Below are 104,206 nucleotides of genomic sequence, written 5' to 3'. Positions count from 1 at the left end.
GAGATCGAAAGTACATGTATGACGGGCAAGAGAACTAAGTTCTCTCCCTTTATAAATTAATACCCTATCCAATTTATAAACTTGAAAACATTGTAATGAACTTTTACACAGAAAAATGGACTTGACCCGGGTTTTTGTCGGAAATCGGCTGAACTTCATTTAAATCGTCCGAACTTCATATAAATCGACTTGGTGCTGTCGCATTTCGGTTGGAATTCATATAAATCTGCCTGGTTTTTTTATATCGGCCGAAATTCGTATATATCGATCGAACTTCAATTATATCGACCGAACTTCATATAAATCGACCGAAACTCAATTATATCGACCAAAACGTAAATATATCGACCAAAACGTAAATATATCGACCAAAACGTAAATATATCGACCATCCTTGCCAATATATCGACTTTTCGACAAAATCCGTGCAGTTTCTTCCCCGCTGCCGGAGCGAATGTCCGCTGGCCGCAGCGCAGCTATGATTCTGCTGGGTTTTTCATTACGCTGTGAGGCATTGGCCTCCTTGCGCTTATCCGGAGCGTTTACGCTTTTTTGAACTGTAAATACACCGATCGGCCAGCATTCCGGTAATGCGCAAAGCGAGAGAACGATAAGTACGTGCTGCTTTTTGAATCCTATGCCGTTTGAAACGGAATCCGCCCTAAAGTATAATAGAATGATTGAGGGGTGAAGAAATGTTAAAACCTAAAGCCCGCTGGAACGTTACTGGCGCAGATGCCCAAAGGTCAAAAGTGCTTGCGGAAAGTCTGAACATCAGCATTCTGGCTGCTTCCCTGCTTGTGAATCGGGGAATTGATGAACCGGAATCGGCAAAAGCATTCTTATATATGGACCGGCAATCCTTTCATGATCCTTTTTTGATGAACGGAATGGAAATGACCGTTGACCGGATAAATGAAGCAATAATTAAAAAGGAAAAAATTTGTGTGTACGGTGATTATGATGCGGATGGTGTAACTTCCACCGTGGTCATGCTGGAGACATTGAAACAGCTTGGCGCGGATGCGGATTTTTACATACCGAACCGCTTTACGGAGGGCTATGGTCCGAATAACCCTGCGTTTCTAAAGCTTAAGGAATCAGGAGTTTCCCTGATTATAACCGTAGATACAGGGATATCAGCCGTTAATGAAGCTGCCTATGCAAAAGAAATCGATGTAGATTTAATTATTACTGATCACCATGAAGCCGGCCCGGTTCTTCCGGAAGCATTGGCAATTGTCCATCCAAAGCTGCCCGGCAGTATATACCCTTTTAAGGAGCTTGCGGGTGTGGGTGTTGCTTTAAAGGTTTCGCATGCATTGCTCAGCACGGTTCAAGATTCGTTTTTGGAGCTGGCTGCTATTGGGACAATCGCCGATCTGGTATCGCTGCATGGAGAGAACAGGCTGATTGCCTATAAAGGCATTGACCGGCTGAAGAAGACTAAACGTCCCGGCATTAAAGCGTTGTTAAAGGCTGCTTCTTCTAAAGAAGGAGAGCTTACTGAAGAAACAATCGGATTTGCGATTGCCCCAAGAATTAATGCTGTCGGGCGCCTGCAATCTGCTGATCCGGCAGTTGAGCTGCTGCGCACATCCGATCCGGTTAGGGCAGATGAACTGGCTTTATCTATAGACAGCCTGAATCGCGAGAGACAAAAAATAGTCCAGGATATAGCACTGGAAGCCATTGAAATGACAGAGAAATTATATCCTCCTGAAGAGTATCCTGTACTGGTTCTTGCCGGAACCGGCTGGAATCCCGGAGTGGTCGGAATTGTTGCGTCCAAACTTGTAGAGAAATTTTACCGTCCTGCAATTATTCTCTGTTTGGATGAAGAAGGAGTAAAAGCAAAAGGTTCCGCCCGGAGCATCGCGGGGTTTGATTTGTTTAAAAATCTGTCTGAATGCCGTGATCTGCTCCCGCACTTTGGCGGCCATCCGATGGCAGCAGGGATGACACTTGCAGCAGAGGACGTGGATGAGCTACGGGAACGCCTTAATGCTCTTGCAAAAGAACAGCTCACAGAAGAAGATTTTATCCCGCTCACCAAGGTGGATTTATCGTGCCAATTGGAGGATGTAACCCTTGAATCCATAGAGGAAATGAACCTTCTTGCACCTTTTGGTATGAATAATCCCAAGCCTGTGATTATGATTGAGGACCTGAGCGTTTCCGGAATGAGAAAAATTGGTTCCAACCAAAATCATCTTAAGCTGACACTTGAACAGGAGATGACCAAACTTGATTGTGTCGGTTTTGGATTTGGGTATCTGCATGATGAGATATCCCCGGTTTCAAAAGTGGCTGTAGTGGGTCAGCTCTCCGTCAATGAATGGAACAATTTCCGAAAGCCTCAGTTTATGCTGCAGGATGCAGCCGTGCAGGATTGGCAGCTTTTTGACCACCGCGGTGCGCGTCAGATCAAATCGATCTTGGACAGGGTACCATCAGATAAGAAGCTCTTGATTTATTTTAGGGATCCAGCAGCCAGTGAGATAAGCGCTGCAGAAATAACTGGGGAACACATCTATATAAAGAATTCCAAAACCGCTGCCTCGATCAGTCTTGAAGGAAGGTATGCTGTATTTATGGATGTGCCAAGTGATCTTGAAATGCTCACAGCGCTCCTTTCCAGAGGGGTTCCTGAAAGAATTTATGCCTTTTTCCTGCAGACCGAAACCCACTTTTTTTCGACCATTCCAACCAGGGAGCACTTTAAATGGTTTTATGGATTTTTGCTGAAAAGGGATATGTTTGACCTGAAAAAGCATGGGGCAGAGCTCGCGAAGTACAAAGGCTGGACATCCGATACAATCAATTTTATGTCTGAGGTGTTTTTTGAGCTGGATTTTGTTACAATAAAAAATGGTCTGATCTCAATTAATCGAAACGGTTCAAAACGCGATTTAAGTGAATCAATTGCCTATAAACAGAAAACAGAACAAATGGAGCTGGAAAACAGGCTGCTGTACTCCTCTTACCGCGAGCTGCTGGAATGGTTTGATGAGCGGATAAAGAGTGCCCGGACGCCTGTTCAAGTTTGAGGAGGAAAATCGAAAGATGGATTTAAAACAATATGTAACGATCGTTGAAGACTATCCGAAACCTGGAATTCGCTTCAAAGATATCACGACACTGATGGATAAAGGCGAAGTTTATAAATATGCCACAGATCAAATCGTTGAATTCGCCCGGGAAAAACAAATCGACTTGGTTGTCGGGCCAGAGGCCCGCGGATTTATCATTGGATGCCCGGTTGCCTATGCTCTTGAAGTTGGATTCGCCCCGGTTCGAAAAGAAGGCAAGCTGCCGCGTGAGGTTGTAAAGGTCGATTATGGTCTGGAGTATGGCAAGGATGTCCTGACGATTCATAGGGACGCCATCAAGCCTGGTCAAAGAGTGCTCATCACAGATGACCTTTTGGCGACAGGCGGTACAATTGAAGCTACGATTAAGCTTGTTGAGGAGCTGGGCGGAGTTGTTGCCGGCATGGCCTTCCTGATTGAGCTGACTTATCTGGATGGGCGGGACAAGCTGGACGGCTATGAAGTCCTGACGCTCATGCAATATTAATCCTGACTGGAAGAACCGGCCTGAGCTGCCGGTTCTTTTTTTGGTTCGTTTTGTAAAGTAATTTACGGGAAATTCTGCTTTTTTAACTTTGGGTGAAAGCGCGACCACTGCTTGTATTGCAGCCTTCTTTATTTGGATTGTTTAACGGGCTTTGCAGGAAGGGGTCTTAATTATTTCCCTATCCCTTTACAGAACGGTTTTTTTTCACGATAATAGGGACAATACAGTTTTCTTCAAAAAGGTGATTTCATGGCGAATGAACAAGTCCTGACCGCTGAACAGGTGTTAGATCGGGCTAAGCGGTATTTGGCTGACGACAATTTAGATTTTATCCGGAGAGCATACGATTTTGCAGAAGAAGCTCATAGTGAGCAATATCGCAAATCCGGTGAACCTTATATAATCCATCCAATTCAAGTGGCGGGTATTTTAGTGGATCTGGACATGGATCCATCTACAATAGCAGGCGGTTTTCTGCATGACGTTGTAGAAGATACGGATGTAACTCTTGACGATATCCGGCGGGCGTTCAGTGACGAAGTTGCGATGCTGGTCGACGGGGTTACAAAGCTTGGGAAAATAAAATATAAATCCCATGAAGAGCAGCAGGCCGAAAACCATCGGAAAATGTTTGTCGCAATGGCCCAGGATATCCGGGTCATCCTCATAAAACTGGCAGACCGTCTCCATAATATGAGGACCCTCAAACACCTGCCGCAGGAAAAGCAGCGGAGAATTTCAAACGAAACCCTTGAGATTTTTGCCCCTCTTGCCCACAGGCTCGGGATTTCAAAGATCAAATGGGAGCTTGAAGACACCGCCCTTCGGTACTTAAACCCTCAGCAATATTACCGGATCGTTAATTTAATGAAAAAGAAACGGGCTGAGCGCGAAGAGTATTTAGAAGAGGTAATTAATGATGTGAAGAACAGCGTCCAGGAAGTGCAGATTCAAGCCGAGTTTTCAGGCAGACCTAAGCACATTTACAGCATTTATAAGAAAATGGTGCTGCAAAACAAGCAATTTAACGAAATTTATGACTTGCTTGCTGTCCGCATTGTTGTCAGCAGCATAAAGGATTGCTATGCCGTTCTTGGAATTATCCACACGTGCTGGAAGCCGATGCCGGGCAGGTTCAAGGATTATATTGCCATGCCTAAGCCCAATATGTATCAGTCTCTCCATACAACGGTGATTGGTCCTAAAGGAGATCCGCTGGAAGTCCAGATTCGCACGATGGACATGCATCACATTGCAGAATACGGAATTGCTGCCCACTGGGCGTATAAAGAAGGAAAAGAACTGGATGATCACGCATCACTTGAAAAGAAATTAACGTGGTTCAGGGAAATCCTGGAGTTCCAAAACGAGTCCAACAACGCTGAAGAATTTATGGAGTCGTTAAAAATTGACCTGTTTTCTGATATGGTGTTTGTATTTACGCCGAAGGGGGATGTCATCGAGCTGCCTTCAGGATCCGTGCCTATCGATTTTTCCTACCGGATCCATTCTGAAATCGGCAATAAGACGATCGGCGCCAAAGTGAACGGAAAAATGGTGACTCTTGATTATAAGCTGAAAACAGGAGATATTATCGAGATTCTGACTTCTAAGCATTCGTATGGACCGAGCCAGGACTGGCTCAAGCTTGCCCAGACGTCCCAGGCGAAGAATAAGATCCGCCAATTTTTCAAAAAGCAGCGCCGTGAAGAAAATGTTGAAAAAGGCAAGGAATGGGTCGAGAAAGAAATCAAAAATATGGATTTCGATCTTAAGGAAATTCTTGCGGCCGACAATGTTAGACGCGTTTACGAGAAGTTTAACTTTGCCAATGAGGAAGATATGTTTGCGGCGGTCGGCTACAATGGGATCACAGCACTGCAGGTTGCAAACAGACTGACTGAGAAGTGGCGGAAAAAGCGTGATCTAGAAGAACAGGAAAAAGCCGTTGAAGAAGTATCCACTGAAACAAAGCATTACCCGACTCCTAAAAAACGGGACGCGGGTGTGAAAGTAAAAGGCATAGATAACCTTCTCATCAGACTTTCAAAATGCTGCAATCCGGTTCCCGGAGACGAAATTGCCGGGTTTATTACAAAGGGGCGGGGAGTCTCTGTTCACCGCGCTGATTGTACAAACATTCAGGCTGATGATGCAAAGGACAGGCTGATACCGGTAGAATGGGAAAACCAGCCTGATGGGAAAAAAGAGTACAATGTGGAAATAGAAATTATGGGGTATGACCGCAGAGGGCTTCTTAATGAAGTGCTTCAGGCCGTCAATGAAACAAAAACAAATATATCATCTGTATCCGGACGATCGGACCGCAATAAAGTTGCCACGATCCATATGGCTCTATCTATTGCGAATATCAACCACCTTCATAAAGTAGTGGAACGGATTAAGCAGATTTCAGATATTTATTCAGTTAGAAGATTGATGAATTAAAGTGAGGGTTCCTTTTAATGAAGATGGTTCTCCAGCGTGTGAAAAAAGCAGAGGTAACGGTGGACGGGAAATCAGTAGGCAAAATCGGCAAGGGGATACTGGTGCTCGTCGGCATTACTCATGAAGATAACGAAGCGGATGCCAGATATCTTTCTGACAAACTGGCCAATCTTCGTATTTTTGAAGATTTAACAGGGAAAATGAATCACTCCATTCTTGATGTAAAAGGAGAGGTTCTCTCAGTATCCCAGTTTACCCTTTATGGAGACTGCCGTAAGGGAAGAAGGCCGAACTTCATGGCAGCAGCCAAGCCTGACAGAGCGGAACCGCTGTATGAACGGTTCAATGAAGAGCTCCGGAAGCTGGGACTCACAGTGGAGACCGGTTCATTCGGTGCCATGATGGACGTCTCGCTTGTAAATGACGGCCCGGTTACTCTTACAGTGGACAGTCCGGACCAATAGGAACCTGGAAAGCAGTCAACAAAAACCGCACGGAATTAATCCGTGCGGTTTTTTTACGCGCTTAGTTATTTAAAATAATTCTTTAGTCCTTCCGTAATGCCGGTTGCCGCGTTTTGCTGGAAGGAGCTGGAGTTCACATTCATTTCCTCTGAAGCACTGCTTAAAAATCCGAGTTCGATTAAAGCAGCCGGACGGTTATTGTTGCGGAGAACATGGAAATCCCCGAATTTTACGCCCCGATCTTTAAGTCCCGTTTTGCGAATTAATTCATTTTGCAAAGAGGAGGCTAGTTTTTGGCCTGATGAATGATAATAAAAGAACGTCATCCCTTTGACCGTTTTATTCAGATTGCTGTCATAATGAAGGCTAAGAAAAGCGTCGGCTGCTTTAACACGCGCCGTAGTTACCCTTGAGCTTAAACTGATGTATAAGTCCGAGCTTCTCGTTAAAATGACATTTGCACCCTCGGCTTGAAGCCTGCCTTTAAGCGTGTTAGCCGATTTAAGGGTGAGGTGCTTCTCAAGCGTTCCTCCTGCCCCTTTCGCCCCTCCGTCAATACCTCCGTGTCCGGGATCCACCACGATGGTTTTCCCTTTTAGAGCTGCCTGCTGCCCGGGGGTGCTGATCATTTTGCCATACGTTGTATCTTCGGCAAGCCATCCTGCCACATATCCGGTTTTTCCGCCGGAAAGGGAGATTTTATACCAGTCGTTTTGAACGCCAAGTACTTTAAATGTCTGGCCTGCTGTTCCTCTCGCAAGAATTTGGCTGTTAACAGACGGGTTTGAACGGATGTTTGTTCCGTTTGCCGTTAATCGGATGGATCCGCTTGTTTTCCCAGCTGCTTCCTTGCCGGAGGACTCTCCTTGTTTTTTCAGATACAGACTGGAGACCCAGCCTGTCTGGCTGCCGTTATAACGGATTCTGGACCAGCTGCTTTTTTCTTCGAGAATTTGAACCTTCTCGTTTTTCATCACTTTTCCGGAAAGACGTCCGTTCAAGGAAGGAGCACTTCTTACATTCAATGATGAAGCAGTAACGGTTCCGCTCGTTTCAGCTTTGTTTTCAGACACTGAGCTTTTTACATACTCCTTGCTGACCCAGCCCGTTTTTCCGCTGTATGAAATCCGGTGCCACGAACCCTCAGTCTTTAAAATGGTAACCGGAGTTCCTTTTTTGACCGAACCGAGCATAGAGGCAGCCGGATTCGGTGCAGAGCGGACATTCAGGGAGGCGGCCGTTATGTAACCTGTTGGACCTGAAGCAGGCTGTGTTTTTTCAGCAGAGCTGCCGGAAGACGCCTCAATGTATCGGGTGGAGATCCAGCCCTTCACACCATCGTATGAAATATTCGTCCAGTCTCCTTCTGTTTTTAGCACGGCAGCCTGTTTGCCTGCAGGAAATGTTCCAACAACGGAATACCCTGTACCAGGGCCCTTGCGGATCCGCAAATCACTGGACTTTGTCGAGACCATTTTGGTTTTTGAGGAGGACTGGATCTGGACGAGCCAGCTTGCAGCCCACCCTGTCCGGTTTCCGGGCAGAGAAAGCTTAACCCATTCTTTCTTTCTCTCTAATACAGGATACGTTTCGTTCTTTTTTGCAATGGCTTCAATCCCATAGCTCAATCCGGGACCCTTGCGGATATTAAGAGTATCGTTCAATATCTTAGCGGTTTCCTTTGATGCAGCTTCTGCATTATCAGGATTGGCAGGAATCATGGAGAAAAGCAAAACCATGCATAAAATCAGACTTGCAGCTTTTTTAAACATAAGAACCCCCTTTATAAATCCTAATTCTCTTTTTATATCGGCAATTCCTTGATTCATTTGAAATATTTTTTCGTCAAAATGGGCAAGATAAAATGAATCATATGAAAGGGGGAGTCTTTATGAGGTACAGTGAAAAAGGCAGATTGGCCCACCAGCATCCGGGAAATCTGTTCGCAGCGGATCTGCACGTCCTTTCTAAAACCGAACAGGATTCTGCTTCTCCAGAGATGGCTTCGGAATTTGGTCTTGCTCAAAAAGATGTTAAAAGCCTGAAAAAATATTTACATCAATCTTGACATGACATCTGCAGGTGCGTATGATAAGATAAAATTCGAACAAGATCTTTTACATAATTTTTAACCAGCGAGGAAGAAAAGTAACTGGAAGTACACATGGAAAGAGAAGAAATGCCCAGGCTGAAAGCATTTCCCCATGATGATCCAATGAACGAACACTTCTCAGGTTTCTATCTGAAAAGCATCCCGCTTAGTAGGAATAGGACGCAGCCGGCGTTAACGGTTTGAGCGGAAGCGGTTTTTTTGCTTCAACTAGGGTGGAACCACGGGTATAAACTCTCGTCCCTGCGATTTTTGCAGGGATGGGAGTTTTTTTTATTTTCAGCAAAAGAAAGGAATCGGTCTACACCAAAAAAATGCTTTATACGGGTTTTTTAAACCCGGATTATAATGACAGGAGTGATGAAAATGGCTTTTCAAGTTCCAAGAGGAACCCAGGATATACTGCCGGGAGAGTCAGAACGGTGGCAATTCATTGAAAATACAGCAAGAGAAGTCTGCAGCATGTATCAATACAAAGAAATCAGGACCCCCATTTTTGAACACACCGAGCTTTTCCTGAGAAGCGTTGGGGAATCCACTGATATTGTTCAAAAAGAGATGTACAGCTTTGAAGACAGGAAAGGAAGGAGCATGACACTCCGTCCGGAAGGAACCGCTTCTGCGGTAAGATCCTTTGTTGAAAACAAAATGCACGCTGCACCCCAGCAGCCCGTTAAGCTTTATTACATTGGACCGATGTTCCGGTATGAAAGACCTCAGGCCGGAAGATACCGCCAGTTTGTCCAATTCGGAATTGAAGCAATTGGAAGCGTGGACCCGGCTATCGACGCAGAGGTTATTTCTCTGGCAATGAGCGTCTACCAAAAGGCGGGGCTAAAGAATTTATCCCTTGTCATTAACAGTCTTGGCGACCTCGAGAGCAGGACAAAGCACAAAGAAGCGTTAGTGGCCCATTTTAATCCGCGCATCGATGAATTTTGTTCTGACTGTCAGAATCGGCTTTCTCAAAATCCGCTCCGGATCCTTGATTGCAAAAAAGACCGCGGGCATGAACTGATTCAATCCGCCCCTTCGATTCTGGAATTTTTGAATGAGGAATCGGCAGCCTATTTTGAAAAAGTAAAATTCTATTTGGACGAGCTCGGCATCAGCTACACAGTCGATAAAAATCTCGTCCGCGGACTTGACTATTATAACCACACCGCCTTTGAAATTATGAGCAATGCAGAAGGCTTTGGCGCCATTACCACCCTTGCAGGCGGCGGCCGCTACAGCGGTCTTGTCAAAGAAATGGGAGGACCGGAAATGTCCGGAATCGGATTCGCGATGAGCCTCGAACGGTTCCTGGCGGCAATTGATGCAGAGAAAGCCGAGCTTCCCGCAGAGGCTTCGATCGACTGCTTTGTCGCATATATGGGAGAAAAAGCAAAAGACCGCTCCGTATCCATCCTGAATGATCTTAGAAAAGCGGGATTATCTTCGGAGAGGGATTATGAAGATAAAAAACTGAAAGGCCAATTCAAATCCGCAGACCGGCTTAAGGCACGTTTTGTAGCCGTTCTTGGCGATGACGAGCTGGACCGGGAGGCCATTACGCTGAAAGATATGGAATCAGGCGAACAGCAGGAAGTTCCGATATCCGAACTCGCCTCGGTAATTCAGTCAAAGCGATCTTAAATGAAAGTTAGGAGAGATAAACATGTTTGGTAGGTCTTACTACTGCGGAGAAGTGACTCCGGAAGCTATTGGAGAGAAAGTGATATTAAAGGGATGGGTGCAAAAAAGACGCGACCTTGGCGGGCTTATCTTTATCGACCTTCGTGACCGGACAGGAATTGTCCAGGTCGTTGTGAATCCGGAAGATGCGAAGAAAGCGTGGGAAACGGCGAATGATGTGCGCAGTGAGTTTGTCCTTGATATAGAAGGGGTGGTTTCCAAAAGAGAGGAAGGAACAATCAACCCCAACCTGAAAACGGGGAGCATTGAAATTCATGCTTCATCTGTAGCGATCCTGAATGCATCGAAAACTCCTCCGTTTATGATTGATGACAAATCAGAGGAAGTTTCAGAGGACGTACGCCTGAAATACCGCTACCTGGACTTAAGACGGCCGGCTTTATACAACACAATTAAGATGCGGCATGATGTGACCAAGGCAATTCGTACATTCCTGGACCAGGATGGGTTTCTTGACGTTGAAACACCGGTATTAACGAAAAGCACTCCTGAAGGAGCCAGGGATTATCTCGTTCCGAGCCGGGTGCACGAAGGCGAATTCTATGCTTTGCCTCAGTCTCCTCAGCTGTTTAAGCAGCTGCTCATGGTTTCAGGATTTGATAAATATTATCAAATTGCCCGCTGCTTCCGTGATGAAGATTTAAGGGCAGACCGCCAGCCTGAATTCACTCAAATCGACATTGAGACTTCATTTATGAGCCAGGACCAGATCATTGAGATGGCCGAGAACATGATGTTTTATGTAATGAAAACAGTCAAGGGTGTGGATATCCAGCTTCCCCTCCCGCGCATGAGCTATGATGAAGCGATGTCCCGCTATGGTTCGGATAAACCGGATACCCGGTTCGGCATGGAGCTTGCAGACATTTCAGAGCTCGCTGCCTCCAGCAGATTTAAGGTATTCAGCAGTACGGTTGAGTCCGGAGGAGAAGTCAAGGCCATTTGTGTAAAAGGCGGAGCCTCTACCTATTCCAGAAAAGATATTGATGCGCTGACTGAGTTTGTAAAGCCTTACGGCGCCAAAGGGCTTGCCTGGCTGAAGCATGAAGAAGACGGATTGAAAGGTCCCATTGCCAAGTTCTTTTCCGAAGAAGAACAGAATAGCCTGACTGCATCTCTCAAATCAAAGCTTGGAGACCTTCTCCTTTTTGTAGCGGATAAAAAATCAATAACGGCCGATTCACTGGGAGCTCTCCGCCTGAAACTCGGCAAAGAGCTTGGCCTGATTGACGAAAGCACGTTCAACTTCCTATGGGTGGTAGATTGGCCGCTGCTTGAATTCGACGAAAAAGAAAACCGTTATTATGCAGCCCATCATCCATTTACGATGCCGTCCAGTGACCACTTGGATAAATTTGAGAGCGATCCCGCCGGCATGAAAGCTCAAGCCTATGACCTGGTTCTCAATGGATATGAACTGGGGGGAGGGTCCATTCGTATTTTTGAAAAAGAGATTCAGGAAAAAATGTTTGCACTGCTTGGAATGTCCAAGGAGCAAACGGAGGATCAATTCGGTTTCCTTCTCGAGGCTTTTGAGTACGGAGTTCCTCCGCATGGCGGAATTGCGCTCGGTCTTGACAGGCTTGTCATGCTGCTGGCCGGAAGAAGCAACCTTCGTGACACGATTGCGTTTCCTAAAACAGCCAGTGCAAGCTGCCTGATGACCGATGCACCTGGTGAAGCCAGTGATGCCCAGCTGGATGAATTGCATATTGCGAGAAAGTCAAAGTAACGTGAATGAGGATCGGCCGGATTCCCCTTGATTAGAAAAATCCGGTATAGTATAATTTTTAAAAAGACGGGGCCAAGTCCTGATGTGTACGTTGTAAACCTTGAGTTTTGACCGAACATTTTTTTGATTGGGAGCCCGCGTTTTTGGAATGAGTAAACGCCTTTATAAGGACTTGCGAATTTTCCAGAACAGGGCACCCACCTGCTGAGAGCGGGTTCAAAACAAAGGATGAAATTCGACGGCACGATTGGGACTAAGCCCATTTGGCCATAAACGATATCTGCATGGGCAAAGCTTGCTCATGCAGTTTTTAATGAAAAGATTATCCTTTTATTGGAGTGAGTAAATGTGCTGCACCAATTTTCCCGCAACGAACTGGCCATTGGAAAAGACGGCCTTGAATTATTAAAAAACAGTACGGTTGCCGTGCTCGGAATCGGGGGAGTCGGTTCCTTTTCTGCGGAAGCTCTGGCCCGTTCCGGAGTCGGCCGGTTAATACTTGTAGACAAAGATGATGTGGATATTACAAACGTCAACCGTCAAATCCATGCTCTTGTCTCTACGGTCGGCCAGCCGAAAGCCGATTTAATGAGAGACCGGGTTAAAGAAATCAATCCGGAGTGTGAGGTCATCTCACTGAAAATGTTTTATACAGAAGAAACTTATGAGGAATTTTTCAGCTATGGGCTTGACTACGTGATTGATGCGTCGGACACCATTTCTTATAAAATCCACTTGATGAAAGAGTGTCTGAAACGCGGCATTCCGATTATCTCCAGTATGGGAGCTGCCAACAAAACGGATCCGACACGGTTCAAAGTGACGGATATCTCCAAAACCCATACGGATCCCATTGCTAAAGTTATTCGTACGAGGCTGAGAAAAGAGCGGATCCATAAAGGGATAGAGGTCGTATTTTCAGATGAAAGCCCGATCGTGATCCGCGAAGACGTGCGCAAGGTGGTCGGAAAAGAGGATGCACCCATCCGAAAAGCAAAAATGCCGCCTTCCTCCAATGCCTGGGTCCCTTCAGTGGCAGGGCTGATTATGGGAGGACATGTCATCATGAAGCTCCTTAAGGACATTAAAATTCATCGTGTAAATGACTGAGCAGCCTTTAAGGCTGCTTTATTTAGCTGCAAGGAATATGAAAAAAGCTATCCGGCGGAAAATTCCTGCGATGCCCAGCCTGTGGTTCGATGTTCCCGTGGATTTTTAACCTTTAACAAAAAGGGTATAGATAAGAAGTCACGATATTAAAAGGAGAGATAAAATGACTTCAATTCAGGGAAAAACAGCGATCATCACAGGAGCAAGCAGCGGAATCGGAGAGGCGATTGCCAAAAAGCTGGCTTCTGAGGGAGCAAATATCGTTCTGGCCGCAAGACGAGAGGACCGGATCAATGCACTGGCGGATGAATTAAAAAGCTCCTATTCAGCTGAAGTATTAACGATTCCGACAGACGTCACGTCCAAAGAAGCTGTAGAGCAGCTTGCCAATCAGACAAGGGAGACATTCGGAAAAGTAGACATTCTCATTAATAATGCCGGAATTATGCTGCTGTCCTTCCTTAAAAATGATCATGTCGATCAATGGGAGCAAATGGTTGATGTGAATATAAAGGGAGTTCTATTCGGAATCCACTCTGTACTGCCGGGTATGCTTGAAGCAGGTGAGGGCCATGTCATTAACGTATCATCTGTAGCCGGCCATGAAGTGTTCCCATCTTCTTCCGTATACAGTGCAACCAAATATGCAGTCCGTGCGATTTCGATGGGGATGGAGAAGGAATTGGCTAATACGCCTATAAAAGTAACCAACATTTCTCCGGGAGCCGTTCAGACAGAGTTGACTAACCATATTACCGATGAGGATGTTCACAGCCTATTCAAGGATATGATGGAAGATGTGAAGCCTCTGAACGCTGAGGATATAGCAGAAGCGGTATACTATGCCCTTTCGCAGCCAGATCATGTCAATGTGAACGAAGTGACTGTAAGACCGACCAATCAGGCATAATGGCCTATACAAAAAAGACCGGTGGAGCCCGGTCTTTTTTTGTGTGCGATTTTTCATCTTCTGCTGAGAAACTTTATTGGAAGAGTCGGTTAAGCTATGAATCCTGGCCATTCAGCTTCTTATAAACCTGGGCTAGAGCCTGTTCAAATTTACCTGTAGTCTTCGGTGAATAGTAGCTTTTGTTTTTTAGAGAATCGGGCAGGTACTGCTGTCTAATCCAGGCGTTTTCAAAATCGTGCGGATATTGATAGCCTATTCCGCGCCCTAGCTTGCTGGCTCCCTTGTAATGGGCGTCCTTTAAGTGCGCTGGAACATCGCCGGATTTCCCTGATCTGATATCCGCAAGTGCAGCGTCAAGAGCCGTATAAGCCGAGTTGGATTTAGGCGATAGGCACAACTCGATGACAGCATTGGCGAGCGGAATTCTTGCTTCCGGAAATCCGAGCCGTTCGGCAGCTTCAATGGCTGCAAGCGTCCTGGCTCCAGCCTGCGGACTTGCAAGGCCGATATCCTCATACGAAATGACGAGCAGTCTTCGCGCAATGCTGACGAGATCACCGGCTTCAATTAATCGGCCTAAATAATGGAGGGCCGCGTTCACATCAGAACCGCGGATCGATTTTTGAAAAGCGGAGAGAACGTCATAATGGGCGTCGCCATCCTTGTCATGAGCAAACGCTTTTTTCTGGAGGCATTGCTCTGCCGTTTTTAACTCAATCCGGATGATGCCTTTCTCATTTTCAGGTGTAGACAAAACGGCAAGCTCAAGCGCATTCAGCGAAGAGCGGACATCACCTCCGCTCCCTGCGGCTAAATGATCAAGCGCTTCCTTTGAAACCTCGATGGATTTCGTTCCGAACCCCCGCTCTTCATCTTCAATCGCACGTAAAAGCGCGGTCTTAATTTTTTCTTCCGCCAGCGGCTTCAGCTCAAAAATCTGGCATCTGCTGCGGATAGCAGGGTTTATCGCATGATATGGATTGCTCGTTGTCGCTCCAATCAATACAATCCGGCCATTTTCGAGGTGCGGCAAGAGGAAATCCTGTTTTGCTTTATCCAGGCGGTGGACTTCATCCAGGATTAAAATGACCTTGCCGGACATTTTGGCTTCCTCAGCAACAATTTCCATATCTTTTTTATTGTGTATGACCGCGTTCAATGTCCTGAATGCGGTCCCGGTGCTCCCGGCTATAGCAGCAGCGATTGACGTTTTCCCTATGCCGGGCGGGCCGTATAAAATCATCGAGCTTAAGTAGCCGGCATGGACCATTCTCCAAATAATCTGGCCTTCTCCAGCCAAATGTTCCTGTCCGATGATTTCATCCAGTTTTCTCGGTCTCATTCTGTAAGCAAGAGGCTTCAATTCAATCTCTCCCCATCCATGCATGTCTGCTCCCCATTATAGTACGTTTTTAATTTGTTTGCTAAAATACAGATTCTTTGCATTCAGCGCCTGATTTCATTATAATATTCCAATCAGTCATGCGGTTTTCAAGCGGACCCCCTGCTAAATGTGGTATAATAGCATAGGTTTTCATGGATATATAGATTGTGCATAAAGCAGAGATCTGTTTAAGCTGTGCACATGACGAATAGATTAATGTGTGCTGGCGAGGCCGGTAAACATCTTGAGTGTAAAGGTGAGGAATATTTGTTTTTATCAGATGTCCTTTTGATACGATTCCGGGTTAGGGGTGTTTTGATTGAAAATATCGACAAAAGGCCGATATGGCCTGACAATCATGATTGAATTAGCAAAGAAGCATGGAGAAGGTCCGACATCCTTAAAAAGCATTGCCCAGACAAATGATCTATCCGAGCATTACCTTGAGCAGCTGATTGCTCCTCTGCGAAATGCAGGTCTCGTTAAAAGCATCAGAGGTGCTTACGGGGGATATGTGCTCGGAGATGAACCCGTGAACATCACATCCGGTGATATCATCCGTGTCCTTGAAGGGCCAATCAGTCCTGTAGAAGTGCTGGAAGATGAAGAGCCTGCCAAACGGGAGCTTTGGATCCGGATCCGTGATGCGGTAAAAGATGTCCTTGATAATACAACACTTGATGATCTTGCAAGCTATACGGATGGAGAACAGGAACCGTATATGTTTTATATTTAGGCGGCCGCTTCCTGCCGATCAGAACTTTGCGGCCCGGCGGAAAACCGGTTTAGACCGTACAGCCGTTCAGGCAGGCGGTGCTTATATTTAAAGAGGTGAGTTTATGTCTCGAATTTATTTGGATCATGCTGCGACCTCGCCCATGCATCCTGCTGTTATAGATGCCATGACTTCCTTTATGGCTGAAACCTTCGGCAATCCATCCAGCATTCATGCCCATGGCAGGGAAAGCAGGAGGATTCTGGACGCTGCAAGAGAAGATCTTGCAGCCATTTTGGGAGCTCAGGCGAATGAAATTATTTTTACAAGCGGCGGTACAGAGGCCGATAACATGGCAATTTTGGGAACGGCATATGCAAACCGTTCAAAAGGGAATCATATTATTACAACAGCAGTAGAGCACCACGCTGTGCTTCACACATGCCAATTTCTTGAAAAAGAAGGATTTCGTGTAACCTATCTCCCTGTTAACGAAGAGGGGATGATTTCACTTCATGATTTTGAACAGGCACTTACGGATGACACAATTCTTGTAACAGTTATGTATGGGAACAATGAATCCGGAACCATACAGCCGGTGAACGAGATTGGTGAACGGCTGAAAAATCACCAGGCTTTATTTCATACGGATGCCGTTCAGGCATTCGGAGTGCTCAAGCTTGATGTAAAAGAAATGAGTGCGGATTTGCTGTCTGTTTCAGGCCACAAGCTGAATGGGCCAAAAGGAATAGGGTTTCTTTATGTAAGAGCTGGAATCAAGCTGAAACCGCAGGTATTCGGAGGCGAGCAGGAGCTGAAAAGACGTGCCGGAACTGAAAACGCCGCAGGCGCAGCAGGCTTGCACAAAGCAGCGGCATTAGCTGAGCAGACAAGAAACGAGAAGGCTGAAGAGTATTTGGCCATGAAGCGTAAAATGCTGGACGTATTTCGTGATGAAGGGATTCTATTTGAAGTGAACGGTTCCCCGGAAAACAGTCTTCCTCATATACTGAATGTCTATTTTCCGGGCACGAACGTCGAATCCTTTCTGATTAACCTGGATTTAGCAGGTATTTCAGCCTCAAGCGGTTCGGCTTGCACAGCAGGCTCGATTGATCCTTCCCACGTTTTGACAGCTATGTTCGGGAAAGACTCTGGCAGACCGGCTTCATCCATCCGCTTCAGCTTTGGTTTTGGCAATACAGTGGAACAGGTTGAAACCGCAGCCCGAAAAACAGCCGCTATTGTAAAACGACTGACAGCATAGAAAAGAGGTGAAATTCAAATGGAAAAAGCACCAAAGGATACACGTGTGGTCGTTGGGATGTCCGGCGGCGTCGATTCCTCTGTCGCAGCGCTAATGCTGAAGGAGCAGGGATATGATGTCATCGGTATTTTTATGAAAAACTGGGATGACACCGATGAAAACGGCGTCTGCACGGCGACCGAAGACTACAACGATGTCATTAAGGTTTGCAACCAAATCGGCATTCCGTACTATGCCGTCAATTTTGAAAAACAATACTGGGACAAGGTATTTACCTACTTCCTGGATGAATATAAAGCGGGCAGGACTCCGAATCCGGACGTCATGTGCAATAAAGAAATTAAATTTAAAGCCTTTCTTGATCATGCCATGTCCCTGGGGGCAGATTATCTCGCTACAGGCCACTATGCTAGAGTGGAGAAGCGGGACGGCATCTATAAAATGCTGAGAGGCGTCGACGAAAACAAGGATCAAACTTATTTCCTTAATCAGCTTGGCCAGGATCAGCTTTCAAAAGTGATGTTCCCGCTTGGCGGCATTGATAAATCCGAAGTAAGGGAAATGGCGAAGAATGCAGGGCTTGCCACAGCTTCCAAAAAAGACAGTACCGGAATCTGCTTCATCGGAGAGCGCAATTTCAAAGAATTTCTTAGCGGCTACCTCCCTGCACAGCCAGGAGAAATGCAAACCCTGTCCGGCGCAAAAATGGGCCGGCACGACGGGCTGATGTATTATACGATCGGTCAAAGACATGGGCTTGGAATCGGCGGAAGCGGTGAGCCGTGGTTCGTTATCGGCAAGGACTTAAAACGAAATATTCTGTTTGTCGATCAGGGCTTTCACAATGATCTTCTCTATTCCGATTCCATTATCGCAACAGACATCAGCTGGGGGGCAGGCAACGCACCTGAAGGAGATTTCCAGTGCACAGCTAAATTCCGCTACCGTCAAAGCGATCATAAAGTAACAGTAACTATGCTTACTGAAACAACGGCAAAAATTACGTTTGAAGAACCGATCAGAGCCGTTACACCAGGTCAGGCCGCCGTTTTTTACGATGGAGAGGCTTGCCTCGGCGGAGGGACCATCGATGAAGTTTTCAGAGACAGCGAAAAATTAATGTACGTAGGATAAATGCACAGCAGGACTGCTCCGAAAGATGTTCAGCCAATCAGCAACCGCTGATGATCAAGGTCTGGCAAATGGCGGGCGGTCCTCTTTGCCTATTTCCAGAAACAGTTGATACGGTGCGAACGTTGCACACAGAGAGGAGCATGGAACATGGATAACAACCAATTAGGCATCCAAGCCATGAAACAAGGCGAACTTGAGCAGGCTGCCAGGCACTTCACAGAAGCGATCGAAGAGGATCCTGCCAATCCGGTCTTCTATGTGAATTTTGGAAATCTGCTTGCTTCAGTCAGCGAATTTGAAAAAGCAGAAAGCTTTTTTAATAAAGCCATTGAGCTTGACCCTAAGTCAGGAACCGCTCTATACGGCAAAGGAAATGTTTACTACGAAAAAGAAGAATATGAAAAGGCAGCCAAGGCTTTTACATCGGCTATCACTGAAGGCGTAGAGGAAGCGGACGCCTATTTTATGACAGGTATTTCTCTCGTTCAGCTGAATAAGGAAAGACTTGCGCTTCCATACTTTATGAGAGCAGTAGAGCTAAACGGCCAGGACGCCGATGCCCGCTTCCAATATGGATTGTGCCTTGCTTCACAGGGAGAGCTCAGTCAGGCGGCGAACGAATTTAAAACAGCAACAGAGCTCGATCCAAATCATGCCGATGCCTATTATAACCTTGGTGTTGCGTTTTCATTTGAAGAAAAAGCACAGCAAGCCTATGAAATGTTTGCGAAAGCGGTTCGTATCCAGCCTGACCACGTTCTCGCTTTGAATGGCAAAAAGCTGATGGAAGAAGCGTTAAAATAATGGTAATCATGGCTGTTCACCGGCCGCAGGAAATGGCCCAGGGATAAGCTTAGAGGAGCCAGGGAGGGGAGGAATGCGTGATGCAAATGTCCATAGATGAATTGGGAAATGGAGATAGCGGGGACAAACCATTTTTAAAAGGAATCATTAAAGCCGTCATATTCCACAATGAAAAAAACCTGTATACTGTTTTGAAAGCAAGACAAGTTGAATCCAATTTGGACATCGATGAAAAAGACGTCACAGTAACCGGATATTTCCCCCTCCTTTCAGAGGAAGAAACCTACATATTTTACGGGATGATCAAGCATCATCCGAAATTCGGAATGCAATTTCAAACCGAGCATTTCCGAAAGGATATTCCGAATACAGAAGAGGGCATTGTCCAATATTTATCAAGTGATTTATTTAAGGGGATCGGGAAAAAAACCGCAGAAATCATCGTGGGAAATCTTGGAACATCTGCCATCTCAAAAATCATGCAGGACCCCGCCGTGCTGCACAGCATTCCGAAAGTCAATAAAGAGAAAGCTGATATTTTAGCGCAAACGCTGAAGCAGCATCAGGGACTTGAGCAAATCATGATCTCCTTGTCGCAATTCGGCTTCGGACCGCAGCTTTCCATGAAGATTTATCAGCAGTATCAGGATGAAACGCTTCAGAAAATACAGGAAAATCCTTTTCAGCTTGTAAAGGATGTGGATGGCATTGGTTTCGGCAAAGCTGATGAGCTGGCACGGCAGCTTGGGATCTCTGGCAGCAATGCAGAGCGGATTAATGCAGCCTGCCTTTATACAATCGAACAATCCAGTTCGCAAGAGGGCCATGTATACCTGCGGGAGGATCAGCTCGCCGATAAAACGATGCAGCTGCTGAACAGCTCCGATCAGGGCGCTGTAGGGGCGGATGCAATCTCGAGGCAGATTGCTTCACTCGCCGAAAGCAAGCAGCTCATTGCCGATGAAGGCAAGATTTATTTTCCCATTCTTTATTACTCTGAAAAAAAAGTAGCGGAGCATATTCAGCAGATTCTTGACCAAACCGAATATGAAGGACTGTTCCCAGAGTCCGAATTTCTTCTTTCCCTCGGAAATCTAGAAGAAAGAATGAAGGTTACGTACGCTCCGAGCCAAAAGGAAGCCATACAGCGGGCCTTAATGACCCCGATGCTTTTGCTGACAGGAGGGCCCGGGACCGGAAAAACAACGGTTATCCGAGGAATCGTCGAGCTTTATTCAGATCTGCACGGCTGTTCTCTTGATCCAGGTGATTATAAAAAAGATGAGCCATTCCCAATCCTTCTTGTAGCGCCTACAGGGCGGGCGGCTAAAAGAATGAGCGAATCGACAGGGATGCCGGCTGTCACCATCCACAGGCTGCTCGGCTGGAATGGAGCGGAAGGCTTTGACCGCAATGAAGACAATCCGATTGAAGGAAAGCTCCTGATTATCGATGAAATGTCGATGGTGGATATTTGGCTCGCCAATCAGCTTTTCAAATCCCTGCCCAAGCAAATTCAAGTGGTTATGGTAGGAGATGAGGATCAGCTGCCCTCCGTCGGACCTGGCCAGGTGCTCCGGGACCTTCTCGCATCAAATGAAGTGCCAACGGTGAGACTGACGGATATTTACCGCCAGGCAGAAGGATCTTCCATCATCGAGCTTGCCCATCATATTAAAGAAGGCCGGGCTCCTGACAATTTAAGGACTCCAACGGCAGACCGTTCTTTTATCCGCTGCGGCTCCGGCCAAGTGAAGGAAGTCGTTCGGAAAGTCGTGGAGAATGCAAAGAAAAAGGGGTTTTCCGCCCGTGATATTCAGGTGCTGGCGCCAATGTACAGAGGTCCTGCAGGCATCGACCAGCTGAATATTCTTCTCCAGGATATTTTTAACCCTGCATCCTCCACAAAACGGGAAATGAAATTCGGAGACCTCGTCTATAGAATCGGAGACAAAGTCCTTCAGCTCGTCAATCAGCCTGAAAGCCATGTCTATAACGGTGATATGGGTGAGATTGAATCGATTTTTTATGCAAAGGAAAATACAGAAAAAGAAGACATGATTGTTGTTTCATTTGACGGAAACGAAGTCACCTATACAAGATCGGATTTTTCGCAGTTCACGCATGCATACTGCTGCTCCATTCATAAATCACAGGGAAGTGAATTTCCCGTCGTCATTCTTCCTGTTGTGAAAAGCTATTACAGAATGCTAAGGAGAAACCTCATCTACACCGCGATAACAAGAAGCAAGAAATTTCTAATCATGTGCGGAGAAGAGGAAGCCTTTAAACGCGGCATCGAAAACAGGGATCAGCTGGAACGACAGACCTCTCTGAGGCAGCGCCTGAACAAGTCAGCCGGGGAGGAAGATGATCTTCAGAAACTTCTTCCATTTGATGTTAAGGATGCGAATATCGGAATGGGGAATGCAACACCCTTTGATTTTATGTAAGATGACCAGACCCTCCGGCTCAATGAATCCAAAGCAAAAAGCCGCCTGCTGGATAACAGGCGGCTTTTGCTTTGTTCAATTAATTGAACATCGGTAAAATATAGCTGATCAAAAACCAAATGACTCCGAAAAAAATGATTAAGTATGCGGCGTATTTGATAAATGTGGAAGCAACAAGACTGGAGTCCTTTCTTTTTTCTCTAACCTCGACATCTTTATGTTCATCCATAAATTCACGTCCTCTTTTTTGTTATTAAATACCACATCTGGGGAAGTTCAAACCTGTAAGCCAGCACCGGAATGGAAAACGTTACGCCGTATGACCGGGGACAAGCCGAAGAATCCTAAGAGTGTTCGGAAAGGTGGAGATCATCTTGCGGACATACGGAACATTAAAAGGACTTCCGGTTTTTGATGCAAGAAACGCAGCCTGCATCGGCAAAGTGACGGACCTCGTCATCAGTGCAGCCGGCCGTGTTTCCGGACTGGTGATGGATGGAAAAGGCCTGTTCAAAAAAGACCGCTTCATTCCTCTGTCCTGTATTTCGTCAGTCGGAGAGGATGGAGTAATGGTCGGCAATCCCGAACTTCTGCAGCCGCTCGCCGCTGCAAAAGAGGATTACCGGTTCCAGGGACACGGAAATCTGCTGAACAAAACCGTATACTCTAAAAACGGAGTACAGCTCGGTCTCCTCGAGGACGTATATTTTTCAGAACAACTGGGCACAATCGTAGCATACGAACTGACAGACGGATTCTTTGCTGATTTAACCGAGGGGCGCAAAAAAGTGAACCCTTTAAGTGAAGAGCTCACAATAAGCAAAGATGCCATCGTCATGAATGTGATACAGGAGTGAGGTGTGCCCGGTATGCTGAAATGCCCGAACTGCCAATGCAAGGACCTGGGGAAAATAGGAGTGAACCAGTACTATTGCTGGGGCTGCTTTATCGAGCTTTCCGTCTCCAAAGGAATGATTTTGACCCACCAGGTTGAAGAAGATGGAACCTTAAGCTCATTGGACGATTTGTTTGACGAACACGACCGAACCGTAAGCTGACGAAATTAGAGGAGGAAACCGACATGAACCGCACCATGACCTCATTAATTTCAATGGGACTCGGCGCTGCTGCCACCTATGCCATGGGCAACAGAAAACGCATGAATACCCGCAGAATGAGAAAAAGCCTTCAGCGTTCAATGAAAAGAATGTTCGACTGATTGAATGCTGCATATGTACCCCCCGCCTATTTGGCGGGGGTTTTTGTGTCGAATTTTAGTGAAAGTTGAGGTATGGCTTATATTCGACAGTATGTCGCTTACATTCGACAATATCTGGATCGCAATCGACAGAAATCTGCTCATATTCGACAGAAATCTGCTCATATTCGACACCTTCATACTATCAGAGCGGACGATATATAATTTTAAAGTTAGCAGGTAGCCTCATATTTGTGTCGAATTATACCTCAGGAAAGGAGACGAATTATGATCATCAAACCCCATACTTATCCCCGTATATTAAAGCAGCTGGAAGCACTTAAACGGCGAATTCCTCCTGATCACCCGAAAGTTAGTTCTATAACCCAAAGTTTAGCAATGAGGAGTGCCGGTTACAAAGGCGAGTTGAATATGCAGCACCCGCTAAGTTTTATTAATGACTCATTGTACCAAGTTTTTTATGATGTCAGATTAGAGGATCGGGGTAACTATTTTCAAATGGATGTGCTTTTAGTATCCCGAAATTTTATTGCTATCCTTGAGGTCAAAAATATTGCAGGTACCCTGTATTTTGACACAGATTTTAATCAGCTGATCAGAATCCAAAATGGTTTAAAGGAAGCTTTTCCAGATCCATTGACTCAAATAACACGCCAGCAAGCTCAATTCTCCAATTGGCTAAAAAGCAGAGATTACTTCGGTATACCTGTAAAATCCTTTGTAGTGATCAGCAATCCCCGAACACTTCTTCAAGCCCTTCCAGACAATACTATTCCGCATAGCAAAGTGATTCATAGTTCTTTTATTCCCTCAAAGATAACTGATCTGGAAACCCTGTATACTAAGCCATATCTAACCGAAAATAAGATGGTAAATCTAACCCGGGAAATATTGAACTCTCATAGAGAAAACCACGTCAATATACTCGAACTGAATCAAATTTCCAAAGCTGAGATTATTCCGGGTATTCACTGTCCTGAATGTTTTTTACTCCCCATTGACAGGGTTTATGGAAACCGGTGGAAATGCCATAATTGCGGAGTGATTTCCAATAATGCATACATTCATTCGTTATCTGATTATTCACTATTGATAAGCCAATCGGTAACAAATAAGGATGCAAGATATTTTTTGAAAATAGACTCCCGTTCAATTGTCAGTAAAATGCTGAACTCCATGAGTATTGAAAGGATAGGAAACAATAAATCGAGTTTGTACAGGCTCTGAATAGCCTTTGAAAATAAACTTGGTGAATAATCCCCCCGCCATCCTCCCAAACTAAAAACCGGAGGAATGCCCCATGAAGGAAAAAAGGATTCTGTACAGAGCGGGGATTGTTCTCCTGTCGCTTCTGTCCCTTTATTTGTTTTTGAAGCTGAAGGTTGTCTGGAATCCAGTGTGGATTATTGCCCAGGCTATTTTCATTCCGTTTTTAATCGCTTCGTTTATTACATATCTGCTTCATCCGATTGTGGAGAAGCTGCATGAGACGGGACTGCCGAGAACGCTCTCGATTCTAATTATCTATCTCCTGTTTTTCGGGTCGATTGCTTACGGGTGTTACCGTGGGGTTCCTTTGCTGATCAATCAGCTGATGGAGCTGTCGGCGAATGCTCCGCGGATGGTGCGGCTTTATGAGGGGTGGCTTGCAATGGTTCGCGATCAGACGGATCATTGGCCGGTGGGGCTTCATCACCGGGTGGAGGACCTGCTTGGAGAGGCGGAACAATGGCTCTCCGGGATGATTGATACGATTATATTTTCGATTCGTTCATTATTTGATAATGCGGTGATTCTGACATTAATCCCGTTTCTGGTTTTTTATATGCTGAAGGATTTTACCCTTTTAAAAAAAACAGCTTGGTATTTAACTCCGAAAAAGTGGAGGAGAAGGGGCAAGGAGCTGATCCGGGATGCGGATGAATCGCTGGGAAGCTATATCCGGGGCCAGTTCTTCGTCTGTGTGATTATCGGATTGCTTGCTTTTCTCTCACTCTGGATTTTCGGGGTCAAATATCCGCTTGTGCTTGGGATAATTATTGCGGTTACTAACATCATTCCCTACTTTGGACCGGTGATTGGAGCGGTTCCTGCGCTGATACTGGCGGCCGCGATGTCAACAGAGACGGTAATTACAGTAGTCATTATTATATTGGTTCTGCAGTTTCTTGAGGGGAACGTCATCAGCCCGCTTATAGTGGGAAGAAGCCTTCATATGCATCCCATTGTTATTATGCTTGCGCTGGCTGCAGGAGGGGAGCTGGCCGGGATATTCGGCCTGATCATTGCCGTACCGGTTACAGCGGTGCTGCGGGTTATGGTGGAGCATGGAGTTCGCCTGCTCAGAGCTGATTGACAGGCGGGCAGGGTTTGACTATAATCATCAATAGAATACATAAAACATTGATGGAAACGAGTATGTTACAGTCCATTCTAAAGAGAGAATGCCTCCAGGCTGAAAAGGCATTTGATGAAGGGTAACAGAATGCTATTCCTGAGTGCAGGTAAAAGCCCTGCCGTCCCGTGACCGCGTTATGGCCGAATGAAGCTGATGGATGCCTGCATCCATAATCAGGGTGGTACCGCGAGCAAGCAAACTCTCGTCCCTGTGCAAATCAATACTGATTTGCGCAGGAACGGGAGTTTTTTGTTTTTGCAGAGTCCCCCGGCTTACATACAAAAAGGAGGATTACCAATGAAATTTTTAACGTCCGCAGAAGTACGGCAGATGTTTCTTGATTTCTTTAAAGAAAAAGGCCATGCCGTTGAGCCAAGCGCTTCCCTCGTTCCGCATGAGGATCCTTCATTGCTGTGGATCAACAGCGGAGTCGCTACCCTGAAAAAATATTTTGATGGACGGGTGATTCCGGCAAACCCAAGGATTTGCAATGCTCAAAAATCCATCCGGACGAATGATATTGAGAACGTCGGAAAAACAGCACGCCACCATACCTTTTTTGAAATGCTTGGGAACTTTTCGATAGGAGAGTACTTTAAGGTTGAAGCGATCGAATGGGCATGGGAATTCCTCACGAGTGACAAATGGATTGGCTTTGATCCAGAAAAGCTTTCTGTGACCATTCATCCTGAAGATGATGAAGCATTTGAAATCTGGACAGAAAAAGTAGGTGTTCCGGAAGACCGCATCATCCGCCTTGAAGGGAACTTCTGGGATATCGGCGAAGGTCCGAGCGGCCCGAATACGGAAATTTTTTATGACCGGGGTGAGGTTTACGGTCATGACCCGGAAGATCCTGAGCTGTACCCGGGGGGGGAAAATGAACGGTATTTGGAAGTGTGGAATCTCGTTTTTTCTGAGTTTAACCATAATTCGGACGGCACCTATACGCCGCTTCCTAAGAAAAACATTGATACTGGCATGGGGCTTGAGCGCATGTGTTCTGTGATCCAAAACGTACCGACTAACTATGAAACCGATCTTTTTATGCCAATTATTGAAGCAACAGCTAAGATTTCCGGTATGGAGTATCACGGCAGCAAGGAAAAGGATGAGGCGTTCAAGGTCATCGCCGATCATATCAGAACGGTTTCTTTTGCAGTCGGTGATGGAGCTTTGCCGTCAAATGAAGGCCGCGGATATGTGCTGCGCCGTTTGCTGCGCCGCGCTGTCAGGTACGCTAAGAAGCTCGATATTAACCGTCCGTTTATGTTTGAGCTTGTACCGGCAGTCGGAGAAATCATGGAAGCCTTCTATCCGGAGGTTCAACAAAAAACAGAATTCATTCAAAAAGTAATCAAAAATGAAGAAGAGCGGTTCCATGAAACGCTCAATGATGGACTTGCTATTCTTTCTGAGGTAATAAAAAAACAAAGGCAAGCCGGGCACCGCATCATACCAGGCGCAGACGTCTTCCGTCTTTATGACACTTATGGCTTCCCTGTAGAGCTGACAGAGGAATATGCAGAGGAAGAAGAAATGGAGATCGACACGGAAGGCTTTGAAGCTGAAATGGAAAAGCAGCGGGAGCGGGCAAGATCCGCGCGCCAGGAAGTCGATTCCATGCAGGTTCAGGGCGGGGTTCTCGGTGATCTTAAAACGGAAAGCACGTTTGTTGGATATGAAACGCTCAACGTTGAAACGGAAATTGCGGCTCTCATAAAAAATGGCGAGCTTGCCGATGAGGCGAGTGAAGGCGATGAGATTCAGCTTATCCTTGTGCAGACACCATTTTACGCGGAAAGCGGCGGCCAGATTGCAGATGAAGGAACCATTTCAAATGATAGGTTTACCGTCCGTGTGAAGGATGTAAAAAAGGCACCGAATGGGCAGAACCTTCACCGTGCAATTGTTGAGAAGGGCACCATCCATAAACATGATAAGGCTGCAGCTGCAGTGGACCGGCGTATCCGGGAAGGCGTTGTTAAAAACCACACGGCTACCCACCTGCTGCATCAAGCACTGAAGGATGTTCTTGGAGGCCATGTAAATCAGGCGGGCTCCTTAGTAAAGGCAGACCGCCTGCGTTTTGACTTTTCCCACTTCGGCCAGATTACCGACAGTGAGCTTAAACAGATCGAGCACACCGTTAACGAAAAAATTTGGGCAGGCATCGGAGTGAACATTGACCTGAAGCCGATTGACGAAGCGAAAGCAATGGGCGCCATGGCTCTATTCGGTGAAAAATACGGAAAAATTGTCCGCGTTGTTCAAATCGGAGATTACAGTCTCGAGCTTTGCGGGGGCTGTCATGTCGAAAATACCTCTTCGATCGGTCTGTTCAAGCTCATCTCTGAATCGGGAATTGGAGCAGGTACGAGAAGGATAGAAGCTGTTACAGGCAAAACAGCCTATGAAGCGATGAGTGACCAGCTGTCGATTCTTGAGGAAGCTGCGGTCAAGCTGAAAACGAAGGCAAAAGAGGTTCCGGACAGAATTGACAGCCTGGCGGCTGAACTGAAAGAGCTGCAGCGCGAAAATGAATCGCTGACCTCTAAATTGGGCAATCTTGAAGCATCCTCTTTGACAGATCAGGTAAAAGATGTGGACGGAGTAAAACTTCTTGCAAGCAAGGTGAATGCCAAGGACATGAACAGTCTTCGGGCAATTCTTGATGATTTAAAAGCAAAGCTGGGATCAGCTGTCATCGTACTGGGAGCTGCCAGCGGTGATAAAGTGAATATTGCAGCCGGTGTTTCCAAGGACCTGATCGACCGGGGGCTTCATGCAGGCAAGCTCGTTAAAGAAGTGGCAGAGCGCTGCGGCGGAGGCGGCGGAGGCCGTCCTGATATGGCTCAGGCAGGCGGGAAAGACCCTGAAAAACTTGAATCTGCTTTAAACTATGCAGAGGAATGGATTAAATCCGTTTTATAATTCCCATTCTTAGTGTAGAATGGTGATAAGAGTCAGGACGAGCAGGATTCAGTCCTCTATGTGAACTTGAGAAAGAGGTGCAGACAGTGAGCTCATTCGATAAAACAATGAAATTCAACGTGTCGGAGGATTCCGTTCAAGCAGATGTGAACGAAGTTTTGTTTACCGTATATGATGCACTGAAAGAAAAAGGCTACAATCCGATCAATCAGATTGTCGGCTATTTGCTTTCCGGTGATCCGGCTTATATTCCGAGGCACCGGGATGCCAGAAGCCTGATCCGGAAGCTTGAGCGTGACGAGCTGATTGAAGAGCTTGTAAAATCGTATCTGCAAAATAACCGCGGGGAGTAATGCATGCGAGTACTTGGTTTGGATTATGGAACGAAAACAATCGGAGTAGCAGTCAGTGACTACCTTGGCTGGACGGCCCAGGGGCTCGAAACGGTTAAAATTAACGAAGAAGGCGGAGACTATGGTCTGACGAGGCTTTCTGAACTGATCAAAACGGAAGAAGCGGACAAGATTGTCGTCGGTCTTCCCAAAAATATGAATGGCACCATCGGCCCGCGCGGGGAAGCCTGCCAGCGGTTTGCCTCTTTATTAGAGGAAACCTTCTCGCTTCCGGTCGTCCTTTGGGACGAGCGTCTGACTACGATGGCTGCCGAACGAATGCTCATTGAAGCAGACGTCAGCAGAAAAAAACGAAAAAAGGTCATTGATAAAATGGCTGCGGTCATGATCCTCCAAGGGTATCTTGACAGCCTCCGGTAACGGAGAGTACTAAACGAGGTGAATAGTTATGGAACATGGCGAAAAGCAAATTACAGTAGTGGATGAGAACGGAAACGAGCAGCTTTGCGAAATCTTATTTACGTTCGAATCCGATGAGTTTAACAAATCTTACGTGCTATACTATCCAATCAGCAGCGAAGATCAGGATGAAGAAGATGTCGAGATTCATGCATCAAGCTTTACTCCGAACGAAAACGGAGAAGACGGCGAACTTCAGCCGATTGAAACTGAAGAAGAATGGGACATGATTGAAGAAATGATGAACACATTCTTCGATAACGAAGAGGAAGAAGAATAATACAGAAGGAAGCCGGGATGGGAACCCGGCTTCCTTTTTTTCATTCAGTTTCTGAATAGAGCCGCCGGTTCCCCCTGGCCCTCTGCAGCTAAAGCAATTGGAAAAGCGCCGTATGGATACAAATTGTTAATGACGAATAAAGGGGAATTTTGTAGTATAATAATGGGAAGTGGAAGGGGGAAAAAGATGAAACATAAATCTGATAAATCATCTATACATAAGACTTTACTTGAAAGACAGGAAGAAGCAAAATCAATCCGGAAGATTGTAATCAGGATTGTCCTTATAACAGGAATTGCCCTGGCTTTGATAGCGGTCACAGGGATCATCTATATACAAAATGCATTGAGTCCCGTAGATTCAGCAGATAAAAAGGAAGTGAAGGTTTCGATTCCTCTTGGTTCTTCTGTCACAGGCATTGCTGCAGAACTGAAGGATGAAGGTCTGATTAAAGATGCCAGAGTTTTTAAATACTATGTAAAGTTTAAAAATGAAACAGGTTTTCAGGCAGGAGACTATCTGATGAGCAGGTCCATGACGATGGATGATATGATCGAGCTTCTGAAAACCGGAAAAATGTCTGAAGATGTAGCCATTCAGCTGACGGTACCAGAAGGCCACAAATTAACGCAAATTGCGGCAATTATTGAAAATAATTCCGAGTTTTCAAAGGAAGAAGTGTTAAAAAAAGTACAGGATCCAGAGTTTATCGCTTCGATGAAAGAAAAATTTCCGGATACTGTATCCAAAGAAGTGGACAGCAAATCCGTGAAATATAAGCTTGAAGGCTATTTATTCCCGGCAACCTATCCTTTCAAAGATCCAAATACTTCACTTGATGCCATTCTCGAGAAGATGATCGGTGAGACGGATAAGCGGGTAAAGCCGCTTCTTCCGCAGATTAAGGAAAAAAAGTGGACCGTTCACACCTTCCTGACGATGTCCTCTCTAATTGAAGAGGAGGCCACAGGACAAGTTGACAGACAGAAAATATCCAGTGTGTTTGTTAACCGGATCAACCAGGACATGCCTCTTCAGACGGATCCCACCGTGCTCTATGCTTTGGGAGAGCATAAAGACCGTGTAACCTATGATGACCTGAAGGTCTCTTCACCGTATAATACGTACAAAAACAAAGGCCTCCCTCCAGGACCGATTTCCAATAGCGGTACCATGTCCATGGAAGCCGCGCTGCAGCCTGATAATACAGATTATCTGTATTTCCTGGCATCGCCGGAAGGGAAAGTATATTATTCAAGAACACTCAAAGAGCATAATCAGCTTAAAGAAAAATATATTACCGGGCCGAGAGAAGAATCATAACTCAGAGAGGGAGTGAAATTTATTTCATTCCCTCTTTATTTGTGCTAAAATATATCAAGTTGTGTGCAGACACGACCGCAGATATAATGAAGGCAAGAGTTCCTAATCAGAACTCTTCTTTTTGCGCAAGGAGGCCAATTCAGTGCTTGAACCAACTCTTCATGCTTATATAGAAAGCATGATTCCCGAACGCTCCGGCCCGATCAAGGATATGGAGAGCTATGCTCAAGAGCATGGAGTTCCCATTATGGAAGCAGCAGGAATGGAAGTTTTGCTGCAATTTCTCCGTATCCATTCTCCCCTTCGCATACTAGAAATCGGAACGGCCATCGGCTATTCAGCCATCCGCATGGCGTCCGCTGTTCCGAAAGCCTCTATAGTGAGTATAGAAAGAGACCAGGATCGTTACGATCAGGCACTTTTACGGACGAAACAGTCGGATCTCAGCAGCAGAATCCGGATATATTTCGGTGATGCCCTGGAGATTCATGATCAAATAAGGAATGAAGGGCCTTTTGATGCATTGTTTATCGATGCGGCAAAAGGGCAGTATCAGCGTTTTTTTGAATTATATGAGCCCATGCTCAATAACGGCGGTATGATCATTACCGATAATATTTTATTTAAAGGTCTTGTCGCAGAAAAGCAGGACCGTATTGACAATAAACGAATCAGAAGCCTCGTGAAAAAAATTGCGGGGTATAACAGCTGGCTGATGTCACATCAGGGATTCGATACATGCATTATCCCTGTTGGAGACGGCATCGCCGTAAGCATTAAAAGAGGTGAGCAAACGTGAAAAAACCAGAATTGCTAGTCACTCCTTCAAAGCTCGATGATATAGAGGCGCTTGCGAAAGCAGGAGCAACGGCTATGATAATCGGTGAGCAAAAATTCGGTCTTCGTCTCGCAGGGGAGTTTAACCGTGAGGATTTCAGGAAAGCGGTTGAGATCGCCCATCAGAACGGGGTTAAAGTATACGCGGCGATGAACGCGATTTTTCATAACGATCTTATCGATGATTTAGCCGATTATATGCTTTTCCTTAAAGAAGCCAAGGCTGATGCCATTGTGTTCGGAGACCCGGCTGTTCTGATGACAGCCCGGGAAACAGTTCCGGATATGAAACTTCACTGGAATACAGAGACGACAGCGACCAACTACTTTACCTGCAACTATTGGGGCAGGAAAGGTGCACAAAGAGCAGTGCTTGCGAGGGAGCTCAACATGGATTCAATCGTTGAGACGAAGGAAAATGCAGAAGTGGAAATTGAGATTCAAGTCCATGGAATGACGTGCATGTTCCAGTCCAAGCGTTCTTTAATCGGAAACTATTATTTATATCAGGGAAAATCGATGGAAGTCGTGAATCAGGATAAGATGGAAAAGGGTCTGCTGCTTCATGATAAAGAACGGGAAAATAAATATCCGGTTTATGAAGATCAGAACGGCACACACATTATGAGTCCTAACGATATGTGTATAATCGATGAATTGGAAGACTTGATTGACGCAGGCGTGGATTCCTTTAAGATCGACGGGGTTCTTCAAACGAGCGAATATGTCATCGAAGTCACAAAAAAATACAGGAAAGCCATTGACCTGTGTGTAGATGCGCGTGAGGAATATGAAGAGATCAAGGGCAGCCTGCTGTCAAAAATTGAAGAAATCCAGCCTTCCCACCGGCCGCTTGACACCGGCTTTTTCTTTAAAGAAACCGTCTACTGAGGACGGACGATATAAGCAATAAAAATAAATAGGGAGGTATACGTATGAATAGAGTAACCGATTCTATTTCCACCATCATCAATGGAAAACGCGTCATTACGAAAAAACCTGAGCTTTTGGCGCCGGCTGGAAATCTGGAGAAGCTGAAAATTGCCGTCCGCTATGGAGCAGATGCTGTATTTATAGGAGGACGGGAATATGGTCTTCGCTCAAACGCAGACAACTTTTCACAGGAAGAAATGGCAGAAGGCGTCCAATTTGCCAATCAATACAACGCAAAAATTTACGTAACCACCAATATTTTTGCCCATAACGAAAATATGGATGGAATCGCTGATTATTTGAAAGGGCTTGAAGACGCTGGAGTTACCGGTATCATTGTCGCAGATCCCCTCATCATCGAAACATGTAAAACAGCCGCTCCGAAGCTCGAGATCCACTTAAGCACCCAGCAGTCTCTTTCAAACTGGAAAGCTGTTCAGTTTTGGAAAGAGGAAGGGCTTGAGCGTGTTGTTCTCGCCCGTGAGACAAGCGGGGATGAGATCCGCGAAATGAAAGAGAAGGTGGATATCGAAATAGAAACGTTTATCCACGGAGCGATGTGCATTGCCTATTCCGGACGCTGTACTCTTTCCAACCATATGACAGCACGCGACTCCAACCGTGGAGGCTGCTGCCAGTCCTGCCGCTGGGATTATGATCTTTATAAGCAGGAGGATGGAAAGGAAACACCACTGTTTGGAGAAAACGATTCACCATTTGCGATGAGTCCAAAGGATCTCAAACTGGTCGAATCGATTCCAAGAATGATTGAAATGGGAATCGACAGCCTGAAAATAGAAGGACGGATGAAATCCATTCACTATGTAGCCACTGTAGTCAGCGTATACCGGAAAGTAATTGATGCTTACTGTGCGGACCCTGATAACTTTACAATCCAGCAGGAGTGGCTTGAGGAGCTGGACAAGTGCGCGAATCGCGAGACCGCTCCTGCCTTCTTTGAAGGAGTGCCAGGGCATAAAGAGCAGATGTTCGGCGTTCACGGCAAAAAGACGAACTTTGATTTCGTAGGAATGGTGCTGAACTATGACCCGGAAGGAAAAACAGTGACGCTTCAGCAGCGGAACTATTTTAAGCCTGGAGACGAAGTCGAATTCTTCGGACCGGAGCTCGAAAACTTCCGTACAGTCATCGAAAAGGTGTATGATGAAGAAGGAAATGAGCTGGATGCAGCGCGCCACCCTCTTCAAACCGTTAAATTCAAGTTGGACCGGCCGGTTTATCCATACAACATGATGCGGAAGGGGTTCTGAGGCAATGGGAAAGAAACCCGTCGTAATAGGGGTTGCCGGAGGATCCGGTTCTGGTAAAACAAGTGTAACCAAAGCGATCTATGAGCACTTCAAAGGACATTCCATCATGATGCTCGAACAAGATTACTACTACAAGGATCAAAGCCATCTTCCGTATGAAGAACGTCTGAACACGAATTATGACCATCCGCTTGCCTTTGACAATGATCTTCTAATTGATCACTTAAAAAAACTTCTTCACTATGAAGGCATTAATAAGCCTGTCTATGATTACACCATTCATACCAGGTCAGAAGAGGTTCTGCGCATCGAACCGAAGGATGTTATCATTCTGGAAGGGATCCTTATTCTGGAGGATGAACGCCTGAGGGATCTCATGGACATCAAGATGTATGTAGATACGGATGCAGACATACGGATTATCCGCCGCATTCTGCGTGATATAAAGGAGCGGGGCCGTTCGATTGATTCTGTCATTGAACAGTATGTCTCAGTTGTAAGGCCGATGCATAACCAGTTTATCGAACCGACGAAGCGCTATGCTGATATTATCATTCCTGAGGGTGGACAGAACCACGTAGCCGTGGATTTAATGGTAACAAAAATTCAAACAATTCTTGAACAAAACGCTATTTTGTAATAACATAGCATAGATATAGAGCACTGTGCCCATATTATGTATAGATTGTTAAACGTTTCATGTAAAAATGCGTTCAGAGAGTGAACAGAAGCATTTCTGAATATGAAAAAGAGTGTGAGGGCAGGCTTGCCCTCGCTCTTGTATTATTAACAGGTCTTACATACACAAAAATTCGGGGGACAGCTGTTTCAGAAGGAGTGGATATCAATGGCACAAGAGAAAGAATTTCCGATGACGAAAGAAGGAAAAGAAAAGCTCGAACAGGAATTGGAGTACATGAAAACGGTACGCCGCAAAGAAGTGGTCGAGCGTATCAAAATTGCGCGCAGCTTCGGTGATCTTTCTGAAAACTCCGAGTATGATTCCGCTAAGGAAGAGCAGGCGTTTGTTGAGGGAAGAATTACGACACTCGAGAATATGATCCGCAATGCTAAGATTATCGTAGAAGATACATCAAACACGAACGTAGTGGCCCTTGGAAAAACCGTGACGTTCCAGGAGCTTCCAAAAGGCGATGAAGAGTCCTACACGATTGTCGGAAGTGCAGAAGCCGATCCTTTCGAAGGAAAAATTTCCAACGACTCACCAATTGCGAAAAGCCTTATCGGCAAGCAGGTTGGAGACGAAGTATCCGTTCAGACCCCAGGTGGGGAAATGCAGGTAAAAATCGTAAATATCAAGTAAATCCGATTAAACCCGAACCGCCTCGTCGACAATGTGGATGAGGTGGTTTTTTTATGCGGAAAATCAAGAAGAGAGTCAGGACGGTCTGCATTGTAATCACGGCAGGCATTGCTGTTTTAGCATGGAGATTGGCAGAGCTTCAGCTGTTCCGGACAGAATCCTTTGGCAGCCATCATATCAATTTAATAGAAGAGAGCGTAGCACAGCGGACGCAATCCGTATTAATTGATGATGGAAGAGGAACACTGATCGACCGGAACGGGGAATTGCTGTCCGCGGGAGTAAAGCCCTCCCTCGTTTTGTTTCCATTTATTAAAGGTCTTGACTGGCCCAGCGCAGAAATAGCAGATCTTGCAGGAATGTCAGATGGGATCCTTCGTTCTTTAGTATCCAAAGCCGAATCTCCGGTCATTTTATCCAGCGGCGATGGAGCTGCCCTGGACAGCGAGGACCTCGAGAAAATCAACGCTCTGAAAATCCCGGGCGTTTATGGAGTGATGGTCCAGGATCATCCAAATGAGCTGTCTGCCTCCCATATCATGGGGTATACTGCGGAAATGCCTGAAGTGCTCGCAAAAAGATACCCGGACAAAAAACTGCCGTCTGCGGTGAAAATCGGAGCCGCCGGACTTCAAAAAGCGTTTGATGAATTTCTGCTGCCTGAGTCTGAAACGAAGCTGCTCTATCACGTAGATGGAAATGGAAATCCGCTTTTTGGCGTAAATGTAAAGTACATTGCTGACTCAAGCGCCCATTTTCCAGTCAAAGTAAAAACGACATTGGATTTGGCCATTCAAAGATTAATGGAAGAAGCACTGACTGATGCCGGCGTGCAAAAGGGAGGCGCCGTGCTGATTGATATTGAATCCAGCACCCTGCTCGCCATGGCCAGCAAACCGGATTTAAATGTTAACGGAGAACAGGCAAGCCTGAAAAACTATATGCTCGAAAGCATGAAACCGGGCTCTATTTATAAAATTGTAACCGCCGCTGCAGCAGTCGAGAATGGCCTGGACCACCCGTCTGCCCGCTATAATTGTGATCTCAACCCTTATGGGGGGGCAGAAGAAGACCGGAAGCTTGGAACGCTTGATTTCGATACGAGTTTTTCAAGAAGCTGCAATTATACATTTAATGTTCTTTCAAGCCAGCTGATTCGTAAAGATGCGGATTATATGGAAAATACCGCCGAAAAACTCGGGCTTGTAAACCCGGTTGGATGGGAAGGAGCCGTCTTTCACTATGGCGCGTTCAGGCAGTTCCCTGAAGAAAAACAAGGTACTGTCTGGAGCGATCACCGCGACAAAAGCTCAGCAAAAGCCGTTGCCCAGACTGCCATTGGACAAAAGGATGTCCAGGCTACACCGCTCGCCATCGCCAACATGATGGCAACGATCGCAAGAGGGGGAAAAGGAATGGCCGTAAAAACTGCAGAAGAAATTTTATATAAAAACGGCACATCGATGTTCCAGTTTCCTGATAAAGAACTGTCAGACGTAACGCTTGACCACTACACAGCCCAAAAACTCCAAAAACTCCTTCGGCTGGTCGTGACGGATGAACAGGGAACAGGCGCAGGATTCGGGGCCCTTCCGTTTGAGGTGTCCGGAAAATCGGGTACAGCTGAAACAGGCAGAAAGGATCCGAATGGGAACAACCTCATCAATAAATGGTTTGCAGGCTATTTTCCATCCGGCAAGCCAAAATATGCGCTTGTCGTCCTGGATGCTGAAACAATCAGCAGCAGGGCAGCAGCAAATAAAGTGTTCTATCAGATTGCTTCCGGTCTGGACATCCAGGAGTAAATCTAAACTGGCTTCATTCGCACACCGGTGATAGAATAGTACAGAAGGTAAGTGGGAAAAGGAGTGAAGAGAATGAATAAAACCCGTTACGGCAATCGTGATAAGCGCAGAAAAACGAATGTTGTTCTCAATGCGCTCATCGGAATTGTGCTGATTCTCATCTTAGCCGTTGGCTATCAGCTTATCTTAGGCGGAGAAAAAGAAGAGACTTCCAACAGCAAAATCTCTGATCAGCAGGAAACTCAAAGTGAAGAGACGGCTGCAGACCAGGAAGACAATGCTTCTGATGAAGCGGAAAACAAGGATAAAGAAACACAAAATACATCCGGCGATGAACAATCTGCTGAGGATAAGGCTGCAGAGGAAAAAGCTGCAGAGGAAAAAGCGAAGGAAGAAGAAAAGCAGAAAAAAGAGAAAGAGCAGTCTGAAGATCCAAACGAAGGAGCAACTGTAACAGAAGGCGAACCCGGATCAGATGTTGCCGAAGTCATTGAAAATCCCAATTGGAAGCCGGTGGGAACTACCCAGGAAGGTGACCATACCGCGGTTTATGATAAAGGTTCGACCGATTGGCAGGAAATGACCAAGGCATTGACAGCCGCAACAGGTGTACAGGCAGACAATATGACCATCTGGCGCCTTGAAAACAACGGTTCACCTGATGATGCCATCGGCACAATCTCAGCAAAAGGTTCGGATGAAAAGCTAAGAGTATCCATCCAGTTTGTTGAAAACGAAGGATGGAAGCCGGTAAAAGTTGAAAAACTGAAATAACACCATACTGTGCATAGCAGCCCCTGAGCGCTTCTCAATCGCTATTGGGCATGTCAAGGAAACAACTAAAAGTCACATCAGAAGAAAGTGCTCTGGGCTATTACACGCTCAGAGCACTTTTTTTGATGGGAAGGTGGAGTTTCAGACAAGGGGTCATGTCAGACAACATGGTGATTTCAGACAAGAATGTCAGACATCATGGTGATGTCAGACAAGAATGTCAGACAACATGGTAATGTCTGACAAGAATGTCAGACAACGGGGCCATGTCAGACAACAATGTCAGGCAACATGGTGATGTCAGACAAGGATGTCAGACAACGGGGCCATGTCAGACAACATGGTGATGTCAGACAAGAATGTCAGACAACGGGGCCATGTCAGACAACAATGTCAGACAACGAGGCCATGTCAGACAACAATGTCAGGCAACATGGTGATGTCAGACAAGGATGTCAGACAACGGGGCCATGTCAGACAACAATGTCAGACAACGAGGCCATGTCAGACAACACGGCCATGCCAGACAATAATGTCAGACAACGCGAAACCGTCACTCAAGGAATAAGCCAAATTGGAGGTCTTATTACTTCGCTTTAAAATGAACAACTGCACTGTAAAACCTTCGACCATCCTCCGTCACATGCATTTGATGAGTAACAGAATGTACCTCCATCATAATGGCTTTGTTGTGATCAATTTGCTCTGCAATTTTTAATTCCAGGTCCTTAATGCTGGCTGCTTCGAAAAATTCGACTTTGTCTTTTAAATAATCAAGCTGAAAATTCATGTTTGATGCTCCTCCTCAAATCTCTATGTTCAGTTTACCAAAAACCTTGTTCCAGTGGGATATGGAAAACATTTATATTGAGAATAAGAACTCTTTATGATACTATTTGAACAGTTATTCGGCTTAATTCATACTATACACATAGGAATTATATAGTTTTGATAAAAGGGAGAGATGGTTCATGGGCAGAGAGTTTTTGGAATTGTTCGAAGGATGGGCCTCTGATTATGACAGCACGGTTAGCGGCAAGACAAGAGAATATAAAGAGGTTTTTCAAAATTATGAAGAGATTCTGAACCAGACAGCAGCAAGTACGGGCCATGTTGTGCTGGAGTTTGGAGTGGGGACTGGAAATTTAACCGCTATACTGCACGGACTCGGCAGAAAGGTTTATGGAATTGAGCCTTCGAGCGCCATGCGTGAGAAGGCAAAAGCAAAGCTCCCTGCAGAGATTATGATAAACGATGGAGACTTTCTGGATTTTCCAGAGCCTCCTGAGCAGGTTGATTCCATTGTAAGCACGTATGCATTTCACCATTTGACTGATGAAGAAAAAGAGAAAGCCATCGGCAGATATGGAAGCATGCTTGCCAATGGTGGTAAAATAATCTTTGCTGATACTGTTTTCACAGATCGGGATGCGTATGTGAAAAAGATCGATGAGTCAAAAAGAAGGCAGTTTACGGGCCTTGTAAAGGATCTTGAAACAGAATATTACACGACCCATATTGTGATGAAACAGATTTTTCTGAAGCATGGGTTTTCTGTTTCGTTTACTCAAATGAATCCATTTGTATGGATCATGGAGGCAGTAAAACAGTAATTTTAAAAAAAGAGGGTTGTTCTAATGAAAATCGCTATTATCGGAGCAATGGAAGAAGAAGTGACGATACTGAGAGAAAAATTGGAAGGCAGAAGCAGCGAAATGATTGCCGGAAGTGAATTTACCCAGGGTGTGTACGAAGGAAAAGAGATTGTCCTGCTGAAATCCGGAATCGGCAAAGTTAACGCCGCCATGAGTACATCCATATTGCTTGACCGCTTTAAACCGGATTATGTCATCAATACCGGTTCAGCCGGAGGTTTCCATCATTCTTTGAATGTAGGAGATGTGGTTGTTTCGGCGGAAGTGAGGCACCATGATGTGGATGTAACGGCATTTGGGTATGAATACGGCCAGGTTCCAGGTCTTCCCCCTGCCTATCTCCCTGACCAGCGCCTATTGGAAATTGCGGAAGAGCAGGCAAAAAACATCGAAGGCATTCAGGCCGTAACAGGGATGATTGCTACGGGAGACTCATTTATGAATGATCCTGAACGGGTTGAGTACATCCGGACAAAATTTGATAATCTGTACGCGGTTGAAATGGAAGCAGCTGCGATTGCTCAAGTATGCCACCAGTTTCAAGTTCCATTTGTCATCATCCGGGCATTATCTGATATTGCAGGGAAAGAATCAGATGTATCGTTTGATCAGTTCCTGGAAAAAGCAGGCCTGCATTCTGCAGAGCATGTGCTGAGGATTGTCCGTCATTTAAATTAATTAGCTTCCGACAGAGAAGGTGCATGGAATGAAAGTTATTAAAGGAATTCATGAATTAATCGGGTCTACTCCCCTTATGGAAATTCAGCATTTTCCTCTTCCTAAAGGTACACGTCTTTTTGCGAAGCTCGAGTTTTGCAATCCCGGCGGCAGCATTAAGGACCGGCTCGGGAAAGAACTGATTGAGGAAGCCCTTCGGACAGGAAAGGTGCAGAAGGGCGGGACCATTGTAGAACCTACTGCGGGGAATACAGGAATCGGCCTGGCCCTTGCTGCCCTGAATAAAGATTTGCAGGCGGTGTTTTGTATTCCTGAAAAATTCAGTATGGAAAAACAGGAAATCATGAAGGCGCTCGGCGCCAGGATTGTGCATACTCCCACGGCAGACGGAATGAAAGGCGCCATCAAAAAAGCCCAGGAGCTCCTAGAGGAGATTCCCGGTTCCTATTGTCCGCAGCAGTTTGCCAACCCTGCGAATCCGCTTGCTTATTACAAGACGCTCGGACCGGAAATCTGGGAGCAGCTTGACGGGAAGGTGGATCTGTTTGTGGCAGGCGCAGGAACAGGCGGAACCTTTATGGGAACGGCTGAATATTTAAAGGAACAAAATCCTGAATTAAAAGCGTGTATTGTCGAACCCGAGGGCTCTATATTGAACGGAGGGGAATCGGGTCCCCATAAAACAGAGGGCATCGGGATGGAGTTTTTGCCGGAATATATGAATCCCGATTATTTCGATGCCATCCATACAGTATCTGACGAAGACGCCTTCCGAAGAGTGAAAGAACTCGCAAAGCGGGAGGGGCTTCTTGTCGGAAGCTCTTCGGGAGCGGCTTTTCACGCGGCCCTTCTAGAAGCTGAGAAAGCAAAAGAGGGAAGTATAATCGTTACAGTCTTCGCAGACAGCAGCGAACGCTACTTGAGCAAGAAAATTTACGAAGGGGGTATCTGAATATGAAGAAACTTACGAAGATGATTCACGGCGGGATTACGGGCGATGTCCAGACAGGAGCTGTGAATGTTCCGGTTTATCAGGTAAGCACGTATAAGCAGGACCGTGTAGGCGAGCATAAAGGCTTTGAATATTCCCGTACGGGGAACCCCACCAGACATGCTCTCGAGGAATTGATTAAGGATCTGGAAGAGGGACATGCCGGATTTGCATTCGGTTCCGGTATGGCGGCAATCTCAGCTGTCATGATGCTGTTCAGCAGCGGAGACCACGTCATTATGACGGATGATGTTTACGGCGGAACGTACCGTGTCATGACAAAGGTTTTGAACCGTCTTGGGATTGAATCTACCTTTGTGGATACAAGTAAACTTGAAAACATAACTGACGCCATCCAATCCAATACGAAGGCTCTTTATTTAGAAACGCCTACAAACCCTCTGCTGAAAATTACAGACATTGAGGCTTCTGCGAGGCTCGCTAAAGAAAAGGGTCTGCTTACCATCGTGGATAACACCTTCAGCACGCCTTACTGGCAGATGCCGCTTACTCAAGGGGCAGATATCGTCCTTCACAGTGCCACGAAGTATATAGGGGGGCACAGCGATGTCGTAGCGGGTCTTGTCGCGGTAAACACCCAGGAGCTTGCAGATGAGCTTCACTTCGTTCAAAACTCTACAGGGGGCGTGCTGGGGCCTCAGGATTCCTGGCTTTTGATCCGGGGAGTGAAAACGCTCGGTTTAAGGATGGAAGCCCATGAGAAAAATACAAAGCAGATTGTACAGTTCTTGAAAGAACACCCTGCTGTCTCCACAATTTATTATCCCGGTCTTGAGGATCACCCGAATCACGATATCGCCAAGAGACAGGCGAATGGATTCGGCGGAATGGTCTCTTTTGATGTAGGGAGCGGGGAAAAAGCAGACGAGGTGCTCAGCAGACTGAAATACTTTACCCTTGCAGAAAGTCTCGGAGCTGTTGAAAGCCTGATCTCGGTACCTGCCAGAATGACGCATGCTTCGATTCCTGCTGACAGAAGAAAAGAGCTCGGCATCACAGACGGGCTGATCAGAATTTCTGTAGGAATTGAAGACGCAGAGGATTTGATTGCCGATTTAAAGCAGGCTCTTTCCTGATTTCCTGATATTACAAGTCAAATAGATTGTCAGACTATGTTATCCTAGTATTTGTAAAAACATTTTCCGGCAGGTGATTGGCTTGAAAAAACAGTGGGAGAACTTAGTGAATGATTTCAAAAATTATGCTTTTGTCCTCTTAGCATTAGGGACATTTTTCTATATTGGTGTGTTCGTTGCTTCCAGTCAGACAGCCGAGCAGTATGCGATGATGGGCACATCAGGCGTTATGCTTGCTGGAGCGATGGTTTGCTTTAAAATCTCATTAGCTTATAAAAAGAAGCTTCAAGAAGAAACTGATTAGCCTGCAGATTGACTCTGCAGGTTTTATTATGCTTGGCAGCAAAAAGTACAAACGCTGAGTTATTTTAAACTTTAGCCATGGCTCTACATAGTAAGAACTCATTCTAGTGATTTCTCTTTCTTGTCCAAAGCCTGCAGATGCATCAATCGCCTGAACTTCCGCCTTGATATTTACGGAGATAGAGCGTTTAACATTGAAGACCCTTTGCGCACATAGTTCATTTTTTTTCAAAAAAGTTTGAATTTAGAGTTCACAAAAGTTGGTTTTGTGGATATAATTACCATGTACTTATAAAATGAATGAAAGGAGACCGGTTAAAATGATGTATACAGAGATGACCAAACAGCAACTGAATAGGAAGTTCAAATCGATTTGGCCGGTATCCAGCTAACGTATTTCTTTTTTTGTGCATTTATTAGACAATACGCCGCAGGTTGAGCGATTTGCTTACTTGCGGCGTTTTATAGTATCTGTAAAAGCGCCCGGGGTATCTTCCTGCGGCGTTTTTTATGATAATTCAAATCTTGTGCTGCTGAAGAACCACCGGTGAGGGTCTCTTTTTCAGGATATCAGGCTAAGGAGCTTTGATTGAAAGGAGGTGATTTTTATGACCATTCATTTATTATTCTTGAACATAACGTTCCATAGAAATGTGAAAACAAGAGAAAAAACCAATTATGATCAGTAGGTGAAGATCATCATGGAAAGTGTGAAAAACAGGCAGCTGATGCTGTAGGAAAAAGGAAACCATATACGAAAGGAGCGGATTGTAATGATAAAAGAAATGACGAACTACCTCACTGTGGAGATAGACAGCGGCTAGCTGAAAAAAGATAAGGAGAGAGGGAAGCACCCTTTCTCCTTATCTTTTCTTTTTTTTATTGTTCTTTTCTTTTTCGGCACGGTAAAATTCATGAAACATTTTCATAAGTGCCCTCTTTTCGATCCGGGAAACATAGCTTCTTGAGATACCTAGTTCTTTAGCGATTTCGCGCTGTGTTTTTTCTTTTTGAAGGTCGAGGCCGAATCTCCCGACGATGACTTCCTTCTCCCGCTCATCCAATACATCAATAAACTGTTTGACTTTCTCGAGCTCCATATTCAGCTGGATCGTATCGATGACATCCTCGCTTTCCGATTTGAGAACATCGATAAGGGAAATTTCATTGCCCTCTTTATCCTGGCCGATCGGATCATGAAGGGAGACGTCCTTTTTCGTTTTTTTTAAGGCTCTGAGATGCATCAGAATTTCATTTTCGATGCACCTTGCGGCATAGGTGGCAAGCTTTGTTCCCTTTCCCTGGGAATAGCTTTCAATCGCCTTAATAAGCCCGATTGTTCCGATGGAGATCAAGTCTTCTGCATCCTCTCCGGTGTTCTCGAACTTTTTGACGATATGAGCGACAAGCCTTAGATTATGTTCAATAAGAAGGTTTCTTGCATGCTCATCGCCCTCTGCCATTAATTGCAGGTATTTCTTTTCATCGCTGGCGGACAAAGGCTGCGGAAAAGCGTTGTTTTTCACATAGCTTACAAGAAAAACCATTTCCCTTAACACGTAGGCCAGAGCTGTAAATAATCCGGACAAATAAGCACCCCCGCGGTCGTTATGTAGGCAATCGCCTATTAGTTATGTTTATGTAGCGGGAAGCCTGCCCGTGTCTGTTTACGTGCATAAAGTTCAGAAAGTGGGGAACCCCGCCTGCAGCAGTTGAAACACGGGAAGTTCTATATTATAGTTTGGTATAGCTTACGGAGGTGCCAGAGTTGAAGAAAGTTTTCATGATGATCAGTCTCCTGTTCGCCGCCGGATGCGGTGCAGGAAACAATGAATACAATGCGGTCGCGTTTGGAGACAGCAATACAGAGGGAGCCAATTACCCTGTAAGGGATTATCCGGAAAACGAAAAATGGGTAAATCTGCTTGCCTTGGCTCAGCAGGGTACAGCCAATATTTACAATGCGGGGATTGGCGGAGAAACAACAGAAGACGGAAGGAAACGGTTCAAAAAAGATGTGCTGAACCGGAACCCTGAAACGGTGTTTATCATGTTCGGGACGAACGATGCTGTTGTTCTCCCAAATGGAAAGCCGCGTGTGTCAAAGCAGCGGTTTGAGCAGAATCTGCTGTATTTTGTAAATGAAATTAAAAAGCACGGAGGCCAGCCTGTGCTTATGACGTGCCTGCCAATCGCAGAGGGCAACGGAACGGACAAGCTGTATTACTCCCGCTACGATAAAATTTATTATGATGCCGGAAAAGGTGCCCGCAACTGGCACAACTCCTACAACGATATTGTAAGAGAAATAGCCGGCAGAGAGAAAGTCCCGCTTATCGATCATTGGCGCAATATGGTGAGAGAGGCAGGCGGAGATACAGATAAAGCCCTCATTGCCTCGGGCATGATCGACCCCTCAGGTAATCATATGACGCCTAAAGGGGCCAGAGTGCTGTATGAAGCCATAATGGACAGCGGATTATTAAAGAAATAGACAAATTCCTAAAAGAATGGGACACATGCCTATACCCAGTGATATGTACATACATACTATGCTGTTAAGAATGGTGAAGGAGGTCTTTCGGATGTCTGCAGGCTACTATCCGTGCAGTCCCGGATGCGGTCCGCTGCCGTACCCGTATCCTTATATCCCCCCCTGTGCGGGTTATGGTTTCTGGTATGCTGTTTTGATTGTGGCATTTATTCTGCTTTTGATTTTCGGAGCTTACTATTGGTATTATGGCGGTTTTTACAGCTAAAGCACCTCTTGTGAAGGGGTGTTTTTTTCTGTGCATGCAAGCCGGGTAGAGGAATAGGGTGCGGGCATGGTATAATAGCTTGCATTCATGATTTGAGAGGCTGGCCGATTGGGTATGGCAATAATAAAAGAAAAGCGCTAAGCTCTTGATGCTCAGGAGTTCCTTAAAAAGTGAGCAAGAGACCGGCGCTTGATTTCTGATTCGATTAAAAAGATAAAATCGTTGCTTAATTTTAATTCAGTCGCTTTATAATACGATTCAATCAGCAGTTCATCCGATAATTTACGCATACTGGAAGGCCAAATAATTGGCACGTCACCTCCTGAAAAAACTGGTCTATCCCGGTCCTTTTCTGAATAAGATGGCAGGTTGGGTTTATTTGATTTTAATCTAACATGTTTTGGAAAAAGGAACAATCGTTCTGTTATCCACAGGGAAAAGTGGATAACCTGTTAACAGTTTGTTTATAAACTAGAATGTTTTTCGAGAAAACAGGCTGTTTGTTGTGTATAGAGTTATCCACAGGCGGAAGATTCAGCCGGATTTTGTCGAAAAGTTTTCTTCCGGGTTGTTAAGATGCAGTATTTTTTTGAAAGATGTGCCGAAATTCGGTAAGATGGAGACTGGCAAAATTTGATTACAGAGGTGTGAGCCCCTTGCTAAAACTGTTTTTACCAGGTGAATTTGTAAAAAGCATATTCGAGATTAACCCATACAAGCTTAAGGAAAAAAATATAAAAGGGATCATCACGGATTTAGACAATACGCTCGTAGAGTGGGACAGACCGAGTGCGACTCCAAAGCTGATTGAATGGTTTAAAGAGATGAATGACTGCGGAATTAAAGTAACAATCGTTTCCAATAACGTTGAAAAGCGGGTAAAAGAGTTCTCGGATCCCCTTGAGATCCCTTTTATCTATAAAGCGAGAAAGCCAATGGGACGGGCATTCCGCAAAGCCATTCATGATATGCAGCTGAAAAAGGAGGAAGTGGTCGTTATCGGTGACCAGCTTCTGACAGATGTACTGGGGGGAAACCGAAACGGGTTTCACACCATTCTCGTTGTTCCCGTTGCTTCCACAGATGGGGCGGTGACAAAGTTTAACAGGAAAATAGAGAGAAGAATTATGGATACATTAAAGAAAAAGGGTATGATTCAATGGGAGGAAAAGCAGTGAATGAAGAAATTGTGTGTGTAGGCTGCGGAGCCGTAATCCAGACGGAAAATCCGGAAGAAATCGGGTATACGCCTTCGAGTGCGCTGTTAAGAGATCCTATTATTTGCCAGCGCTGCTTCCGTCTGAAAAACTATAATGAAATTCAGGATGTGTCGTTAACCGATGCTGATTTTCTTAAAATTCTTCACGGGGTAGGGGAAACGGATTCGCTGATTGTTAAAATCGTAGATATCTTTGATTTCAGCGGCAGCTGGATCAGCGGTATTCAGAGGTTCGCCGGCAATAACCCGATTCTCCTGGTGGCCAATAAAGCGGATATCCTTCCAAAATCGGTTAAGAAGGAAAAGCTGATTCATTGGATGAAGCGCGAGGCGAAAGAAAATGGGCTTAAGCCTGTTGATATCTTTCTCGTGAGTTCTTCCCGCGGGCAGGGTGTCCGGGAGGTGATGGAAGCCATTGATCATTACCGGGAAGGCAAAGATGTGTATGTAGTGGGATGTACCAATGTAGGGAAATCAACATTCATTAACCGGATCATAAAAGAGGTAGCGGGTGAAAAAGATTTGATTACGACCTCTCATTACCCGGGGACTACCCTTGATTTAATTGAAATTCCGCTTGATGATGGATCTGCTCTCTACGATACACCCGGTATTATCAACCATCACCAGATGGCTCACTATGTAAACAGGGATGATTTGAAGCTGCTGTCTCCTAAAAAAGAAATTAAGCCGAAAGTGTTTCAGCTGAATGAAGAACAAACGCTGTTTTTCGGGGGACTGGCACGCTTTGATTTCCTGCATGGCGGGAGAAGCACGTTTACCTGCTATATTCCGAATGAGCTTTATATTCACCGGACAAAACTAGAGCAGGCGGACCACCTTTATGAAACGCACAGAGGGGAACTTCTGTCTCCTCCGCGGCCGGAACAGCTCGATGATTTTCCGGAACTTGTCCCGCATACATTTACGGTTAAAGAAGAGAAAACGGATATCGTCTTTTCGGGGCTGGGCTGGATTACAGTTAATGAACCAAATAAAAAGGTTACCGCATATGCCCCTAAAGGTGTTTATGTAGGGCTCAGGAGCTCGCTGATTTAAGGAGGGGGACCTTTCCATGACAGCAGACGTATATGGAATCATCGGATGTCCTGTAGGCCATTCCATGTCTCCTGAAATTCATAACCTGGCGTTTCAGGATCTTCTCATCGATGCCGTTTATCATAGGTTTCACGTGGAAAAAAGGGACTTGGAAGCCGCGGTTAAAGGAATTAGAGCGCTTGGCATTAAAGGTGTGAATGTGACCATTCCGCATAAAGAAGACGTCATCCCCTTTCTTGACGCTATTGACGAAACAGCTGCCAGAATGGGAGCCGTTAACACCATCGTGAATGAAGATGGAAGGTTAAAAGGATACAATACGGATGGACAAGGGTATGTAGAATCTATCCTGCCGTATTTGGATAAGGAGCTATCCGAAATATCCTGTCTGATCATAGGAGCCGGAGGAGCGGCCAGGGGAATATACTCAGCTATGGCCCATGCTGAGACCGGAAGGGTAGATTTAGCGAACAGGACCAGTTCCAGAGCGTATGCGATTCTGGAAAGCTGCAGCGCCCCTGTTTCGAGCAAGGTAATCACTCTTAATCAGGCCCAGTGCTCACTTGCTGATTATGATTTAATCATTCAGACGACGTCTATTGGCATGTCACCGAAGGAACAAGCAAAACCGATCTCTTTAGCTGGCATTGTTCCTGGGACAATTGTGAGCGACATTATTTATAATCCCGTAAAAACCGCGTTTTTACAAGAAGCTGAAAAACATGGATGCCGCATCGTTTCCGGTGTGGGCATGTTTATTTATCAAGCTGCGCTATCATTCCGCCATTGGACAGGGAAAATGCCTGATGTAAAGGCAATGGAGGCTGTAGTGCTGCAAAAACTAGGAGGCAGCAAGATATGCTAACAGGTAAACAAAAACGCTTCTTGCGTTCAGAAGCACACCATTTAAACCCGATTTTCCAAGTTGGAAAGGCCGGCGTAAATGAGAATATGATTAAGCAGATTGAGGAAGCACTTGAAGTAAGGGAACTGATCAAAGTAAGCATACTTCAAAACTGTGAAGAGGATAAGGACACGGTAGCAGAAAAACTGTCCAAGGGTGCCCGTGCGGAGCTTGTTCAGGTGATCGGTCATACGATTGTCCTGTATAAGGAATCAAGGGAGAATAAGCAAATTAAGCTGCCGAACTGATCTGGACAATCCTCCATACCGCAGTTTTCCCCATACTAGATGGAACCGCGATCCGGCAGCCATGCATGATCGCTGCACCACCGGGACTTTCGCTCAGCATTTCCGTCCGTCTATTCTTTTCCCGGAGCTTTAAACGAGGATCGCACGTGCGGTAACGGAGAGACAAAGGGGATTTTCACATGAAAGAAATTGGTATATTAGGAGGGACCTTTGACCCGCCTCATTATGGACATCTTTTAATGGCGAACGAGGTGAAAGCGGCACTCTCATTGGATGAGATCTGGTTTATGCCTAACAGCCTGCCGCCGCACAAGCAAGATGAAGACCACTCCAGTCCGGCTCACCGCTATGAAATGCTTAGACTTGCGATTAGCGGGGAGGAAGGATTCAAGATAGAACCGATTGAGCTGGAGCGCTCCGGCCCTTCTTATACATACGATACGATTGTGCTGTTGAAGGAAAAGTATCCGGAACACCGGTTTTCCTTTATTATTGGTGCGGATATGATCGAGTACCTTCCCCGCTGGAATCGGGTGGAGGAATTATTGTCCCTTGTCCGGTTTATCGGAGTCGGGCGGCCCGGCTATTCTTCAGAAGGAGAATACGGCATAGTTATTGTGGATGTTCCGCAATTTGATGTGTCATCCACATTGATCAGACAGCGTCTCGAAAACGGGGAAACGACCAACTTTTTGCTTCCGGAAAAAATAACGAGGTATATTAAGGGGAAGGGACTGTATGGAACGTAAGCAGGCTTTAGAACTGGTAAAAAAACAGCTGACCGACCATCGGTACCAGCATACTTTGGGAGTAATGGAAACAGCTATAGAACTTGCCGGAAAGTATGGAGCGGATATTAAAAAAGCAGAGACCGCAGCCATCTTCCATGATTATGCGAAATTCAGACAAAAAGAGGAAATGAAACAGATTATTCTTGCGCAAAATATGAAGCAGGATTTGCTTATTCACAATACGGAGCTGTGGCACGCGCCGGCAGGGGCATACCTGGTCCGGACAGAAGCGGGAATTGAAGATCCTGAAATATTGGATGCGATCAAGTATCATACCTCCGGCAAAGCAGGTATGAGCCTGCTTGAAAAAGTGATTTATGTAGCGGACTACATTGAACCCGGGAGAAGGTTTCCAGGTGTGGAAGAAGCGAGAGAAGCTGCGGAAAGAAGCCTCGAGGAAGCGATGATGCTTTCTCTGCAGAACACGATAACGTTTTTGCTTAAGAAAAATCAGGCTGTTTATCCGATGACAATCGAAGCCTATAATGACTTAGTATTTTCTAAACGGGAGGAATCCATTAAAGAATGAATGAAAAAGATATATTAAAACTCGCTGCTGCTGCTGCAGATGATAAACGGGCAGAGGATATGACGGCCCTTCGCATGAAAGGCCTATCACTCATTGCAGATTATTTTTTGATCTGCCACGGAAATTCTGACAAACAAGTACAGGCAATCGCCCGTGAAATCAAAGACCAAGCTGATATAAATGGCATTCATGTTAAACGGATGGAAGGCTATGATGAAGCACGCTGGATTTTGATTGACCTCGGTGATGTTGTCGCCCATGTATTCCATAGAGATGAGCGAATTTACTACAATCTTGAAAAATTATGGGGAGACGCGCCGTCAGAGGATTTGGCCAAACTTCTTGAAGCATGATTTATACCGGATTTGCCGGAATCTATGACCATCTGATGAAGGATGTTCCCTACCGAGATTGGGCGGATTTGCTCGACCGCCTGATGAAAGAGCATGGAAACGGCGGCAAGAAAATTATGGATATGGCATGCGGTACCGGAGAAATTACTGTTTTGCTTGCGCAAAAAGGCTACATGGCAGCCGGTGCTGACATTAGTGAGGACATGCTAGCTGTCGCTATCCAAAAGGCTGAGGCGAATAAAGTAGAGATTCCTTTTTTTAATCAGGATATGAGGGAAATGGAAGGGCATCACCAGTCCTATGATGCTGTGATGATGAATTGCGATTCCCTGAATTATCTGCTTGAGGAAGAGGACGTCCGGCAAACGCTGCATTCTGCGGCGGCCATGCTCCATGCCGGAGGCCTCCTGCTCTTCGATGTTCATTCCCTTTACAAGATGGAACACATTCTGCAAGGTGCTACGTTCGCAGACGCAGGAGAAGATGTAAGCTTTATCTGGAATTGCTTTGAAGGAGATCACCCTTATTCTGCAGACCATGAACTTAGTTTTTTTATCAAGGATCCGGATGGCCGCTACAGCCGAATCGACGAGTTTCATCAGCAGCGGGCGTATGCGCCGGAACAATTGCTTTCCTGGCTTGAAGCTGAAGGCTTTGAAGTGCTTGAGCATTTTTCTGATTTTACCCCGGGTACGCTTTTGGAAAAATCTGAACGGCAGTTTTATGCCGCCAAAAAGAACCGGGTATAGTTCACCCAATCGCCTAAAATGATGAGGAAAACCCAAGAGTGCCCGCTATAAGTGGGGTTCCTGGGTTTTTTCTTTCGTCTTATGAAGGCATGGAAGGACGGAAAAAAACGCAAATACGAAATAAAAAAATCTGTCTGCTCTTGAAGGAATCTATCGAAACGCATCGAATCATATTAGTGATGGCTCCTGAATTGATCCCCGATAAGCGAAAGATCCTCATCGAACTTCTCATGTGTTTTCTGAAACAAATGCTCAAACACATCTCCAAGCTCCTTCTCAAGGATATTAATTCCTTCACCTGTTACTCCGCCCTTTACACACACTTTCTTTTGCAGTGCCGGAAGCGTATAATGTCCGGTTTCAATTAGTTTCCCCATCCCGGTAATCATCCCGGAAGCAAGCTGTTCTGCCATTTCTTTGCTAATGTCGGTTTCCTTTACTGCAGCATCAGTAAAACGCTGAATCAGGTAGCTGAAAAATGCAGGACCGCAGCTCACGATATCGGATGCTGCCCGTGTTACCGTTTCTTCGATCAGGACAGGCTCGGAAATGGATTCAAAAAGCGTTATGATGGTTTTTCTCCATTCATCCGAACAGGCTGCTCCAAAGGTAACAAGCGAGACCCCGCTAAGCGCCCGGTTGGTGATGCTCGGAATGACTCTTGCTGTCTGGCAGGGAGAGATGGTTTCAAGCAGACTGGCGGATACTGGACTCGTAATCGAGACTAAGCAGTGGTTTTCCGTGAGGTGCGGTTCCAGCTGTGTGACCAGTGGATAGAGATCAAGCGGCTTAACACAAAGAAAAATAAGGGAACAGGCCTTTACAATTTCCTCGCTGCTCTCCGCAACCTTGATGCCGGGAATAGCAGACTGTATAGGATAAGCTTTTTCCAATGTCCGATTGGTGATAAGTATGGACGGGGGTTTGATCGCTCCGGATTCAGCGAAAGCTTCGATTAAAATTCTTCCCATGTTGCCCGTGCCGATAAAGCCGACATTCAATGCCTTCCCCTCCTTCACTTCCCTATTCTCCTACACAGTATGAAAATCAATTTGTATTTATTCCTAAAACTGTTTACATGAGGTGATGTATGAATTGGCTGCATAAATATAAAATTCCGTTATTAGGAGGCGCTTTAATTTTGCTGATCGCAGGATTCATTTACCTAAATGGACTTCCGCAGAAGGAAGCCCTGCCTGTTCAGGAAAACATGGAAAATCTTGAACCTCCGGAAGCGCAGGAAACAAAGGAGCCGGACGGGGGTTTAAGGGTATCGCCAGATGATCAGCGTACTCCGTTCATTGTAGATATTAAGGGAGCTGTAAAAGAGCCGGGAGTTTATGAATTTTGGGATGGAGCAAGGGTGAAGGATGCTGTAGACCGGGCGGGAGGGCTGCTGGAGACCGCAGATGGAAAACAAATTAATCTGGCGGGGCTGCTCATAGATGGAACGGCTGTCTATATCCCGGCAGAAGGAGAGGACCCTGAGAGCCTGCCGGCACCGCCGGGCAGCTCAGGAGCACCCGGTCAGACAGAGCCTGTGATTGATTTAAACAAAGCGACCCTTGAAGATCTTCAGACGCTTCCTGGAATCGGGCCGTCGAAAGCTGAAGCCATTCTTAGCTACAGGGAAGAAAAGGGGGCTTTCAAAACAAAGGACGAATTAAAAGAGGTGTCTGGAATCGGTGATAAAACGTTTGAAAAGCTGCAGGATTCTATCCTGGTAAATTAACCTTTGACGGGAGATTTTAAACCTGTCTAAAATGGGAGAAGGAAAAGAGCGGAGGGATACTTTTGAATCGCATATCATGGGATCAATATTTTATGGCGCAAAGCCATTTGCTGGCTTTGAGGAGCACGTGCACACGTCTTGCAGTCGGTGCAACCATCGTAAGGGAAAAGAGAATGATTGCAGGCGGCTATAACGGTTCGATTACTGGCGGAGACCACTGCATAGATACCGGCTGCTATATCATTGAAGGCCACTGTGTCAGAACCATTCATGCAGAAATGAATGCGATTCTGCAATGCGCGAAATTCGGTGTGCCAACTGAAGGAGCAGAGATTTATGTGACTCACTTTCCCTGTCTGCAATGCTGCAAAGCCATTATTCAGGCTGGGATTCGTTCCGTTTTTTACTCTGCGGATTACAAAAATCATCTCTATGCTGTAGAACTTTTTCAGCAAGCCGGGGTCAAAGTGAGGCAGGTGGAGCACAAGCAGCCGGATTACAGCCGTAATGGTGAGAAGGATGAATTGCTTGCCGACCTTTTGAACAGGCTGAAAGAGCTCGCAGATGATGAATCCGAAATGAGCGAGCTGACAAAAAGAGCAGACAGGCTGATGTCAGGGACATGAACATAACTGGAGGGGCCGGATTTGAACTATGTATTATGCGCGGCCGCTTCTGCAATTGCGATCCTTTCTTCCAAGTATTCAGCAGAATGGGCAGGCTTTTTAGCTGTTTCGGCAGGAAGCCTGCTTCATTTTCTGAAAAAAAGGGAGATGGCAGCTATATGGGCGCTTGCCGTTTTTTTTCTATTTCTCTATCTGTCCTCTTATCATGAAAGCCACTCAAACAGCATGCTGAAAGAAGGGGGTTTTTCCGGAAGGGGAATGCTTACCGTTCATCCGGATGTGGATGGAGACAGGTTTAAATCATTCATTAAGCTTGAAAATGGTGAAACAGCTGTGCTCAGGCAGTTTATTGAAAGTGAAGAAATGAAACAAAAGCTCTTAAAAGTAAAAAGCGGCATGTCCTGCAGGACTGAAGGCAAGCTTGAGGCACCGCTGAATCCGACGATCCCAAACAGTTTTCATTATAAAGCGTATTTGGAGTCTCAAGCTATTTACTGGGTCATGACTGCCTCGGAAATTACGGATTGTAAAATGGAACCCTCCCTGGAAGCGGCTCTTCTCAGCTGGAGATCATCCGGCCTTGAGCGGATCCTGAACACGTTTCCCCCGGAATCTGCTGGGATTGCACAGGCGCTTGTTTTTGGAGAAAGGGAATGGATCAGCCAGGAGACGGAACATGCCTATCAGCGGATCGGTATTATTCATCTGCTGGCCATTTCTGGCATGCAGGTCGCCATGATTGCGTTTGCCGGACGTTACATCCTTATAAGAGCAGGTGTCAGCAGGGAAGTCTCAGCGCTGATTCTGTTTATTTTCCTTCCTGCTTATCTCATTTTAGCCGGCGGCTCACCCTCTGTTACAAGAGCCGTATTGGCAGCGGAACTGTACTTGCTTTGCGTGATTTTAAAATGGAAACTGCACCCCCTCAGTCTGCTGTCCGTCTTATTTATGATGTGGCTTGGCTTTTATCCTCTCCATTTATTCCTCACTGGTTTTCAGCTCACCTTTTTAATCAGCTTTACCATTTTGCTTTCCTTCCCCCTGTTAAACGCATGCAGAGGAAATATTCACAAGCAGAATTTTGCTCTCACAGTTCTCTCCATGATTTGTACCCTGCCCCTTATCCTCCATTCCTTCTGGGAAATTTCCCTCCTCAGTTTGCCCGTCAACTTTTTTTATGTTCCCCTTTACTCCTTTGTGATCATGCCAGCATCTCTCATTTCCTTCACCATGTCACTTCTTCAAATCCCTTTATGGAAAGAAGCCGTTTCCGCTGCGCACACAGCGATTGTTTGGACAAATCAGCTGGCTGAATTCCTTTCGGTGAAGGACCCGTTTTTGTTAAGGCCTGGAAAGCCACCTGGATGGCTGCTGGCCGGCTACTCAGGGGGAGTTCTATTCAGTCTGTGGTCTTCAGATAAAGGCTTTTGGAAACGCATAATCGCTTTGGCTGTGCTAAGCAGCTTAGGAATGGTGCATTTTATGCTTCCTTATGCCAACCCTGGGGGTGCGGTAACCTTTTTAGATGTTGGACAGGGGGATTGCATCGTGATTGAACTCCCATACCGGAAAGGGGTCTATGTCATAGATACAGGCGGGAAATTTACTTTTGAAAAGGCTGGGGAAGAGTGGAGAACGACGAGAGAAGAAGCAAAACTCGCTGAATATACCCTGCTATCTTATTTAGCTTCCCAGGGGATCAGCCGAATTGATGCGGTTTTTCTGACGCATGGTGATCATGATCATACAGGGGAATATGAAACGCTGGCGGAGGCTGTAACCATTTCAAAGCTGATAATCCCGGAAGGATTTGTGCGTGATGACTCCGATAGGAGGATCATCAATGAATCGTCCAGGCGGGGTATTTCTGTCCAAACTGTGAAGGGGGGAGAGCTCATTATGGAGGAAGGCATTCATTTTCAAGTGCTTTGGCCGCTGCAGTGGAGCGATAGCAAAAATGAAGATTCCCTCGTTTTGCGGTTCACACTTGGAGGACAGCGGTGGCTCTTAACGGGGGATTTAGAGAAAGAAGGGGAAGAGGCTATGCTTCGCGCTTACAGGGATATAGAAATAGATGTGTTAAAAGCAGGCCATCACGGAAGCAGATTTTCAACAGCACCGAATTTGCTGAACCGAACCACTCCTTCGCATGCGGTCCTGTCTGCCGGCAGGAAAAACCGGTATGGCCATCCGCACAAGGAAGTATTAGACCGCTTAAAGAAACAAAACGTAAATGTATATCGGACGGATGAACATGGGTCGATCCAATATCTCTTTAAAGGCGAAAGTGGAACCTTTAAAACGTTTCCTCCATAAGATGAAGTATAAAGCGGGGAAAGAAAAAAGAGACTGCTTTCCAGCCTCAAGGATCGGTACGGACTTTTTTTGTTAAGAAGCAGCCAGTTTAATCACTGTCGCGATGATGAAAAGGGTTGCAAAAAAGCCGAATGAAACAGCAAACCCTACTCCGGAATCAACAGCGTCATTCCGTTTGCTCTGTACATTTTTTTCAAATTCATTCATATTTACCCCTCCCGATTACTTTTCAGTATAAGCCAGACTAGAAAAAAAATCCATCCTCTCAGAAGAAGAGGCCAACCCGCTGCCTGCTTAAATACGGGCAGTGGTCATGTCCTCGGATAGAAGATGTTAACAGCCATACAATTAAAGTCAGGGTGCAAAATAATAGGAAATAAACGGTGGCATCGTTTTTCTGCAGAATGAACCCGGGACCTGCAGGAGAACGTTTATTATATATGGCAGGAGGGGTTCACCCTCCTCCGTTCTATTTTAGTTGCATCCCGTTGGCAAACTCTATACGATGAGTATAGAGTTTTTTACATAGGAGCTGGATGGATGTGCTGCAATTCTGGAAGCAACTTCGCAACGGAAACCTTTCGCCCGTCTATTTGTTGATTGGGACTGAAACCTACCTGATGGAACAATCAGTTAAGAAGCTGGTTGATGCGGCTTTGCATGAAGAAGAAAGGGATTTCAACCTTTCAGTTTATGATTTAGAAGAGACGGCTGTCGAAACGGCCGTCGAGGACGCTGAAACTCTGCCGTTCATGGGAGAAAAAAGGGTCGTCCTTCTTAAAAATCCTTCCTTCCTGACTGGCGAAAAAAAGAAGGAAAAAATCGAACATCATGTTGAAAGATTTGAACAATATGTAAAAGAGCCTGCCCCGTATACCGTCTTAATTGTTCAAGCCCCATATGAAAAATTGGATGAACGGAAAAAAATTTCAAAAACGCTCAAGAAAAACGCGGTTATCGGGGAAGCCAGAGCTTTATCAGGCCAGGAGCTTGTTCAGTGGATTCATTCCCTGGCTTCCGACGCTGGGGTGGTTATAGAGCAGGATGCAGCAGAGCATTTAGCCGCTTTGACAAATGGGAGCTTAATGCTGATGGATCAGGAGATTCAAAAGCTTTCTTCTTATACGGGGCCTGGCGGTTCAATCACGAGGTCATTGGTGGATCAGCTTACTGCAAGAACTTTGGAACAGAACATATTCGAGCTCATTCACCACGTAACGTCAAGAAAAGCGGATAAGGCGCTTGAAGTTCTTCACGATCTATTAAAAGCAAATGAAGAACCAATCAAAATACTTGCGCTTATTGCTGCACAGTTTCGCCTTTTCCTTCAGGTAAAGCAGCTTACAGCAGCAGGATATGGCCAGCCCCAAATAGCAGGAACCTTAAAGGTCCACCCGTTCAGGGTCAAGCTGGCCTCCCAGCAGGCTTCATCCTTCCGTGAAGAGGATTTAAAGCAGTACATAAATCGGATTGCTGAAGCGGATTATTCGATGAAAACCGGGAAGATGGACAAAGTTTTAATATTGGAGCTGTTCCTGATGCAGCTCTCCAGCCCGCCCGGACAAGCCCGTTAACCAAAACTGATTGTACGTAAAAAGCCGCTGGTCATAACGACCAGCGGCTTTATGCTGCAATCATTTGCTTACGCAGACAATCCGTTTACTTGTTTAGTCAAGCGGGATTTGTAGCGGGAAGCAGTATTTTTGTGGATGATTCCGCTTTGAGCAGCTTTGTCAATTCTTTTAGCAGCTTCTTGAAGAGCAGCTTTAGCATTGTCAGCTTCATTGTTCACAACTAGTGACTCAACTCTTTTCATTGCAGTACGCATTGAAGATTTAAGTGTTGCGTTGCGAGCGCGGCGCTCATCATTCGTTTTTACACGTTTAATCGCAGATTTAATATTTGGCATCCGATTCACCTCCTATAAAAAAGCAATCGAGATCTATTTAACTCGATATATTTCCAACATAGAGAACAAGAGATATTCTATCAGACACCGCGCGGTTATGCAATACCTCTGACAAGGAATTTTCGTTGATAGCAAAGTTCGCGAATGGCAGCTCCTTGAATTGGAAAAAATAAAAGCAGACATTTCCGAGGAGGGGATTAAGGATGAGTGAATCATTGGATTTAACAAAGTATACAGTCCGGACGGATCTCGCGATAGAAGCACGTGATATGGCTCTTGAGGAGCAGAAGAAAAATCAGGATCCAAAAGCTGCGGATGATCGCGGGGACGGCGAAGTAAAGGGCATCATTGTCAAGGAAAGAACGGAAGGCGATATTACACTCACTTCGGTGGAAATTAAGAAGGAAGGCGAAGAAGCGACAGGCAAAAAAGCGGGGCATTATTTAACCCTGCAAGCTGATGGGATCCGGCAGAAAGATACGGATCTTCAGCAGCAGGTGATTGAGGTGTTTGCCAGGGAATTCAGCCGGTTTATTGAAAACCTTGGAATAAAAAAGGACGCTTCATGTCTTATCGCAGGACTTGGAAACTGGAATGTAACCCCTGATGCACTCGGACCGATTACAGCAGAAAATCTGCTGGTCACCCGTCATTTATTTGAGCTTCAGCCCGAAAATGTACAGGAGGGCTATCGTCCGGTAAGTGTGATCTCCCCAGGAGTGATGGGGCTGACCGGGATCGAAACAAGCGATATTATTTTAGGGGTCGTTAATCGCATTCAGCCTGATTTTATCATTGCCATCGATGCACTGGCAGCAAGGTCGGTGGAAAGGGTCAACGCCACCATCCAAATATCAGATACAGGCATCCATCCAGGATCAGGGGTCGGCAATAAAAGAAAAGAATTAAGCATGGATACTCTGGGAATTCCCGTAATAGCGATCGGTATTCCAACGGTAGTGGATGCCGTGACGATCGCAAGCGATACCATCGATTTTATCCTTAAGCATTTTGGAAGGGAAATGACACAGGGGGACCGACCGTCAAGATCGCTCGTTCCGGCCGGCATGTCCTTCGGGGAAAAGAAAAAACTAAAGGAAGAAGACCTGCCCGGAGAAGAACACCGCCAGACTTATTTAGGGATTATAGGGACACTCCCTGAGGAAGAAAAGCGGGCGCTGATCCATGAAGTGCTGAACCCTCTCGGCCATAACCTGATGGTTACTCCAAAGGAAGTGGACGTGTTCATCAGTGATATGGCCAATGTGATTGCAAACGGCCTGAATTCTGCCCTTCACGGTCAAGTAGGACATGACAATAGGGGCACTTTCACACACTAGCATTTTGGTTCTAACTCTCGCATTTTGTCCATAGACTGTACAAGACAAAGGCGAGAGGACGGATAGGCATGAAAAGGACAGGCTCCCCTCCAATTCTGGCAATTAGCGGGACAAGTATTAAAAAACTTCTCTTTACGGCCTTTTTGGGTCTGGTACTCATTTTTGTTGTATCTGGAGTGCTGACGTCCTTAAAACCCCAGTACAGGCCTGCATCTTCCTCCCTGCATACACTGGCCGGCGGAATTGCAGGCGAGGCCTTCATTTATTTAATGAGCACGGAAAATCACTATTTTTCACAGGCTCTTCCTGAAGAAAGCGGACAGGCTGACTGGTCTTCTATGTTTTTAAAGCTTGCCGCAAGCATCAACTTAAATGACCCGCGAAGTTTACTAGGACGGGAGCTGCCGGGTTTCGCCATGTACGACAGTGAGATCATTGTAGCTGCTGAAGGTGCCAATTATAACAGCATTATCCCGTATGAATCGGCTCCCCCTCCTGAAGTTCAGCTGCAGGAAAGGGAAGCATCGATTGAACAGCTGCAAAAAGCTTCCGAGAAAACAGAGGAGACTGGAAAACCGCCTGCAGCAACAACGGGAGGACGGAAAGTAGTCTATCTGTACAACACACATAATACCGAGTCCTACCTTCCATTATTTAAGGACCCTCCTAAAGATGCAAATCAGGCTTTCCATTCATCAGCCAATGTCACACTCGTGTCGAGGATGCTGGCCGATGAACTCAAGGCCCAAGGGATCGGATCGCAGGTGGAAACAACAGATATACAAAAAATCCTGAAAGAGAAAAAATGGAACTACACAACCCAGTCCTATTCGGCTGCCAGACCTGTTGTGCAGGAAGCGATGGCTTCAGGAGAAGATCTCGAATATTTCATCGATATTCACCGGGATTCACTGGGACGTGATCGAACAACGGCCGAAATCAACAGCAAGCCATACGCTCAAATCGTTTTCGTCGTCGGAGGGAAAAATGTGAGCAGGGACAAAAATATCGAACTTGCCAAAGAGCTTCACAAGCGGTTCGAGAAAAAGTACCCCGGACTGTGTAAAGGCGTCATTCTTAAAGATAAAGGCTCAAACGGCCTGTTCAACCAGGATCTGTCCGGAAACTCACTATTATTGGAGGTTGGCGGTGTAGATAACAATATGGAAGAGCTCCGCAATACTACAAAAGCCGTAGCGGATGTGTTTAGTGAATTTTACTGGCAGGCTGAAAAGGTTCAAGGTGCAGGCGGAGCAGAAAAGAAATAACCAGACTAGAGGGATACGGATGGGTAAATTCATGATGAAATCCATAGGTGCAGCCGCTCTTCTCTTTATAGGGGTTCTGATTGGGATGCAGGCCGCAGGCAGCGGAATGAAAAGCCTTCAAGGCTACGATGATCCGGATATGAAGGGAGCATTTACGATCAAAAACAGCGGCGGGCAGGAGATGGAGGCCTCGATTCTTGGCCATTCATTATCAAGCCATGATTTAGAAAAGAAGAGATTGGAACTGGAGAAAGCGGATGCTTTCAATCCGCTCTCCGAAGCTGCAAGAGGCATCACCTCAACTGTGGAGAATCTGTTCCAAAAACTGATAAATGCCATTAAGGGCGGAAAATAATTTTCGCCGGCATGAAATATCCATGTGATCCCGGACCGCTGTAAGCACTCCGGGATTTTTACGTAATCTGAAAAGGCGGCAGCTAAGAGGAGGGAAGCAGTTCTGGTAAGAACAGACACACTGCCAGGGGAAATCTGACTGTCATGCGCCCGCCTGACGCATTAGTTTTTCCTGCCATCTCCTCTCTGCTAACCTGAAATATGGACTCCTAAAAAAACATGATTCCAAAGACCGGAAATTTCTTTCGTCAAAAGATTTGTTGAATGTTGATTTTCCAATTGATATAATCAATGCTAGCGCACTGCGCAGTTTTGTAGGAGTGATAGATGATTATGAATAATGAGGATAAATTGAAAAGACAATCTAAAATCCGTAATTTCTCGATAATTGCTCATATTGACCACGGCAAATCTACGTTAGCAGATCGGATTCTCGAAAAAACGTCTGCCATTACCCAGCGGGAAATGAAGGCTCAGCTTTTGGATTCCATGGATCTGGAGCGGGAGCGTGGAATTACGATTAAACTCAATGCTGTACAGTTAACGTATAAGGCGAAAGACGGAGAAGAATACATTTTCCATTTAATTGATACACCAGGGCACGTCGATTTTACATATGAAGTGTCCCGAAGCCTGGCTGCCTGCGAGGGTGCCGTGCTTGTCGTGGATGCCGCACAGGGGATCGAAGCCCAGACATTGGCGAACGTTTACCTTGCCCTTGATAACGATCTCGAAATTCTTCCGGTAATCAACAAAATTGACTTGCCGAGTGCAGAGCCTGAGCGTGTGCGCAAGGAAATTGAGGAAGTGATCGGGCTTGACGCATCCGAAGCGGTCCTGGCTTCAGCTAAGGCCGGCATTGGAATTGAGGAGATACTCGAACAAGTCGTTGAAAAGGTGCCGGCTCCAGCCGGAGACCCGGAAGGTCCTTTACAAGCGATGATTTTTGACTCTCTGTACGATTCCTACAGAGGAGTGGTTGCCTATATCCGAATCGCCGAAGGTACGGTCAAGGTGGGCCAAAAGATCAAAATGATGGCGACTGGAAAAGAGTTTGAAGTTCTTGAGCTTGGTGTTTTCACCCCAAAGGCGGTCATGAAGGACGAGCTGACGGTAGGGGATGTTGGTTTCCTGACGGCAGCCATTAAAAATGTCGGGGATACCCGTGTCGGGGATACAATCACAAGTGCAAAAAACGGGGCATCCGAGCCGCTGCCGGGATACAGAAGACTAAACCCGATGGTATACTGCGGGCTCTATCCAATTGATACAGCAAAATACAATGACCTGCGTGAAGCGCTCGAGAAACTGGAGCTCAATGACTCAGCCCTTCAATATGAACCTGAAACCTCTCAGGCTCTTGGATTCGGTTTCCGCTGCGGCTTCCTCGGACTGCTGCATATGGAAATCATCCAGGAGCGGATTGAACGTGAATTCAATATCGACCTGATTACGACCGCACCGAGTGTTATCTACAGTGTGTTCATGACAGACGGTGAAGAAATCATCATAGACAATCCGTCCAACATGCCTGATCCCCAAAAAATCGACAGGATTGAAGAGCCTTATGTGAAAGCAACGGTGATGGTGCCTAATGATTATGTAGGAGCCGTCATGGAGCTTTGCCAGGGGAAACGGGGAATCTTTATCGACATGCAGTACCTGGACGATATCCGGGTCAGCATCGTTTATGAAATCCCGCTGTCTGAAATTGTCTATGATTTCTTTGATCAGCTAAAATCGAGTACAAAGGGTTACGCTTCCTTTGATTATGAATTGATTGGCTATAAAACATCAAAGCTTGTGAAAATGGATATTCTTCTTAACAGCGAGACGATTGATGCGCTTTCCTTTATTGTGCACCGCGACAGTGCATATGATCGGGGAAAAGCCATTGTTGAAAAGCTGAAAGATCTTATCCCGCGCCAGCATTTTGAAGTGCCGATCCAAGCGGCAATCGGCCAAAAGGTTGTGGCGCGTTCAACGATTAAGGCGATGAGAAAGAACGTTCTCGCCAAGTGCTACGGCGGAGATATTTCCCGTAAGAGAAAGCTTCTTGAAAAGCAAAAAGAAGGGAAAAAACGCATGAAAATGGTAGGGTCCGTTGAGGTTCCTCAGGAAGCGTTTATGGCCGTTCTTAAAATGGATGACAACAAATAATCAATCAGGGATGCCGCAGATTTTCTGCGGCATCTTCCTTTAAAGGAGAGACCGGCATGGTGAAAGCAGCGTATGTGCATATTCCATTTTGCGAATACATCTGCCATTATTGCGACTTTAATAAAATATTTATACAAAATCAGCCAGTTGAGCGGTACCTCGACTATTTAGAGCGGGAAATTTCCAACGTTATGGCGAACCATGACAAGCAAAAGCTTGAAACCATTTTTATAGGCGGGGGAACCCCCACTGCATTAAATGAAAATCAGCTCAGACAGCTTATGCAGACAATAAATAAGAATCTCTTACCCCAGGGGAAAAACATTGAGTTTTCCGTGGAAGCGAATCCCGGGGACCTTTCCTATGAAAAGATGAAGCTTTTAAAAAGCTTTGGCGTTAACCGGTTCAGCATAGGGGTCCAGAGCTTTGAGGACCATCTGCTCGAAAAAATCGGCCGTGTCCACCGCAGGGAGGACGTCCTTTGCACGGTAGAGGACGCAAAAAGAGCGGGCTTTGATAATTTAAGCCTTGATCTTATGTTCGGACTGCCCGGGCAAACCGCTGAAGATTTTGAACATACATTGGACCTTGCTCTAGAGCTCGATGTGCAGCATTATTCAGCCTATTCGCTGATCATTGAACCGAAAACGGTATTTTATAATCTGATGCAAAAAGGAAAGCTTGCCCTGCCTCCGCAGGATGCAGAGGCAGGTATGTATGAGCTGTTAATGGAGCGCATGGAGCAGGCGGGCTTCCGGCAGTACGAAATCAGCAATTTTTCCCTTTCCGGTATGGAAAGCAGGCATAACCTGACATACTGGGATAATGAAGAGTATTTCGGATTTGGTGCCGGAGCGCATGGATATGTAAACGGGATGAGAGAAGTGAATGCCGGACCGCTCAAAAAATATATGTCATTGCTGGAGGAAACCGGATCTCCAATCACAGCCAGCCACCTGGTTACGGACGAGGAGAAAATGGAGGAAGAGCTTTTTCTCGGACTCCGCAAAACCGAAGGCGTCAGCAAAAAGGGGTTCAGTCAAAAATTCGGGAAACCTCTGGAAAAAGTATTCCGGTCCCCGATTGATGAGCAGAAGCGGAAAGGGCTCCTTGAAGAGGATGACCAGTGCATCCGTCTTTCTGTAAATGGAAGGCTTCTTGGAAACGAGGTTTTTCAGTCATTTATAGGTCTTGCCTGACAGCTGGAAATAAAGACATTTGAATTGACTTTTCTTTTTGGTTTTGATAATTTGTTTATAGTATTAGCACTCAACTATTACGAGTGCTAACAGAGGTGATGACAGATGCTAACCAATCGTCAATTGCTGATTCTGCAAGTAATTGTTGATGATTTCATCCAGTCAGCTCAGCCTGTCGGTTCAAGAACACTGTCCAAAAAAGAAGAGATATCCTTTAGCTCAGCTACCATCCGAAACGAAATGGCAGATCTCGAAGAATTGGGCTTTATTGAAAAACCGCACACTTCTTCAGGGCGTATTCCTTCCGAAAAAGGGTACAGGTATTACGTCGATCATCTGCTTTCTCCAAAACGGCTGGCAAGCAAGGAGGTACGGGTGATTAAATCTCTTTTTGAGGAACGGATCTTTGAACTGGAGAAAATGGTCCAAAAGTCTGCTCAGATTCTATCTGATATGACAAACTATACGACCATTGTGCTGGGGCCGAAGGTGAATGAAAATCAGCTGAAACACCTGCAAATCATCCCGATAAGTGATAATGCTGCGGTTGCCATTATGGTGACGAATACGGGTCATGTCGAAAGCAGGCCGATTTCCCTGCCTGACACAATACGGCCGGGTGATATCGAAAAGGTGGTCAATATCCTGAACGAACGCCTGGCAGGGGTTTCACTTTCTGAACTTAAGGATAAAATGTACAAGGAAGTAGCAAGCCTTTTAAAACTGCATATTGAAAACTACGGCATGTTTCTTAAATCATTTGAGGACAGCCTGCTGCCGGATGATCATCAGGAAAAGCTCTTTTTCGGCGGTAAAACGAATATGCTGAACCAGCCTGAATTCAGTGATCTTGAAAAGGTAAGAACCCTTTTAAGGATGATTGATGAAGAAAGGCTGTTCTATAAATTGCTCAGCAGCAAAGAGGCGGGACTCTCTATTTCCATTGGGAAAGAAAACGAAATATCAGCAATGGAATACTGCAGTCTCATCACAGCGGCGTACTCGATTGATGATAAAAAAATCGGCACCATTGCCATTCTTGGGCCAACAAGGATGGAATATTCCAGAGTAGTCTCTCTGCTTCAGAAGGTGGCCGGCGGATTATCAAAAGCAATGTCCAATCAGTATTACAGCTGAACACACATCGTTTTTAAAAATGAAGGATGGGGATCGGCAAAACCCATCCCCTTTCTCATGCATTTAAGGGAGGTGAAAGATTGTGGAAAATGAAAAGAAATTCAATGACAGCCTGCAAGCAGAGGAATCAGAAGAAAAATCCGCTCTTTCAGGGGAGGAAATTCTTGACCATGAAGACGTTCAGGAAAATGAACCTGAGATGGATGAATTAAAGGCTGCGCAGGAAGAAATTGCTTCCCTTGAGGCAAAAGCGGAAGAGTTTGAAACCAAGCTTCTCCGTGTCCAGGCAGATTTTGAAAACTATAAGCGCAGAGCAAGAATGGATGCAGAATCCGCTCAGAAATACCGGGCTCAAAACTTAATTTCAGAAATTCTTCCCGCATTGGATAATTTCGAAAGAGCGCTTAAAGTCGAAGCATCGGATGAGCAGACTAAATCACTTCTTCAAGGGATGGAAATGGTTCACCGCCAGCTCGTTCAAGCGCTGAAAAACGAAGGTGCAGAAGAAATCGAGACAGTTGGCAAGCCATTTGATCCTCATTTGCATCAAGCTGTCATGCAGGCTGAAGAAGAGGGTTTTGAACCAAATACAGTGATCGAAGAATTTCAAAAAGGCTACAAGCTGAAAGACCGGGTTATTCGCCCATCTATGGTTAAAGTAAGTCAATAAGATATACATATTTTGAGGAGGTAGCATTATGAGCAAAATTATCGGTATCGACTTAGGTACAACAAATTCTTGTGTCGCTGTGCTTGAAGGCGGCGAACCAAAGGTTATTCCTAATCCTGAAGGCAACCGCACAACTCCATCTGTTGTATCATTCAAAAATGGCGAGCGTCAGGTAGGGGAAGTGGCAAAACGCCAGGCCATTACAAACCCTAACACAATTATGTCTGTTAAGCGTCATATGGGAACAGATTACAAAGTTGAAGCAGAAGGCAAGAACTTCACGCCACAGGAAATTTCAGCTGTTATTCTTCAGCACTTGAAATCCTATGCTGAAAGCTACCTTGGAGAGACTGTTACAAAAGCTGTCATAACGGTTCCTGCTTATTTCAATGATGCAGAACGCCAGGCTACTAAAGACGCCGGCCGTATTGCGGGTCTCGAAGTTGAGCGGATCATCAATGAACCGACAGCTGCCGCTCTTGCTTACGGTCTGGATAAACAGGATGAAGATCAAACCATTCTTGTTTATGATCTTGGCGGCGGTACATTTGACGTATCCGTTCTCGAATTGGGAGACGGCGTGTTTGAAGTTCGTTCTACTGCAGGGGATAACCGCCTTGGAGGAGACGACTTTGACCAGGTAATTATTGATTATCTTGCGGCTGAATTCAAAAAAGAAAACGGCATTGACCTTTCTAAAGATAAAATGGCGCTTCAGCGTCTGAAGGATGCAGCAGAAAAAGCGAAGAAGGACCTTTCCGGAGTTTCTTCTACTCAAATTTCTCTTCCTTTCATCACGGCAGGGGAAGCGGGACCTCTTCACTTGGAGATTAACCTTTCAAGAGCAAAATTCGAAGAGCTTTCTTCAGATCTTGTTGAACGCACGATGGCTCCAGTACGCCAGGCACTACAGGATGCAGGCATTTCCAAAGAGCAGCTTGATAAAGTTATTCTTGTCGGAGGATCCACACGGATTCCAGCAGTTCAGGATGCAATCAAGAAGGAAACGGGCAAAGAGCCGCACAAAGGAGTAAATCCTGATGAAGTGGTTGCTCTCGGCGCTTCCATCCAGGGCGGTGTAATCACAGGTGACGTTAAAGATGTCGTTCTTCTTGACGTAACCCCTCTATCCCTTGGAATTGAGACAATGGGCGGTGTATTCACCAAGCTTATTGAACGGAATACGACAATTCCTACGAGCAAATCACAGACGTTCTCAACGGCAGCTGACAGCCAGACAGCTGTTGACATTCACGTTCTTCAAGGTGAGCGCCCAATGTCAGCAGACAACAAGACGCTTGGCCGCTTCCAGCTGACGGATATTCCGCCGGCACCAAGAGGTGTTCCTCAAATCGAAGTAAGCTTCGATATTGATAAAAACGGAATCGTAAACGTGCGTGCGAAGGATCTTGGCACGAACAAAGAACAGACCATCACCATTAAATCTTCAACTGGTTTGAGCGACGATGAAATCGACCGCATGGTGAAAGAAGCGGAAGAAAATGCAGACGCGGATAAAAAACGCAAAGAAGAAGTAGAAGTCCGCAATGAAGCGGATCAGCTTGTTTTCACTACTGATAAGACACTTAAAGACCTCGAGGGCAAAGTGGATGAAGCAGAAGTGAAAAAAGCAAATGATGCTAAAGATGCTTTGAAAGCAGCGATCGAGAAAAATGAACTCGAGGAAATCAAAGCGAAAAAAGACGAGCTGCAGGAAATTGTCCAGCAGCTTTCCATGAAGCTTTATGAAGAAGCCGCGAAACAGCAGCAAGGCCAGGAAGGCGAAGCTGGCGGGCAGGACGACAATGTAGTTGACGCGGACTACGAAGAAGTTGACGACAACGACAAAAAATAAGAACGGTTAAGACCCAGAAAAGTCAAAGTCAGGCTTGCCTTGACTTTGACTTTTTTTACGATTGGCCGGTACAGTGCAGAACAGCAAGCTATCACCCTCCGTTTCTCATGCATTTGCGGCAAAGCACCGCGCATGGGACCAGTTGGACAGCCGGCGTGAGCAAGACTCCATGAATAGGAACCGGGGCTTCTTTTTGCTGTTGCTACATGAAGCTTGAAAATGATACAATTTACTTTATGTGAGAATTCGGGAGTGAGAGGATTATGAGTAAGCGAGACTACTATGATGTACTTGGAGTCGGGAAAGATGCTTCGAAAGAGGAGGTCAAGCGAGCCTACCGTAAGCTTTCGAAAAAGTATCATCCTGATATTAACAAAGATGCAGATGCAGATGATAAATTTAAAGAAGTCAAAGAAGCATATGAAGTGCTGAGTGATGATCAGAAACGCGGCCATTACGACCAATTCGGTCATACAGACCCTAATCAGGGCTTTGGCGGCTTCGGCGGTCAGGGTGGAGATTTCGGCGGAGGCGGTTTTGGCTTTGATGACATCTTCAGTTCCATTTTTGGCGGCGGAGGCGGACGGCGAAGAGATCCTAATGCCCCTCGTCAGGGAGCGGATCTTCAATACACCATGTCCATGAGTTTTGAGGAAGCAGCGTTCGGCATTGAAAAAGAAATTGAGATCCCTCGGGACGAAACATGCAGTACATGTACAGGTTCTGGAGCAAAACCGGGGACCTCTCCGGAAACATGTTCCCATTGCGGCGGCTCCGGCCAGCTGAACGTAGAGCAAAATACACCTTTCGGCAGGATTGTAAACCGCAGGGTGTGCCACCATTGCAGCGGAACTGGCAAAATGATTAAACATAAATGCTCTACCTGCGGCGGCGAGGGCACAGTGAAGCGCCGCAAGAAAATTAAAGTCAACATCCCGGCGGGAGTCGATGACGGTCAGCAGCTGCGCGTTTCAGGACAAGGGGAGGCAGGCATGAACGGCGGACCTGCAGGAGATCTTTATGTCGTATTCAGCGTAAGGCCTCACGATTTCTTTGAGAGAGACGGCGATGATGTATATTGTGAAATGCCGCTAACCTTCTCCCAATCTGCACTTGGTGATGAGATTGAAGTGCCGACGCTTCAGGGTAAAGTAAAATTAAAGGTCCCGGCAGGCACACAAGCCGGCACAAAATTCCGTCTCAAAGGCAAAGGAATTCCAAATGTCAGAGGCTATGGTCAAGGCGATCAGCATATCGTTGTCCGGGTGGTCACACCTACCAATCTGACAGAAAAACAAAAGGATCTTCTCAGAGAGTTTGCGGAAACGACTGGAAACCGTCCGGATGAAAATGAAGAAAGCTTTTTTGATAAAGTAAAAAGAGCAATAAAAGGCGATTAAATTTAAGGAGTTGGCAGAGGAATGAAATGGTCGGAAATCAGTATCCATACAACACAGGAAGCAGTAGAACCAATCTCAAATATTTTACACGAAGCCGGAGCGAGCGGAGTCGTAATTGAAGATCAGATGGACCTGCTTAAAGACCGGGAAAGCGTTTATGGAGAAATCTACCATCTCGATCCGCAGGATTATCCCTCAGAAGGGGTCATCGTCAAAGCCTATCTGCCAATGAATAGTTTTTTAGCCGAAACGGTTGAAGGCATCACCGATTCAATTGAAGGCCTTACAGAATACGGCATCAACGTTGGATCTAAGCAGCTGACAACGAGTGAAGTCCATGAGGAAGACTGGGCAACAGCCTGGAAGAAATATTATCACCCGGTGAAAATATCTGAAAAATTTACCATTGTGCCAACCTGGGAAGAATACGAACCGGTCCATTCAGACGAACTGATTATCGAGCTTGATCCCGGAATGGCATTCGGTACAGGAACCCATCCTACAACTGTCCTGTGTATTCAAGCTTTGGAGCGCACCGTTAATAAAGGAGACCGGGTTATTGATGTCGGTACCGGATCCGGGGTTCTGAGCATTGCTTCCGCCCTGCTTGGTGCATCACCCGTTCAGGCCATGGATCTTGATCCCGTGGCTGTAGAGAGCGCCAGACAGAATACGGTGCTGAATAAAGTAGATGACAAGATCTCCGTCTTCCAAAATGATCTTCTTAATGGAATTTACGACCAGGCGGATGTCATCGTTGCCAATATCCTTGCAGAAGTCATCGTGAAATTTACGGATGATGCGTTTAGATTGGTGAAGGATGGCGGGTGGTTCATCACCTCGGGCATTATCCTGAATAAGAAAAGTGAAGTGAAAGATGCACTGGAAAAAGCCGGATTCACTATTGCCGAAACGCTCGTTATGGAGGATTGGGTCGCTTTTCTTGCAAGAAAAAATGCTTGAGTATAATGGATTTGAGTGAGGGAAGAACGGGGCAGGCTCCTTTTAGCCCGCCCCCTTTTTTCTGATCCTGACTGGAAGGAAGATGGCTATGCAGCGATATTTTACTGACCGCACCAAAAAGGATATAGGAGATGACATCCAGGCTGCCGGCGACGATCTGCATCACATACTGAAAGTAATGCGGATGAAAGCGGGAGACCCAATGATCTGGGTGACTGCGGATGGAGAGGAAGCACTGTGCACCCTTGCCTCCCATGAACAGGATCAAGCAGTTTGTAAGGTTAAGGAATGGGTGACAGTAAATAAAGAACTCCCTCTTCACGTAGCCATTGCATGCGGGCTGCCTAAAGGGGATAAACTGGAGCTGATTATTCAAAAAGGCACAGAGCTCGGAGCTGCCCGGTTTATCCCTTTTAATGCGGCTCGTTCTGTAGTAAAATTGGATGATAAAAAAGCAAAAAAGAAAACAGAGCGCTGGCAGAAGATTTCAAAGGAAGCAGCTGAACAGTCTTACCGAAATCAAATCCCTGCAGTCCATGATCCGGTTTCCTTAAAGACTCTGGCCGACATGGCCGAATCATATGACAGAAAGATCGCAGCCTACGAGGAAGCGGCCAAGCAAGGGGAGAAAAGCACCTTTGCACGCATTTTGGAAGACCTCTCACCTGGCCAGTCCCTTTTCATTGCCACAGGGCCGGAGGGAGGATTCACTCCCGAAGAAATTGAATTTTTAAAGAGCCGCGGTTTTGCTGATGCAGGCTTTGGACCAAGAATTTTACGGACTGAAACCGCTCCGCTTTACGCTTTATCGGCGGTTTCCTACCATTTTGAATTAATGAGGTGAAGATATATGGCATCTGTTGCGTTTCATACATTAGGCTGTAAAGTAAATCATTATGAAACGGAGGCCATTTGGCAGCTGTTCAAAGAAGCAGGCTATGAAAGAAAAGAATTTGAAGGTACAGCGGACGTGTATGTCATCAATACGTGCACGGTAACCAATACAGGAGATAAAAAGAGCCGGCAGGTGATCCGCCGCGCCATCAGGAAAAATCCGGATGGGGTGATATGTGTAACGGGATGCTACGCTCAAACATCCCCTGCTGAAATTATGGCAATACCGGGTGTGGATATTGTGGTCGGCACACAGGACCGGAACAAGATGCTCGGCTACATTGACCAGTTCCGGGAGGAAAGACAGCCGATTAACGGTGTTGGCAATATCATGAAAGCCAGAACATATGAGGAACTGGATGTACCTGCTTTTACAGACCGTACCCGAGCGTCTCTGAAGATCCAGGAAGGCTGCAATAATTTTTGCACATTCTGCATCATCCCCTGGGCACGCGGCTTAATGCGCTCAAGAGATCCAAAAGAAGTCATTAAACAGGCTCAGCAGCTGGTGGATGCGGGATATAAAGAAATTGTTCTGACAGGCATCCATACCGGCGGCTACGGCGAAGATATGAAGGATTACAATTTCGCTGCCCTGCTTCGCGAGCTTGACGAGCAGGTGAAAGGCTTGAAAAGAATCCGTATTTCCTCGATTGAAGCGAGCCAGATTACAGATGAAGTCATTGAAGTGCTGGATCAGTCTGATAAAATCGTCCGTCACCTTCACATTCCAATTCAATCAGCTTCCAATACGGTCCTGAAGAGAATGAGAAGAAAATACACAATGGAATTTTTCGCAGAGAGACTTGTGCGTTTGAAGAAAGCTCTTCCGGGTCTCGCCGTTACCTCAGATGTTATTGTCGGTTTTCCGGGAGAAACAGAAGAAGAATTTTTGGAAACCTATCATTTTATAAAAGAGCATAAATTTTCTGAGCTTCATGTATTTCCTTACTCCAAACGGACAGGCACTCCTGCCGCCAGAATGGACGATCAAGTGGACGAGGAAGTTAAAAATGAACGGGTTCACCGTTTGATTGGGCTTTCCGATCAGCTTGCAAAGGAATATGCCTCTGCCTTCGAAGGGGAAGTTCTTGAAGTCATTCCTGAAGAAGAATTTAAAGACGCTCCCGGCAGCGGAATGTATGCGGGCTATACAGATAACTACATGAAAGTCGTTTTTAAAGCCTCTGAAGAAATGGTAGGGAAAATTGTACGCGTGAAAATAGAAAAAGCTGGTTATCCTTACAATGAAGGCCAAATTGTAAGAGTTTTGGAAGATCAGCCCGAAGGCATCCGCTTAAGCTCTTAACATTCATGGAAATCCGGTCTTCGGATTTCTTTTTTAATTTGCGGTGACTGCAGCGAAAACCAGCAGCCGGTTTTTCAGGAGCTAATACAATTGCAGCGCTTAGTATAGTGGAAATCCGTTGCTTTTTTTCGAGAGGATGACGGAACTTGTCCGACTATGTATAATATAAGAGCAAGAAGTCAGACGACTAGTTGAGAGGGGTTACAGCCATGACTGAAAAATTAGCTAAAATGATAGATCACACCGCATTAAAACCTGATACAACAAGAGCGCAAATTGAAAAATTATGTGCGGAAGCAAAGGAATATCATTTTGCTTCCGTTTGTGTAAACCCGGCCTGGGTAGAAACCTGCGCCCGTCTTTTAGATGGTTCAGATGTAAAGGTCTGCACAGTAATAGGATTTCCCCTGGGAGCCTCTACTCCGGAAACAAAAGCATTTGAAACGATGGATGCGATTAAAAAAGGAGCAGAAGAAGTTGATATGGTTATCAATATCGGCGCGCTTAAGGATGGAGATGCAGAGCTTGTTGAAAAGGATATTCGTGCTGTGACCGAAGCAGCCAAAGGAAAGGCGCTAACAAAGGTTATTATTGAAACCTGCCTTTTGACTGACGAAGAAAAAACGCTTGCCTGTGAGCTCTCAGTTAAAGCTGGAGCGGATTTCGTTAAAACGTCTACCGGCTTTTCTTCCGGCGGAGCAACAGTTGAAGATATCCGCTTAATGAGAAAAACAGTCGGTCCTGAAATTGGAGTGAAGGCATCCGGAGGCGTTCGGGACCGCCAAGGTGCTGACCTGATGGTTGAAGCCGGTGCGACACGTATTGGAGCCAGTGCAGGGATCAGCATCGTAACCGGCGGCGCTTCCCAGTCCGATTATTGATGTAAACACGGTTTAAAACCGAGGTTTCAAGCGTGTTTTTGGTTGACCAGCTACTTCGATTATATTATAATGGCAGAGTACATGTTTAAATAAGCATGACAACTTTGAAGCATTCGTCGATTGGTGTATTCGGAGGGAGGGAAATAGCATGTCTAGAACAGTAGTTAAGAAAAATGAATCGCTTGAAGAAGCTCTTCGCCGCTTTAAACGTTCCGTTTCAAAAACAGGCACGTTGCAAGAAGCGAGAAAGCGTGAATTTTATGAAAAACCTAGCGTAAAACGCAAAAAGAAATCAGAGGCGGCTAGAAAACGCAAATTCTAAAAGAGGGTGTATTGCATGAGTCTTCTTGATCGTTTAAATCAGGACATGAAGCAAGCGATGAGAAATAAAGACAAAGACAGACTCACTGTTATACGGATGGTCAAAGCTTCCATGCAAAATGAAGCGATCAAGCTTAACAAATCCGAGTTGTCTGAAGAAGAGGAATTAACCATCCTCTCTCGTGAACTTAAACAACGTAAGGACTCCCTCCAGGAATTCAAAAACGCTGATCGTTCTGATTTAGTAGATAAACTTCAAGCTGAAATTGTGATTGTAAATGAGTATATGCCTGAACAGCTTTCAGATGAAGAGCTGCTGGCGATCATCAATCAAGCGATTGAAGAAACCGGTGCTTCTTCCAAGTCTGAAATGGGCAAGGTAATGGCTGCCATCATGCCAAAAGTAAAAGGCAAAGCAGACGGATCCCTTGTCAACAAGCTCGTACAGCAGCAGCTATCATAAAATTAGCAGCAAAACACCCTGTCAATCGGCAGGGTGTTTTTACTATTCATTAAAGCTATGTAAGAACTTCCTATGCAGCGGCTTCAGTCAAAGACAGCAGTTGATAACATGAATGAATAGAAGCAGCCGATCCCCAGTTAGAACGTAAGGGATTAAAAAAATAAGAGGCAAACAATCAATCGGTAAAATCATTCGAAATCGGCTGCAATCCTGGTTGTGCACCCGCAATGTCAATTAGGAAAGGCCCGCAAGCAGATGATGCCTGACAGCATCTTAATGGTTGACTCTAAGCTGTCGATAAGGCAAAAATAAAGGTGAAAAAAACTGCCTCCCGAATTACTGAATGTCCATATTCAGAAATAAAGTCATACGTGCCGCATTGGGAGCGCAAATAATATGGCATGATAAAAGATGCATTTCCTTATGCGGTGCCCGGCAGCTTTTCCTCACTCTTTAGCCCGTTTCACGGCATCGCCGTGCAGCCCAATGCTCTTCAATAGGTTTAGTTTTGTAAAAATTGACCGATAATATGAATCTTTCAAGGATTTAAAACGTAGTACCATTAAGGGAGGCCCTGGAAGGAGGAGATGGAGCATAAAAGCGGGAAGAATTGTAATCGTTTGCGTTTTCTTCTTTTTAGTCAGTTTGACAGCTGGGGCGATTTTCCCCGCTAAGGGAGCAGAGACAAAGGGCGGAATGGTTATTCCGGTGAAAGATGAAGTAGACTCAGTTATGGCAGGTTTTATAGAGCGCTCCGTCACTAAGGCAGAGAATGACGGGCTCGCACACATCATCTTGGATATGAATACGCCGGGCGGTTCCCTGCAAGCAGCTTTGGACATATCGGAGCAGCTCAGAGAAACGAAGATTCCTGTAACTGCGTTTGTTAATACAAGGGCGCTTTCTGCGGGGGCATACATCGCGCTCAGTGCAGATTCCATTTATGTGAAGGATCAGTCCAAGATGGGGGCAGCAGCTGTAATCAGAGGGAACGGAAGCGATGCCGACAAGAAAACGCAATCGTTTTGGCTCGCTGAACTAAAAGAAACCGCTGAAAGCAGCGGACGCGATCCTAAATATGCGCTGGCCATGGCAGATGATTCAGTTGATCTTCCTGAAGTTAATGCCGGGAAAGGCAAGCTGCTGACGTTAACTGGAGAACAGGCGCTGGAAGTCGGATATGCAGAAGGGAAGGCATCTGCTTTAAAAGATGTTTTGTCTAACCTGAATGTATCTGATTCAGGCACGCAAACTGCTGAGATGGGTTTTGCTGACCACGCAGCCAGGTTTCTTACGAATCCGGCAGTGATCCCCATCCTGCTGACTATTGCCTTGCTGGGCCTTCTGCTGGAGCTTTACACTCCAGGCTTCGGTATTTTCGGCTTCATTGGATTATCCGCCTTGTTTCTATTCTTTTTCGGCCATTTGGCTGCCGGTCTTGCCGGTATGGATGCTGTCCTGTTTTTCATAGGAGGGATTATCTTATTAATCCTGGAATTATTTCTTCCGGGCGGAATAGTCGGGCTGGCGGGAGCAGGAGCAATCGGCTATAGCTTTTATATATCCTCAAGCAATCCTGCCTGGACGATTTATTCAATCGGCATTGCACTTGCCGTATGTGTCATTGCTTCTATTCTAATAACGAGGGTGTTTGGGAAAAAGATGAAATTTTTTAAAAAGTTTATTCTTTCAGACTCCACTGATACGAAGAGCGGCTATATTTCAAACCGGACCAGATCAGAATTAATCGGGAAAACAGGTGTTTGTCTTACTTCACTTAGGCCATCGGGTACCATCCTGATCGATGATGAGCGAGTAGATGCCGTTTCAGAGGGTACGTATACAGAAAAAGGAAAGACTGTAAAGGTAGTAAAAACTGAAGGAATGCGAGTAGTGGTTAGAGAAGTAGAATCAGCACAATGACAGGAGGATATGTATGGATCCATCTACTTTATTAACGATTGGATTAGTAGCTGCCGGAATTGTTGTTTTAGGGATATTTTTTACATTTGTACCCGTCATGCTCTGGATCTCGGCGCTTGCTGCAGGTGTAAGAGTCAGTATATTTACACTGGTTGGAATGAGACTGAGAAGGGTCACGCCAAGCAGAGTTATTAACCCGCTGATCAAAGCCTATAAAGCGGGCCTTGGAGTCACGACAAACCAGCTGGAAAGCCACTATCTTGCCGGGGGAAACGTTGACAGGGTCGTCAATGCGCTTATTGCTGCCGAAAGAGCCAACATTGAGCTGAGCTTTGAGCGCTGTGCAGCCATTGATCTGGCCGGCCGTGATGTGCTGGAAGCCGTTCAAATGAGCGTTAACCCTAAAGTCATAGAGACCCCGTTTATTGCCGGGGTCGCGATGGATGGAATTGAAGTGAAAGCAAAGGCCCGTATCACGGTAAGAGCCAATATTGACCGTCTTGTAGGGGGAGCGGGTGAAGAAACCATTATAGCTCGTGTAGGGGAAGGAATCGTAAGTACAATCGGGAGCTCGGGAAACCACAAGAAGGTATTGGAAAACCCGGATATGATTTCTCAAACGGTATTGAACAAAGGGCTTGATTCAGGCACAGCCTTTGAAATTCTCTCGATTGATATTGCAGACGTGGACATCGGCAAAAATATTGGAGCCATCCTCCAGACCGATCAGGCGGAAGCAGATAAGAATATTGCCCAGGCTAAGGCGGAAGAGCGAAGGGCTATGGCCGTTGCTCAGGAGCAGGAAATGAGAGCGCGGGTAGAAGAAATGCGTGCGAAGGTAGTAGAAGCAGAAGCTACGGTTCCACTGGCAATGGCAGAGGCGCTTAAACAGGGCAACATTGGTGTAATGGATTACTTGAATATCCAAAACCTGTCCGCCGATACAGATATGAGAGATTCACTTGGAAAAATGAACAAACCCGATGACTCCGATTCCAGATAGGAGGGACCAGCATGCAAGGGGTAGAATCGCTGATTAATGCTATTGCAGGCAATCCGATCATTTCAGCTGCCGTTCTTTGGATCGGGGGAGTATTGCTTTCAAGGATATTTAAAAACAAAGAAGAGAAACCCTCCGAAGGCGCTCTTCCAGCATCAGGAAGAAAACCAGAACCGCCGCCTGCAAATGATTTACCTGAAAAGGCGGAGCGTACCATGCAGGATATATACGAAAAAGCTAAGGTACAGACACGCGAGAACCGGCAAAGCAGTATCAATAGACGCAGGAAAGAAGAGCTGACGGTTGTAAAACTGGAGGAACCTGAGAAGGGCAAAAGGAAAACGGGAGCTGTCCATAACCCTGCCCTGAACGGAATCATCTGGGCTGAAATCATCGGAAAGCCAAGATCCATTAATCCGCACTATACGAGAAAGCCAAAAATAAGACCGTAAGATTCATGTATTAGAACCCCGCTTCGCTCATACATATGAGATGAAGGGGGGTTCTTTTTTATGGCGAAAAAATGGAGCAGCCGCATTGCAAATTGGATTACGAAAACCATTGAACTCCCGCCTGATGTCATGATGGATTTGCCGCGGATTACGATGGTCGGGCAGCTGCATATTTACATTGAGAACCACCGGGGCCTGCTGAAATTTACCGATCAGGAAATCAGGCTTCTCCTCAAACAGGGGCAGCTTCTGATAAGAGGAGAAAGCTTTGTCATAAGAACGATTTTACCTGAGGAAATCATGCTTGAAGGAAAAATCGAGCATGTCCAATACGTTGAACAGTAACGGCAAAACGGGAGTGGAGGAGAAGGGGTTTGAAAAACAGCTGGACAAACTTCTGGATTGGCTATGTACAGGTAAAAGCTGCAGGAAAAGGGCATGAGCGAATGATCAACGACTGCATCCGGAATGATATAATGATCTGGAATGCTAAAAATGAAGGGGATCAGACGATTTCCTTTTTTATTCGGCTTAAAGATGTACATGCCTTCAGGGCAGTGCAAAGAAATCATGACTGCAAATGCACGTTTATCAGCAGAAAGGGTCTTCCTTTCGAAATGAAAAGAGCATGGAAGAACAGCGGTTTTGCCGGAGGTATTGGATTGTTCCTTGCTGCCTTGTTTATGCTCTCCAATATGATCTGGTCGATTGAAGTGCAGGGGGCTAAACCGGAAACAGAGCACCTGATTGTGAAAGAGCTGGACAAAATGGGAGTTAAGCCGGGAGCTGTTCAATTTCTGACACACGATGCAGATGACATCCAAAAAATCCTCACAGACCGGATTCGCGCCCTTACATGGGTTGGCGTCGAGCTGAAGGGAACATCCTATCATTTGAAAGTGGTGGAAAAAAACACTCCGGAGCAGGAAGAGTATGCAAGCCCGAGACATATTGTAGCCAAAAAAAAGGCTGTCATCACAAGGATGTATGTAGAGCAGGGCAAACCCGTAGCAATGGTTCATGACCACGTGCAGAAAGGACAGCTCTTAGTATCAGGCTTAATAGGCGGAGAAAAGACCAGTAAAGCTGTACCGGCAAAAGCGGAAATTTTCGGGGAAACGTGGTATGAATCAACGGTAGAAGTGCCTTTAAAGACTAACTTCAGCGTATTTACCGGAAATCAATCCGTTAAACATTATGTTTCAGTCAGCGGCCTTGATTTGCAGGTATGGGGTTTCAGACAAGAAGAGCCTGGGGAATACGCCGCAGAACGGGACAAAAGAGAGCTGATGTTCCTGGGATGGAAAACACCGTTTGCGTATATGAAAGAGACAAAAAGGGAAAAGGAAGAAGTAAGCAGAAGCTACAATGAAAAAGAAGCCCTTAAGGCCGGGATCCAAATGGGGAAAGAGGATCTTTTGCAAAAAATTGGAGAAAAAGGCCGAATCTCCGGCCAAAAAGTTTTGCACCAAAGGAATGAGAATGGTAAAGTAAAATTGAAAATACTTTACCAGGTAATAGAAGACATTGTGAAAACTACGCCAATCATTCAGGGAGACTAAAGAATGCCAGAAGACTTAGTGTCAATGAATCAGAAATTAGAAAATCCGAATGAAGCTGTTATGCTGTTCGGAAACCAGGATATTCACCTGAAAAGGCTCGAGGAAGAGCTTGAGGTCACGATTGTAACCAGGGGTGAAGCGCTTTACGTTTCAGGAGATTCAGTAAATGTGCAGCTTACTGATGATATATTGCAGGCTTTGCTGAACGTGATCCGCAAAGGAATCGTCATTTCCGAAAGAGATGTCATATACGCTGTTGGCATGGCGAAAAGACAGAAGCTGGATGAGTTTCAGGCTCTGTTTACTGAAGAAATCACTAAAAATGCCAAAGGAAAGCCAATCCGGATTAAAACACTGGGCCAGAGACACTATATTTCTGCTATCAGGAAGGACGATCTTGTATTTGGGATTGGTCCGGCGGGGACGGGCAAGACCTATCTTGCAGTAGTAATGGCGGTTAACGCTCTTAAAAGCGGAGCCGTTAAACGAATTGTTTTGACAAGACCCGCTGTAGAAGCCGGAGAAAGCCTCGGATTCCTGCCAGGAGACTTAAAAGAAAAGGTCGACCCGTATTTGCGTCCGCTATACGACGCTCTTCATGATGTACTGGGAATGGAACATACAGAAAGGCTGATGGAGAGAGGCACAATCGAAATCGCTCCGCTCGCGTACATGAGAGGCCGTACACTGGATGATGCCTTCGTTATTCTTGATGAATCACAGAATACGACACCTGCTCAAATGAAAATGTTTCTGACGAGGCTCGGTTTCGGCTCGAAAATGGTTGTTACCGGGGATATCACCCAGGTGGATCTTCCAAAAGGCGTTAAATCCGGACTCGCCATTTCACGGCAAACCCTTAATCAAGTCAATGGAATTTCGTTTGTTGAACTGGAGCAGTCAGATGTAGTCAGACACCCTCTTGTTGGAAAAATCATTCAAGCTTACCAGAATAACGAGAGCTGATGACAGATGATCCGACCGGGTCATCTGTCTGTCTATAATCAGCGATTCGGCCTTTAACTTTAGCTGCAGGGAGGTGCCGGGCATGAAGAAAAAGAGGACAGGCTTAAAAAAACAAATCGATGTGATTAACCAGTACCGCTTTTTGCATTATATCGTGTATGTTCTCTTTGGGGCTGTTTTATTTGCTACCCTGTACGGGAGTGTAAAGCCGGAGAATCTCGATATAGAACTCCTCGATATTTCAAAGCAAACACTGTACTCCCCGATTACAGTAGTGGATACAGAGGAAACGGAACGGAAAAAAACGGAAGCGTATCAGCAAGTGGAGGATCAGTATAAGCTTGTTGAAGAGTACTCAGAAAGCCGGGTCACCCTGGTTAATTTTATTTACAATTCAGCTATTGAGGTAAATGAAGAGCCTCAGAAAACCGGACAGGAAGATCAGCAGGAAGATGCTGAAGTGAAACCGTTTACGGAAGAAGAAAAGCTGACTATGCTTGAAGAAAAGCTTGCAGATGGCCTTAAACAGAAAGTTTCCAGAGACACGCTGGTTCCCTTGCTCAGCGCTTCTCCTGAAGAGCTAAAAGTAGCAAAGGAATCTGTAGTTACTACGGTTAATAAAGTTATGAGCCGGGAGATATCCACAGATCAGCTGGATGATGCTAAGGAGCAGGCAGAGAAAGAGCTTCAATATTCCCCTCTTACCTCTGAAGTTTTGCAGTCTGCCATCGAAATCAGCCAGTATGCCATTATCCCCAATTACATATATGATGACGCAGCGACTACACAGAAAAGGCAGCAGGCGAAGGATAGTGTTAAAGAAAGTGTCATCAGGCAGGGGCAGATCATTGTTTCCGAAGGGCAGACTATTTCCCCTGAAATTTATCACAAGCTGGAACTTGCCGGCCTCGTGAATAATAAACAGTCATTTAAGCCGTTTTTAGGACTTTCCATCTTTGTCCTTCTAACGGTATCGGTCTTGATCTATTATTTTGAGAACCAGAAGAAGGCTTATGAGAACAAAAATCTCTCTCTTCTCCTGTTTTTCCTCGTGTTCACTATCGCCCTTTTGTTTATGAAAGCAATCAGCCTGTTCCAGCAGCTCGATATCGCTTACATCGGCCTGATCGTTCCTGCTGCTATGGGTCCTATGCTTGTAAAGCTGCTCATAAGCGAGCGGCAGGCGATCCTATCAAGCATCATACTTTCTGTATGCGGAAGCATCATTTTTAATGACGGAATTACAGGGACCTTCAATTTCAGCATGGGAATCTATTATCTCGCCGGCAGCCTGGCTGGTGTGCTGTTTTTAAATAAGCATAATCTCCGCTCGAGAATTCTTCAGGCAGGACTGCTCGTTTCCCTTGTGAACATTTTGATGATCACTGCGGTAACCATGATGCAGAACGGAAATTATTCGAATCTGGAGATTGGCAGCTATTTCATTATGGCAGCAATATCCGGGGCAGCTGCTTCGGTTTTGGCATTGGGAATTCAGCCGTTTTTTGAAACAGGCTTCGGCTTGCTTTCAACTTTACGCCTGATTGAGCTTTCCAATCCTAACCATCCATTGCTCCGGAAAATTCTGACCGAGACCCCGGGAACGTACCATCATAGCGTCATGGTAGCCAATTTGTCTGAGTCAGCCTGTGAGGCGATAGGTGCAAACGGGCTTCTAGCCAGGGTGGGAGCCTACTATCATGATATTGGCAAGACGAAGCGTCCGCAGTATTTTATTGAAAATCAAATGAAGATGGAAAACCCGCACGATAAGCTTTCTCCGCAGCTGAGCAAAAACGTGATTATTGCCCATGCTGCAGATGGTGCTGATATGCTGAGAAAGCATAAAATGCCGAAAGAGTTTGTCGATATTGCGGAACAGCATCACGGAACGAGCCTTTTGAAATATTTTTATTACAAAGCAAAAGAACGCGGCGATGAAATTCTTGAAGAAGAATTCCGGTATCCCGGTCCAAAACCGCAAACCCGCGAAATTGCTGTCATTTCAATTGCAGACAGCGTAGAGGCTGCCGTTCGTTCCATGTCGAGTCCGACTCCGGAACGCATCCAAAAGCTGGTGCGGGGGATTATTGCGGACCGGCTCCAGGATGGACAGCTTAACGAATGTGATTTAACATTAAAAGAACTGGATATTGTGGCACAATCCTTTTGTGAATCACTTAAAGGGATTTTCCATTCCCGAATTGAATATCCTGAACTAACAAAGCAGAAGGTGAAACAAGCATGAACAGCAAACGGCTTATAATAGACTTATCGGATGAAACGGCACTGCTGACCCCGGATGATCTCCTGATTGTAGAGGAGCTCTTACAGTTTGCTGCAGTCGAGGAGCAGGTGAAGGACGGGGCGGAAGTATCCGTTACCTTTACGGATAATGCCGGAATTCAGCAGATAAATAAAGAGTACAGACATAAAGATCAGCCGACGGATGTAATTTCCTTTGCTATGGAAGAGCAGGGGGAAGATGAAATAGAAATCATTGGTGTGGACATGCCTCAAGTTCTTGGAGACATTATCATTTCCGTTGAGAGAACAAAGGAGCAGGCCGAGGACTACGGCCACAGTTTTAAAAGGGAGCTGGGTTTTTTGGCGGTACACGGCTTTTTGCATTTGCTTGGCTATGATCACATGACAGACGAAGATGAAAAAGTAATGTTTACTAAGCAGAAGGGGATTTTAGATTCCTATGGGCTTACGAGATCAGAAAACCTCTGAAAGCAAGCGCCTTATACGGAGCTTTGTCTGCGCCTGGGATGGGATTATGGATGTTTTCCGTCATGAAAGGAATTTTCAGATTCATTGCTTTTTCACACTGGCAGCTGTCACTGCAGGGATCGTTTTCAGGATTTCAGCGGTCGAGTGGTTTATGATTACCGGGTCCATAGGGGCTGTGCTCTCACTTGAACTGATGAATACAGCGATCGAACGGACTGTGGATCTTATTACGCTGGAAAGTCACCCGCTGGCAAAAGCAGCGAAGGATGCGGCGGCAGGAGCTGTACTCATCGCAGCCGTCACAGCCGTCATTATCGGCCTGCTCATATTTGTCCCTAGACTTCTGGGTATTTTTTAGAATATTCTAATTATTTATTTTAATTTTCCCTGTGCAGACGTGAAAAAGCAGACGCAATAGGGTAAAATAAAAGCAGATACGGCTGATTTGAAGATGAAAGGATGACTCGCGGCATGAACATAGAACAATTAATCACCGAAGCAAAGGCAGCTCGGGAAAGAGCGTATGTGCCCTATTCTAAATTTAAAGTTGGCGCAGCGCTGTTATCCAAATCAGGTAAAATATTCGGCGGTTGCAACATAGAAAATGCCGCGTACAGCATGTGCAATTGTGCGGAGCGCACTGCATTGTTTAAAGCGTATTCTGAAGGTGAACAGGATTATGAGGCAATCGCGGTTGTAGCGGATACAGCAAGACCTGTACCGCCGTGCGGGGCATGCCGGCAGGTAATTTCTGAGCTTTGCAGCAAAGATATGAAAGTAATATTAACGAACATGAACGGGGATATCGAACACCTTACAGTGGGCGATCTATTGCCTGGAGCATTTTCAGCGGAGGATTTAAATGACTAAAAATGGCTATAAATCAGGGTTTGTTTCCATTATTGGCCGTCCGAATGTAGGTAAATCAACATTTCTTAACCGGGTAATCGGACAGAAAATTGCCATTATGAGCGACAAGCCCCAAACAACACGCAATAAAATTCAAGGGGTTCTCACAACGGATGATGCTCAGACAATCTTTATCGACACACCGGGTATTCATAAACCGAAGCATAAGCTTGGCGACTTTATGATGAAGGTAGCCCAAAATACCTTGCGGGAAGTAGATTTGATCATGTTTATGATCAATGCAGAAGAAGGGTACGGACGCGGCGATGAATTTATCATTGAAAAGCTAAAAGAAGTAAAGACACCGGTCTTTCTTGTCATCAATAAAATTGATCAGCTTCATCCGGATCAGATTTTTCCTCTGATCGAAAAGTACAAAGCCCTATATCCTTTCAAAGAAGTGGTGCCGATTTCCGCTCTGCAGGGAAACAATGTGGAAACCCTTCTTCAGCAAATTCAGTCGTATTTGCCTGAAGGACCGCAATACTATCCGGCAGATCAGGTGACAGACCATCCGGAACGGTTTATTATTTCCGAGCTGGTCAGGGAAAAGGTTCTCCATCTGACCAGAGAGGAAATTCCCCATTCCGTAGCGGTCGTTATAGATGCAATCGAACGGCGGGAGGAAAATGCTTCCGTTTATGTAGCTGCGACGGTAGTTGTGGAGCGCGACTCCCAAAAAGGAATCGTCATCGGCAAGCAGGGAAAGATGCTGAAGGAAGTCGGGCAGCGCGCAAGGGTGGATATTGAAGCACTCCTCGGTTCCAAAGTATTTCTTGAACTGTGGGTAAAGGTTCAGAAAGACTGGAGAAATAAGATGAACCAGCTGAGAGATTACGGGTTCCGGGAAGATGAATACTAATTTTAATTTTGTAAAGCACAAATTAACAAATATTGTTTAACATGATAAGAAGGAGCCGGGGTCATCCTATCAATAAGAAAATTGGTATAAGCTTTTCTGTTCTTCTAGACGAAAGGTGGGGGTAACATGAAGGATTTTACCTGGCAGGTATTTTATCAGACAGGTAATATTGACACGTATCTTCTTTTTAAGGAAATGGAAAAGGAGCATGCTGATGGACCCGAGGCACAGGAGGATGAGCTGGCCAGTCCCGATTTTCCGCTGATTTGATAACCGGCCCTTCCGAATGGAGAGGAAAAGGTGCTCCAAAAATGCGAAGGAATCATCATACGATCCTCCAATTACGGGGAAAACAATAAAATTGTAACGATTTACACGAGAGAGCTGGGTAAAGTCGGAGTCATGGCTAGAGGGGCGAAAAAACCAAACAGCCGTTTATCTGCCATGACCCAGCTTTTTACTTATGGAATGTTTATGTTTCATAAATCATCCGGTCTGGGCAGCCTGCAGCAGGCTGAAACGATTGCATCCATGCGGTCGATCAGAGAAGATCTATTTCTGACCGCTTATGCATCCTATATGGCTGAACTTCTGGACAAAGGAACAGAAAATCTCCAGCGCAATCCGTTTCTTTTTGAGCTTTTTCTTCAACTCTTTCAGCATTTGGATGAAGGGCTTGATCCAGATATATTATTGCGCATGTTTGAGCTTAAAATGCTTCCCGTTTTGGGAATTACCCCTCATTTAAACGGGTGTGCAAATTGCGGAAGTACAGAGGGCACTTTCCATTTTTCTGTCCGTGAAGCAGGCTTTTTGTGCCATCGCTGTTTTGAAATGGATCCTTACCGCCTTCCCATTTCACAGGGAACTGTGAAAATGCTGAGGCTGCTCTACTTCTTTGAATTAAACCGCCTTGGGAAAATATCGGTCAAAGAAGAAACCAAAAAGGAACTGAAGCTCGTCCTGGACAGCTACTATCAGGAATACTCTGGTCTGTACCTGAAATCCAAACGGTTTATGGACCAGATGGAGAGTTTGCGTGATCAGCTCTAAGCCGGTTGACATCCTGTTCAATTTTCATTATGATTCGTATATAATCAATCGATAAACATCCATGCGAAGAAGGAAAGAAGTATCAGCATCCGCTTGTATGAAGCGAATCCGGGACGGTGAAAGCCGGATTGCAGGCAGCTGGGAAAGGCATTCCGGAGCATGTTCAGTTAAAAGAGGGGAAGACAGGGGCGAATTTCTCCCGGTCTCCCAAGTAGGGTGGAACCGCGGGTAACTCTCGTCCCTATGTCATGATTGAATGGCATAGGGGCGGGAGTTTTTTCTCGTTTCGCTGCCGCTTTATAAATTGGAGGGAAAAGAAATGAACATTCAAAATATGATCTTGACGCTGCAAAAGCACTGGTCAGATCAAGGCTGTATTTTAATGCAAGCCTACGATACTGAAAAAGGTGCCGGAACAATGAGCCCTTACACATTTTTACGGGCAATCGGACCTGAGCCCTGGAATGTTGCTTACGTTGAACCTTCAAGACGCCCGGCAGACGGACGCTATGGGGAAAATCCGAACAGGCTTTATCAGCATCATCAGTTCCAAGTCATTATGAAGCCATCACCGGATAACATTCAGGAGCTTTACCTGGATTCATTGAAAGCATTGGGGATTGACCCGTTAAAGCATGATATCCGTTTTGTTGAAGATAACTGGGAGAACCCTTCATTAGGCTGTGCAGGACTGGGCTGGGAAGTCTGGCTGGATGGCATGGAAATTACCCAGTTCACCTACTTTCAGCAGGTTGGCGGGCTGGAATGCAAGCCGGTTTCTGTGGAAATTACATATGGCATTGAGCGGCTGGCCTCTTACATTCAAGACAAAGAAAACGTGTTTGATCTCGAGTGGACAGAAGGATATACAGTGAAGGACATTTTTGGAATGCCGGAGTATGAACATTCCAAATACACGTTTGAGACGTCTGATCCCGAGATGCTCTTTCATTTATTTACAGTTTACGAAAAGGAAGCACACCGTCAGATGGATGAAGGTCTTGTCCATCCCGCGTATGATTACGTGCTGAAGTGCTCTCATACGTTTAATCTGCTGGACGCAAGGGGAGCCATCTCGGTGACGGAACGGACCGGCTACATCGGCCGGGTCCGTAACTTGGCGCGTAAAGTGGCAAAGACGTTCTATGATGAAAGGGAAAAATTAGGCTTCCCTATGGTAAAGGATGAGGAGGCGGAAATTCATGAATAATCGAGATCTGCTGCTGGAAATCAGACTGGAGGAATTGCCTGCCAGGTTTGTTACCAGCTCGATGAACCAGCTTGGAGAAAAAATGGAAGGCTGGCTTAACGAACTTGCCATTCCGTATCAGTCCATTCACCGGCTTTCAACCCCCCGCCGGCTGGCCGTTCTTGTCAAAGGACTGGCTGAAAAGCAGGAGGATGTTACAGAAGAAGCAAAAGGACCATCAAGAAAGATTGCTTTAGATTCAGAAGGGAATTGGAGTAAAGCTGCAATTGGGTTCTCCCGCGGCCAGGGTGCTGCCGTAGAGGACATTTATTTTAAAGAAATAAACGGGGTTGAATACGTTCATGTCCAAAAGCATATAAAAGGCAAGCTTACCTTTGAGCTGCTCAAAGGCCTTGATAAAGTAGTATCCAGTCTGACCTTTCCCAAAAATATGAGATGGGGAACTCAGGATATGCGGTATGCGCGCCCGATTAAGAGCATAACCGCTTTATTCGGCTCAGAGGTTATTCCTTTTGAGCTTGCAGGGGTGCACAGCAGCCATACGACAAGCGGCCATCGTTTCCTTGGCTCGAACTCCATCCGCATTGAGAGCCCGTCAAGCTATGAGGATCAGCTTAGAGATCAATATGTCATCGCTGATCCGGACGTGCGGAAGGATACGATCCGAAAGCAGCTGGACCGCTTGGGCTCTGAAAATAGCTGGGTAATTCCGGTTGATGAAGAGCTTCTTGAGGAAGTAAACAATCTCGTTGAATATCCTACTGCTCTGTATGGCAATTTTGAAAAGGATTATCTTTCCCTTCCTGAGGAAGTATTGGTCACCACAATGAAGGAACACCAGCGCTATTTCCCGGTAAAGGATCAAAACGGAGTCCTGCTCCCGCATTTTGTTACCGTCAGGAACGGGAATGAAGAGTATCTTGAGCAGGTGGCGCGGGGGAACGAAAAGGTTCTGAGAGCCCGTCTGTCCGATGCTGATTTCTTCTACAAAGAGGATCATAAACTGCAAATTGATGCCGCACTCAGCAAACTGGAAAAAGTCGTTTTCCACGAAGAATTGGGTACAGTTGGAGATAAAGTGAGAAGAGTTACAGCACTTACAGAATCCCTGGCTATGAGATTGGAACTGGATGAAACGGTTCGGTCAGATGCAAAACGGGCGGCTCAAATCAGCAAATTTGACCTGGTTTCCCATATGGTTTACGAGTTTCCGGAGCTGCAAGGGGTTATGGGAGAAAAGTATGCAAAAATTCTTGGCGAAAAAGAAGCGGTCGCCGCAGCCATCAATGAGCATTACAGCCCAAGACACTCGGATGACCCTGTTCCTGCATCTCAGGCTGGAGCTGTTGTATCCATTGCGGATAAGCTGGACACAATATGTGCGTTTTTCTCGATCGGCATGATCCCAACAGGATCTCAGGACCCTTATGCCCTAAGAAGACAAGCAAGCGGCATCGTCCAGATCCTTCTTGCTAATAACTGGAAGATCTCATTGCCTGAGCTGTTCCAGCTTTCCAACGGGCTTCTGCCATCCGCTCCATCTGAAAAACGAATAGAGGATTTAACAGGATTTTTCAAAATGAGAGCGAAATATGTTATGGATGAGAAGAAAATCCGCTATGACATAGTGGAAGCGATTCTTCAATCCTCTGATATGGAAGTTACCTCTATGGTTCAGCGTGCAGTCTTGCTGGACGCCGAAACTGCCGGTAAAGGATTTAAAGAAACAATTGAAGCCTTCTCACGGGTATTGAACATAGCAGGGAAAGCAGATGAAACTGCTGTCGTAAACCCAGAGCTATTTGAAAATGAACAAGAAGCAATCCTGCATCGAAAAGCAGAAGAAGCCATTGCCGGCTATCATCAAGCCACGGAGGCGTCCGATTTCCGAAGGGCATTTGCCTTCCTGAAGTCAATGACCCCTGAGATTACAGCTTATTTCGAGCATACAATGGTAATGGCAAAGGAAGAGGCAATCAAAACAAACCGGCTTGCCCAGATGAAGCAAATCGCCGAGGTGATCCATTCATTTGCCGAAACCAACGTAATCCTTGTAAAATAATGGGGGAGCCGGATCCTGTTTTTCAGGATCCACTGCTCTATTTCATGCCTTTTTTCTGCGGAGTATCATATATAATAGGTATGGTATCGTTTCATTCTTTACATAATCTTTGCGGAAGCAGCTGATCCGCAGAATGCCGGAACTGGTGGTGAGTCTAATCGAACTGAACAAGCGGCAGGAAATCATCCTTCAAATCGTGAAGGAAAACGGGCCGATAACCGGGGAACATATAGCGGATCAATTAAATCTGACACGTGCTACTCTGCGGCCTGACCTTGCCATCCTCACAATGTCTGGCTATCTCGAAGCAAGGCCAAGGGTGGGCTATTTTTATACAGGAAAAACGGGAAATCAATTGTTAAGTGATAAGCTCAAAAAGCTGCAGGTAAAGGATTTTCAATCCATCCCTGTAGTCGTAAGTGAAGGTGTCTCGGTGTACGATGCGATTGTCACCATGTTTCTGGAGGACGTAGGCACTTTATTTGTTGTAGATAAAGATTCACTGCTTGTCGGAGTACTCTCCAGAAAGGACCTTTTGCGCGCAAGCATTGGCAAACAGGAGCTTGCCTCCATCCCTGTAAACATCATCATGACACGGATGCCGAACATAACCGTCTGCCGGAATGATGACTATATCATGGACGTGGCAAAATCCCTTATAGAAAAGCAAATAGACGCCCTCCCGATCATCCGGGATACAGATAAAGGGTTTGAGGTCATTGGCAGGATCACAAAGACCAATATGACAAAAATTCTGATGAGGCTTGCAGATAACGATATTATTTAGCTTAAGGGAAGCGGGGGAACGGGATGAACAACCGAGTCATTTATGTAGTATCCGATTCAGTAGGGGAAACAGCAGAACTTGTCGTAAAAGCGGCAATCAGCCAGTTCAACGGTACAGCGGCGAATACCGTCATTAAGCGTATTCCGTATGTCGAGGACAAAACCACTCTTGAAGAGGTCGTATCCTATGCGCAAATGGACGGAGCCATCATTTGTTTTACACTCGTAGTCCCTGAATTGCGCCATTATCTGATCCAGCTTGCTTCGGTCAGAAACGTGCCGATTCACGACATCATCGGTCCGCTGATCGATAAAATGGAAACATCCTATGGCATTCAGGCAAAGTATGAGCCGGGCCGGGTTCGCAAGCTGGATGAAGATTATTTCAAAAAAGTAGAGGCGATTGAATTTGCCGTAAAATATGATGATGGCCGCGATCCGAGAGGACTTCTCAAAGCGGACATCATCCTGATCGGGGTATCAAGGACATCTAAAACCCCGTTGTCCCAATACCTTGCTCATAAACGCTTTAAAGTAGCCAACGTTCCAATCGTACCGGAAGTAGAACCGCCGGAAGAACTTTTTAAGATTCCTCCTAAGAAATGCATCGGTTTAAAAATCAGTGCTGAAAAGCTCAACAATATCCGGCGGGAGCGCCTAAAATCACTCGGCCTGAATGATCAGGCGATCTATGCAAATATTGACCGGATCAATGAAGAAATACAATACTTTGATAAAATCGTAGACCGAATCGGCTGCAACGTCATCGATGTATCCAATAAAGCGGTAGAAGAAACAGCAAACATCATCCAAACCATCATGAGTAAATAAGAAAAGCGGAGGGCGCTTGCTCAGCGCTGAGAGACGGTGGAGCTCTCGACCGAAAGGCGCACTTTGCCTTGACCGAGAGAGCGAAGCGGCCGAAGCGCTAGCGCCTGGAGCTGGACAATAAGAAAAGCGGAGGCGGCTTGTGCAGCCTCGACAAGCATAAGACAATCAGCCGGAGGAAGGCGTCCTCCCTTCCGCAGGATGAGTGGCTTATGACCTCGAGAGGCTAGCCGCCGGAGCTGGACAATAAGAAAAGCGGAGGCGGCTTGTGCAGCCTCGACAAGCATAAGACAATCAGCCGGAGGAAGGCGTCCTCCCTTCCGCAGGATGAGTGGCTTATGACCTCGAGAGGCTAGCCGCCGGAGCTGGACAATAAGAAAAGCGGAGGGCGCTTGCCCAGCGCTGAGAGACGGTAGCGCCCGAAGCTGGACAATAGCAATAGCGGTTGGATAAGGGAATTCTGCTATCCTGCCTTAAAGGTGCATTCAAAGCATTGTTGACAAATGAATGATGAATGAAGCCCAGCTGAAAAAAGTTCAGCCGGGCTTTCATTTGAATAAATACAGGACGAGCAAAAATCCTTCTGCGAAATTAAATCAAAAGGATAGAAAAAGTAGAGACTTTGTATTATAATAAAAAATTGTGATAAAATTACACTTTTTAGGTTTAGACTTTGAAGCGGTAGAATAAACTATTTACTAGTATCTGTCAAGTGGATTCAGCAAAAATAAATCGACAAAGACTGATTTAACTGGAAGCTGAAGCAAGCAGGCTGGACTTGTTTTCCGGTGCTGCATGTTCAGTTGCAGGATTCTGCTTTGAAAGAAGGATTTTAACGGAGTGATGGAGAATAGAGAAAAATGCCGAAAAAAAGCTGAAAATAGTTGTCGATGCCGATGCTTGCCCAGTTAAGAATGAAATCGTACAGCTGGCTGATGCTTATCAAGCGGAGACGGTGTTTGTAGCATCGTACAACCACATGACGATGGAAACACTCGGAAAAAAGTGGGTGTATGTGGATGCTGAAAAAGAATCGGCAGACCTCTATATCGTTAACCACACAAGACCGGACAATATTGTGGTCACTCAGGATATTGGATTGGCAGGCTTGCTCCTGAAAAAAAACGTTATGGTTTTGACGCCACGGGGTAAACATTATACAGAGCAAAATATAGACACGGCTTTACAATTCCGGTATTTATCTGCTAAAGGCAGAAGAGAGGGAATCCATTCCAAAGGACCGAAGCCTTTTCTGGATGCAGACCGCAAAAATTTTGCAGATTCCTTAGAAAAAATCTTGTCGAAACTTGCAGGGATTGAATCCTAAGTCTCGAATAATTGAAACACGGGGATGTTAGTATGGCTCAGAGAATTCCTGAGGATGCTGTCAATAAAATTCAGCAATCCGTGGACATCGTCGATCTGATCGGAGAATACGTTCAATTAAAAAAACAGGGCCGCAATTATTTTGGGCTTTGTCCGTTTCATGGTGAAAATACACCATCTTTTTCTGTTTCTCCAGATAAGCAGATCTTTCACTGCTTTGGCTGCGGAGCAGGGGGAAACGTCTTTTCCTTCCTCATGCAAATGGAAGGCTATGAATTTGTTGAAGCGGTTCGGCAGCTGTCAGAAAAAGAAGGGATCGCCCTTCCGGAAGATACCCCTAAGCTCTCGGAACCTTCAGGAGAGGGCCGTGACCAGGATTCTGCTGTCATGCTAAAAGCCCATGAGCTTCTAAAGAAATTTTACCACCATTTGCTGGTAAATACAAAAGAGGGCGAGACTGCCTTGGAATATCTGATTCAAAGAGGGTTCACCAAAGAATCCATCGAGCATTTTGAAATCGGGTACTCGCTTCCTTCCTGGAATTTTGCAGCGAAATTTCTGGCCAAAAGAGGTTTCAGCCTCCCGCTGATGGAACAGGCAGGGCTGCTGGTGAAAAAGAACGACGGATCCGATTTCCTGGACCGCTTTCGAAACCGGATCATGTTTCCTATTCTTGATCATAATGGGAATACGATCGCCTTTTCAGGAAGAGTGCTCACGGACGAACAGCCCAAGTATTTGAACAGCCCTGAAACGAAATTATTTAATAAAAGCAAGGTGCTGTACAATTTCCATAAAGCAAGGCTACATATAAGAAAACATCAGCAAGCGGTGCTTCTTGAAGGCTTTGCTGATGTGATTTCCGCTTCAAAAGCAGGAGTGGAGCAATCCGTTGCCGCAATGGGAACAGCGCTGACAGATGAACAGGCTAAGATTTTAAAACGCAACAGTCTGGAGATCGTGCTTTGCTATGATTCCGATAAAGCCGGACTGGAAGCCACGCTGCGCTCTGCTAAAACGCTGATTCAGGCTGGTGCGGCTGTTAAAGTAGCCATGATCCCGGATGGCTTGGACCCTGATGACTACATCAACCGGTATGGAGCTGAAAAGTTCCGCCAGGATGTAATAGGGGCGAGCGTCTCTGTTATGGCCTTTAAGATGAATTATTTTAAACGCGGGAAAAATCTTCAGAATGAAGCGGAAAGAATTCAGTATATGGAGCAGATTCTTAAGGAGATTGCTGAATTATCCAATCCGCTTGAACAGGAGATCTATCTTAAACAGCTCTCTCAGGAATACTCAATAGGAATGGAGATCCTAAAAGAGAGGCTTGGTGAGATTGCGAGAACTTCCGGAAAGCCGAGAGGCAAACCGGAGCAGAACAGGGCGGCTGCTGATAAGCCTATGGCACCCCGAAAAAAGAAAAAGCTGCTTCCGGCCTATCATAATGCTGAACGGATGCTGCTTGCCCATATGCTGAAGAGCAGGGACGCCGCCCAAAAGGTGCTGGATACTCTCGGGATCGAATTTAATATTGAAGAGCACCGCGCAATTGCCACTTATTTATTTGCTTATTATGAAGAAGGATCCGACGGAAACATCAGCACCTTTCTCCAAAGGCTCCCAAGCAGAGAACTGATGTCTGCAGCATCAGATATAGCCATGATGCAAGTCAGTGATGATCCTGCCCCTGCCGAAATCCAGGATTACATGAAACAGATCCTGAACTATCCAAAAATCCGCGATCTGCAGGAAAAGGAAGCGGAGAAAAACGAGGCAGAGAAGCAGCGCGACTTTGTAAAAGCAGCGAGAATTGCCATGGAGATCGTTCAGCTCAAGCGCTCTTTAAGGGGCTGATCCTAAGGGAATACACCGGTTCATTGTTCAGCAGCAGGCTGCTGCGCAATGATCAGGATACTGAAAAAATGACCATCCATTTTACATGGAGTTCATCTATAGCACACTAAGCCGTCTTATGATAAGGCAGCGAAAAATCTAACTGCCTGAGAAGGCTTCAAGTTTTGGAAGGAGGGGATCCAATGGCTGACAAACAAACCCATGACACAGAACTGACGCTGGATCAAGTAAAGGATCAGCTTACCGAGATCGGTAAAAAGCGCGGTTCATTGACATATGAGGAAATTGCTGAACGTATGTCAAGCTTTGAAATGGAATCAGACCAAATGGATGAGTATTATGAATTTCTTGGTGAACAAGGTGTTGAGCTTCAAGGAGAAAATGGTGAAGCAGAAGACCCTAACATACAGGATTTAGCGAAAGAAGAAGAGTTCGACCTGAATGATCTGAGCGTTCCGCCGGGAGTCAAAATCAATGATCCTGTCAGAATGTATTTAAAAGAGATCGGGCGTGTAGACCTTCTATCGGCCAATGAAGAAATTGAACTGGCTAAACGGATCGAAGAAGGCGATGAAGAGGCTAAACGCCGTCTTGCTGAAGCAAACCTTCGTCTCGTTGTAAGTATCGCCAAGCGCTATGTCGGACGAGGCATGCTGTTCCTTGACCTGATTCAGGAAGGAAACATGGGACTGATGAAGGCTGTTGAAAAATTCGACTACCGCAAAGGGTATAAATTCAGTACGTATGCTACGTGGTGGATCCGTCAGGCCATTACAAGAGCGATCGCCGATCAGGCCCGTACAATCCGTATTCCTGTGCATATGGTCGAAACCATTAACAAATTAATCCGTGTTCAGCGGCAGCTCCTTCAGGATCTTGGACGTGAGCCTTCACCGGAAGAAATTGCAGAGGATATGGATTTAACTCCTGAAAAAGTAAGGGAAATTCTTAAGATTGCTCAGGAGCCGGTATCACTTGAAACGCCGATTGGTGAAGAAGATGATTCCCACCTCGGGGATTTTATCGAAGATCAGGACGCAACCTCACCTTCAGAGCATGCTGCTTATGAACTTCTAAAGGAGCAGCTTGAAGACGTTCTTGATACGCTTACAGACCGTGAAGAAAATGTCCTTCGTCTCCGTTTTGGACTGGACGATGGCCGTACACGGACACTGGAAGAGGTCGGCAAAGTGTTTGGTGTTACCCGCGAGCGTATCCGTCAAATCGAAGCAAAAGCTTTAAGAAAGCTTCGGCACCCAAGCAGAAGCAAGCGATTAAAAGATTTTCTGGAGTAGGAAGGAAAGGCGGATAACCGTCTTTCTTTTTTTTATCCAGCACTTCTGCGAATTAATATGAAGCTCCCTAATCTCTCCATCCCTATAATAATTCCGGGGTAAGCGCTTACTAAAATAATTTATGTTTACGAAGAATGCAAACCTCATTACAATAAAGGTATCATAGACCCAGTGAGGTATGACTGAATGAACATGGATAGAAAAAAAATCATTATTGACGAGATCAGGCACTGGAAGTCAAGCAAGCTTCTTCCGGATACATACTGTGATTTCCTTCTTGCACTTTATACAGAGGGAGAGCAGGAGAATGATGCAAAGCGAAGAAAAAAGACGGGTTTCTATATCCCAATTTTTATCATGTTGCTGATGCCTGCATCACTTTTTATCTATTTTACTGAAATGAACTCTTCATTGCAAATGGCCCTGTTTGCTGCTTTTCTCCTCGGGATGCTACCCGCATTATATTTCAGCAGAAAACAGAAACTCGTTTTTTATTACATGGGAGTTGTGTTTTCGATCCTGTTATTTAGTTCTCTTACAGGTGCAGACTTATTGGGTTGGCCTAGAACACCTGCATATGCAGCAGCTGTCGTGCTGAACAGTCTTATGTGGATCCTGTTTTCCGTTCGTTTTAAGCTGCGCTCCTTCTTTGCCGCAGGGACTGCAGGAATCCTGATGACTGCTGCTTCTTTTATCCTCTAGCTGCTTTTAAAGAGGAATAGAATATTAAATATTTTAAAAGTTGTGAAAAAACCCCTTTCCTCTTATACTGTTATTGTAAGCGTGTTCATTATTCAGGGGGGATTGGATGAATTTTGAGTTAACGGCTGAACAGAAAATGGTACAAAGAACGATAAGGGAGTTTTCCATTGCTGAGGTTGCACCTGGGGCAGAAGAAAGAGATAAGACAAAAGAGTTTCCGGTGCACGTCTTTAAGCAGCTGGGCGAGATGGGGATGCTTGGACTTCCTTTTCCGGAAGAATACGGCGGAGCCGGAGCGGACACGGTGAGCTTTGCTATAGTGACAGAGGAGTTAAGCAGAGCGTGCGCATCTACCGGAATTACCTATTCAGCTCATATCTCACTGGGAGGAGCGCCGATCCATCTCTTTGGGACGGAGGAGCAAAAAAGGGAATATCTTTCTAAAATCTGTTCAGGGGAGTCTTTAGGTGCTTTCGGTCTGACTGAGCCTAACGCCGGCTCTGATGCAGGGGGTACGGCTACTGAAGCCGTTTTAAAAGACAGAAGCTTCGTCATTAATGGGAGCAAGTGCTTTATTACTAATGCTTCCTACGCTAAGTTCCTGGCCCTTACAGCCATCACAGGCAGAAAAGAGGGCCATAAAGAGATCAGTGCTATTATCGTTCCAACGGATTCACCCGGTTTTACAGTTATTGATAATTATGACAAGATGGGACTGAATGCATCAAATACAACCGAGCTGGTCCTTGAGGATGTAATCGTTCCTGAAGAAAATTTGCTTGGAGAAAGAGGGAAGGGCTTTAAGCAGTTTCTCATTACACTGGACGGAGGACGAATCGGGATTGGAGCAATGGGAGTGGGAATTGCCCAGGCCGCTTTCGAAAAAGCGCTGGCTTATGCGAAGGAGAGAAAGCAATTTAACAAAAGCTTATCCGCATTCCAGTCTATTCAGTTTAAGCTGGCAGATATGGCCATGAAAGTTGAGCTTGCAAGAACAATGGTTTATAAAGCAGCGTGGCTGAAGGATCAGGGGAAAGCCTTTACGAAAGAAGCGTCCATGTGTAAGCTTTATGCTTCCGAAATCTGTTCAGAGGTTACGAACCAGGCTATTCAGATTCATGGCGGCTATGGGTACATGAAGGATTATCATGTAGAGCGGTTTTTACGCGACGCTAAATTGCTTGAGATTGGCGAGGGGACGAGTGAAGTCCAAAGAATGGTTATTGCCAGGCAGATCGGATGCTGAGCTGATTATTTGGAAAAAGATAAAAGTTTTGGATGAAATTTGATTCCTTCTCTTTTCCTTCCCTCTAAGATAAAGTAAAATGAAGGAAGTTTATGGCGATTACTACATACAGAGAGAGACGAAGTCTGGGAGGAGAAATAATGAAACGGAATCCGCTAATACCTTTTGTCTTAATTGCTGTTTTCGGTATAGGGCTCATGCTCTTTTTCTCGGTTAAAGGGCTTGGTGATGCTGAAAAAATGGCTGGCGGAGATGAAGAAAAGCCTAAGACAGAAAATGTCGCAAACCTTTCTCCAGAAGAAATCTATAAGGGAAAGTGCATCTCCTGCCATGGTGAAAACTATGAAGGCGGGGTAGGGCCGAAGCTTGCCGGTACAGGATTAAGCGTAGATGAAATTAAAGACAAAATCAAAAACGGCGGCGGCGGAATGCCTCCAAACCTGGTACCTGACGAAAAGAAGCTGGATGAAGTGGCAAAATGGGTTTCCGAACTTAAATAATGTGCTCAATGCCCCTGCTGAAGGGGTTTTTTGTTTGGCTGCGGCAGCCGTTGGACATCGTGATTCACTTCACCTAAAATAAAAGGAGTATACATAAATTATAGGCAAAAGGTGACGGACATGAATGAATTAAAATTATCGAGAAGATTAGAAGCGGTAGCAGATTATATTCAGGAGGGCTCTGTCCTTGCTGATATAGGGTCAGACCATGCCTACCTGCCATGCTTTGCGGTTATGAATGGCAAGGCTCAAAAAGCCATTGCCGGAGAAGTGGTGGAGGGTCCCTATCGATCCGCTGTTAAGCAGGTGGAGCGGACTGGTTTGCAGCATTTGATCGACGTCCGAAAAGGGGATGGTCTGTCAGTGCTGAAGCCGTCAGAAGCCACTTGTGTCACAATTGCCGGAATGGGCGGAGGCCTGATTGCCAAAATCCTGGAGTCGGGAAAAGACAAACTGGATGTGGCAGAAAAGCTGATTCTGCAGCCAAATGTAAATGCGAATCTCATCAGATCGTGGCTGATAGAAAACGGCTGGGAGCTAACCGGCGAGAGCATCCTGGAAGAGGATCAGAAAATCTATGAAATTCTTGCCGCTGAAAAAGGGAATCCTTTAAAGCCTTATGAAGGAAAAGAACGGGAACAGGCTATTCTGTTTGGTCCATTTTTAATGGAAGAAAAAAATGAAGTATTTAAGAAGAAATGGACACATGAAATGCTCCACTGGGAAAAGGTGGCTGCTCAAATAGGGAAGGGAAAACAAACCGAAGAATCCTTGAGCAAACGCCGTGAAATGGAACACCTAATATCGATCACCAGGGAGGTACTGGAATGAGCAAAATACCGAATGGTTTTGAAATTATTGAGCTTTTTGAGCAGTTTTCCCCTAAAAAATACGCGGTGGAGGGGGATAAGATAGGACTTCAAATCGGAACGCTTAATAAACCCGTTAAGCAGGTTATGATTGCATTGGACGTCCTGGATGAAGTGATTGATGAAGCGATCGAATCCAATACTGATCTGATTATCGCCCATCATCCGCCCATTTTCAGGCCGCTTCATTCGCTGAGAACGGACCAGCCGGCAGGCAAGCTTCTGGAAAAATGCATCAAGCACGATATAGCCGTCTATGCAGCCCACACAAACTTGGATGTCACAAACGGCGGTGTGAACGATCTTTTAGCTGCTGCCTTAAATATGCAGGATACGAAGGTGTTATCCCCTGTAACTGAAGAGAGATTGAAAAAGCTGACTGTATTTGTTCCCGCAGATCATGCTGAAGCGGTCAAAAAGGCGCTCGGTGATTCGGGAGCAGGAAATATCGGAAAGTACAGCCATTGCACATTTGCAGCCCGGGGAACAGGGACATTTTTGCCGCTTGAGGGAGCCTCCCCATTTCTAGGTGAGACAGGCAGGCTGGAAAAAGCCGATGAGATCCGGATTGAAACCATTATCCCTGAATCAATTGAGAAAAAAGTCATTTCTGCCATGCTTAAAGCTCATCCGTATGAAGAAGCCGCCTATGATCTGGTTACACTGGATCAGAAAGGACTTCCTATGGGACTGGGAAGGGTCGGCAAGCTGGAGAAGGAAATGTCCCTCAGAGAATTCGCTGAGTTTGTAAAAAAAGCTCTTGATGTTGAAGCTGTGCGGGTTGTTGGAGATCTGGATGCCGTAATCAGAAAATGTGCGGTGCTTGGCGGGGACGGAAACAAGTACATTAAAGATGCGAAATTCAGCGGGGCGGATGTTTTTGTTACAGGAGATATGTATTACCATACCGCTCATGATGCAATGATGATGGGCCTGAATATTGTGGATCCCGGCCATCATGTGGAAAAGGTAATGAAACAGGGAGTGACAGATGCCATGCTCTCATTATGCGAAGAGAAGAATTATGAAGTCAGCATCATTCCTTCAGAAATCCATACAGATCCGTTCAAGTTTATTTAAGTCAGGCAGAAAAGGGGATGGGCTTCATGGATCTGAACACTGCAAGAAATCAGCTGGCTTTAAACAATAAAAAAGGAGTACCGATGATCACGGGCGCTCTTTTATATTGGTTCATTATGCTGATATTCAGTTTTGTCATAAAAAATGAGAGTACTCTTGCCATTATTTATTTGTACGGAACAGGACTGCTTTTCCCCGCCGGCATCCTGATTTCCAAATGGATGAAGACGGATATGTTCAAAAAAATTAATCCGCTGTCAGGACTCTCTGGTATTCTTGCAGCGGTGCCTGCTCTGATGGGACCGCTTATGGCATATATTTGCTTTACCGATCCGGGAGCACTTCCCTTTACCATTAGTGTCATCACAGCAGGTCATTTTTTTCCTTTCGCCTGGCTGTATCAGTCTAAATCTTATATATACCCTCCTTCCGCCATGCTTATACTAGGACTGGCTGTTATCCTGTTCGCAAGAGATATTCAATTTACAGCTTTTCCAATCCTGATGATGACTTGCCTCGCCCTGCTAATAGCAGGTGCCTGTTATGAAATGAAGAAGGAGGCAGAGCGGGAAAACAGGCTGGATGCTGACACGGTATAGCAGTATAGAGGATAGAAAAAGGAGTTCCGTCTCACCGGAACTCCTTTGTTTATTTCTTCGCCCGGACCTTTGGGAGAATTTTATTCAATGGTACAGCATGGACTACCTGCCAGTCTTTATCTGAATCTTCTTCATACCCCTCAAGGAAAGAGATGACTTCCTTGGTGATCGGTGTCGGGGTGGATGCTCCGGCAGTAATGGCGACCTTCTTTACGCCCTTCAGCCATTCCAGCTTAAGCTCGGAAAGGTTCGAAATTCTGTAGGCGGGTGTGCCCGCAATTTGCTCGGAAACCTGTGCAAGCCTGTTGGAGTTATTGCTTTTTGGGTCACCTACAACGATGGTCAAATCGGCATCCTTTGCCTGTTCAGCCACAGCCTCCTGCCGAACTTGAGTGGCGAGGCAGATTTCCTGGTGAAATTCCACACGGGGAAACTTCTCCTTCACCTTTTCCATAATGTCATACACGTCCCATTGGCTCATCGTCGTCTGATTCGTTACGATGATTTTCTCCGAATGAATTTCCAGAGCTGCAGCATCATCGACGGTTTCAATGAGATGAACGATATCCGGGGCCACTCCGACGGCACCCTCTGGCTCCGGGTGCCCCTTTTTGCCGATATAGATGACCTCGTAGCCTTTTGCTTTTACATCACGAATCAGATCGTGCGTTCTTGTCACATCTGGACAGGTGGCATCAATGCTGACGAGCCCTTTTTCTTCCGCAATGCGGCGGACTTCCGGAGAAACTCCATGGGCTGTAAAAATGACAGTGCCCGTATTTACTTGTTCCATGATTTCAAGACGGTTCGTACCGTCAAGAGTAATGATTCCTTCTTGTTCAAATGCATCTGTAACATGTTTATTATGGACGATCATACCTATAATGTAGATCGGTCTTGGCAATGTTTTATCCATTGCGGCATTCTTGGCAATGACCATCGCATCTACGACGCCATAGCAGTATCCGCGTGGAGCAATTTTAATTACATCCATATATCTTCCTCCTAAACAGGAAACGAATAGAAAAAAGCCGGCTTCCGGCTTTTTTTATAATACCCTGCTCCCATTATAACGAACTGGAGGAAAGACTGCAAAACTCTTATACATAAAGTCTAGGTTTTGATGCTCCCTTGGGGGAAGTCTTTTTTTCCTCAGGACTTATTTCCGGAACGGACTCCGCACCATCTGATACAGGTTCTTTCTTCTTCTTAGCTGTGCCGGCTGCGGGTGCCTGTTTTACCGCCTTGTTTTCTTCTGCAGGTGTGTCTTCTTCCGTATCGTCACTATTCATCTGGCTGAAAATTTTAATCATAGCAGGCAAATTTCTGACGAGGGGACCATATTGCTGAACCATAGGTGTAACCTGCTGAGCCATGCCCAAAACCTTTTGGACATTGCCGAGCATCCCCGTGATATTTGCTGGATTTGCGAGCCCCTGGATGCCTTGCTGTGCCGCTCCGGCAACATTTCCGGCCCCGCCTGCAGAAGGTAAAAAGCGCGATAGCAGGCCTTTTATTCCGCCGCTCCCGGCAGCCTGCTGAACTCCCTGAACCGGTCCGCCGAACCCTCCAAATCCTTGTGAACCGCCAAAGCCGGCCGGCCCTCCGCCAAAAGGACCGCCTTGAAATAACCCGCGGCCGCCTGGCACCTGCCCATTAAAAGGCTGTCTCCCCATAAAAGCCGGGCCTCTTCCAGCCATCTGTCCGCCTGGAAAGGGTCCCTGCATAAATCCTCTTCCAGGATTGCCGCCCGGCGGCATTGGTCTTTGTGGAAACATCGTCTCACTCCTTTCTGACTTCTTGCCTCTTACAGAATATGCGCCAGGCTGAAAAAGGTTTTTCATTTGCCGGGAAAGGGCTCAGGAAGATTGGTGTTTTGCCTGGATTTCGTATATAATGTGAAAATGGTTAAACCTGTCCGGATACGGAACATCCGAAATCAGGAATGGCAGATTATTAAGGAGTTATGAAAACTATGGAGAAATTTGAACGATTGCAGCTAAAGCCGTTTCTAATAGAAGCAGTGAAAGATTTAGGCTTTAAACAGCCAACAGAAATACAGGAAAGAATTATCCCTTCAATCATAAAAGGAGAAAGTGTCATCGGGCAGTCTCAAACAGGGACTGGAAAAACCCATGCATACCTGCTTCCTCTGCTAAATAACCTGGATCCCGCTTCCCAGACTGTTCAAGTTGTTATTACGTCCCCTACAAGAGAATTGGCGAATCAGATCTATAAAGAGGTTCTTAAATTAATTGCTCATCATGAAGAAGACATTACTGCCAAGTGCTTCACCGGCGGAACTGATAAGCAGCGGTCTATTGATAAACTGAAGCAGCAGCCTCAGATTGTCGTCGGAACGCCTGGAAGAATCCATGACCTGCTGAAGGAAAAGGCTCTTTTTGTTCATCAGGCTAAATCCTTAGTCGTAGATGAAGCTGATATGATTCTGGATATGGGCTTCCTGGAAGATGTAGACCGGATTGCAGGCGGTATGCCGGAAGAGCTTCAAATGCTCGTATTTTCAGCAACCATTCCCGAAAAGCTGAAGCCTTTCTTAAAAAAATACATGGCAAACCCGAAATTTACGCATGTTGCACCGAAACAGGCAGCAGCTGCAAAGATTCAGCATGTTCTTGTTCCTCTTAAACACAGAAACAAAACGAGACTTGTCTATGAAATGCTTCAGTCTTACAACCCGTATTTGGCCATCGTTTTTACAAATACAAAAAAAATGGCTGATGCAGTTGCGGACGAACTCGCTGCCAAGGGCCTTAAAGTCGGGCGCATTCACGGAAACCTGCCGCCACGCGAACGGAAAAAAGTGATGAAGCAGGTCAATGATCTTGAATTTCAATACGTAGTAGCGACAGACCTCGCCGCCCGCGGAATCGATATTGAAGGCGTGAGTCACATCATTAACTTTGAACTGCCTCAGGATCTGGACTTCTACATCCACCGTGTGGGAAGGACTGCACGTGCAGGCTACTCAGGGATCGCAGCTACCATTTATGAAACATCCGATGAAGACGCTCTGGCGAAACTTGAGAAAATGGGCATCCAGTTTGAATACAAAGACCTAGACGGTTCTGAATGGAAAGAAGCGGATGACCGCCACCGCAGGAAAAACCGCCCGAAAACCGACCGTGATGCTGACGAGCGTGCGAAACATGGAATCCGGAAGCCGAAGAAAGTCAAACCCGGCTATAAACGGAAAATGAAATGGGAAATGGATAAGGTCAAAAAGAAACAGCGGAGAATAAAAAGAAGAGAAAAATAGGAGGGCAAGGAATGCTTAGGATTGGCTCTCATGTTTCAATGAGCGGAAAGCACATGCTGCTGGCTGCAAGTCAGGAAGCAGCATCATACGGGGCGAATACCTTTATGATTTATACGGGCGCTCCTCAGAACACGAGAAGGAAAAAGATTGAGGATCTGAATATTGAGGCTGGACAGGCACATATGAAAGAAAACGGCATCGGCGAGATCATTGTTCATGCCCCATACATCATCAATATTGGAAATTCTGTTAATCCAAGCACATTCGAACTCGGCGTAGAATTTCTGCGTTCAGAAATTGAACGGACCGCAGCTCTCGGCGCAAAACAAATTGTGCTCCATCCAGGGGCCCATGTCGGAGCGGGAGCAGAAGCGGGCATTAAAAAAATCATTGAGGGACTTAACGAAGTGCTCGTTAAGGATCAAACCGTACAGATCGCCCTTGAAACAATGGCAGGAAAAGGGTCTGAAATCGGTTCGAACTTTGAAGAACTGGCACAGATTATGGAGGGGGTTCACTACAGTGAGCATCTATCCGTGTGCTTTGATACGTGCCATACACATGATGCCGGATACGATCTTATCAATAACTTCGATGGAGTGCTGGAGGAATTTGACCGCATCATTGGATTGGACCGTCTAAAGGTGCTGCATATAAATGACAGTAAAAATCCGATCGGTGCAAGGAAGGACCGCCACGAGAATTTTGGGTTCGGACATATCGGATTCGATGCGCTGGTAGACATCGTGCATCATCCGTCCCTGAGCGGGCTTCCTAAAATTCTTGAAACACCATATGTTGGCGAAGATAAGAAAAACAAAAAGCCGCCGTACAAATTTGAAATTGATATGATCCGATCAAAAGAATTCGATAATGAAGTATTAAATAAGATCGTCAGTCAATAACAAAGAGAGAAGAGGCTGAGACAAAAGGTTCCCGGTTAATTAAAAAACCGAACTATTATTTGAAACTCTAATATAGAGCTTCGTAATCGTTCGGTTTTGTTGGTTTTCATGTTTTTTTTCAAAGGCTTTGTTCATGTATGTTGTTGATTTATTACCACCTGTTGTTTGGAGTGGAAGGCATGAGACTCCTGCGGGACCAGCGGGAAAGGTGAGACCCCGCAGGCGCAAAGCGGCGAGGAGGCTCACCGCCCGCCCATGGATAAGCGAATGCCTGCTAACTGCAATCAACAGCCGAGTTAAAGAGCTTTTTCAAAAGAAATATTCGGCTTTAATGCTAAAATTGATGTC

Annotated in this window: 103 protein-coding genes, 1 other RNA gene and 2 other annotated features; of the genes, 93 read left to right on the top strand and 11 right to left on the bottom strand. The window is 45.7% G+C overall.

All coding sequences use genetic code 11. The annotated features are described in order from the left end of the window. The first annotated feature begins 695 nt into the window (after positions 1 to 695). From recJ to dtd, 4 genes are all read left to right on the top strand, one after another. Positions 696 to 3,050, top strand: a complete 2,355-nt coding sequence (recJ, locus tag ACQCVE_RS14280) for a single-stranded-DNA-specific exonuclease RecJ (protein WP_426863205.1) — start codon at positions 696 to 698, stop codon at positions 3,048 to 3,050. A gap of 16 nt (positions 3,051 to 3,066) precedes the next feature. After that, positions 3,067 to 3,579: an adenine phosphoribosyltransferase gene (locus ACQCVE_RS14275; protein WP_426846429.1), complete on the top strand. Its 513-nt coding sequence runs from the start codon at positions 3,067 to 3,069 to the stop codon at positions 3,577 to 3,579. A 249-nt stretch (positions 3,580 to 3,828) separates the two neighbouring features. Continuing rightward, entirely contained in the window at positions 3,829 to 6,027 is a 2,199-nt protein-coding gene (locus ACQCVE_RS14270) for a RelA/SpoT family protein (RefSeq protein WP_426863204.1), read from the top strand. A 17-nt stretch (positions 6,028 to 6,044) separates the two neighbouring features. Then, complete coding sequence (gene dtd / locus ACQCVE_RS14265; protein ID WP_426863203.1) at positions 6,045 to 6,491, top strand: D-aminoacyl-tRNA deacylase; 447 nt, start codon at positions 6,045 to 6,047, stop codon at positions 6,489 to 6,491. A gap of 65 nt (positions 6,492 to 6,556) precedes the next feature. On the opposite strand, the gene ACQCVE_RS14260 is transcribed toward dtd, so the two are convergent. Beyond that, positions 6,557 to 8,263 (bottom strand): SH3 domain-containing protein, encoded by a 1,707-nt coding sequence (locus tag ACQCVE_RS14260; protein WP_426863202.1) that lies wholly within the window; start codon positions 8,261 to 8,263, stop codon positions 6,557 to 6,559. Between the two features lie 119 nt (positions 8,264 to 8,382). Between ACQCVE_RS14260 and ACQCVE_RS14255 the strand changes: the two genes are divergently transcribed. The 6 genes from ACQCVE_RS14255 (at position 8,383) to ACQCVE_RS14230 (ending at position 14,051) form a co-directional block, all read left to right on the top strand. Continuing rightward, a complete protein-coding gene (locus tag ACQCVE_RS14255; protein WP_426846437.1) occupies positions 8,383 to 8,559 on the top strand; it encodes a hypothetical protein in 177 nt (58 codons plus the stop codon). A 58-nt stretch (positions 8,560 to 8,617) separates the two neighbouring features. Further along, positions 8,618 to 8,849 (top strand) — a binding site (T-box leader). Between the two features lie 118 nt (positions 8,850 to 8,967). Further along, on the top strand, positions 8,968 to 10,239 hold the full coding sequence (hisS, locus tag ACQCVE_RS14250) for a histidine--tRNA ligase (RefSeq protein ID WP_426846439.1): 1,272 nt from the start codon (positions 8,968 to 8,970) through the stop codon (positions 10,237 to 10,239). A 22-nt stretch (positions 10,240 to 10,261) separates the two neighbouring features. Next, positions 10,262 to 12,031 carry an aspartate--tRNA ligase gene (gene aspS, locus ACQCVE_RS14245; protein ID WP_426863201.1) on the top strand — a complete coding sequence of 590 codons (1,770 nt, stop codon included), beginning with the start codon at positions 10,262 to 10,264 and terminating at the stop codon, positions 12,029 to 12,031. Positions 12,032 to 12,104: 73 nt separating this feature from the next. Further along, positions 12,105 to 12,289, top strand: a non-coding RNA gene (ssrS, locus tag ACQCVE_RS14240) — 6S RNA. A 90-nt stretch (positions 12,290 to 12,379) separates the two neighbouring features. Beyond that, positions 12,380 to 13,141, top strand: a complete 762-nt coding sequence (locus ACQCVE_RS14235) for a tRNA threonylcarbamoyladenosine dehydratase (protein ID WP_426846443.1) — start codon at positions 12,380 to 12,382, stop codon at positions 13,139 to 13,141. A 163-nt stretch (positions 13,142 to 13,304) separates the two neighbouring features. Next, positions 13,305 to 14,051 (top strand): SDR family oxidoreductase, encoded by a 747-nt coding sequence (locus ACQCVE_RS14230; RefSeq protein ID WP_426863200.1) that lies wholly within the window; start codon positions 13,305 to 13,307, stop codon positions 14,049 to 14,051. A gap of 94 nt (positions 14,052 to 14,145) precedes the next feature. Here the strand turns inward: ACQCVE_RS14230 and ACQCVE_RS14225 are convergent, their stop codons facing one another. Further along, the gene (locus ACQCVE_RS14225; protein WP_426863209.1) at positions 14,146 to 15,414 is read right to left on the bottom strand and encodes a replication-associated recombination protein A; all 1,269 of its coding nucleotides are present in this window, start codon (positions 15,412 to 15,414) and stop codon (positions 14,146 to 14,148) included. A 340-nt stretch (positions 15,415 to 15,754) separates the two neighbouring features. On the opposite strand from ACQCVE_RS14225, the gene cymR reads away from it, so the two are divergent. The 5 genes from cymR to recD2 all read left to right on the top strand — a co-directional run bounded on the left by cymR (position 15,755) and on the right by recD2 (position 21,808). Continuing rightward, positions 15,755 to 16,171 (top strand): cysteine metabolism transcriptional regulator CymR, encoded by a 417-nt coding sequence (gene cymR, locus ACQCVE_RS14220; protein ID WP_426846447.1) that lies wholly within the window; start codon positions 15,755 to 15,757, stop codon positions 16,169 to 16,171. 103 nt (positions 16,172 to 16,274) lie between these two features. Beyond that, the gene (locus tag ACQCVE_RS14215; RefSeq protein WP_426863199.1) at positions 16,275 to 17,417 is read left to right on the top strand and encodes a cysteine desulfurase family protein; all 1,143 of its coding nucleotides are present in this window, start codon (positions 16,275 to 16,277) and stop codon (positions 17,415 to 17,417) included. A gap of 18 nt (positions 17,418 to 17,435) precedes the next feature. Continuing rightward, on the top strand, positions 17,436 to 18,551 hold the full coding sequence (mnmA, locus tag ACQCVE_RS14210) for a tRNA 2-thiouridine(34) synthase MnmA (RefSeq protein WP_426863198.1): 1,116 nt from the start codon (positions 17,436 to 17,438) through the stop codon (positions 18,549 to 18,551). Positions 18,552 to 18,698: 147 nt separating this feature from the next. Further along, positions 18,699 to 19,355 carry a tetratricopeptide repeat protein gene (locus ACQCVE_RS14205; RefSeq protein WP_426863197.1) on the top strand — a complete coding sequence of 219 codons (657 nt, stop codon included), beginning with the start codon at positions 18,699 to 18,701 and terminating at the stop codon, positions 19,353 to 19,355. An 80-nt stretch (positions 19,356 to 19,435) separates the two neighbouring features. Continuing rightward, positions 19,436 to 21,808 (top strand): SF1B family DNA helicase RecD2, encoded by a 2,373-nt coding sequence (gene recD2 / locus ACQCVE_RS14200; RefSeq protein ID WP_426863196.1) that lies wholly within the window; start codon positions 19,436 to 19,438, stop codon positions 21,806 to 21,808. A gap of 79 nt (positions 21,809 to 21,887) precedes the next feature. Here the strand turns inward: recD2 and ACQCVE_RS14195 are convergent, their stop codons facing one another. Next, positions 21,888 to 22,037 carry a hypothetical protein gene (locus ACQCVE_RS14195; RefSeq protein ID WP_426846457.1) on the bottom strand — a complete coding sequence of 50 codons (150 nt, stop codon included), beginning with the start codon at positions 22,035 to 22,037 and terminating at the stop codon, positions 21,888 to 21,890. Positions 22,038 to 22,182: 145 nt separating this feature from the next. On the opposite strand from ACQCVE_RS14195, the gene ACQCVE_RS14190 reads away from it, so the two are divergent. The 17 genes from ACQCVE_RS14190 to ACQCVE_RS14110 all read left to right on the top strand — a co-directional run bounded on the left by ACQCVE_RS14190 (position 22,183) and on the right by ACQCVE_RS14110 (position 37,718). Beyond that, positions 22,183 to 22,665, top strand: coding sequence for a PRC-barrel domain-containing protein (locus ACQCVE_RS14190; RefSeq protein ID WP_426863195.1), 483 nt, complete (start codon positions 22,183 to 22,185; stop codon positions 22,663 to 22,665). Positions 22,666 to 22,677: 12 nt separating this feature from the next. Continuing rightward, positions 22,678 to 22,866: a hypothetical protein gene (locus ACQCVE_RS14185; protein ID WP_035405225.1), complete on the top strand. Its 189-nt coding sequence runs from the start codon at positions 22,678 to 22,680 to the stop codon at positions 22,864 to 22,866. A 23-nt stretch (positions 22,867 to 22,889) separates the two neighbouring features. After that, a complete protein-coding gene (locus ACQCVE_RS14180) occupies positions 22,890 to 23,027 on the top strand; it encodes a DUF3918 family protein (protein WP_426846461.1) in 138 nt (45 codons plus the stop codon). A gap of 267 nt (positions 23,028 to 23,294) precedes the next feature. Then, entirely contained in the window at positions 23,295 to 24,254 is a 960-nt protein-coding gene (locus ACQCVE_RS14175) for a nuclease-related domain-containing protein (RefSeq protein ID WP_426863194.1), read from the top strand. A 73-nt stretch (positions 24,255 to 24,327) separates the two neighbouring features. Beyond that, entirely contained in the window at positions 24,328 to 25,383 is a 1,056-nt protein-coding gene (locus ACQCVE_RS14170; RefSeq protein ID WP_426863193.1) for an AI-2E family transporter, read from the top strand. Between the two features lie 38 nt (positions 25,384 to 25,421). Then, positions 25,422 to 25,638, top strand: a binding site (T-box leader). Between the two features lie 84 nt (positions 25,639 to 25,722). Then, positions 25,723 to 28,359, top strand: coding sequence for an alanine--tRNA ligase (alaS, locus tag ACQCVE_RS14165; protein WP_426863192.1), 2,637 nt, complete (start codon positions 25,723 to 25,725; stop codon positions 28,357 to 28,359). Between the two features lie 86 nt (positions 28,360 to 28,445). After that, on the top strand, positions 28,446 to 28,712 hold the full coding sequence (locus tag ACQCVE_RS14160) for an IreB family regulatory phosphoprotein (RefSeq protein WP_426846469.1): 267 nt from the start codon (positions 28,446 to 28,448) through the stop codon (positions 28,710 to 28,712). A gap of 3 nt (positions 28,713 to 28,715) precedes the next feature. After that, on the top strand, positions 28,716 to 29,132 hold the full coding sequence (gene ruvX / locus ACQCVE_RS14155; protein ID WP_426846471.1) for a Holliday junction resolvase RuvX: 417 nt from the start codon (positions 28,716 to 28,718) through the stop codon (positions 29,130 to 29,132). A 28-nt stretch (positions 29,133 to 29,160) separates the two neighbouring features. Next, a complete protein-coding gene (locus ACQCVE_RS14150; RefSeq protein WP_426846473.1) occupies positions 29,161 to 29,451 on the top strand; it encodes a DUF1292 domain-containing protein in 291 nt (96 codons plus the stop codon). Positions 29,452 to 29,637: 186 nt separating this feature from the next. Further along, entirely contained in the window at positions 29,638 to 30,774 is a 1,137-nt protein-coding gene (gene mltG, locus ACQCVE_RS14145) for an endolytic transglycosylase MltG (RefSeq protein WP_426863191.1), read from the top strand. Positions 30,775 to 30,916: 142 nt separating this feature from the next. After that, the gene (locus tag ACQCVE_RS14140; protein ID WP_426863190.1) at positions 30,917 to 31,573 is read left to right on the top strand and encodes an O-methyltransferase; all 657 of its coding nucleotides are present in this window, start codon (positions 30,917 to 30,919) and stop codon (positions 31,571 to 31,573) included. Continuing rightward, positions 31,570 to 32,502, top strand: a complete 933-nt coding sequence (locus ACQCVE_RS14135; RefSeq protein WP_426863189.1) for a peptidase U32 family protein — start codon at positions 31,570 to 31,572, stop codon at positions 32,500 to 32,502. Before ACQCVE_RS14140 ends, ACQCVE_RS14135 begins: the two co-directional genes overlap by 4 nt. 44 nt (positions 32,503 to 32,546) lie before the next feature. After that, complete coding sequence (locus tag ACQCVE_RS14130; protein WP_426863188.1) at positions 32,547 to 33,815, top strand: peptidase U32 family protein; 1,269 nt, start codon at positions 32,547 to 32,549, stop codon at positions 33,813 to 33,815. Positions 33,816 to 33,819: 4 nt separating this feature from the next. Then, the gene (gene udk / locus ACQCVE_RS14125) at positions 33,820 to 34,455 is read left to right on the top strand and encodes a uridine kinase (RefSeq protein ID WP_426863187.1); all 636 of its coding nucleotides are present in this window, start codon (positions 33,820 to 33,822) and stop codon (positions 34,453 to 34,455) included. A gap of 207 nt (positions 34,456 to 34,662) precedes the next feature. Further along, positions 34,663 to 35,139, top strand: coding sequence for a transcription elongation factor GreA (gene greA / locus ACQCVE_RS14120; protein ID WP_426846485.1), 477 nt, complete (start codon positions 34,663 to 34,665; stop codon positions 35,137 to 35,139). 53 nt (positions 35,140 to 35,192) lie between these two features. Beyond that, the gene (locus ACQCVE_RS14115) at positions 35,193 to 36,944 is read left to right on the top strand and encodes a peptidoglycan D,D-transpeptidase FtsI family protein (protein ID WP_426863186.1); all 1,752 of its coding nucleotides are present in this window, start codon (positions 35,193 to 35,195) and stop codon (positions 36,942 to 36,944) included. A gap of 72 nt (positions 36,945 to 37,016) precedes the next feature. Continuing rightward, on the top strand, positions 37,017 to 37,718 hold the full coding sequence (locus tag ACQCVE_RS14110) for a YrrS family protein (protein WP_426863185.1): 702 nt from the start codon (positions 37,017 to 37,019) through the stop codon (positions 37,716 to 37,718). A 586-nt stretch (positions 37,719 to 38,304) separates the two neighbouring features. Here the strand turns inward: ACQCVE_RS14110 and ACQCVE_RS14105 are convergent. After that, on the bottom strand, positions 38,305 to 38,508 hold the full coding sequence (locus ACQCVE_RS14105; RefSeq protein ID WP_426846491.1) for a DUF2536 family protein: 204 nt from the start codon (positions 38,506 to 38,508) through the stop codon (positions 38,305 to 38,307). A gap of 181 nt (positions 38,509 to 38,689) precedes the next feature. On the opposite strand from ACQCVE_RS14105, the gene ACQCVE_RS14100 reads away from it, so the two are divergent. The 5 genes from ACQCVE_RS14100 (at position 38,690) to ACQCVE_RS14080 (ending at position 42,443) form a co-directional block, all read left to right on the top strand. After that, on the top strand, positions 38,690 to 39,331 hold the full coding sequence (locus ACQCVE_RS14100) for a class I SAM-dependent methyltransferase (protein WP_426863184.1): 642 nt from the start codon (positions 38,690 to 38,692) through the stop codon (positions 39,329 to 39,331). A 24-nt stretch (positions 39,332 to 39,355) separates the two neighbouring features. Continuing rightward, complete coding sequence (gene mtnN, locus ACQCVE_RS14095) at positions 39,356 to 40,051, top strand: 5'-methylthioadenosine/S-adenosylhomocysteine nucleosidase (protein ID WP_426846495.1); 696 nt, start codon at positions 39,356 to 39,358, stop codon at positions 40,049 to 40,051. Between the two features lie 28 nt (positions 40,052 to 40,079). Next, the gene (locus ACQCVE_RS14090; protein ID WP_426863183.1) at positions 40,080 to 41,003 is read left to right on the top strand and encodes a PLP-dependent cysteine synthase family protein; all 924 of its coding nucleotides are present in this window, start codon (positions 40,080 to 40,082) and stop codon (positions 41,001 to 41,003) included. Positions 41,004 to 41,005: 2 nt separating this feature from the next. After that, on the top strand, positions 41,006 to 42,139 hold the full coding sequence (locus tag ACQCVE_RS14085) for a bifunctional cystathionine gamma-lyase/homocysteine desulfhydrase (RefSeq protein ID WP_426863182.1): 1,134 nt from the start codon (positions 41,006 to 41,008) through the stop codon (positions 42,137 to 42,139). 82 nt (positions 42,140 to 42,221) lie between these two features. Continuing rightward, positions 42,222 to 42,443 carry a YrhC family protein gene (locus ACQCVE_RS14080; protein ID WP_426863181.1) on the top strand — a complete coding sequence of 74 codons (222 nt, stop codon included), beginning with the start codon at positions 42,222 to 42,224 and terminating at the stop codon, positions 42,441 to 42,443. Positions 42,444 to 43,305: 862 nt separating this feature from the next. On the opposite strand, the gene sigK is transcribed toward ACQCVE_RS14080, so the two are convergent. After that, on the bottom strand, positions 43,306 to 44,031 hold the full coding sequence (sigK, locus tag ACQCVE_RS14075) for an RNA polymerase sporulation sigma factor SigK (RefSeq protein WP_426863180.1): 726 nt from the start codon (positions 44,029 to 44,031) through the stop codon (positions 43,306 to 43,308). Between the two features lie 179 nt (positions 44,032 to 44,210). On the opposite strand from sigK, the gene ACQCVE_RS14070 reads away from it, so the two are divergent. Then, positions 44,211 to 44,936: an SGNH/GDSL hydrolase family protein gene (locus tag ACQCVE_RS14070; protein ID WP_426863179.1), complete on the top strand. Its 726-nt coding sequence runs from the start codon at positions 44,211 to 44,213 to the stop codon at positions 44,934 to 44,936. Positions 44,937 to 45,353: 417 nt separating this feature from the next. Here ACQCVE_RS14070 and ACQCVE_RS14065 read toward each other — a convergent pair whose 3' ends face one another. Continuing rightward, entirely contained in the window at positions 45,354 to 45,491 is a 138-nt protein-coding gene (locus tag ACQCVE_RS14065) for a sporulation histidine kinase inhibitor Sda (protein ID WP_426863208.1), read from the bottom strand. 366 nt (positions 45,492 to 45,857) lie between these two features. Here ACQCVE_RS14065 and ACQCVE_RS14060 point away from each other — a divergent pair, with 366 nt between their 5' ends. The 8 genes from ACQCVE_RS14060 to ACQCVE_RS14025 all read left to right on the top strand — a co-directional run bounded on the left by ACQCVE_RS14060 (position 45,858) and on the right by ACQCVE_RS14025 (position 51,053). Next, entirely contained in the window at positions 45,858 to 46,379 is a 522-nt protein-coding gene (locus ACQCVE_RS14060; RefSeq protein ID WP_426846509.1) for a YqeG family HAD IIIA-type phosphatase, read from the top strand. Continuing rightward, positions 46,361 to 47,479: a ribosome biogenesis GTPase YqeH gene (gene yqeH / locus ACQCVE_RS14055; RefSeq protein WP_426863178.1), complete on the top strand. Its 1,119-nt coding sequence runs from the start codon at positions 46,361 to 46,363 to the stop codon at positions 47,477 to 47,479. The genes ACQCVE_RS14060 and yqeH overlap by 19 nt, the downstream gene beginning before the upstream one ends. A gap of 16 nt (positions 47,480 to 47,495) precedes the next feature. Then, positions 47,496 to 48,344, top strand: a complete 849-nt coding sequence (gene aroE / locus ACQCVE_RS14050; RefSeq protein WP_426863177.1) for a shikimate dehydrogenase — start codon at positions 47,496 to 47,498, stop codon at positions 48,342 to 48,344. After that, entirely contained in the window at positions 48,338 to 48,631 is a 294-nt protein-coding gene (gene yhbY, locus ACQCVE_RS14045; protein WP_426846515.1) for a ribosome assembly RNA-binding protein YhbY, read from the top strand. Before aroE ends, yhbY begins: the two co-directional genes overlap by 7 nt. A gap of 179 nt (positions 48,632 to 48,810) precedes the next feature. Further along, complete coding sequence (locus tag ACQCVE_RS14040; RefSeq protein WP_426863176.1) at positions 48,811 to 49,380, top strand: nicotinate-nucleotide adenylyltransferase; 570 nt, start codon at positions 48,811 to 48,813, stop codon at positions 49,378 to 49,380. After that, a complete protein-coding gene (gene yqeK / locus ACQCVE_RS14035; protein ID WP_426846519.1) occupies positions 49,370 to 49,951 on the top strand; it encodes a bis(5'-nucleosyl)-tetraphosphatase (symmetrical) YqeK in 582 nt (193 codons plus the stop codon). Before ACQCVE_RS14040 ends, yqeK begins: the two co-directional genes overlap by 11 nt. Next, positions 49,948 to 50,304 carry a ribosome silencing factor gene (gene rsfS, locus ACQCVE_RS14030; protein WP_426846521.1) on the top strand — a complete coding sequence of 119 codons (357 nt, stop codon included), beginning with the start codon at positions 49,948 to 49,950 and terminating at the stop codon, positions 50,302 to 50,304. The genes yqeK and rsfS overlap by 4 nt, the downstream gene beginning before the upstream one ends. Further along, the gene (locus ACQCVE_RS14025) at positions 50,301 to 51,053 is read left to right on the top strand and encodes a class I SAM-dependent DNA methyltransferase (protein ID WP_426863175.1); all 753 of its coding nucleotides are present in this window, start codon (positions 50,301 to 50,303) and stop codon (positions 51,051 to 51,053) included. Before rsfS ends, ACQCVE_RS14025 begins: the two co-directional genes overlap by 4 nt. Positions 51,054 to 51,226: 173 nt before the next feature. Here the strand turns inward: ACQCVE_RS14025 and comER are convergent, their stop codons facing one another. Next, positions 51,227 to 52,054, bottom strand: coding sequence for a late competence protein ComER (comER, locus tag ACQCVE_RS14020; RefSeq protein WP_426863174.1), 828 nt, complete (start codon positions 52,052 to 52,054; stop codon positions 51,227 to 51,229). A gap of 89 nt (positions 52,055 to 52,143) precedes the next feature. Between comER and ACQCVE_RS14015 the strand changes: the two genes are divergently transcribed. The 3 genes from ACQCVE_RS14015 (at position 52,144) to ACQCVE_RS14005 (ending at position 55,727) form a co-directional block, all read left to right on the top strand. Then, positions 52,144 to 52,785, top strand: coding sequence for a helix-hairpin-helix domain-containing protein (locus ACQCVE_RS14015; RefSeq protein WP_426863173.1), 642 nt, complete (start codon positions 52,144 to 52,146; stop codon positions 52,783 to 52,785). Positions 52,786 to 52,847: 62 nt separating this feature from the next. Further along, the gene (locus ACQCVE_RS14010; RefSeq protein ID WP_426863172.1) at positions 52,848 to 53,411 is read left to right on the top strand and encodes a ComE operon protein 2; all 564 of its coding nucleotides are present in this window, start codon (positions 52,848 to 52,850) and stop codon (positions 53,409 to 53,411) included. 21 nt (positions 53,412 to 53,432) lie between these two features. Beyond that, positions 53,433 to 55,727 (top strand): DNA internalization-related competence protein ComEC/Rec2, encoded by a 2,295-nt coding sequence (locus ACQCVE_RS14005; protein ID WP_426863171.1) that lies wholly within the window; start codon positions 53,433 to 53,435, stop codon positions 55,725 to 55,727. A gap of 72 nt (positions 55,728 to 55,799) precedes the next feature. On the opposite strand, the gene ACQCVE_RS14000 is transcribed toward ACQCVE_RS14005, so the two are convergent. Continuing rightward, positions 55,800 to 55,934: a YqzM family protein gene (locus ACQCVE_RS14000; protein ID WP_426846533.1), complete on the bottom strand. Its 135-nt coding sequence runs from the start codon at positions 55,932 to 55,934 to the stop codon at positions 55,800 to 55,802. Between the two features lie 329 nt (positions 55,935 to 56,263). Here ACQCVE_RS14000 and holA point away from each other — a divergent pair, with 329 nt between their 5' ends. Beyond that, on the top strand, positions 56,264 to 57,301 hold the full coding sequence (holA, locus tag ACQCVE_RS13995; RefSeq protein ID WP_426863170.1) for a DNA polymerase III subunit delta: 1,038 nt from the start codon (positions 56,264 to 56,266) through the stop codon (positions 57,299 to 57,301). 68 nt (positions 57,302 to 57,369) lie between these two features. Here the strand turns inward: holA and rpsT are convergent, their stop codons facing one another. Next, positions 57,370 to 57,636 carry a 30S ribosomal protein S20 gene (gene rpsT / locus ACQCVE_RS13990; RefSeq protein ID WP_426846537.1) on the bottom strand — a complete coding sequence of 89 codons (267 nt, stop codon included), beginning with the start codon at positions 57,634 to 57,636 and terminating at the stop codon, positions 57,370 to 57,372. A 203-nt stretch (positions 57,637 to 57,839) separates the two neighbouring features. Here rpsT and gpr point away from each other — a divergent pair, with 203 nt between their 5' ends. The 41 genes from gpr to ACQCVE_RS13785 all read left to right on the top strand — a co-directional run bounded on the left by gpr (position 57,840) and on the right by ACQCVE_RS13785 (position 99,673). Then, positions 57,840 to 58,976, top strand: coding sequence for a GPR endopeptidase (gpr, locus tag ACQCVE_RS13985; RefSeq protein WP_426863169.1), 1,137 nt, complete (start codon positions 57,840 to 57,842; stop codon positions 58,974 to 58,976). Between the two features lie 68 nt (positions 58,977 to 59,044). Further along, a complete protein-coding gene (locus tag ACQCVE_RS13980; RefSeq protein WP_426846541.1) occupies positions 59,045 to 60,244 on the top strand; it encodes a stage II sporulation protein P in 1,200 nt (399 codons plus the stop codon). Positions 60,245 to 60,263: 19 nt separating this feature from the next. Further along, positions 60,264 to 60,599: a DUF3679 domain-containing protein gene (locus tag ACQCVE_RS13975; RefSeq protein ID WP_426863168.1), complete on the top strand. Its 336-nt coding sequence runs from the start codon at positions 60,264 to 60,266 to the stop codon at positions 60,597 to 60,599. Between the two features lie 332 nt (positions 60,600 to 60,931). Further along, positions 60,932 to 62,758, top strand: coding sequence for a translation elongation factor 4 (gene lepA, locus ACQCVE_RS13970; protein ID WP_426863207.1), 1,827 nt, complete (start codon positions 60,932 to 60,934; stop codon positions 62,756 to 62,758). 56 nt (positions 62,759 to 62,814) lie between these two features. Next, complete coding sequence (gene hemW / locus ACQCVE_RS13965) at positions 62,815 to 63,957, top strand: radical SAM family heme chaperone HemW (RefSeq protein ID WP_426863167.1); 1,143 nt, start codon at positions 62,815 to 62,817, stop codon at positions 63,955 to 63,957. A 105-nt stretch (positions 63,958 to 64,062) separates the two neighbouring features. Continuing rightward, positions 64,063 to 65,094: a heat-inducible transcriptional repressor HrcA gene (gene hrcA / locus ACQCVE_RS13960; protein WP_426863166.1), complete on the top strand. Its 1,032-nt coding sequence runs from the start codon at positions 64,063 to 64,065 to the stop codon at positions 65,092 to 65,094. 82 nt (positions 65,095 to 65,176) lie between these two features. Beyond that, positions 65,177 to 65,764, top strand: a complete 588-nt coding sequence (gene grpE, locus ACQCVE_RS13955) for a nucleotide exchange factor GrpE (protein ID WP_426846549.1) — start codon at positions 65,177 to 65,179, stop codon at positions 65,762 to 65,764. Positions 65,765 to 65,792: 28 nt separating this feature from the next. Continuing rightward, on the top strand, positions 65,793 to 67,619 hold the full coding sequence (gene dnaK, locus ACQCVE_RS13950) for a molecular chaperone DnaK (protein WP_426863165.1): 1,827 nt from the start codon (positions 65,793 to 65,795) through the stop codon (positions 67,617 to 67,619). Between the two features lie 263 nt (positions 67,620 to 67,882). Next, positions 67,883 to 69,019, top strand: a complete 1,137-nt coding sequence (dnaJ, locus tag ACQCVE_RS13945; RefSeq protein ID WP_426863164.1) for a molecular chaperone DnaJ — start codon at positions 67,883 to 67,885, stop codon at positions 69,017 to 69,019. A 21-nt stretch (positions 69,020 to 69,040) separates the two neighbouring features. Continuing rightward, a complete protein-coding gene (prmA, locus tag ACQCVE_RS13940) occupies positions 69,041 to 69,982 on the top strand; it encodes a 50S ribosomal protein L11 methyltransferase (RefSeq protein ID WP_426863163.1) in 942 nt (313 codons plus the stop codon). An 88-nt stretch (positions 69,983 to 70,070) separates the two neighbouring features. Further along, a complete protein-coding gene (locus tag ACQCVE_RS13935; protein ID WP_426863162.1) occupies positions 70,071 to 70,826 on the top strand; it encodes a 16S rRNA (uracil(1498)-N(3))-methyltransferase in 756 nt (251 codons plus the stop codon). 6 nt (positions 70,827 to 70,832) lie between these two features. Continuing rightward, a complete protein-coding gene (gene mtaB, locus ACQCVE_RS13930) occupies positions 70,833 to 72,185 on the top strand; it encodes a tRNA (N(6)-L-threonylcarbamoyladenosine(37)-C(2))-methylthiotransferase MtaB (protein ID WP_426863161.1) in 1,353 nt (450 codons plus the stop codon). Positions 72,186 to 72,394: 209 nt separating this feature from the next. Next, complete coding sequence (gene deoC, locus ACQCVE_RS13925; RefSeq protein WP_426863160.1) at positions 72,395 to 73,066, top strand: deoxyribose-phosphate aldolase; 672 nt, start codon at positions 72,395 to 72,397, stop codon at positions 73,064 to 73,066. A gap of 148 nt (positions 73,067 to 73,214) precedes the next feature. Then, positions 73,215 to 73,388: a 30S ribosomal protein S21 gene (gene rpsU, locus ACQCVE_RS13920; RefSeq protein ID WP_426846563.1), complete on the top strand. Its 174-nt coding sequence runs from the start codon at positions 73,215 to 73,217 to the stop codon at positions 73,386 to 73,388. A gap of 15 nt (positions 73,389 to 73,403) precedes the next feature. Further along, complete coding sequence (locus ACQCVE_RS13915; protein WP_426846565.1) at positions 73,404 to 73,850, top strand: GatB/YqeY domain-containing protein; 447 nt, start codon at positions 73,404 to 73,406, stop codon at positions 73,848 to 73,850. Between the two features lie 594 nt (positions 73,851 to 74,444). After that, complete coding sequence (locus tag ACQCVE_RS13910; protein ID WP_426863206.1) at positions 74,445 to 75,773, top strand: NfeD family protein; 1,329 nt, start codon at positions 74,445 to 74,447, stop codon at positions 75,771 to 75,773. A 13-nt stretch (positions 75,774 to 75,786) separates the two neighbouring features. Next, on the top strand, positions 75,787 to 76,776 hold the full coding sequence (gene floA, locus ACQCVE_RS13905; RefSeq protein ID WP_426846567.1) for a flotillin-like protein FloA: 990 nt from the start codon (positions 75,787 to 75,789) through the stop codon (positions 76,774 to 76,776). Between the two features lie 11 nt (positions 76,777 to 76,787). Further along, on the top strand, positions 76,788 to 77,225 hold the full coding sequence (locus ACQCVE_RS13900; RefSeq protein ID WP_426863159.1) for a hypothetical protein: 438 nt from the start codon (positions 76,788 to 76,790) through the stop codon (positions 77,223 to 77,225). A gap of 60 nt (positions 77,226 to 77,285) precedes the next feature. Next, positions 77,286 to 77,570, top strand: a complete 285-nt coding sequence (gene yqfC, locus ACQCVE_RS13895; protein ID WP_426846571.1) for a sporulation protein YqfC — start codon at positions 77,286 to 77,288, stop codon at positions 77,568 to 77,570. Positions 77,571 to 77,599: 29 nt separating this feature from the next. Next, a complete protein-coding gene (gene yqfD / locus ACQCVE_RS13890; RefSeq protein WP_426863158.1) occupies positions 77,600 to 78,787 on the top strand; it encodes a sporulation protein YqfD in 1,188 nt (395 codons plus the stop codon). Between the two features lie 3 nt (positions 78,788 to 78,790). After that, on the top strand, positions 78,791 to 79,753 hold the full coding sequence (locus ACQCVE_RS13885; protein ID WP_426863157.1) for a PhoH family protein: 963 nt from the start codon (positions 78,791 to 78,793) through the stop codon (positions 79,751 to 79,753). Between the two features lie 82 nt (positions 79,754 to 79,835). Further along, entirely contained in the window at positions 79,836 to 82,001 is a 2,166-nt protein-coding gene (locus tag ACQCVE_RS13880; RefSeq protein WP_426846577.1) for an HD family phosphohydrolase, read from the top strand. Continuing rightward, complete coding sequence (gene ybeY / locus ACQCVE_RS13875; protein ID WP_426846579.1) at positions 81,998 to 82,489, top strand: rRNA maturation RNase YbeY; 492 nt, start codon at positions 81,998 to 82,000, stop codon at positions 82,487 to 82,489. Before ACQCVE_RS13880 ends, ybeY begins: the two co-directional genes overlap by 4 nt. After that, positions 82,461 to 82,847, top strand: coding sequence for a diacylglycerol kinase (locus ACQCVE_RS13870; RefSeq protein WP_426846581.1), 387 nt, complete (start codon positions 82,461 to 82,463; stop codon positions 82,845 to 82,847). Before ybeY ends, ACQCVE_RS13870 begins: the two co-directional genes overlap by 29 nt. Positions 82,848 to 82,960: 113 nt before the next feature. After that, the gene (locus ACQCVE_RS13865) at positions 82,961 to 83,359 is read left to right on the top strand and encodes a cytidine deaminase (protein WP_426846583.1); all 399 of its coding nucleotides are present in this window, start codon (positions 82,961 to 82,963) and stop codon (positions 83,357 to 83,359) included. After that, positions 83,352 to 84,260: a GTPase Era gene (gene era / locus ACQCVE_RS13860; protein WP_426846585.1), complete on the top strand. Its 909-nt coding sequence runs from the start codon at positions 83,352 to 83,354 to the stop codon at positions 84,258 to 84,260. Before ACQCVE_RS13865 ends, era begins: the two co-directional genes overlap by 8 nt. A 126-nt stretch (positions 84,261 to 84,386) precedes the next feature. After that, positions 84,387 to 84,530, top strand: coding sequence for a YqzL family protein (locus tag ACQCVE_RS13855; RefSeq protein WP_426846587.1), 144 nt, complete (start codon positions 84,387 to 84,389; stop codon positions 84,528 to 84,530). Positions 84,531 to 84,560: 30 nt separating this feature from the next. After that, positions 84,561 to 85,313, top strand: coding sequence for a DNA repair protein RecO (recO, locus tag ACQCVE_RS13850; protein WP_426846589.1), 753 nt, complete (start codon positions 84,561 to 84,563; stop codon positions 85,311 to 85,313). 319 nt (positions 85,314 to 85,632) lie between these two features. After that, on the top strand, positions 85,633 to 86,523 hold the full coding sequence (gene glyQ, locus ACQCVE_RS13845; RefSeq protein WP_426846591.1) for a glycine--tRNA ligase subunit alpha: 891 nt from the start codon (positions 85,633 to 85,635) through the stop codon (positions 86,521 to 86,523). Next, positions 86,516 to 88,585, top strand: coding sequence for a glycine--tRNA ligase subunit beta (gene glyS, locus ACQCVE_RS13840; RefSeq protein WP_426846593.1), 2,070 nt, complete (start codon positions 86,516 to 86,518; stop codon positions 88,583 to 88,585). Before glyQ ends, glyS begins: the two co-directional genes overlap by 8 nt. 148 nt (positions 88,586 to 88,733) lie before the next feature. Continuing rightward, positions 88,734 to 89,372 (top strand): helix-turn-helix transcriptional regulator, encoded by a 639-nt coding sequence (locus tag ACQCVE_RS13835; RefSeq protein WP_426846609.1) that lies wholly within the window; start codon positions 88,734 to 88,736, stop codon positions 89,370 to 89,372. A 23-nt stretch (positions 89,373 to 89,395) separates the two neighbouring features. Then, positions 89,396 to 90,202 carry a pyruvate, water dikinase regulatory protein gene (locus ACQCVE_RS13830; RefSeq protein WP_426846595.1) on the top strand — a complete coding sequence of 269 codons (807 nt, stop codon included), beginning with the start codon at positions 89,396 to 89,398 and terminating at the stop codon, positions 90,200 to 90,202. Between the two features lie 847 nt (positions 90,203 to 91,049). Beyond that, positions 91,050 to 91,526, top strand: a complete 477-nt coding sequence (locus tag ACQCVE_RS13825; protein ID WP_426845803.1) for a YaiI/YqxD family protein — start codon at positions 91,050 to 91,052, stop codon at positions 91,524 to 91,526. A gap of 32 nt (positions 91,527 to 91,558) precedes the next feature. Continuing rightward, positions 91,559 to 93,382 (top strand): DNA primase, encoded by a 1,824-nt coding sequence (gene dnaG / locus ACQCVE_RS13820; RefSeq protein WP_426863156.1) that lies wholly within the window; start codon positions 91,559 to 91,561, stop codon positions 93,380 to 93,382. Positions 93,383 to 93,564: 182 nt separating this feature from the next. Next, complete coding sequence (gene rpoD / locus ACQCVE_RS13815) at positions 93,565 to 94,677, top strand: RNA polymerase sigma factor RpoD (protein WP_426845588.1); 1,113 nt, start codon at positions 93,565 to 93,567, stop codon at positions 94,675 to 94,677. A gap of 186 nt (positions 94,678 to 94,863) precedes the next feature. Continuing rightward, on the top strand, positions 94,864 to 95,379 hold the full coding sequence (locus tag ACQCVE_RS13810) for a hypothetical protein (RefSeq protein WP_426845590.1): 516 nt from the start codon (positions 94,864 to 94,866) through the stop codon (positions 95,377 to 95,379). 106 nt (positions 95,380 to 95,485) lie between these two features. After that, positions 95,486 to 96,625 carry an acyl-CoA dehydrogenase family protein gene (locus ACQCVE_RS13805; RefSeq protein ID WP_426845592.1) on the top strand — a complete coding sequence of 380 codons (1,140 nt, stop codon included), beginning with the start codon at positions 95,486 to 95,488 and terminating at the stop codon, positions 96,623 to 96,625. A gap of 140 nt (positions 96,626 to 96,765) precedes the next feature. Beyond that, entirely contained in the window at positions 96,766 to 97,125 is a 360-nt protein-coding gene (gene cccA, locus ACQCVE_RS13800) for a cytochrome c550 (protein WP_426845594.1), read from the top strand. A 120-nt stretch (positions 97,126 to 97,245) separates the two neighbouring features. Then, positions 97,246 to 97,956, top strand: a complete 711-nt coding sequence (locus ACQCVE_RS13795) for a tRNA (adenine(22)-N(1))-methyltransferase (protein WP_426845596.1) — start codon at positions 97,246 to 97,248, stop codon at positions 97,954 to 97,956. Then, entirely contained in the window at positions 97,953 to 99,074 is a 1,122-nt protein-coding gene (locus ACQCVE_RS13790; protein ID WP_426845598.1) for a Nif3-like dinuclear metal center hexameric protein, read from the top strand. Before ACQCVE_RS13795 ends, ACQCVE_RS13790 begins: the two co-directional genes overlap by 4 nt. A 26-nt stretch (positions 99,075 to 99,100) precedes the next feature. Further along, the gene (locus ACQCVE_RS13785; protein WP_426863155.1) at positions 99,101 to 99,673 is read left to right on the top strand and encodes a DUF7010 family protein; all 573 of its coding nucleotides are present in this window, start codon (positions 99,101 to 99,103) and stop codon (positions 99,671 to 99,673) included. 49 nt (positions 99,674 to 99,722) lie between these two features. On the opposite strand, the gene ACQCVE_RS13780 is transcribed toward ACQCVE_RS13785, so the two are convergent. Together ACQCVE_RS13780 and vrrA are read right to left on the bottom strand one after the other, a co-directional pair. Then, positions 99,723 to 100,667: a 4-hydroxy-3-methylbut-2-enyl diphosphate reductase gene (locus ACQCVE_RS13780; RefSeq protein WP_426845602.1), complete on the bottom strand. Its 945-nt coding sequence runs from the start codon at positions 100,665 to 100,667 to the stop codon at positions 99,723 to 99,725. A gap of 106 nt (positions 100,668 to 100,773) precedes the next feature. Further along, a complete protein-coding gene (gene vrrA / locus ACQCVE_RS13775; protein ID WP_426845604.1) occupies positions 100,774 to 101,451 on the bottom strand; it encodes a VrrA/YqfQ family protein in 678 nt (225 codons plus the stop codon). 197 nt (positions 101,452 to 101,648) lie between these two features. Here vrrA and ACQCVE_RS13770 point away from each other — a divergent pair, with 197 nt between their 5' ends. Together ACQCVE_RS13770 and ACQCVE_RS13765 are read left to right on the top strand one after the other, a co-directional pair. Then, on the top strand, positions 101,649 to 102,953 hold the full coding sequence (locus tag ACQCVE_RS13770; protein WP_426845606.1) for a DEAD/DEAH box helicase: 1,305 nt from the start codon (positions 101,649 to 101,651) through the stop codon (positions 102,951 to 102,953). 11 nt (positions 102,954 to 102,964) lie between these two features. After that, entirely contained in the window at positions 102,965 to 103,858 is an 894-nt protein-coding gene (locus tag ACQCVE_RS13765; protein WP_426845608.1) for a deoxyribonuclease IV, read from the top strand. Positions 103,859 to 104,206 lie beyond the last annotated feature (348 nt).

This window comes from Metabacillus sp. 113a (assembly GCF_050107635.1).
In the GTDB taxonomy this organism is placed as follows: Bacteria; Bacillota; Bacilli; order Bacillales; family Bacillaceae; genus Metabacillus_B.
The sequence above is the reverse complement of the archived record's forward strand: the minus strand, read 5'-3'. Positions and strand labels throughout refer to the sequence as shown.

Coding starts and splice junctions, on each gene's coding strand:
- dnaG (WP_426863156.1), top strand. CDS start 91,559: ATGGCTCAGAGAATTCCTGAGGATGCTGTCAATAAAATTCAGCAATCC.
- ACQCVE_RS14255 (WP_426846437.1), top strand. CDS start 8,383: ATGAGGTACAGTGAAAAAGGCAGATTGGCCCACCAGCATCCGGGAAAT.
- dnaK (WP_426863165.1), top strand. CDS start 65,793: ATGAGCAAAATTATCGGTATCGACTTAGGTACAACAAATTCTTGTGTC.
- ACQCVE_RS14180 (WP_426846461.1), top strand. CDS start 22,890: ATGAACCGCACCATGACCTCATTAATTTCAATGGGACTCGGCGCTGCT.
- yhbY (WP_426846515.1), top strand. CDS start 48,338: ATGCTAACAGGTAAACAAAAACGCTTCTTGCGTTCAGAAGCACACCAT.
- glyQ (WP_426846591.1), top strand. CDS start 85,633: ATGAACATTCAAAATATGATCTTGACGCTGCAAAAGCACTGGTCAGAT.
- ACQCVE_RS14215 (WP_426863199.1), top strand. CDS start 16,275: ATGTCTCGAATTTATTTGGATCATGCTGCGACCTCGCCCATGCATCCT.
- era (WP_426846585.1), top strand. CDS start 83,352: ATGACTAAAAATGGCTATAAATCAGGGTTTGTTTCCATTATTGGCCGT.
- hemW (WP_426863167.1), top strand. CDS start 62,815: ATGGTGAAAGCAGCGTATGTGCATATTCCATTTTGCGAATACATCTGC.
- recJ (WP_426863205.1), top strand. CDS start 696: ATGTTAAAACCTAAAGCCCGCTGGAACGTTACTGGCGCAGATGCCCAA.
- ACQCVE_RS14170 (WP_426863193.1), top strand. CDS start 24,328: ATGAAGGAAAAAAGGATTCTGTACAGAGCGGGGATTGTTCTCCTGTCG.
- yqeH (WP_426863178.1), top strand. CDS start 46,361: ATGGGAGGAAAAGCAGTGAATGAAGAAATTGTGTGTGTAGGCTGCGGA.
- ACQCVE_RS13805 (WP_426845592.1), top strand. CDS start 95,486: ATGAATTTTGAGTTAACGGCTGAACAGAAAATGGTACAAAGAACGATA.
- udk (WP_426863187.1), top strand. CDS start 33,820: ATGGGAAAGAAACCCGTCGTAATAGGGGTTGCCGGAGGATCCGGTTCT.
- ruvX (WP_426846471.1), top strand. CDS start 28,716: ATGCGAGTACTTGGTTTGGATTATGGAACGAAAACAATCGGAGTAGCA.
- ACQCVE_RS13855 (WP_426846587.1), top strand. CDS start 84,387: ATGAAGGATTTTACCTGGCAGGTATTTTATCAGACAGGTAATATTGAC.
- ACQCVE_RS14115 (WP_426863186.1), top strand. CDS start 35,193: ATGCGGAAAATCAAGAAGAGAGTCAGGACGGTCTGCATTGTAATCACG.
- ACQCVE_RS14230 (WP_426863200.1), top strand. CDS start 13,305: ATGACTTCAATTCAGGGAAAAACAGCGATCATCACAGGAGCAAGCAGC.
- ACQCVE_RS13935 (WP_426863162.1), top strand. CDS start 70,071: ATGCAGCGATATTTTACTGACCGCACCAAAAAGGATATAGGAGATGAC.
- ACQCVE_RS13880 (WP_426846577.1), top strand. CDS start 79,836: ATGAAGAAAAAGAGGACAGGCTTAAAAAAACAAATCGATGTGATTAAC.
- mnmA (WP_426863198.1), top strand. CDS start 17,436: ATGGAAAAAGCACCAAAGGATACACGTGTGGTCGTTGGGATGTCCGGC.
- ACQCVE_RS13900 (WP_426863159.1), top strand. CDS start 76,788: ATGCAAGGGGTAGAATCGCTGATTAATGCTATTGCAGGCAATCCGATC.
- ACQCVE_RS14105 (WP_426846491.1), bottom strand. CDS start 38,508: ATGAATTTTCAGCTTGATTATTTAAAAGACAAAGTCGAATTTTTCGAA.
- ACQCVE_RS13785 (WP_426863155.1), top strand. CDS start 99,101: ATGGATCTGAACACTGCAAGAAATCAGCTGGCTTTAAACAATAAAAAA.
- aroE (WP_426863177.1), top strand. CDS start 47,496: ATGACAGCAGACGTATATGGAATCATCGGATGTCCTGTAGGCCATTCC.
- ACQCVE_RS14085 (WP_426863182.1), top strand. CDS start 41,006: ATGAAGAAACTTACGAAGATGATTCACGGCGGGATTACGGGCGATGTC.
- aspS (WP_426863201.1), top strand. CDS start 10,262: ATGTTTGGTAGGTCTTACTACTGCGGAGAAGTGACTCCGGAAGCTATT.
- ACQCVE_RS13915 (WP_426846565.1), top strand. CDS start 73,404: ATGAGTCTTCTTGATCGTTTAAATCAGGACATGAAGCAAGCGATGAGA.
- ACQCVE_RS13765 (WP_426845608.1), top strand. CDS start 102,965: ATGCTTAGGATTGGCTCTCATGTTTCAATGAGCGGAAAGCACATGCTG.
- mtnN (WP_426846495.1), top strand. CDS start 39,356: ATGAAAATCGCTATTATCGGAGCAATGGAAGAAGAAGTGACGATACTG.
- ACQCVE_RS13770 (WP_426845606.1), top strand. CDS start 101,649: ATGGAGAAATTTGAACGATTGCAGCTAAAGCCGTTTCTAATAGAAGCA.
- dtd (WP_426863203.1), top strand. CDS start 6,045: ATGAAGATGGTTCTCCAGCGTGTGAAAAAAGCAGAGGTAACGGTGGAC.
- ACQCVE_RS14260 (WP_426863202.1), bottom strand. CDS start 8,263: ATGTTTAAAAAAGCTGCAAGTCTGATTTTATGCATGGTTTTGCTTTTC.
- ACQCVE_RS14150 (WP_426846473.1), top strand. CDS start 29,161: ATGGAACATGGCGAAAAGCAAATTACAGTAGTGGATGAGAACGGAAAC.
- ACQCVE_RS14175 (WP_426863194.1), top strand. CDS start 23,295: ATGATCATCAAACCCCATACTTATCCCCGTATATTAAAGCAGCTGGAA.
- ACQCVE_RS13865 (WP_426846583.1), top strand. CDS start 82,961: ATGAACATAGAACAATTAATCACCGAAGCAAAGGCAGCTCGGGAAAGA.
- ACQCVE_RS14270 (WP_426863204.1), top strand. CDS start 3,829: ATGGCGAATGAACAAGTCCTGACCGCTGAACAGGTGTTAGATCGGGCT.
- yqeK (WP_426846519.1), top strand. CDS start 49,370: ATGGAACGTAAGCAGGCTTTAGAACTGGTAAAAAAACAGCTGACCGAC.
- ACQCVE_RS14275 (WP_426846429.1), top strand. CDS start 3,067: ATGGATTTAAAACAATATGTAACGATCGTTGAAGACTATCCGAAACCT.
- dnaJ (WP_426863164.1), top strand. CDS start 67,883: ATGAGTAAGCGAGACTACTATGATGTACTTGGAGTCGGGAAAGATGCT.
- ACQCVE_RS14015 (WP_426863173.1), top strand. CDS start 52,144: ATGAATTGGCTGCATAAATATAAAATTCCGTTATTAGGAGGCGCTTTA.
- ACQCVE_RS13810 (WP_426845590.1), top strand. CDS start 94,864: ATGAACATGGATAGAAAAAAAATCATTATTGACGAGATCAGGCACTGG.
- prmA (WP_426863163.1), top strand. CDS start 69,041: ATGAAATGGTCGGAAATCAGTATCCATACAACACAGGAAGCAGTAGAA.
- ACQCVE_RS14195 (WP_426846457.1), bottom strand. CDS start 22,037: ATGGATGAACATAAAGATGTCGAGGTTAGAGAAAAAAGAAAGGACTCC.
- rpoD (WP_426845588.1), top strand. CDS start 93,565: ATGGCTGACAAACAAACCCATGACACAGAACTGACGCTGGATCAAGTA.
- rsfS (WP_426846521.1), top strand. CDS start 49,948: ATGAATGAAAAAGATATATTAAAACTCGCTGCTGCTGCTGCAGATGAT.
- rpsT (WP_426846537.1), bottom strand. CDS start 57,636: ATGCCAAATATTAAATCTGCGATTAAACGTGTAAAAACGAATGATGAG.
- ACQCVE_RS14130 (WP_426863188.1), top strand. CDS start 32,547: ATGAATAGAGTAACCGATTCTATTTCCACCATCATCAATGGAAAACGC.
- ybeY (WP_426846579.1), top strand. CDS start 81,998: ATGAACAGCAAACGGCTTATAATAGACTTATCGGATGAAACGGCACTG.
- yqfC (WP_426846571.1), top strand. CDS start 77,286: ATGGCGAAAAAATGGAGCAGCCGCATTGCAAATTGGATTACGAAAACC.
- ACQCVE_RS13980 (WP_426846541.1), top strand. CDS start 59,045: ATGAAAAGGACAGGCTCCCCTCCAATTCTGGCAATTAGCGGGACAAGT.
- rpsU (WP_426846563.1), top strand. CDS start 73,215: ATGTCTAGAACAGTAGTTAAGAAAAATGAATCGCTTGAAGAAGCTCTT.
- ACQCVE_RS13975 (WP_426863168.1), top strand. CDS start 60,264: ATGGGTAAATTCATGATGAAATCCATAGGTGCAGCCGCTCTTCTCTTT.
- greA (WP_426846485.1), top strand. CDS start 34,663: ATGGCACAAGAGAAAGAATTTCCGATGACGAAAGAAGGAAAAGAAAAG.
- ACQCVE_RS13885 (WP_426863157.1), top strand. CDS start 78,791: ATGCCAGAAGACTTAGTGTCAATGAATCAGAAATTAGAAAATCCGAAT.
- hisS (WP_426846439.1), top strand. CDS start 8,968: ATGGCTTTTCAAGTTCCAAGAGGAACCCAGGATATACTGCCGGGAGAG.
- ACQCVE_RS13780 (WP_426845602.1), bottom strand. CDS start 100,667: ATGGATGTAATTAAAATTGCTCCACGCGGATACTGCTATGGCGTCGTA.
- ACQCVE_RS14185 (WP_035405225.1), top strand. CDS start 22,678: ATGCTGAAATGCCCGAACTGCCAATGCAAGGACCTGGGGAAAATAGGA.
- ACQCVE_RS14205 (WP_426863197.1), top strand. CDS start 18,699: ATGGATAACAACCAATTAGGCATCCAAGCCATGAAACAAGGCGAACTT.
- ACQCVE_RS14065 (WP_426863208.1), bottom strand. CDS start 45,491: ATGCGTAAATTATCGGATGAACTGCTGATTGAATCGTATTATAAAGCG.
- cccA (WP_426845594.1), top strand. CDS start 96,766: ATGAAACGGAATCCGCTAATACCTTTTGTCTTAATTGCTGTTTTCGGT.
- ACQCVE_RS13830 (WP_426846595.1), top strand. CDS start 89,396: ATGAACAACCGAGTCATTTATGTAGTATCCGATTCAGTAGGGGAAACA.
- deoC (WP_426863160.1), top strand. CDS start 72,395: ATGACTGAAAAATTAGCTAAAATGATAGATCACACCGCATTAAAACCT.
- glyS (WP_426846593.1), top strand. CDS start 86,516: ATGAATAATCGAGATCTGCTGCTGGAAATCAGACTGGAGGAATTGCCT.
- holA (WP_426863170.1), top strand. CDS start 56,264: ATGGATGTGCTGCAATTCTGGAAGCAACTTCGCAACGGAAACCTTTCG.
- ACQCVE_RS13870 (WP_426846581.1), top strand. CDS start 82,461: ATGGGCTTACGAGATCAGAAAACCTCTGAAAGCAAGCGCCTTATACGG.
- floA (WP_426846567.1), top strand. CDS start 75,787: ATGGATCCATCTACTTTATTAACGATTGGATTAGTAGCTGCCGGAATT.
- ACQCVE_RS14000 (WP_426846533.1), bottom strand. CDS start 55,934: ATGAATGAATTTGAAAAAAATGTACAGAGCAAACGGAATGACGCTGTT.
- recD2 (WP_426863196.1), top strand. CDS start 19,436: ATGCAAATGTCCATAGATGAATTGGGAAATGGAGATAGCGGGGACAAA.
- ACQCVE_RS14100 (WP_426863184.1), top strand. CDS start 38,690: ATGGGCAGAGAGTTTTTGGAATTGTTCGAAGGATGGGCCTCTGATTAT.
- hrcA (WP_426863166.1), top strand. CDS start 64,063: ATGCTAACCAATCGTCAATTGCTGATTCTGCAAGTAATTGTTGATGAT.
- mltG (WP_426863191.1), top strand. CDS start 29,638: ATGAAACATAAATCTGATAAATCATCTATACATAAGACTTTACTTGAA.
- ACQCVE_RS14110 (WP_426863185.1), top strand. CDS start 37,017: ATGAATAAAACCCGTTACGGCAATCGTGATAAGCGCAGAAAAACGAAT.
- ACQCVE_RS13795 (WP_426845596.1), top strand. CDS start 97,246: ATGAATGAATTAAAATTATCGAGAAGATTAGAAGCGGTAGCAGATTAT.
- gpr (WP_426863169.1), top strand. CDS start 57,840: ATGAGTGAATCATTGGATTTAACAAAGTATACAGTCCGGACGGATCTC.
- mtaB (WP_426863161.1), top strand. CDS start 70,833: ATGGCATCTGTTGCGTTTCATACATTAGGCTGTAAAGTAAATCATTAT.
- ACQCVE_RS13790 (WP_426845598.1), top strand. CDS start 97,953: ATGAGCAAAATACCGAATGGTTTTGAAATTATTGAGCTTTTTGAGCAG.
- ACQCVE_RS14090 (WP_426863183.1), top strand. CDS start 40,080: ATGAAAGTTATTAAAGGAATTCATGAATTAATCGGGTCTACTCCCCTT.
- ACQCVE_RS14040 (WP_426863176.1), top strand. CDS start 48,811: ATGAAAGAAATTGGTATATTAGGAGGGACCTTTGACCCGCCTCATTAT.
- ACQCVE_RS14025 (WP_426863175.1), top strand. CDS start 50,301: ATGATTTATACCGGATTTGCCGGAATCTATGACCATCTGATGAAGGAT.
- vrrA (WP_426845604.1), bottom strand. CDS start 101,451: ATGTTTCCACAAAGACCAATGCCGCCGGGCGGCAATCCTGGAAGAGGA.
- lepA (WP_426863207.1), top strand. CDS start 60,932: ATGAATAATGAGGATAAATTGAAAAGACAATCTAAAATCCGTAATTTC.
- alaS (WP_426863192.1), top strand. CDS start 25,723: ATGAAATTTTTAACGTCCGCAGAAGTACGGCAGATGTTTCTTGATTTC.